Source organism: Arthrobacter sp. 135MFCol5.1 (assembly GCF_000374865.1).
Classification (GTDB): Bacteria; Actinomycetota; Actinomycetes; order Actinomycetales; family Micrococcaceae; genus Arthrobacter.
The window spans coordinates 1-115,343 of record NZ_KB895461.1 but is presented as its reverse complement, the minus strand read 5'-3'; the positions used below and the strand labels follow the sequence as shown (position 1 = coordinate 115,343).

Sequence of the window (115,343 nt, the reverse complement as noted above, 5' to 3'; positions counted from 1 at the left end):
CCCGCGTCCGTAGAGGTCGATGATGGCCTCATAAATGGTCTCGTGGGCCGGGCGGTAGAAATCCTGGCCCCGGAGGATCTCCACGACATCAGCAATGGCGTCCTTGGACAACATCATGCCGCCCAGGACCGACTGTTCCGCGGGGATGTCCTGGGGAGGTTTCCGGCTCGCGTCCGATCCGCGGGTCGCTTCCACCGGGTCCAGATGCGCGATTGTCAAAGCTGCCGTCCTCCATTTGTGCCGGGCCAGGCGCCCGGTGATCCATCCTGTTTGCGGATCCTAAACAGAACCGCCACGCGTCCAGTACTACCCGGAAGCTCTGACAATGAGGCACCCGCGGGCCGGATGCCGCCTCCGGCCGGAAGTTATCCCCACTATCCACAGCTTTTCCACAGAGCGCCCGGAAAGGGCCATGGGAGAGGCTCTGGATCGCGGCGTACAGGCCGTGGCCTGGCCGTGAAAAACAGGTACCCCGCTACGGTAGCCGCCCCCGGTCCAGCGGCAAAGCCAGTACGCCGGAACTGCTGTGGATAACCTGTGCACTACGGGGCATAGCTTGTGCACAGCCTGTGGGGAAGTCTGTGGATACAGAATTTTTTTACCTCCTAAAAGCCCTCTGACCTGCGGAAACATCTTCACCAGCATGTGGAGTAAATATTTCTTTCCAGGAATTTCATCCACAGGTTTGGCGCCCGCACCCGCAGGCCGGAACCGGCCTGGGGCCGGTCGCGGCATGCCGGCATCCGCCTGCGTGGCGCTGCTCATATTCCCTTGGCGGAGCTTGACCGGCAGGGGAACGCTGCAGTATGCAGCACGGTGAATATTGCTGTGGATAACCGGGTTCTGGATTAAGCTCTAGGTATGGCTTTGGCTGGACGGACAGCCGGCAACGCAACCGCCTTGGCGACCGCCAGGAAGTACACAGAACGGCTCGTAAAAAATGGAATCCCTAGTGGTCCCGGTCCTTATCCTGCTCGCCGTCATTGCGGGGGTCATCGTGGCCTACCGCGCAGTCCGCGGGCGCAGGGCGTCAGATGGAGGAGCCCCGTCCCGGCCGGCCGGCCCGGCACAGGACCAGGCGACGGAACTGGCCCGCGCCGCTGCCGGCAAGTTGTCAGAAAGCGAACACCGTCGCTTGTACGCCATGATCGCGCAGGGGCAGCCGTTGGCCGCCATCAGGCTGTACCGGGAGGTCACGGGCGAGGGACTCCGGGCCTCGCGCGACGCCGTCGGCGCCCTGGCGGCACGCCCCCAGCCCTACCGCCAGCAGGAGCCGGTAGAGGCTGTGCAGGAGGATGACGAGCCACAACGCTTCCCCTACCGCTACCGCGCCATCGCCAGCAAGGGCGACGTGACCCGTGAAGTGAGCAGCAATATGCTCAACGACGAAATCTACGGCCGGATCCGCTCCTTGGCCCGCAGCGGGGACACCGAGGCTGCCGTAACCGCCTTGACGCGCCACTCGGACATCTCCCCGGTCCAGGCCCGGGAATTCATCGCGCTGCTGGACGACTAGCGCGGTCCGGCGATTCCGGCCAGGAGTTGCTCGAAAGGCAGGGACTCCAGGGGTGCGGGCTTCCGGCCCGGCTGCGGACCCTCCAACAGCCGGGTAAATTCGGCGGCAGCGCGCTCAATGCGGTCGGCCAGCGACGAGCCACCCTCTTCCGCGGTTCCCCAATCCTGGGGCCCGGCAAAGACTCCCGTGGCGGCCGTGCGGGTGCGCAGGTAGCTGAACAACGGGCGCAAGGCGTAATCCAGCACCATCTGGTGCCGGTCGGTACCTCCGGTGGCGCCCAGCAGGACAGCCTTGCCGTCCAGGGACTTGGGGTCCAGGACGTCGAAAAACGATTTGAAGAGGCCGCTGTAGGAGGCGCTGAAGACCGGCGTCACGGCGACGATCCCATCCGACGCCTCCACCCCGGCGATGACTTCCGCCAAGCGCGGTGCGGCGTATCCCGTGACGAAGTTGTTGGCGATGTCCACGGCGAGGTCCCGGAGTTCGACGACGTCGACCAGCACCTCGTGGCCGCCGGCGGTGAGCCGCCGCTCGGCAGCGGCCGCCAGCTGGTCGGCCAGCAGCCGGCTGGACGACGGGACGCCAAGTCCGGCGGAGAGGACTGTGATACGGCGGGTTTCCATGGCATTCTCCTGGTGCTCGTTCATTCGATCATACATGCATTTGCATCTATATCCCTGAACCGCGGTACCTCCTCATGTATTCCCGTGACCCGCATCAAAGCAGGACGGTGCCCTGGATGCAGGTAGTGGACTCTCCGCCCACCCACACATCGTCGTCCTCGGCGGTGACATGTACACGCCCTGCCCGGCCCAGGACGGTACCCTGCGCGGCGACATAGCGCCGGGGTGCCCTGCCGCTACCAATAAGCCACTGGGCGGCCCCAGCGTTGAAGCTGCCCGTCACCGGATCCTCCACCATCGCATCACCCGGGATAAACGTCCGCACCTCAAAGTCGGCGTCCCCTCCGGACAGATGCGGCCCGATGACTCCGACCTTCAGGTTCCCCATGGCCACCGGATCCGGCACGAGCGCCATCACCTGGTCCGCAGACCCCAGCAGGACACCGATCCACTCCGGCCCATTCACCAGCCAGGATGCGTCCACGATGTCACCGGCCGGGATTCCCAGGGCGACAGCCAACTGGCGCCGAAGGGGCTCGTCCACGGCCTCAAAGCGGGTCAAGGGCGGTGCGGCGAAAGCCAATCGGCCGGCGTCGCGCTTGATCCTGACCAGACCGGCACCGCACTCCTGGACCACGAAGCCGCTGGACTTCGGAACTCCGCCGGCCTGCAGCCAGGTATGTGCGGATCCCAGCGTGGGGTGCCCCGCGAACGGGAACTCCTCGCTCCCGGTGAAGATCCGGACCTTGTAGTCGGCGCGGGGATCCTCCGCGGGCAAGAGGAAGGTGGTTTCGGAGAGGTTGGTCCAGTTCGCGAAGTGCTGCATTGTTGCCGCGTCAAGACCGTGGGCATCGAGGACGACGGCGAGCGGGTTGCCGCGGTAGGCGTTGCCGGCGAAAACATCCACCTGGTGGAAAGGACGGCTGCTGGGTGTCGGGTTCACCGGAGCAGGTTACCACCGGCCCGCCGGGCGGACTGCCGGTCCTAGGAAGGGAGCAGCGGCAGGGCCATGGCGGCCAACGGAATGGCGGTGAGCACAGCACAAAAGCCAAGGTTGATCCACCGGTAGGTTGCGAGGATGGCGACAAATTCCCGAAGGAACGCGCTGGGGATAAAGTAGCCCGCCGTCCTGGCCCCGGTGACGTGGGCGCGCAGGCCCGCACGCCGGGTGAACATGGCCGCGCGAAACACGTGGTAGCTGCTGGTGACCACCGTGACGGGCGCGTCCGGCCGCTCCATCAGCGCGCGCGAAAAGTGCAGGTTCTCCATGGTGGTTGCTGCCCGGTCCTCCACGATGATCCTGTTGGCAGGAACACCCTGCTCCTGCAGGTAGCGGGCCATCGCTGTCCCTTCGGCGAGGTGTTCATCGGCTCCCTGCCCGCCACTGGGAATCAGAGCCCTGATGGACCCGCCATGCTTGCCCCGGTACAGGCGCGCCGCCGCGTCAAGCCGGGCGGCCAGCAGGGGCGGAACCGAGCTGCCGGCCAGGCCGGAACCCAACACCACCACGTATTCGGGATGGCGGCGCGGCGGCAGGTGCGAGTAAATCAGCGAATAGACCAGATAGCTGACGAACACGAAGCCCACGTAGCCGGTCAGCAGGGCAGCCGCCGACGTGAGCGCCCTTAGCGCGGGTACGGCCGTCTGCAGGGCGGCCAGGACAAGGGGAACGGCCACCACGGCCAGCCCTGCCAGCAGGGACAGCAGGTTTGCCAGTCTGCGGCCTTCGCGGCGCAGCATGATGAGGCCATTGAGGACAAGGAACACGGCCAGGATGGGCACTGAGAGGATGAGCAGGAGGCCCAAGGCCACGGTAATGAGGACAGGGACCGAGTTGTTGGAGTTGTTGCCGGAGACCAGGAGGAGCCCAAGCCAGCCGATGACCGCCCCTGAGACGAGGAAGACTCCGTTCCGCAGGCGCCTCCGGTCGGTCGCAAAGCTGACGGCTGCGGCCAGCAGGAGGATGCAGCTGACGAAGAGGAACGGCAATGCTGGGTGACCTTCCGTGGAAACGGTGGAGTGGTGCAGGCCAGGAACAGCGGCCCGCACCCAAGCCTATGGCGCACGCGGCCGGCCGCTGGAAACCCCGGCAGTGACCTTGCACGCAAATGGCCCCCGCACCGGAATCCCGGGCGGGGGCCACTGAACTGCGGTGCGGAAACTACTTTCCGGCAACGACCTCAAGGTCGATGACAGCGGAAACATCCTCGTGCAGGCGGACGTTGGCCGTGTACGAACCGACAGACTTGATGTGGTTCGGCAGTTCAACGTTGCGCTTGTCGATGGCACCGAGGCCGGCGGCCTCGACTGCGGCAGCGACATCAGCAGGCTTGACGGTGCCGAAGAGACGACCGGACTCGCCGGCCTTCACCTCGAGCTTGACCTTCTTGGAGGACAGAGCCTGGGCCTGCGCCTGTGCAGCTTCAACAGAAGCGTGCGCACGGGCGGCGCGGGCAGCCTTGATGGACTCAACCTGCTTCTCGCCACCCTTGGTCCAGGTCAGGGCGAAGCCGCGGGGCAGCAGGAAGTTACGTGCGTAACCGTCCTTGACCTCGACAACATCGCCAGCAGCACCGAGACCGGTTACTTCGTGGGTCAGAATGAGCTTTGCCATGTTAGTTAATCCCTTCCTTAGCCGCGGCCAGCGCCGGAGTAAGGCAGCAGAGCAACTTCGCGGGCGTTCTTGATTGCCTGGGCGATCTTGCGCTGTTCCTGCACCGTGACGCCAGTGACGCGACGGGCGCGGATCTTTCCGCGGTCGGAGATGAACTTGCGCAGCAATGCTACGTCCTTGTAGTCGATGACAGTGATGTCAGCGGCCTTCAAGGGGTTGGACTTTGGTTTGGGCTTACGGAGTTCAGCCTTAGCCATCGTGGAGCTCCTATTCTAGGGAGCCCGTGGATATTGATCCACGGGATGGTGGTGGTCCGACGGCGGCAAAACCTTGGGTGCCTTGCGGCTCCCGGGCATTCCCGGCATCGGGCCGTTGTTTGGGTTTTAGAAGGGAGGTTCGGAATCGGGGCCGTTGCCCCAGCCGCCTGCATTGGACACGCCGGGCGTGGCCCAGGGATCGTCCTGTGCAGCCTGCTGGTTGCCGCCGCCCCAGCCTCCACCGGAGTTGCCGCCCTGGTTTCCACCAGGGTTGCCGCCTCCGAAGCCACCGCCGCCGTTGCCGCCGCCGAAGCCGCCCCCACCCTGTCCGCCGGAGCGCTGGGTGCGGTTGACCTTGGCGTTGGCGTAGCGCAGGCTGGGGCCGATTTCGTCGACCTCAAGCTCGATGACGGTGCGCTTTTCGCCTTCTTTTGTTTCGTAGGAACGGCTCTTCAAGCGGCCGGTGACGATCACGCGCATGCCCTTGGTCAGGGATTCGGCGACGTTCTCGGCAGCTTCACGCCAGACCGCCGCGCGGAGGAACAGGGTCTCCCCGTCCTTCCACTCGTTGGACTGGCGATCAAAGGTGCGGGGGGTGGAAGCGATGGTGAAGTTCGCTACTGCGGAACCGGACGGTGTGAACCGCAATTCCGGGTCATTGGTGAGGTTACCGATGACCGTAATGGTGGTCTCGCCTGCCATCTACTGCCTCCTTGTTCGATCCTGGGTGAAGAGTGCGTTCCTGCGGGGTAAAGAATGAATTTTGGTGCTGATTACTCAGCAACAACCTTCTGCTCTTCGGGGCGGGTGATCTTGGTGCGCATGATGGTCTCGTTAAGAGACAGCTGGCGGTCAAGTTCCTTGGCGGTTTCCGGCTTGGCGGTGAAATTCACCACGGCGTAGATACCTTCGGACTTCTTCTTGATCTCGTAAGCCAGACGGCGACGGCCCCAGATGTCAACCTTTTCGATGGTTCCACCATCGTTGGTGATGACGTTCAGGAACTTCTGAAGCGACGGCTCAACGGTACGCTCTTCGACCTCGGGGTCGATGATTACCATCAATTCGTAAGGACGCATATGTGAACCCACCTCCTTTGGGCTAAGCGGTTACGGCATTTCCGTAACAGGAGGTTCATTTGCGATTCCGCGCAGTGCCTTGCCACCAGTACGGAGGCAGGACGCAGCACAGACTTCAATATCCTAGTGCATCTGGACCTGATAGGCGATTCGCGCTTGACTCAAGGCTAGCCGCGTGATGTGGCAGGAGCAGCCTGACCGGACACGTATGTGGAAAACGCAGGAGCGTGCCGTTCGGCATTAGACGTCTATGCGGGTGCACCGCGGGACGCCACGCCCACCGCGCCGCTTCCGTTACCCAATTGTGATTCCGCAGGGATTTTCGTGTACGGTCTTCGGGTGGGCCGCCCCAGCCGGCCCCAATCCCGGAAGACGCCCAACTCTGCCGCTTCCGCGATCCCTCAGGTTCCAAGGCAGAGGCGGGGGACCCAAGTGTCACGGGCATGGCTCCCGCCTGCCCTCGGGGTGAAGCCGCGATCCGCGGCCGAATGGCAGCATTCGAACCCGACAGCTAACCCCGCCGGCGTTGAGAGGTAAATTCCCCATGCCCGCATCCCGCAAATTGAGCGCCAAACACGCCCGCCGTCATCAGAATGAGACCCCATCGGCCGGGCTCCGTCAGTTCTTGACATCCAGAGATTCCCGCCGCCTGCCCTTGGCCGCCGGCCTGGCAGCAGCCGTCCTCGGCGCAGCCTCCCTTGGCCTCGGCGTCGCCAACGGCAATGAAGCTGCCGACGTATCCCGGGTGGCCAGCGCCGCCGGGGCCGGCAGCGAGGTACAGGTCCAGCCCACCCCGTCGGCCGCAGTCCAGTCCGCTCCGGCGCCCGCCCCGGCACCGGCAGCCGCACCCGCGCCCGCACCAGAGCAGGCTCCGTCCCAGGCGCCGGCTCCCGCGGCACCCGCCCCGGCACCGGCCGTTGCGGCTCCTGCACCGCAGCCCCCCATCGCCGTGGCACCAGCCTCGGCACCGCTGGCAAACAGCGGGACGCCCATGCCCGCAGGGGTCCCCGGAAACTGGACCATGACCTTCGCTGACGATTTCAACGGTTCAGGCCTGGACAGCGGTAAATGGTCCAACTGCTGGTTCTCCCCCAACTGCGGAACCATGAACAAGGTGGCCACCAGCCCAGCCAACGTCTCCGTGGCCAACGGCAACCTGGCCCTCAGCCTTGCCTCCTCGTCTTCCGGGTCCTTGGTCTCCACGAACCCGAAGGGTGGAGCGGGCACCGGGTACCAGTTCACCACCGGGTATGTCGAGGCCCGCATCAAGTTCCCCGGCAACGCCAACGGTCTCTATAACTGGCCCGCGTTCTGGACCACCGGGCAGTCCTGGCCGGCCACCGGCGAGAACGACATCGCGGAGGTCCTCCAGGGCAAGATGACCGTGAATTACCACTCCGGCTCCGGGTCACACAACCAGGGTGGCGTCGGCGGCAACTGGGCCAACGAATACCACACCTTCGGCTTGCACCGGATGGCCAACTCGTCGGACGTCTACTTCGACGGCGTGAAGGTCAAGTCCTACCCCACGGACGACGGAAACGCCCCGCAGTACATCGTGCTGAACGTCGGCGCTTCATCGACGAACCCGGTGTACGGCCCGCAGTCCCAACTCCTGGTGGACTACGTCCGCGCCTGGCAGTAGCCGGCCACGCGCCCCCTTGGAAAGGGCGACGGCGGGACTTCCCGCCGTCGCCCTTTTTGGCTTCCTGCGGTTCCCCACAAAGTTGCCCAGAGCAACCCTGCCACCCGAGTGTGATCCAGTACACTCTTGCAATGAAGCTCCTGTACGTGACGGAAAGCGTGCCAAACCGGGACCCGCAACTCGGTGATGGAAGCTCCATGATCCCGTACGAAGTGATCCTTCACCTTCCCGCGGATGTTGCCGTCACGCTGCTGACGTTTTCCGGCCCTGTCCCGGTTCCGGCGGAGCTCCGGGCCCGCTGCGAAACCGTCCACGAACTAGCCCCGCGGGACGACCCCGCCGCATTTGTCCGCTCCTTCGGCGGCCTCGCCGGCCTGGGAAAGCACCGGCGATCCACCCCGTCAGCGCGGGCAGCGGCAGCCACCCTGTCCGGCAGCAGTGAGGCCACCCTCATCCATGGCCCGCACGCCCTCTTCCTTTCGCATCATGTGGCCGGTCCCGTGGTGCTGCAAACGGTGGACCCTTGGTCCATCCGGGCCGCCATGGACACGGATATTGCCCGCTCCCTCCGGCCGGCCTACCGGCTGCGCGAGCACCTCGCCGAACGGGCGGAACGGTCGCTGCCCGCCAGGGCGCGGCTGCTGACCGTCGGGGCACAGGACGCTGCAGCCTGGTCCGCGAAGCTCGGCCGGTCCGTGAAAAGCATCCCCAACGGAACCAGCGTGGCCGCGGGGCCGCGTCCGGACCGGAAGGCGCCGGTAGTCTGCTTCGCGGGCAGCCTCAACTACGCCCCCAACGTGGACAGCGCCACGGTCCTGGCCACCCGTATCGCTCCCCTCGTGTGGCGGGAGGTCCCGGAGGCACGGTTCGTCATCGCCGGGCGGCAACCCACAGCGGCAGTCCAGGCGCTGGCCGGTCCACACATCGAAATCCTGGCCAACGTGCCCTCACTCCCGGATGTCTTCAACGGGGCCGACGTCGCCGTCTTCCCCGACGAACACGGCGTAGGCATCCGAAACTCCGTGCTTGAGGCCCTTGCCGCCGGGCTGCCTGTAGTGGCCTCCCCGGTGGCGGCACGTGAACTTCCGCCGCACCCGCTGCTCACCGTCGAGGCCGGCCAGGACGCGATGGTCCGCAAGGTCGTAGAACATCTCAGGGCACCCCGGCCGCCGCACGTAACCCCCGGCGGCCTACTGGACCAGGCCGCCGGCGCCGTCCGGTCCTGGGACACGGTGGCCGCGGAGTACTTGGCCGAAGTGCGGGCGGCCGTGGCCGCGTCATCCCCTGCCGGGGACTTATCCGGCACGTCAAGGCAACTGTGACCTACGCGCCCGGCGAGCTGGAACGCAGGGGAGTCCGGGGAGCCTTGTGGCAGGGGCTGGCCTTTGCCTCCGGGCGGATCATTGTGCTGGTCACCACCGTGGTGCTGGCCCGGCTCCTCTCTCCTGAAGAGTATGGCCTCGTAGCCCTGGCGCTGGTCCTCATGGCATACGCCGAGACCATCGCCGATGCCGGGGTGGGCCAGGCACTGGTGTATCTGCCCAAAACGAAGGTGATTGCCCGTTCAGCGCTCCTGCTCTCGGTGGCGCTGGGAACCGTACTGGCCCTGGCCGCCGTGCTCGCGGCCGATGCTGTGGAAGACCTCATCGGGCTCGACGGCGTGGCTCCCCTGGTGCAGGTTCTCGGCGTCTCCGTCCTGGCCACGGCCTGCGGCGCCGTTCCGGAAGCGATCATGCGCCGGGACCTGAAGTTCCGGCAACTCACCGCCGCTCCGGTGCTGCGTGCCGCGACCATGGGGACGGTGACCCTGTACCTGGCCTTCACCGGCCACGGCGCGTGGTCGCTCGCCGTCGGAACGGCCGCAGGCTCGGTGGCCTACGCTGCCACCTGCTGGTTCCTGGTCCGCCACGAGGCGCCGTGGCAACTCTGGCGCGTCAGCAGGAGTGCCCTGGGCGAGAACATCCGCTTTGGTGCTCCTGTTGCTGGGAGCACGATGCTGGCCAGGGCGATCTTCGACGTCGACTACCTGGTGATCGGGATCGTCCTGGGGGCCCATGCGCTGGGCCTGTACACGCTCGCCTTCCGGCTCCCGGAGGCCCTGATCCTCAACGTGTTCTTCGTGCTGTCCACCGTCCTGTTTCCGCTGTATACGCAAGTCCGCGGTGACCGGCAGCGACTGCGTGACGGGTACCTGAAAAGCGTCACGGTGCAGGCCCTGTACGGCATCACGGCAGGGGTGGGACTTGCCGTGGTGGCTCCGGTCCTGGTGCCGGTCCTGTTCGGGCAGCAGTGGGAGGAATCAGTGACGCCGCTGGTGTTCCTTGCCCTGTACGCGGCGGCTCGATCGCTGGGCGCCGGAGCGAATGACGTCTATAAAGCCCTGGGCAGGCCGGGGCTTTCCATCTGGATCTCCGTGGTCCGCCTGGTGGTCCTGCTCCCTGCGCTGGTCTTCGCCACGCGCTGGGGCATCGTTGGTGTCGCGTGTGCCCAGATGGTGGTGGCGGTGGTCTTCGCTTTTGGTATGCAGGCCGTAGCCGCCAGGGTCATGGGGACAAGGATGCGCCGCATGCTCCGCGCCGCGGCACCCGGCCTGGCGTGCGGGGCGGCCGTGGCCCTGGTGGGCCTGTTCAACCTGTCACGGCATGCGCTGGGACCGGTGCTGACGCTCGCCGTCATGGTTGTTGCCGGCGTGGGCCTGGTCTACGCTGTCCTGCGGTTCGGCTACCGGGACCTGCACGACGAGATCCTGGGGCTCTTCAAGCGCCGCCACGAACCCTCAGGTCCGGCACGCGACCACGCGTCCTGAGCCCGGCGGTTTCCCAAGGGCCGCTGTCGTTTCCCGGGCGCCGCCGAAAGGCCGGCGTGTCCCGGGCGGCGCCGTTTCCTAGGCGGCTGTGACGGCGTGGCGCCACAGCCAGTAGTCCCGGTCCGCCTGGAGTGCGGCACGAACCTTGTCCCTGCCCTGCGACGGATCGGCTTCCGTTTCCTGTGCCAGGCGGTCGGCGAGCGTTGCCGTGGACCGCGCCCAGGTGGTGATCACCAGCAGCGGCAGCAGCGAGGCCTCCACTCCCCGCGTGCCAAGGTGGCGCGAAAGCGGGTCCAGCGCCCAACCCCCGGGGCCAAATGCCTTGTCGAAGGCTGCGACCTGGGCGTCCCGGGCGAACGCCTGCTCGCTGGACTCACTGAGGTACTGGAGGTAGAACACCAGGTCGTGGCCGGGGACGCCGTCGGTCAGGGAGCGTTCCCAGTCCATGACCTGCAGGCCACTGCCGGGCTTGACCAGCAGGTTGGGGTGGCTCAGGTCGCCGTGCTCAATGACGGCCGGGAGCCGGGCGGCACGCAGGGGTTCGAGGAGTTCGTGGGTACGCTCAACCAGCTGGCCGGTTTGGGCGTCCGGTCCGGCCAGCCGCTCCAGGGCCGCCAGCGGGGCGGTGACGGCGCGCTGGTACCAGTCAGGGTTGTCCGTTGCAGCATGGGTGCAGGGCAGGGACCCCACAAAGCCCGTCCCGGCCGCGACGGCAGCCGGGAGGTCCGCGGCCACCTTCCGCGGATCCAGGGGAATACCCGTCAATGCCGTCTCGACCAGGACCGTGTACGGTCCCTCGTCGCGGATTCCCACCAGGCGTGGAACACCCGGGCTGTCGACGGCGGCTGAGAGCTGGTCCAGCATGGCGGCCTCACGCCTGACTCCGCTGCTGTCTCCGGGCTGGCGCGGGATCTTCACCACCAGGGCGGGTTCGCTTCCACGGGCCGGAAAAACCAGGGCCACCACGTGCCGGGAGGTGGTGAAGCGCGGGGTCAGCAGCAGCGTTTCCCACCCGCTGCCAAGGCCGTAGCGGTCAAGGGCGAATTCCTCGAAGTGCTCCCGGAGGAACTGGTCGACGAAGCTCATGGCCGGCCTCCCCCTTCCGGACGCCTGCCCGTGACGGTGCCCTCCGGAACCATGAGGTCGAAGACGTGAAGTGCCAGGGCCAGGTGGGCCGCGGCAGCTTTGAGCGCTCCAAACCGCACATCCTTCCGCAGCGCCAAGGTGTCACGGATGGCCACGCCCGACCGGACCGGAACCAGCCTGGCGGTGCGGTCACGGTTGGGGGCATTCCAGTAGAGGGTGACGTCCTGGTATCCGCGGCGCTCCAGTGTCCGCTTCCATCCCCGGAGCGTCCGGGGGCCGGAGCGCTGGAGCAACGAACGGCTGGCTTCCACGCAAATCCATCCCCCGGGTTCCAGCGCCAGGCCGGCGGCTTCCACGTGTCCGCGGCCCGGAGATGCCAGCAGCACCACGTCGCATGACGCGCCGGCCGGGCCGGCCAGGCGGACGGCCTCCGGGTCCAAGAGCCGCAGCGCCGCCTCCGTTTCCTGGCTCACCTGTCCGGCGAAACCAAGGTTGCGGGGCTGCAGGACCGGAATCAGGAATCGCCAGTCCAGGAGGCGCCAGAGGTGCAGGGCCAGGGCCTCTGCCGCGCCGGCGCCAGGAGCCGCCGGGGCCACCGGGGCCACACTTTCCTGCGCAGCAGGACTCCTGCCGTTACCGGGATTGCGACGTCGGGTGGCCGGTCGGGTGCCGGCAGGGCGGGACAACGTCTCCCAGACAATGCCGGTGGCCACCCGCTGGACGGCCGCCGCCGGCTGCGCCGCATCGACCACCCGGCCGCCGGGGAGGCGCCCGGCCAGCTTCAGGTAGTCCTGCCGCCAGGATTCCAGCAGCTCCGGGCTGTGTTCGCCTTTTCGCTCAAACATCACGGGGCCGGGTACATCCAGCACGAGGAGGACGTCCGGGGCCGGGATTACCGCCAGCGCGAGTGCGTTGCTCATCCCGGCCAGGGGTCCGCCGCCGGAGCCGCCCAGCAGCGCGTCGTACGCTACGCGGTCCATCAGCACTACCTTGCCCATGCGGCGGTAGAACCTGGCCAGTACTCCGCCGCGCACCAGCCGGTAGATCTTCTTCCCGGTCCGTCCGCCGGGGATCCGGCCTAGGACCTTGTCCCAGGGGCCGGCTCCCCACAGGCCCATGTAAACGTACTTGGTAGGCAGCGGAACGTCGGCGTGCAGGCCGTTGAGCAACGTGGTCTTCCCGGCTCCGTCCGGTGCCATGACGCCCAGCAGCGGAGTGTGCCCGCGGACTTGGGCCCCGGCATGCCTCAGCACCCTGTTGGCTCCCGCAATCAGGCGCGGGCTCAAGCCGCCGCGCCAAGCGGCACGCATGCGGGCCGCCGTCCCGGGAACGTCGTCGAACCGTCCGTCCAGGACCGATTCCACCATCTCGGCCACCAGCCCGGCACCCACCCGGCGCCTGACCGACTCCGCGATGCGCCCGCCGTCGGCCGCTGTCCTTGCTGCGGCACGCGCCAACGGGTGCCGCTCCGGGGAAATGCTGCCCTTGTCCATGAACAGGTGGAGCAGGAGCAGCCATGCCTGGTCGGCAGGGTCCGGCATCCAGTGCGTTCCGCGGCGCACCCTTCGGCGCAGGCAGCGGGCCGCCCACGGGGTACGCCACTGCTGGTAGGGCCCGAAGGCGAGGTCGGAGACGACATCGAGCTTGATCCAGGCTCCGTCATCCACCGCATAGTGGAAGTAGAACCTGTGGCTGCCGTGGCCCGGCGCCCGGACCCGGCAGAACCCCGCGGCAGCCAGCACTCCATCCAGCACGGGCAGGACGCCTTTGTCCACAAGAATGTCCACGTCGCCGGCCGGCAGGGCGAGGTCATCCCCGCCGCGGAGCAGCAGCCACGGCCAGCTGCACGCATCGAGGGCATCGAAGACCGCGGCCAGCCGGGGATGGACACGCAGGATTTCCGTCGCGGCACCACCGGCCGGCAGGTTGTTCAGGACGTCCACGGCGCCACCCTCCAATCGGTTGCCGGAGCCAACTCCGGGGGTACGGGGCAAAGGTGTTCGGGGGGCCTAGGGTGTGTAGGCATACTGCACCACCCAATCGACCTGGAGGTGTCCGGCAGTGCCGGGGGCGGGGAAGGTACTGGAGGCGTCGTCGGCCGTTTCCACCTGGAGCGTCCAGCGCATGGGGGTGTCCGGCACCCCCGCCGGCTTGGTGGTCTGGTCCACGAGCTTCCCGTCAAGGAACCACTGGACCAGGCCGGGACGCCATTCGATGGTGGCAACGTGCCACTGCCCCGGCCGGGCCGCCGAATAGCGCCTGTCACCGGGGTCGAACTGCATGCCGGTCGGCGTCCGGGTTCCCTTGATCGCGGAGTTTCCGTAGAGGGACCCGTCCAGGGCGCCCTCCGGCCAGTCGATCTCTCCCTCGTTCCAGTCGTCGCTGGCCGGCCAGAGGAGGAATGCCACCTTGTAGCCCGGAATGGAGTCGTACCTGAACCGGACGGAATACCTTCCGTAAGTCTGGCCCGAGTACCCAAAGGGGATGACGCTGGCCACCCGCGGCCGGTTGTTCGAATAGTGGAGGTGGAAATCGAGGTAGCCGTCGTGGACCGACAAGACCTGGTCAGGGGTGTACGTTCCGAACCCTGAGGAATCGGACAGTCCGTCGTAGCCGCGCATGTCCTGGCCGTAGACGCCGCCCACGGCCCCTGGTGCCGCAGCGACGTTGAAGTCCTGGACCATGGTCTGGCGCCAGGAGGGCAGGTCCCCGCGGGGCGCCCCGTTGACCTGCGATGAATCGGCATGCAGGGCCAGCAGGGCCGCCCCCACCAGGGAAAGGGACGTCACCGTGACCAGCGACAGTTGGTACACCCGGCCGCTAGTTGCCCCAGTCAGCACGGGAAACCTCATAGATACGCACCGACTTGTTCTCAAAGACAACCTGTGCGGCCTTGGATACGTCCAGGTCGTGCTCCAACGGGACCATGGCATCCTTGGAGAACTGCCGCAGGACACCGGTCGAGGTCCGCTGCTGGAGGTCGGAGACCACAACGAACAGCCGGTCCGAGGCCCGCAGGTTCGCTCCGGCCCGGGTCTTGTCCACATAGGCCACCATGTCGTCCCCGGTGAAGGGCTGGGTGGAACTGTGGAGCTTGGAGGCAACCGAAACCAACTGGCCGGTGCGGAGGTAGAAGGAATAGTGCGGGCCAATCAGGAGCGGCAGGTGGTAGTTGGTTTCCACCACCGCATCGCCCTTCCGGACGTTCGAATCGAGCCAGCGGCTGGCCGAAACATCCGCCGCGGGCACCCGGACGTTGGCCTCGTTCTGGAAATACACCGCGGTGAACATGACCGCCAGGACCGTGACCGCCGACGCTGCCCCTACCACTGTCCTCCTGGTGGGCACCTTGCCGGCCCAGAGGAACCACGCCGCGCCGATGGCCAGCCACGGAAGGGCAAACATGAACACGCGGAGCCTGCCTTCGCCGCCATAGGAGGTGCCGAAAAGCCCAAGGATCGGCGTCGCAGCCAGCGTCCCCACGATCAGGGTGGTGCGGATGTTGCCCAGGCGGATGTTGCGGATGAATCCAAGACCGGCCAGCAGTGCGGTGAACAAGGACAGGGCGAGCGCCTCGCGGGCCAGCCACCGACCGGAGAGGAGGGATGGCCCGGGACTTCCGTTGGACGCCTTGTACCCGGCGTTGGCGAAGAAATCGAAACCGCTCAAAAGGCCGTACTTGCCGGCCACGAAATCGACGTTGGGCAGAAGGTAGAGCAAAGCCATCAGCAGAAGTGCCGGTGCAACCCAGGCGGGCTTGAAGTAGCGGGTCAGGAACAGGGGGAAGAGCCCCAGGATGGCCAGGTAGGGAGTCAGCTGGTGGCTCATCACGATCATTGCCTGCAGGACAAGGACCGCAACGATAGCCAGCGCCTGCTGCCGGCCGCTGTACGTTGGGGGTTCCTCCACCTTGGCCCCGGACTTGGAGAACCTGGCCGCCACCCGGCGCTCCAGCTTGAGTACCCAGCCGGCTGGTGTGCCGCGCAGGAACGTCAGGATCACCAGGCACATCGTCAGGTGCAGGGTGTAGGCAAAGGCCTGCGGAGAGTAGTAGTTCTGGTTCAGCCAGTTGGTGAGGGTGAACACCAGGGCGGCGGTCCAGTAGATCCGCGGGTTCCGGGTCAGGGCCCGCGCGATTGCGAGCACCAGCGCAACACTCATGAGCGCGAACACAGGTTCAGCCCAGCCTGCGTACGCCATGGGGTCCTGGTATCCGCTGGATTCGCCGAGGAAGGCGCTGAAGAGGAAAAACCCGGGCCAGCGGTTGTAGATATCGATGCTGGGATCGAAATGCCCGGTGGTCTGGATCAGGTCCGTGACGGCAATGTGTTTGTACGTCCACGGCAGCCGCGGGACGGCGGTCAGCAGCCCGGCAGAGGAGTACAACATCACCACCAGCCCGGTCAGGGAGGCTCCCGCGAGCCAGCCTGAATGCAGCCGCTGCCGCGAGATGCTCCAGATGCACAGGGCCACGACCAGCGCCAGCGCGGCGTACCAGGTCACCGGGAAGGCAGTCAGGAGCCCTAAGTCACCCAGGCGGGGGTTAGTCGCGGCAAGGGAGGCCACCCACATGCCCATGGCGGCCACCAGGACCAGCCAGGGCGCATAGGTGCCGGGTTGCGGGCGGGGCAGCGGGGAGGAGGCAGCCCGGATCCGTTCCGGGCCGGGAACCAGGAGGGCGACGGCGGCTGCCAGCATGATCCCGACGGCGGCGGGCCTGGGATTCCAGAGTTGCAGCCAACCCATGGCCGCGGCGGTCAGGGCGAAGGCCGTAGCGCCGGCAACGACCGTGAATACCAGGCGGGCTGCCGGGTCCACACTGGGGAGCCACCGCACCAGCGCCCAGCCGGGCAGGACCAGGCAAGCCAGGAGTTTGGCGCCGGCGAAGGTCTCACCCCCGATGTCGAACAGGATCAGGGCCGCCGTCACGGTGCTCAACAAGGCCAGGGCGTAATCGGCGTATCCGGGCCTGCGCCGGCGCGACGTGCGGGAGTTCATGGGACCGGAGACGTCACCCCTGATAAGAAGCGCCATACTGTTTCAACTCCTGGGTTGGCTTGCCACTGGCGGAGGGTTTCTACGCACCAGCACTGGGTGGACTGTGTTTGCTAACTGCCGGCTGTCCGGCGGGACTGCAGGTACTTGTAGGGGCCCACGGCCACGGCCAACATCTGCAGCCAGGCGAGCCTGGCCACCTGGGCTTCGAGGGAACCGTGGGCTGGTGGACCTTGGAGAGCCGGCCGGGCAGGGTGCTGGTGGGCCAGGTATTCCATCCCCACGCCCCAGCTCCTGGCCAGCGCCAGCCTGGCGGTGTGCGGGTCCATCATCACTTTCGTCATCCATGCGCCCAGCCCGGTGCCGTACCCGCGGGCCTGCACCCGGAGGTCTTCGAGTCCGTCCCGGTGGCGGTGCCACACGATCGCTGCCGGCTGGACCACCAGGGCATATCCGGCCAGGATGACCCGGGTGAACATGTCGATATCCTCGCCGCCGCCCGTGGGGGTGCCCACGCCCAAGGCCGGGTCGAATCCGCCGAGGGTGAGGGCGGCGTGGCGCTTCAGGGCGAAGTTCGCTCCGGTCCCGAAAGCCCCCGGGCTGAACGGGAACTTCGGCAGCCCCTCGGGCGGGTCTGCCAGGGAATAGACCCGCGGCACCAGGCTCCGCGACCAGCTCACCTTCGCATCGAAGTAGCCCTGGGTGGGGGTCCTGAGCTCCCCTGCCGGGACCAGGCCGGTGACGCAGGCCGCCTCGGGAGCGGCTTCGAACGCAGCGGCAATCTCCCACAACCAGGACCTGTCGACAACCACGTCGTCGTCCGTGAACGCCACCAGGCTTCCCCTGGCGTGTTCCAGGCCGGTGTTCCTGGCGTTGGACAGGCCGGGAGCGGGTTCGGTGACCAGGCGCACGCGCTTGTCCCTGAAGTCCCGGCGCACCAGTTCCTCCGTGTCGTGCGTCGCCGGTGCGTTGTCAACCACCACCACGTCGAAGCGGGGATAGTCGAGCGCAAGGATGGTCATCAGCGCCGCCCGCAGCTGCGGCGTGCGGTCCCTGGTGCACACCACTACTGTGATGTGCGGGGCCGTCACTGCCGGCGGGAATGAAGTGACACGTGGCAAGGCCGCCAAGGCGTCCTCGAATACAACCCGATCCACGATTCCCGACGGCGACGGCACGTCGACGAATCCCCGCACGACCCCCGACGCGCGCACCAACAGCCGTGCCCGTTCGTATCCGGCATGGTTCTCCAGTTCAAAGTGCGAGCAATCCGCAAGATCCTCCAGGTCCACTGACCCGATCCACCGGGCCCCCGGCCAGACCGGAGGCAACACGGACTCCATGGCGGGCACCAGGATCAGTGCTTCGCCCTGAAGCCCCTCAAGCACACGGCTGGCGCCCTCGCTCATTGCACTTCCCTCCACTGACCGCCGGCCGGAACCAGGGCGTCGTCCGCCTCATCGGGGCCCGTCCAGTGTTGGAGGCGGCGCCCTTGGAAGTACCCGGCCGCAGTGCAGGCAAGCACCGCAATCACGGCCCCCGCACGGCCCAGCCCGTCGGCGCTGCCGTCGCGGCCCCAGGAACGCAGCCCGGTGAACACCGCCCGCGGAAGGACGCTGCGCACGTACCGGCGCTCGGGCCCGAGGGCCCGTTTGTGGCCCACCAACTGGCTGACCTGGGCTTTGGAGAGCCCTTCGGACCAGGAGCGGGACATCATGTACCGCAACGTTCCGCGGGAGGCGGGGACGTGGTGGTGGACCAGCGCCGCCGGTTCGTACACGATGCGCGAGCCGGGCGACCCCATCTGGGAGCGGATGCAGATTTCGGTCTCCTCACAGCCCAGCGGCAAGGTGCCCTTGCGTCCCAGCGAGAGGTTGAATCCGCCTACTTGGCGCAGGACCTCGAGCCGGAAGGACATGTTGGCACCGATGACGTTGCGGACTTCGGAGGCCACCCGCGGCATGCCCCGGTGACTGCAGCCCACGATCCAATCAAGTTCCTCCGCGAAATAGCCCGGCCGGCCGGCCTCCCACAGCGGGACCACCTTGCCGCCCACGGCCAAAACGTCCGGATCGTCGTACAGCGCCACCAGGCGCTCGAGCCAGTCCGGCGCTGCCTCGGCATCGTCGTCAAGGAAGGCGACAATGTCCGACTCAGCGAGCCCGACGCCGGTATTGCGTGCCCCGGACAGACCGGCCTGCCCGGTGCTCTCCACCACGGTGACGTCGTCGACGATCTCGACCAGCCTCTCGTACAGGTCCTCGTTATGGTCAACCACCACCAGCACCTGGTCCGGGGCCAGGGTTTGCTGGCGCACCGACTCGATGACATCGAGCAACATCCCCCACCGCGCCGACGTGTACGCGCAGATCACCACCGTCACGGAAAGGGGTTTCATGCGATCAAGCATGGTGGCTCACCGCCGGAGTAAGGACGCTGTGCGGGTCCACGGGCAGGCGCGGGAAGCGGACGTTGGAGTAGGTGTACTTCACGCGGCGGAGGGCCTCGGGGCGTGCTCCGGCTGTGGGAGCCTCCCACACGGCGCATTCCCGGGCCAGGGTGTGCAGCACGCGCCACCCGTCGCGGAACGTCTGCAGGTTGGAGGCGCCGGAGATCCTGTCCAGCTCCAGGCTGGGGACCTCGGCGATCCGCAGTCCCGCCTTGGCGGCCCGGACGATGAGTTCGGTTTCGATTTCGAAACCGTCGGACTCAAGCTCCAGCACCTCCAGGCATTCGCGCCGGAAAGCGATGTAGCCGTAGCAGAGGTCCGAATAGTTGCTGTGCAGGACAGCGTTCGCAAGTCCCGTCAGTGCCCGGTTGCCGGCCTTCCGCAGCCGGGTCAGGTCTTCGGACCCGCCGCCGGTGACGTGCCGGGATCCCTTGACGAAATCGAAGTCGTGCTGGAGGGGCGCCACGAACCACCCGATCTCCTGCGGATCCATGCTGCCATCGGCATCCAGCATCACAATGATGTCCCCGCTGGCGGCCGCGAAGCCGGAACGAAGGGCCACGCCCTTTCCTTTCCGGGGTTCGTTGACCACCACGACGTCCGAGCGAAGCGCCTTGGCCACTTCGACGGTGTTGTCCTGCGAACGCCCGTCCACGATCACCACTTCATCGACGTAAGAGGGCATCCGGCGCAGAACCCAGGGAAGGTTCTTTTCCTCGTTCAACGTGGGAATAACAACGCTGATTGAAGCTTGTGGAAATAAGAGTCCCGGCTGGGAAAACAAAGCCGGCAGTTGGGGCGAAATCGACAATTGCCTCACCACTTCATGACAGTTCGGATTCTGGACAATGCCGCCGGCGGTTTCGCCGCGGCACATACGCTTGATCCGGTCATGGTCTGGTCGCTGATCCCCCAGCAACCCATCGCCAATCCTCTGGCCGTTCCCGGCAGACTACCCCCTACCTAATCCGGGTATCACGAGTAGTAGGTACTCACTTTTTACCCGGGGTTTACCCCCTGTTAGGCAAGTAGAGGGCTCGGTGTTTGCCGTTCCGATTAGGTATAGGGGATTACTGCGCGCCCGAAACCATTAGGTAGGGGGAGTGCAAAAACCCCCATTTAGGTAAGCCACCTACATTGCCCACGGCGGCGTTCAGGCTTACGCTTCTCGGTACTTGGGGGCTTGAGCTCTTTGTTTCTGGGCCAACGGGCATACGTCCCCTGAACTTTTCCTCATGCCCCAGGAGTTCCCTTATGAAGCTCAGACACTTCCCCCATCGGATGGGCCAGGCCCTCGTCGTCGCACTCGTTCTCGCAGCTTCCATCCTCGGCGTACCCGGTGCCGCTGTGGCCGACACCGTTTACGGCACCCAAGGCATGGCCTACTCCGGGGTGGCGAACCCGCCCACATCGGACAAACCACAGAGCAAGTTGTGGTGGAACGACGGATCCTGGTGGGCGGACATGTGGAAGACCGGCACCGGATGGAGTATCTACCGGCTGGACCGGACCTCCAACAGCTGGGTGGATTCCGGAGTCGTGAACGACACCCGGGGCAGCACCCTCGCGGATACGTTCTGGGACGGCACCCATCTGTTCATCGCCTCGCATGTGGTGACCGTCAGCACCGACGGCACTCCCAAGCCATCACTTTCCGGCCAGCCGGCAAAGCTTTACCGGTACAGCTATTCAGGCGGCAAGTACACGCTGGACAGCGGTTTTCCCACCACGATCACCAACAATTCAAGTGAATCCATGACGATCGATGCGGACTCCATCGGCGGAATCTGGGCGACGTGGACGCAGGTGGGCGGGAACTCGACGTCCGGCTTCACCAACACCGTCTACGTGAACTACTCCAGCAACAACGGCGCAACGTGGGGTACCCCGTTCGTCCTCCCGGTGGCCAGCCCCAACCCGGCGCCCGATGACATTTCGGCCGTGGTGGCATTCGGCGGCGGCCAGATCGGCGTCATGTGGAGCGACCAGCGGACCGACACGATGTGGTGGGCCACGCACGCCGACGGAAAGCCCGCCAACTCCAACTGGAAACTCCAGCCGGCAATCAGGGGCAACGGTCAGGCCGATGACCACCTGAACCTCAAGACCCTGCAGGCAGACACCTCGGGCCGGGTGTTCGCCGCAGTGAAGACGAGCCTCAATGACACGTCCTCCAACAAGACACTTCCGCAGCTGGTCCTGTTGGTCTTCAAGCCGGGCACCGGCGCCTTCACCCAGTCCACCATTGCCACCACCGGCGACTGCGTCTCCCGCCCACAGATCGTGCTGGACACCCAGAACAACCTGGTGCGGGCATTCCACACGGCACCGCCCACGTCGGTGTCCGGCTGCGCGTTCTCCGGCGTCGCCGGCAGCATCTACGAGAAGACCGCCTCCATGGACAATCCTGTCTTTGGATCGGGGCGCGGCACACCGATCATGCAGGCTGCGTCGTCGTCGAACATCAATGACGTCACCACCAGCAAGCAGAGCGTGAACAACACCACCGGGCTGGTGGTCATGGCCAGCGACAACGTGGCCAAGCGCTACTGGTTCTCCGACCGGCCCTTGGGCGGCACTCCGCCGCCGGCAGGGCAGGCGCCGGTGGCATCGTTCACCGCCAACCCCACCACGGGCACGGCGCCGCTGAACGTCACCTTCACGGACACGTCCACGAATACGCCCACGTCCTGGGCGTGGGACTTTGGCGACGGCGGCACGGCAACAATCCAGAATCCCGCCCATTCCTACGCGGCGGCCGGCACCTACACCGCCAAGCTCACGGCCACCAACAGCACGGGTTCGTCCTCCGCGACGGCCACTATCAGCGTCACCAGCACACCACCACCGCCGACATCCGGCGGGATCACGGTGGTGAACGCCAACACAGCGAACTCGGGCACCGCCGTGACCACGGCTTCGCTGGCAGTTCCCGCCGGTACTTCCGCCGGTGACGTCCTGGTTGCCGCCATCACCGTGGACCTCAATCCCGGCCTGACGGCGCCTGCCGGCTGGACCGCGATCGTCAACGGGCAGTCCATCAACAGTTCCTCCACCTCCGGAGCACGGGCTTACGCCTTCTACAAAGTGGTGGGCACCGCCGACCCGGCCACCTATAACTGGACCCTCAGTTCAGCGGCAAAATGGGGTGGCGGCATCACGGCATACCGTGGAGTCAACAACACCGCGCCGCTGGACAGCCCGGTGGTGACGGCGGCTGACACCAGCTACTCCGCCACCAGCATCACGGTGGGCAGCATCACCACGGCCACCAACGGCGCCATGCTGATCGGCGGAGTGGGTTGCGACTGCAGCGCTCCGGTGGTCACCGCGCCATCGGGCTGGACCGAACGCTGGGAGGCCGCGGCCGGCCAGGTTGCCGAGCAGGCGGACAAACCGCAGGCGACGGCGGGGGCCAGCGGAACAGCCACCTGGACGTTGAGTGCCGCCCGCGCGATCGTTGCCTGGCGAACGGCGCTTAAGCCGGCCGCCTAGGCATACCCGACGAGCGATAAGGGAAGCGGTTCCGGGGATCCATACAGGCCCCGGGGCCGCTCCTTGCCGTTTGGCGAAATACAAAAAATTGCGAAGTAAATTTCGCACCAAATACATACTGACGCATTCTTGAGTATTTTCCGTGCCAAATCTTGATGAAATCCAGCGGTAACGCTGTGGTGGAATAGTTCATTCCGGGGCTATATTCACTCATACCGGATGAACCCGCGCTGGGGCGCGTGAATCAACCTTAAATTGGCAGTGCAAGAATGCGGTCTCCTTCTTCGACGAATGGGGAACGCCATGCCGCTTGTGGGCCGGAACAAAGAACTGGACCGAATCCTGTCCGTCGTCCGCGGACCCAAGGAAGCTGCCTTGGCGATAGCCGGCAACAGGGGCACGGGAAAATCAGCCCTGCTTGCAGAAATTCCCACCTTGTCCGACTACCGGACCGTCTTCATGGCTGCCAGCGCCGCCGAATCGGACTGGCCGCTGTCCGGACTGACGGCGCTCCTGAACAATATGGACGATCCGGTCCTCAACCGGATCGCCGACGATCTTCTCCGCGACACCGCCGGAGACCTGAACGTTCCCGCCGTGTCCGGCATGCTCCTGAACGGCCTGCACCAGCGTTCGTCGTCCCGGACCGTAATCGTGATCGACAACGCCGACCAGCTGGACCACAGCAGCCAGGAAGTCCTCGGGTTCCTCGCCCGCCGCCTCGCCGGCACCGACGTCGTCCTGGTCTTCGGACTGCGGGCGGACCTGCCCGAAGGCCCTTTCAGCGGCCTGCCCGTGCTGCAGCTTGGCCCGCTCACGTACAGCGACACCGTGCGGGTGCTCGAAAGCATCCCCACGAAGCGGACCACGACGGCGGCCGCCCATGCGGTGGCCGCAGCCACCCGCGGCAACCCACTTGCCGCCGTCGAACTCTACAAGCAGCTCATGGACAGGCACGCTGAAGGAAAGTACGCCCTGCCCGTCCCGCTCGCATCGGTGGGAAGCTTTGACGCCGAGTACGCGTCAGCGGTGGGTGCGCTGACCCCCGGCGCCCGCGGCGTCCTGGACCTGCTGGCGCTGTCCTACCGCAGCGATATTTCCACGATCGAAAAGATCGACCACGACGTGTGGACCAGCGTGGACGAGCTCCTCAGCGCCGGCCTGGTCAAGCGCACCGGGCCGCACCTCGGGATTAGCGACCAATTGCTCAGGGGAGCCGTCTTCAACGCCATGACCCCTGCGGTGCGCACTGCCAACCACCGCGCCCTGGCGGAAGCAGCCAACAACACCGACCCCTACGCCCGCAGGTGGCACCTGAGTTTCACCGCACTGGAACGCAAAACCCCATTCCAGCTGCTCCGGCACGCCGTCGACCTGATCCGCGGCGGCGAGGTGGTTTTCGCAGTGGAGTACATCGAACGGGCACTGACCATCAATCCCTGGGAGGCCGAAACGGCGGCACGGCTCACCACGCTGGCGGAACTCCTGTTCAACCGGGGTGAATTTGTCTATGCCCGGCGCTACCTGGAATGGGCGCAGCGGGTGACCCGGAACCCGGCGCTGATCCTGCGGCTTACCGGCCTGTCCTTCGAGATCCAGTTCGCCCAGGGCGCCGCCGTGCGCTCCAGCATGGTGCTGCGCCTCGTGAAAGAGTTCGGCCAGCACGATCCCGCCTACGCGGCGAGCCTGCTGGCCATCGGAGCCCTCTACTACGCCGAGCGGTGGGAGTTGAAGGACGCGGCCGAACTCCTCCGGTGCGGCAGCGGCTTCAAAGGCTCCGCTTCCGCACAGTGCCTGGCTATTGCCGGCCGGGCCGCAACCCTCGTGGAATCCATCAGCGGCAATACCGCGAACCTTGCCTCCAAGTACGAGCAATCCGGCACCGCGCGGGTTGCCGGGCTCCTGGTCCAAGGCCGGGCACTGACCTACGCCGAGCACTATGAAAGCGCCCAGGAAGCTTTTGCCATGCTCCGGGGCTCGGCGGAACCCGGCCACGTCAACTGGCGCGAAACCGCAGCCCTGATGGCAGTCGACAACGAAATCAGGGCGGGGAACGTCCGCGCCGCAGTCACGCTGATCGACGACCTGGACCGCACCGAACCGGAGATCAAATACCACCGAGGGGTACGGCACTACTTCCGGGTCTGGCGCGCCTACGCCACGGGTGATGCCGCACGTGCCCAGGCGCACGCCGTCGAGGCCCACCGTTATGCGGGCACGGACAGCCACCCGGCCCTTACTGCCCAGCTCGCCGCATGCCAAGGGCATTTTGCCTTGCTGCGCGGTGACCTGGCGGAGTCCGTTGCCCAGTTGTCGCGGGCCGTCGAGATCGGCATGGGGTTCGGCAACCCCACCCTCCTGCGGTGCGAAGCCGATCTGGTGGAGGTGCTCATCCGCCTTGGCCGGCACCATGAGGCCACCCAGGCGCTAATGCGCCTCGAGGGCCGTTCCGCAGGGTTGCGTTCCCCCTGGCTGATGATGGTCGTAACCCGGAGCCGCGCCATGCTGGCCGACGGCGAACAATCGCTGCAGCTCTTCTCCCAGGCCCTCCAGGGCCGGAACGGGCACATGCTGGAGCACGCCAGGACACTGATGTGCTACGCGGAGCGGCTCCACGCCTTTGGCAAGCTGCGCGACGCACGGGACGCCCTGCTCCGGGCAAAGGTGATGTTCGACGAGGCAGGAGCGGACGCCTGGACCCAGCACGTGGATGCCCTGCTCCTGGACGAACGCGTGGAACCGGTCCGGCAGCAGGGCAACCCGGCCTTGCTGATGCTCGCAGACCATGAGCGCTCATTGGCCAAAATGGTGGCCCGCGGCATGCGGAACAAGGAAATTGCGGCCACGCTGTATGTCTCTGTGCGCACTGTGGAAGTGCGCCTGACTGCCATCTACCGAAAGCTTGGTGTCGAGTCCCGGGCCCAGCTCACCGCCCTCGCGGCGGACAAGGGACCGGCCGCCAGGGAACCCTACGTGTTGCCCGTTTTGTAGGCGAAATTTCTTCAGTTGCGGTACCCGCAGTTTCCACAGCCTTCCCTCGCAAGACCCACAAAGGCCGCGCCGGCCTCCTTCAAAGCCGACTTTCCGCGGCTAGTTTTGCTTCACAGCCAGGGGACAGGCGCTACGACCGAGAGGGTGATCATGGCAGAGATACCAGTTGTCAGGACCCGACGTTCAGCCTTCGACTGGCTTGTTCCGCCCGCTGCTGCACAGCGGGCGGCAACACAGCAGCCGGTGGCAGGGGAAGCCGCAGGAACCCGGTTCCCCCTGCCACCGGCAGCCCCCTTTCTTCCCGCGGCACACGCCCGGCCCCGCAAGGCAACGGCAGCCTGGATCAACCGGCACACCAACCTCCTCCGGTCCGCTGACGCGGTGGTGGTCATGCTCTCCGCCTATGCCGGATTCCTGCTTTCCGAAGCGGGCTTCTCACCCGAGGGCCCAAGGGACGGCGGCGCCGCTGCCGCGGCCGCCGCGCTGACGGCAACCTGGCTGGCGGCGCTGGAGCTCTACCACACCAGGGATCCGAGGGTGCTTGGAATCGGCGCTGACGAGTACAAGCGGGTGGCCGCTGCCACGCTCCGCATCTTTGGCCTCCTGGCCCTCGCTGCCGTGATCTTTTCCATCCATGGTGCCAGCGCGTTCGTGACCGTGTCCCTTCCGCTGGGCCTGGCGGCCCTGACGCTCAACCGGCGGGCATTCCGCCGCCGCCTGACCGCCGAAAAGGCCAAGGGGCGCCACCTCTCCCGCGCCGTGGTGGTAGGCGAGCCGGAGGACGTCCGGTACGTGGTCCAGCAGGTCCGCAAGTCCGGGGCTGTCTACGAGATTCTCGGCGCCTGCCTTCCGGGGGCACGCCGCGGCGCAGGACTGCGGGTGGACGGCTGCACGGTGCCGGTCCTGTCCTCCACGGACGACATCGCCCGAACAGTCCGCTTGGTGGACGCTGACTCCGTGATCATCGCCGGCCCCCTGCCGGGCGGCAACCGGTTCATCCGCGAGCTTGGCTGGAAACTCGAGGAGTCCTCCGCGGAGCTGATCCTCGCAGCGACGCTGACCAATGTTGCCGGTCCCCGCATCCACTGGCGGCCGGTGGACGGCCTGCCCCTCATGCACGTGGACATCCCGCAGTACGGCGGGGCCAAACACGCCATGAAGCGGATCATGGACGTGGCCGCGGCGCTGGCGGCCCTCCTGATGCTCTCACCGGTCCTCGCGGTGCTCGCGCTGATCGTGAAACGGGACAGTCCGGGGCCGGTCCTTTTCCGGCAGGCCCGGATAGGCAAGGACGGCCACGTCTTCGGGATGTACAAGTTCCGGTCCATGGTGGTCGACGCCGAGGCGCGGCTGGCGGGGTTGAACCAGCAAAACCAGGGTGCCGGGGTGCTCTTCAAGATGAAAGACGATCCCAGGGTGACCCGCTGCGGCCGCTGGATGCGCAAATACTCGCTCGACGAGCTCCCCCAGCTCTGGAACGTGGTGCTGGGCGACATGAGCATGGTGGGTCCCCGGCCGCCGCTGGACCGGGAGGTCAGCGGCTACGAGCGCCACACCCACCGCCGGCTGCTGATCAAGCCGGGTATCACCGGCCTCTGGCAGATCAACGGCCGCTCGGACCTTCCGTGGGAGGAAGCGGTCCGGCTGGACCTCTACTACGTCGAAAACTGGTCCCTTGCCGGTGACCTCCTGATTCTTTGGCGGACGTTCCGGGCTGTCGTCCGGCCGTCCGGCGCTTACTGACACACTCACAAATGGGAAGACAATGACATGAGAAAATTCGGCAGTCCCTTCCACTCCGCCAACCACCCGCAACCTGCACCGAAACTCCGCATCGCCGTCGTCGGAGCCGGCTACTGGGGTCCCAACCTGGCGCGCAACCTCCAGGCAAGCCCGGACTGGGACCTGGTGGCCATCTGCGACCTGGACATCGACCGGGCCCGCAAGCTGGCGGACACGCTGGGGCAGATACCCTGCGTCGAGTCCATGGACGAGCTCCTGGACAGCTTCGACGTCGATGCCGTGGCAATCGCGACGCCGGCGCGAACACACCATGGCGCGGTCATGACGGCGTTGCGCGCCGGAAAGCACGTCCTGGTGGAAAAGCCGTTGGCGGACAGCAGGGAACACGGGCTGGAGATGGTGGCCGAAGCGCGGGCGAACGGCCTGGTCCTGATGGCGGACCACACCTACTGCTACACCCCGGCGGTGCTGAAGATGCAGGAGCTGGTGCAGTCCGGATCCCTGGGCGAGATCCTGTTCGTGGACTCGACCCGGATCAACCTGGGCCTGGTGCAGCCCGACGTCGACGTTTTCTGGGACCTCGCCCCGCACGACTTGTCCATCCTGGACTTCGTCCTCCCGGGCGGCCTCAACCCCGCCGAAGTCTCGGCGTTCGGGGCGGACCCGCTGGGGACCGGCCGCGACTGCGTGGGCCACCTGAACTTCCGGCTCCCCAACGATGCCACCGCTCACGTGCACGTGAACTGGCTCAGTCCCACCAAAATCCGCCAGATGGTGATCGGCGGATCCTTGCGGACGCTGGTGTGGGACGACCTGAACCCCCAGCAACGGCTCAGCGTCTACGACCGCGGGGTGAGTTTGGACCGGCAGCCGAGAACGGCCGGCGAGAAGGCGTCCACCGCCGTCTCCTACCGTTTGGGGGACACGTGGTCCCCGGCGCTGCCCGAACGTGAGGCCCTCGGCCAGGTGGTGCAGGAACTCGCCTCCTGCATCCGCACCGGACGGCAGGCACGGACAGGCGGCGCCTCCGGGCTCCGGGTGTTGTCCGTCCTCGAAGCGGTCACCCGCAGCCTGACCCTGGACGGCCGGTCCACCCCCGTGGCGGGTGCCGCGATGGCCGGCACCGGCGCGGAACTGGAGGGAGCCCGGTGAGCACCCTGGAGGGCGCCAACGTCCTGGTCACCGGCGGAGCCGGCACCATCGGCTCCACCCTGGTGGACGCCCTGCTGGCCGCGGGAGTGCGCCATATCGACGTCCTGGACAACCTGGTCCGCGGTAGGCTGGACAACCTCTCCGGCGCCCTGGCCACCGGGCAGGTCGGACTGGTGCGGGGCAGCATCCAGGACCGTGACCTGGTCCATGACCTCACCCGAGGCAAGGACCTGGTATTCCACCAGGCGGCCATCCGGATCACCCAATGCGCCGAGGAACCCCGGCTGGCTTTGGAAGTGCTGGTGGACGGCACTTTCAATGTCCTGGAGGCCGCCGCGGAACACAAGGTGGCCAAGCTCGTGGCCGCCTCCAGTGCGTCGGTCTACGGGATGGCCGAGGAGTTCCCGACCACGGAACGGCACCACCACGCCAACAACGACACGTTCTACGGCGCTGCCAAGTCCTTCAACGAAGGGATGGCCCGGAGCTTCCGTGCCATGACGGGCCTGGACTACGTGATGCTGCGCTATTTCAACGTCTACGGGCCGCGAATGGACGTCCACGGCCTGTACACCGAGGTCCTGGTGCGGTGGATGGAACGGATCATGGACGGGCAGCCGCCGCTGATCTTCGGCGACGGACTCCAGACCATGGACTTCATCCACACGGCGGACGTGGCCCGAGCCAACGTGCTGGCCGCGGGCAGCAGCATTGCCGAAGGCACCTACAACGTGGCCAGCGGGACGGAAACCAGCCTGCTGGACATGGCCCGCACCCTGCTGCGGGTCATGGGCTCGGACCTCAGCGTCGAGCACGGCCCCGCACGGCAGGTGAACAGCGTGGTGCGCCGGCTGGCCGACACGTCCGCGGCCGCCCGCGACCTTGGCTTCAAAGCGGAAGTGGAACTCGACGAAGGACTGCGCCAACTCGTCAGCTGGTGGATGCCGCTGCGCAACGAAATCGCCGCCACACGGAAAGTTGGTGCCTGATGACTGCCGAACCAGTCCTCGCCCGGATCAATGTCATGAAGCCTTGGCTCGGCGACGAGGAGGCACGGGCCCTGGCCGAGGTGGTGGCCTCCGGCTGGGTGGCGCAGGGGCCCAAGGTCAAGGAGTTCGAGTCCCGGTTCGCGGAGTACCAGGGTGTCCGCCATGCGGTGGCCACGTCCAGTTGCACCACCGCCCTGCACCTCGCCCTGGTGGTGGCCGGAATCGGACCCGGGGATGACGTTGTGGTGCCCTCCCTGTCCTTCATTGCCACGGCCAACGCGGTGACCTACGTCGGTGCCAGGCCGGTGTTCTGCGACGTGGATCCGGCCACCGGCAACGTGACGGCGGAAACCCTCCACGCGGCCCTCACCCTGGACACCAGGGCCGTGATTGTGGTGGACCAGGGCGGCGTGCCGCTGGACCTGGACCCCATCCGCGAACTCTGCGACCGGCACGAGATCATGGTGATCGAGGACGCCGCGTGCGCAGTGGGGTCGATGTATAAGGGCAGGCCGGTGGGTGCGGGCGCGGATGTGGCCGTGTGGTCCTTCCATCCGCGCAAGATCCTCACCACCGGTGAGGGCGGCATGCTCACCACCAACCGGGCAGATTGGGCGGCCAGGGCCAGGACCCTGCGGGAGCACTCGATGAGCGTGTCCGCCGCCGACCGGCACGGATCGCTCCTGGCCCCGCCGGAGGTGTACCTGGAAGTCGGGTTCAACTACCGGATGACGGACCTGCAGGCCGCCGTCGGAATCGTCCAGCTGGGCCGGCTGCCGGAGGTGCTGGAACGGCGGCGGAGCATCGCGGCGCGCTACGTGGCCGGCCTTTCCCGGGTGCCGGGCCTCCGGCTGGTATCGGACCCGCCCTACGGCACCACCAACTTCCAGTCGTTCTGGGTGGAGGTGCTGCCTAGCTTTGGGACCACGCGGGACGGGCTGATGGAACTGCTGGCGGACGCCGGGATCTCTGCACGGCGGGGCATCATGGCCGCGCACCGCCAGCCGGCCTACCGGTGGCGGAACGCGGGCGGCTCCCTGTTGCAACAAACCGAGCGGCTCAACGACAGGACCCTGATCCTTCCCGTCTACCACGAACTGGACGACGAAGGGCTGGACCGGATCATCGGCACCATCCGGGGCGCGGCTGCAGGATACGCGCGTGAGTGAGCTGATCCTGATAGCTGCCAGTGGCCTGGCCCGCGAAGTCCTGGCGATGGTGCGCAGCAGCGGCCAATATGACGTCGTCGGCCTGCTGGACGACGACAAAGAGATGGCGGGCGTCACCGTGGACGGGGCACCCGTCCTTGGGACCATCGATGACGCCGCGAAGTACACGCACGCGTTTGTCCTGGTGTGCATTGGATCCGGCAGGATCCGGGAATCCGTCGTGGAGCGGCTGACGGCCATGGGCCTCACGGAGGCACGCTACGCGACGGCGATCGACCCCTCGGTCCAGTACCCGGAAGGATGCCGGGTGGGCAGGGGAAGCATCCTGCTCCGCAACGTCACGCTCACCGCATCCGTCACCCTGGGAGCGCACGTGGTGGCCATGCCTTCGGTGACCTTCACGCACGACGACGACGTGGCCGACTTCGCCACGTTCGCCGCGGGTGTGTCACTGGGCGGCGGAGTCCGGATTGGCCGGGCAGCCTACCTGGGAATGAACGCCAGCGTGCGCGAACGCACTTCAGTGGGCGCCTACGCCACCGTGGGGATGGCAGCGGCGGTGCTGAGCAACGTGCCTGACGGACAGACGTGGGTTGGGGTGCCGGCCCACGAAATTGACGACGGAAGATTCAGTGTTGGGGGTATTTCATGAATTCCGACGTGGATGTGCAGGCAGTCCCGCTGGTGGACCTGGCAGCACAGCAGGCTGAGATCCATGACGAGGTGATGGCCGAACTGGACACAGTCATGAGTTCGGCGTCCTTCATTGGCGGCCCGGCCGTTGCGTCGTTCGAGGCGGCGTACGCCGCTTTCCTGGGCGCACGGCACTGCGCCGGCGTTGCCAACGGAACGGATGCGCTGGAACTTGCCCTGCGTGCCGGGGGCGTGCGGCCGGGCGGGGAAGTCATCCTGCCGGCCAATACCTTCATCGCCACGGCCGAGGCGGTCAGCCGGATCGGGGCAGTCCCGGTGCCTGTCGACGTCGACCCTTCCTTCCTCCTGATCGATCCCGACGCCGCCGCGGCCGCCGTAACCTCCCGCACGCAGGCGATCGTGCCGGTGCACCTGTTCGGGCAAACCGCCTTCGTGGAAAAACTGATCCCCGTTGCAGACTCCTGCGGCGCGGTGATCATCGAGGATGCCGCGCAGTCCCAGGGCGCAACACGGTTCGGCCGGCACGCTGGCACTTGGGGCCTTGCCGCCGGGACCAGCTTCTACCCCGGCAAGAACCTTGGCGCCGCCGGGGACGCGGGAGCCGTGCTGACATCCGACCCCGGCGTGGATGCCCAGGTCAGGTTGTTGGGGGCGCACGGGAGTTCGGTGAAGTACCGGCACGACGCCATCGGCTTCAACTCGCGCCTGGACACCGTCCAGGCGGTCGTCCTGAAAGCGAAGCTGGCGAGGTTGCAGGGCTGGAACCTGCGGCGCAGGGCTGCGGCGGAACGCTATGCGGCGTTGCTGGCGGATGTGCCGGGAGTCGAGCTGCCGCAGGAGGCACCGGGGAACGCGGATGTGTGGCACCTGTACGTGGTGCGTGTCCGGCACCGGGACGCTGTCCTTGAGTCGTTGCACGCGGCGGGGATCCAGGCGGGAATCCACTACCCGGTTCCGGTGCACCGCAGCGGGGCGTACGCGGGCCGGACATCCGGTTCATTCCCCGTGGCCGAGGATGCTGCCGGGCGCATCCTGTCCCTCCCGCTGTTCCCGCATATCACTGCCGAACAGCAGGAACGGGTTGCTGGGGCGTTGTCATGCGCAGTGACGAAGCAGTAGTCCGTTGAGGCCGTCCGTGCGGGGAAGGCGATGAAGCGCCCCGGCCTGGCATCCGTACAGGAGGCCGGGCACCAACCCACCGGCTCGCAGAATGCGTCCGGCGCCACCTCCGCACTGGGCTGGAGCCTGCTGAATACTGCGGTGGCCAGGTTCGGCACGCTGGGAATCGGAATCGTCCTCGCCCGCTTGCTGGGGCCCGACTCGTACGGCAGCTTCGCGGTGGCCATGGTGGCGCTGCTCGCGGTCCTGACCATCAACGAACTGGGGGTCAGCCTCGCGATCGTGAGGTGGCCGGAGGATCCCGCACGGATCGCACCCACCGTGACCACCATCTCGATCCTCTCCAGTGCGGTGCTTTGCGGGGCCGGCCTTGCCGCCGCCCCCTGGTTCGCGGGCCGCATGGGCGACCCCGGTGCCACCGACGTGGTCCGGGTCATGGTGTGCTGCGTCCTGGTCAGCGGGGTGGTCGCCACACCGGCAGCGCTGATGCAGCGGGCCTTTGACCAAAAGACGAAGATGCTGATCGACCAGGTGAATGTCTGGGTGGGTGCCATCGTTTCAATCTGCCTGGTGTTGGCCGGCATGGGCGCAATGAGCCTGGCGGTGGGCCGGCTTGCGGGGACGGTGGCCGGGGGCCTGCTCTTCGTCCTCAGGTCGCCGCTTCCCCTGCGGCTGGGCCTCGACCGCACCGTCCTGATGCCGTTGCTGCGGTTCGGGCTGCCCCTGGCAGGGACCAGCATCATCGTCTTCTGCGTCGGCTACCTGGACCAACTGGTGACGGGCAGTACGCTCGGTCCAGTCATGCTGGGGATGTACGTCCTGGCCTTTAACCTGGCGAGTTGGCCGGTGACCATGTTCTCCCAGCCGCTGCGAAGCGTGGCTCCGGTCGTGCTGGCCCGGCTGCAGCATGACCCCGAAAGGATGCGCTCCACAGTCACCGCCCTGATCGGGGTGATGTCCTGCGTTGTCTTCCCTGCTGTCACGTTCCTGGCGGCAGAGTCCGAAACCGTCGTCCGGATTGTGTACGGCGACGTCTGGGCGGGTGCAAGCGCCGCACTGTTTTGGCTTGCCATGGTGGCCGGGTTCCGGATCCTCTTCGAGTTGATCTACGACTACCTGGTGGTTGCGGGAATGACAGGGTCCATCATGTCCATCCAGGTGTGCTGGCTGGTGGCCCTGGTACCGGCCCTTTTCCTTGGCGCCGGCGCCGGCATCGCCGGGGTGGCCATGGCCCAATTCTTCGTCGTCGCCGCCCTGGTCCTGCCCTTGTATCTTTGGCGGTTGCGGGCAGTGGGTGTCCCGCCTCTCGGGGTGATCCGGCAACTGCTGCTGCCCTCGGCCGCTTCGGCAGCGTTGCTGGCCGCCTCTGCCCTCCTCGGCCGGATGGACTTCGGTGTCCCCTGGGCACTCCTGCTCTCCGGGGCAGCAGCCGGCTCCGTCACCGCTGGCCTGCTCTGGTTCAAGCGGGCCGACGTTGCCACGTTGAAGAAATTGGGAAGGAGCGGGGGCCTTGCAGGGCATCAGCGGTAACAGGGACACCTTTGAACGCCTGGTGGCGGTCGCCGGCCGCCTGGCAGCAGCCGGACGGTGGGAGCAGGCGGCGGTGCAGGCACAGCTTGCCGCCCGTTTCGCCTGGACCGACCACACCGGGTATTTCGGCCACCAGGGACTCGAAGAAGTCCTGGGGATGCTCCGGTCCTCCATCCCACAGCCTCCGCCCCCGGCGCCGGGAAAGCCGGCCGGGCGCCTTGTGGTCCACGTGGCCACCCAGCTGTACGGGACCGGCGGCCATACCCAGAGCATTGCGCACTGGATCCGCCAGGATCCTGGCTCGCGGCACCACGTTGTCCTCACCCGCCAAGGCAGCACCGAATGTCCAGCCAAGATTGCCGCGTGCCTGCCGGATCCCCGTGACCTGGTCCTCCTGGACCGCCGGCCCGGGGGGCTCATGAGAAGGGCGGGAGCATTGCGCCGGGTCATCGCTCCGGCCGACGTCGTCGTTGTGCATGCGCATCCACACGACGTCGTCCCCTCCCTTGCGTTGGGTGTCCCCGGAGCGCCTCCGGCTGTCTACGTCAACCACGCTGACCACGTCTTTTGGCAGGGGACCTCGGCGGCCGCCGTCGTCCTCTGCCTGCGGGCAAGCGGCCGGGAGCTGACCGTCCGCCGCCGCGGGGTTGATGCCGGCCGCTGTATGGTGGCCAACCGGCCCCTCGAACTTGCGCCTGCCGGGCCTGCGGAGGAATCGAATGAACTGGCCGCGCGGACTGGATGGGGCATCCCGGCGACGGATTTCGTCGTGGTGTCCGCCGCGGCAGGCAGCAAATACGATCCCGTTGGCCCGGACTCGCTGATAGGCCTCTTCCGGTCCTTCCTGCTCCGGCGCCCGGATGCACACTTCCTCGTGGCCGGCCCGTCCCCCACCGGAGCCTGGGCTGCCGCGGCGGCTGCCACCAATGGAAGGATCCGGGCCGTCGGGCGGCTTGCCAACATCTCGTCGCTTCTGTCCATCGCCGATGCCTACGTTGACTCGTTTCCCTTCGCTTCGTTGACCTCAATGTTGGAGGCCGGTGCCCACGGGCTGCCGCTGGTGACATACAGGGGCCATCCGGCCGAATGTGCGGTCCTTGGCTCGGATTCACCAGGCCTCGATGACCTCCTCCTCACGCCCTCGACTCCGGCGGGTTTCGTCTCAACCCTGGCGGACCTGGCAGATTCGGTGTCCACCAGGACGGCTCGGGGCTCGGCCACCCGCAGGGCAATCGTTGAAGGTCACAGCCCCTCAGCCTGGCGGGAGACAGCGGAGCGTGTCTATACCGAGGCCGCCCTGGCGCGAAGCGGACCGATCGCACCGGGACCCACTCCTTGGGCGGACGGACCCCTGGACCAGCTGGTGGGGCTGGTGCAGCATGAGACCGGCTTCGCCGGCCTGGATGCGGCCTGGGCTGACATACTGCCCTTCCTCGGAACGGCCCAGCGCATCAGGCAGTGGACGGCCTGGCGGAAGTCACCCCATGTGGGCCTGGCACAGTTGGTACCGGACCACAGCCGCGCGTGGGTTTCGGACTCACGCAGGCGCCTTAGCCAACCTTCATAGCGAGGGGCGTCGAGCGGGGGGTGCGGTAGTGTTCGCCGGCCGCATCAACCGCCGGGCCGGTGAGCAGCCATGGCCCTGTATTTTCGTGGAATCCCAGGATGACCTTCCGGCCCGACAGGGCGCCGACCACTTCGCCGGCAGTGTCAAAGCTGATGTTGGTCACGGCGACGGTGACGTCCGGACCTTGGGCGCGCACCAGGGCAGCGACGGCCCGCTCGTCCGCTGCAAGGAAACGGAACCGGACGCCTCGCCGCCCCAGCTCCAGGGGCTCGCCCAGTTCATGCCCTCCGGGTCCGCCGGGGAGCACATTGATCACGGTGGCAGCGCCTGCGCCCGCTGCGGCACAGATGTCGTCAATGTCGCGGCGCAGGTCACCCAGGACCGTGACGGGGCGCAGCGGGGCTTTATTCCGGAGCTTGTGCGCCGATACCGATTCCCGGAGCCACCGGTACCGCCACTTCTGCGAGTCCACCAGGCCGGAGAGGAGGGAGGGTACGTGGCGCCGTTGCTGCACTGTCCCGCACGTCGTCACGATCGGCAACTGGTTGGGATACGCCCCGGCGATCCACTGGTGCGCCTCGGCCAGCCGGTCAAGATTGATGGTGAGGCTGTTGTGGGTCAGGGGGATGTTGGCTACCGCCACGCGGTGGCCGGTAGACCGGAGCCGGGCTCCGTATTCCACGGCATAGGCGTGCCAGGACAGGTCCGGCTCCTCGCTGAGCGGCTGCCGGAGGATGTGGTCCCGCCGCACCATGAACAAGACTTCATCCAGGCTGTCCACGTCCGCCAGCCCGGATTCCTGATGGCCGGATAACACGATGCGGTCGCGGATCCGCCCCACGAGGCGGCCCTCCCCGGTCATCCCGGTTGCGCCCACCATTCCCAGGGAAAGATCTGCCATCAATGCGGCGGCGATCTTCTCCAAAGCCGGGATGGAGTGCAGGAAAACGTCCTGGTGGACAAAGACCACCACATCGTTCCGCGCCGAGGCAGCACCATGGTTCAATGCCGCTCCGGCGGAGGAAAATTGCCGTGCCGTATTGTCGATGGGCAGGTACTCGAGGTCCACGGCGCATGGGAGGCCGGCCTCGACGGAAGCCGTGAGGCACTCCTGGAGCACTGCCGGGTTGTTGAAGACGCAGACGACAGAGACCGGGACTCGCCCCTCCCGGTCAGCGTTTGACGGGGACATCAGAGCGTCGCTCCTCGAAGGAAAGGTCCTCCAGCCCAGGCTGTGGCAACAGGAGCGGCGGCTCATCAACCGCATACCTTGCGGGCTTCCGGTCCTTCACCGCCCGCGCCGCCACGACACTGCCGCCACCAGGTTCGCCGTCCTGTTGCTCGTTCGCAACTGCGGCCGGTTCGGCGTGGCGGTCGGCGGAGCGCCTGCGCCGGGACACAGGCTTGCCCCTGTCCGCGGCGTCCTTCCGGGCAGCCCGCGAATTCTCCAGCATCCTGGCGATCGAAACAGCGCCGAACAGGAGGATGACGCCGCCAATCAGCACCACGATCATCGACCGGAGCCGGCTGGAGAATTGCTCTGTCGCTTTGCTCGGGGGATCAATCTGGAGGGCCGTGAAGAGGTAGCGGTCATCGGCCCCGTTGACTTTCTGCGCATCCCGCAGTTTGGCGGTGAGATGCTGGCCCAAGGCTTCTGCCGTCGTGATGGCCAGCTGCGGGCTGGGGCCCGTGGCCTCCATCCTGATGAGCTGGCCCGCCCCCGTGGTGGCCGGCAGGGTCACCGTGTAGTCGGGTGACAAGCCGGCGGCCTTAAGCGAGTCAACGACGTCGGTTGAGCTCAACTTTGTCGCCATCACCTGGGTGATCAGGGAGCTGTCCGCCGAGCGCAGGTAGGGGTTGTCCGAGTTTGCGGCGGCGACGGCGGGATCGGTGCGCATTTCTTCCACGCTGGGCACGCGGGGCGTCACCAGGACGTACACCGTCGACGCCATGTAGCTCCGGGGCGCGAAGAAGAAGACGTAGGCTGCCGCAGCAAGGGTGAGCACCAGGACGGTAATCATCGAAACCTTGTGGCGCCACAGGATTTTAAGAACCGAGACGGGAGTCATGGGAGCCTTTCAGATTCTGCAAGGCTGGCGCCTTGTTCCTTGGTAGTTGGGCCAAGTGCCCGCCGTTCGCCGGCGACGAGCAACCAGACCGTCCCGGAGAGCCCGACGCATATCGGGTACACGAGTGCCAGGACGGGGAAGCCCAGCGAGTCAAAGGCGGCTGACGCCGGGGCGGCCACCAGGCAGGCGGCGGCGACTGCGGCCGCAAGTGTCTTCAAGCGTTCCTCTTTGGCGTTGAAGGCCGCCAGCCAGGCCGCTATCCCGGGTACCACCATGTACAGCAGGAGTGCAAGGAACCCCGGCACTCCCAGTTCGACGATGGTTTTCAGGTACTGGTTATCCAGGACCTCAATGGCGTTCCTTGTCAGGTACGCCCCGGGACCTATTCCAAGCCATGGCCGGGCCGAGACCATGGCTTCCACCCTGGGGTAGTCCTCAAGCCGTGCGGTGATGGAAGGATCGGCCGTCCCCGCGGTGACGGAACCAAACAGCGTTGCGACAAATCCGGGAACCGCCAGGAAGAGCACTGTGGCAGCGCCGGCGAACCCCAGGACCGTCCACTGCCTGGACCTGGAAGGAAGGAACGGAAGGAAGACCAGCGCCACGGTCAGGACACCCAGGACCGCCGAGCGGGAAATCGTGGCGGCGATCGCGAACACAATGAAGCCCGTCCCCGTCCAGTGCATCCAGGCGCGGCCCGACTTGTCGTACAGTGCGCGCCACAGCGAGAGCGGAAGGAGCATCGAGGCGATGACCCCCAGCTCGATGGGATGGAAGGTGCTGCCGGCCACCCGGAGGAAGCTTCCGCGTTCCTGGAACGGCTGGTTCCCGCCGTTGTCCTTGAACCCGGGCAAGACCCCTTGGAACCAGGCCATGGGGTCCACATGGGTGGTGAACTGGATTGCCGCCACCATGCTGCAGAACACGGCACCGCGCAGGAGCGCACGCACCAGCATCATCGCCGCGTCCACGGTCCGCGTTGTCTCAGTGGTTACGAGCACCAGGCCGGACGAGGCGACCATCAACAACATCCAGCGGTCAGCACTCGCGCGTGTCGCATCCGTCGTGCTCCCGCTGATACCCACGTACATCGCGGCGTAGGAGGCACACGACACCGCGAAAAGGGCTGCCAGCGCGAAGCGTCCGGGGTGCTCGCGGTCGATGGTCCTGTGCAGGCCGAGCATGACTGACGTCACCCACAGCGCGAAAACCAGCAACGCAAGAATGTGGGCCACATAGCCGGCGGCACCCAGCGGTTCCAGAACGAGGTTGGAGGGGAAAACGAAACAGGCTACCGCCGTCACCCGCAGGAGCAGCGGTGGCTTTTGCTCGTCGCCGTCAACGCGCAGGGGTGTGTCCAGTCGGACTTCCGGACCCAGCGCGGATGGAGCTGGCAGATGCTTTCCCACATCCCCCCAATCTTCCTGCCGGGGTTGAAATACCCTTATACACGCAATGTTCAGGGTGATAGCGTAGCTCCAAAATCATTGCTTGTCGCCGCTTATTTCCCTTTTATCCAGTATGACATTTGACCCATGATTTTACGACAGGAATTGGCATGAAAAACCTGTTCGAAGCACCTGGAAAAACCGCCCGGGACATGCGCAATTCCACAAAACTCATCAAGAAAACCGCAATTCTATTGACTTGCCTTTTAGGAACGTCATGCATGTCGTCAAGCGCCTTCTCCGCGTCCTCAGGATCGGCTCAAGATCCGCTTCCTGAAGGGGTCAGCGTCCAGGGGATTGACGGCGGCCCGGGCTTCTACGGGAAGTTCTCGCCGACCCTGCCGGCCGAGCCGAGCTTCTTTCCCCTGGGCGTGTGGTTTGAAAGCGTCCTGCAGGAAGCGGATATCGCCGCGGACCGCGGTGCCGGCCTGAACACCTACGTGCAGCTCACTGATGACTCGAATGTGGAGCTGGTGCGGGGCAGCGGCCTTCATGCGCTCCCCTCCACAGTGGTCCCCGGCGCTTCCGGGTTCGTCGTCTCCGATGAAGTGGACATGTGGGCGGGCGGGGGAAACTCCTCGTGGACCGGCAAGTCCCAAGGTGAAGGTGTGATCTGCGAGCCTGTGGCCTCCGAATGCGGTTTCACCGTCCAGGAAGCGCTGGTGAAACTCTTCCCGCCCCGGGCGTTGCTCTATTCCAATTACGGCAAGGGCGTAACGTTCCAACTCAAGAATCCGCAGGCCGCGCAATTCGTCAACAGCTACCAGGACGTCGTCTCCGCGGACAACTACTGGTTTACGGATCCCTATATCTGCAGCCATGTCGAAGGCGGGGCAGTTTTCGCGGATGGGCGGGATCTCACTGACGCGGAATGCCGCACCGGGGCCCACTACGGCTGGACGGTTGACCGGGTACGGTCCCTGGTCCAGCCCGCCGGCTCCAAACCGGTCTGGGCGTTTGTCGAGGTGGGCCACCCATTTTCCGAAAGTGATTCACTCACCATCAGTCCCGCCCAGCTTCGGTCCGCCGTATGGAGCAGCATCATCCACGGCGCCCGGGGAATCGTCTATTTCAACCACAATTTTGGCGGCCAGTGCCAGTCCCAGCATGTGCTCCGGGATGAATGCGGCACCGCGATCCGTCCAACGGTAGCCGCCGTGAACAAGCTCATCACCACCCTCGCTCCGGCGCTGAACACGGGTTCGGTAACGGGGCTCGTGACCGCAAACAGCAAGGACGTTGATTTCGCCGTGAAAGCCAATGCGGGCCACTTCTATGTTTTGGCGGCAGCCACGCGTCCCGGGCCCCAGTCGGTGACCTTCTCTGTTCGGTGCGGCGGCCCGGACCAGGCAGAAGTGCTGGATGAAAACCGTTCGGTGCCCGTGTCGAACCACGCCTTTACGGACTCCTTCAGCGACGCCAATGCGGTACACATCTACCGCCTCAACGGAGGCAACACCTGCGGCCTTGGCTGAGGCCCCCCCTTTCCCGGCCCTTGTGAAGGTCGACCTCGTGGAAGACGACTGCGCAGGCCAAGCATCATGTCCCGCCCATCCCGCCCCTGGCACGGGTGGGGCCCGCGACGCTGGATTGCGTCGCGGGCCCCTGCGGCTGCCCCGCCGGTTGTCCCCGGCTGCTAGGGGGTGGTGACTTCCACATCCACCCAGTAGTTGGTGGCGTTCCAGGTGTTGCTCGGGAACCCTCCGGCGCCGTAGGCATAGACGCCGTTGGGACCGCTGGTGCCGTCAGCCAAACCGTGGAGGATGCCGCTGTCCGCCGACTTGCCGGCAAAGAAGGCGCCGTCTGCCGAGTAATACCCATTGGGCGCCAGGTACGAGACCACGTAGACCGTGTTGGCGCTGATAGGAATCGGCGTCGCGAACGTTGCCCGCTGCCATCCGGACGCGCCCTCATTGGTGAACGTGACCGAGCCCAGCAGTTGGCCTCCTGAGGTCCAGAGCTTGCCAACGTGCGTACCCGTGTTCTGCGGTCCCTTATAGAAACGGACCGCCGTGACGGTGGCGTTGGTGTCCGAGGTGAACTTCATGCCCAGTTCCACCGATGAGTTGTCCTGGGCGGTGACCGTGGATGGAACCGCGGTGGGAGCGAAGACGCTGCACGGGCAGCCGGCCGTTGGCTGCGGAGCCGTGGTGAACGACCAGGTATAGGGGGCTGCCATGGCCTGTCCGTTGCTTCCCTTGGCACCCGAAACCGTGGCCGTGAAGGTTGTGCTGTAGGCCAGCGCAGTGGCGGGGGTGAACACCGAGGTGTTGGTCAGCGTGTCATAGCTGAGGGTCCCGGGTACGTTGGCGTTTGCAGCATCCTTGACGTTGAAGACCACGGTGCTGGGGTCAACGGCCCTGTCGTAGGTCGCCTTCACCGTGCTGGTGGTGGCCACGTTGGTGGCACCGGCAGCCGGTGAGGTGGATGACACCGTGGGCACGCTGACCGACGCCGACCCGTTCAGCACCACATCCACCCAGTAGTTGGCGTTGTTGTAGCTGCTGGAGGGGAACGCGGAGGTGCCGTAACGGTACACGCCGTTGAGTCCGTCCACCCCGCTGGCCAGGCCGTGAAGCGGATAGTTGTCCACGCCTTTGGTGAAGAAAGCTCCGTCCGCCGAATAGTGCCCGTTGGGTGCGTAGTACGAAACGATGTACGTCGTGTTCGCCTGGATGGCCACGGGTGTGGAGAAGTTTGCCTGCTGCCAACCGGACCCCGACTCTCCGGTAAAGGTCACGCTGGCCAGCAACTGCCCTCCGCTGGTCCAGAGCTTTCCGGTGTGCGTGCCGGTGTTTGCGGAACTCTTGTAGAAGCGGACGCCGGTGACGTTCCCGGCAATATCCGAACGGAATTTCATCCCAAGTTCCACCGACGATCCGTCCGGCTGGTCAATGGTCCCGGGCAGGGCGTTCGCGGCAAACACGCTGCAGGGGCAATTGGCCGTGGGTTGGGCCACCGTAGTGAAGGTCCAACTGTAGGGCGCGGTCATGACCTGTCCCGCCGCATTCGTCGCCCCGCTGACGGTCGCCGTGTAGGTGGTGTTGTAGGCCAGTGCTGAGCCCGGCGTGAACGTCACGGTGGTCCCCGAGTAGCTGCTGGTACCCGTCACGCTGGTGGTTCCGGCCTGGAGGGTGAAGGTAATGCTGTTGGCGGTAACCACCTGGTTGAACGTCGCGCTTGGTGCCGTATTGACGCCAATCGCCGTCGCCTTGTCTGCCGGCAGCGTTGACGTCACGGCGGGCGGGACAGGTGCTGTGGCGGTGGTAAAGGTCCACGAGTAAGGGCTTGCCATCGCTTGGCCGGAACTGTTCGTGGCACCACTGACCGTAGCCGTGTAGGTGGTGTTGTACGCGAGCGGGCTGCCGGGCGCAAAGGTGGAGGTGTTGGTCGCGGAGCTGTAGCTGGTTGTACCGGGCACTGAGTTCAGGGACGGATCCAGCACGCTGAAGACCACCGAGGTGGGCACCACTGCCTGGTTGAACGTCGCTGACGGGGTCACGGAGATGGGCACGCCCGTGGCCTGGTTTGCCGGCGATGTGCTGCTGACCGCCGGAGCGGGAGGTGGTGCCCCGGTTGTGAACGTCCAGGTGTAGGGGCTCGCCATTGCTTGGCCGGCCGCATTGGTGGCGCCGCTGACGGTCGCCGTGTACGTGGTGTTGTACGCCAGCGCGGCGGAAGGGGTGAAGGTGACTGTGCCCGAGCTGTAGGCGGCGTTGCCTGCCACTGCCGTGTTGTCAGGCTTCTTCAGCGTGAAGGTGATGCTGCCCGCTGTTACGGCCTGGTTGAAGGTAGCCGACGGCGCCTTGGTGATTGCGACGTTGGTGGCTGCATTGGCCGGGTCGGTCGAAGAGACTGCCGGCGGCACTGATGCCGACGGAACGAACTTGACGTCCACCCAATAGTTCTCGGCGTTGTAGGAGGACTGGGGAAAGACGCTGTTGGCCCCGTAGGTGTAGACGCCGTTGCCGGAGCTGGGGGTGTTCCTCAGGCCATGCAGCACGCCGCTGTCAAGGGACGAGTGTCCGGCCGGCATGGGCGACGGGTTGGGATACATGAAGCCTGCGGCCTGCGCATAGTGCCCTTGGGGGGCGAAGTAGGAGACCACATAGGTGGTGTTTGCGGTGATGGCCACTGGTGTGGCGAAGTTGACCGTTTGCCAGCCGGTTGCCGTCTCGTTGGTGAAGGTTGCCGTGGCCAGCCGGGCTCCGCCCGATGTCCACAAGCTGCCGACGTGCGTTCCCTTGTTCAGGCTTGACTTGTAGAAGGAGACGCCGGTGACGGTTCCTGCCGCCTGGGCGGTGAACTTCATCCCGACTTCCACGCTTCCGCCGTCGCCGGAATCGGGCGTGTCGGGGATCATGCTGGACCCGAAGATGGAACACGGGCAGGAAACGTTGACCGCAGCCCCGGATCCTGGCACCTCGGTGTTCCCCGAGTCGTCGGTGGCTCGGGTCTTCACGGTCACTGCCGGGCTGCCGTGCACTGTCCAGGTGTAGGACCAGCTGGTGGTCCCGGTGGCCGGGCGCCACGTGGTTCCACCGTCGGTGGATACTTCGACGCCGGCCACTACCCCGCCGGCGTCGGAGGCCGTTCCCGAGATGGTGACGCTGGAGCCGTCGGCAAGGGTCTGGCCGTTTAGCCCGGATGTGATGGTCGAAACAGGGGCGCTGGTGTCGGTGGACTTTGCCGCCGCTACCAGCCCCGTCATCAGGGTAACCGGCTGGACACCCATGTCGGCGAACAGGTTGACGGTGGCCTGCTGCATGTTTTTGTCGGGGGTACTCGTGGGGATGGTGAAGTTGTCCAGGCCGTAGGCCCATTGGACCGTGCCGGCACCGAAGACAAGTGCGCCGCTGGGGGCGCGGTACATGATCAGGTTGTGTGTTTGGCTGGAAGCAGCAGTGGTGCTGCCGTAGTCAGTGAATGCCTCAGGCACCGAAACAGTGGTTGAGGACAATTTGAATGCGCCGGCAGGACGGAATCCGTTGTCGGCGTCGATGTCCCACTCGTAACCGAGCGTGTCCAGGCCGCTTCCGAGCGTGAGTGATTGGGTTCCCGTCAGTTTGGCGGCCGCAGTGTTGCGCCACAGCCGCATGCCCGCGTATTGCGCGGGGACTTTGATGTCCGCGGAGCCGGAGTTGACCAGGAAGAACTGTCCGGTCAGCGAGTTCTCGGGGTTTCCGCCACCGGTGGACGTGCCGAAGCGCGGGTCGCGCCAGGTCCCGGTCCATTCCACCGGGTCTACGGGCGTGTTGTAGTGGGTGTCCTTGTATGAGACCAGTGTGCGCCCGGAGGTCTGGCTGCCATCGATCGAGGCCTCCCAGCGGGTGCGCCAGAATGCCTCGTTGCCGCTGAAGAAGGCCAGGTTGACGCCTGCGTTCCGGGCGGCTTCCACGTTGCTGCGCTGTGTTCCGCTCCAGTACTCATCGTGTCCGGAGGACATGAACATTTTGTGGTTGAGCAGCAGCGGGCCTCGCGTCGCCGTGTCCAGGCCGCTGATGTAGCTGACGTCGTAGCCGTTCGCCTCCAGGAAGCGGATCATCGGGTATTCGGTGTCCATGAGCCAGCTGTGGCCTTGGTCGCCCGTGGAAAGGAACGGCCTGTTGTAGGACACCTTGAATGCTGACTTGTAGGCCTGTGGATTGCCGGTGGGGCATGCCACCGTGCATTGGTAGAGGCTGTTGCCGCCGTAAGTGTTGTAGGCCTGCCACGTTGTGTCGGACGTCTGCACCACGATGCCGCTCTTTCCCGCATCGTTGCGGACTACGAACGGAATCATGCTGTCCCCGCCGGTATCGTTGCGGACCAGGTGGGCGAAGTACACGCCCGAGACTGCGGATGCCGGGACGGTCCACGACGCGGAAACCCCCCAGTTTCCGCAGTCGACGAGGCCCGTCCCGGACTGGGTCAGGCAGGCGGGCTGGGATTGCGGCAGTTTGGCCGTTAGTGGGATGCTGGCGGCGATCTTGCGGGCCCCGTTCCCCTGGTAGTAGCCGAACCGAAGAATGTCGATGTGGTAGGCGCTGGCGGTGGTCTTGATCTTGAAGCTGATGGATTCGCCCTGGTTGACGCTCATCGCCGTTCCGAAGCCCTGGATGGACGAGTCGCCGGATCCGGAAACCTCCCAGTCCGAGGACGGGGTGCCGGGCAGTGAGTTTTCACAGGCGACGGCGCTGGCAACGGGGGGCGTGCAGGCATCGGCGTGGGCCGCCGGAGCCTGGTAAAGAGTGGAACTGAAAGACAGCATCGCGGCGATAAGGAACAATACGGAAAAACTTGCTGCCGCACGCAGCCTGCTTTCGACGGGCTTTGATTTTGCAAACACTTTAACTCCATTTCGAGACGTGAATAGCGCCAGGTGCCTGCACTACCCGGATCAAGGAATAGGCGGCTGTTGAGGAATGCGGGGATTAAATTCGGTCCTTAATTCAGGGAATTTATCCCCAACCCACTCCCCAGGAATGCAATTCATAATTGCGGCTGCTGTCATCCCGCTCCCACGCGGTGTTTTTTCGGCGCCGGGCCGCACGGCCCGCAAGCGCGAAGGCGGCATAGACGGCGGCATCCACCGCGGAGCCGGGACCCTTGATTGAATGCGCCAGTTGCCTGGCCGTGCGTCCCGTCTGCGTGCCCGGAACATCGCGGAGTTCGTTGTTCCCGCGATATACGCGCCTCAGGGTGGCGAGCAGGGCCTTTCCGGTTCGTGGCGTGCGGACTGTCACCGGCGGGCAGGCGATGACTTCTTTTTCGGAGGCGTCGAACAATCGGTCGATGTAACAGTCGTCGGCCGTGACGGGCGGAAATTCACCAAACCGTTCATGCCCTTTGCGGCTCAGGCCGTAAACGCCGGCACCCCACATCGATGCCGATGCCTGGGGCAGCCGGTTGCGTGCCCGGTAGTAGGCGCGGACCGGCCAGGAGGCGCCCGCTGTGTCATAGGTGAAGGCGGGGCGGGCGCAAAGGGGCCCGCCGTCGTCGGACAATGCCTCCAAGGTGGCACGCAGGGCGGCCGGCGGCACCTCGATATCGGCGTCAACGTACAGCCGCGGCCACCCGCAGGCGGCTTGGTCGCCGGCGTTGAGGGCAGCGGTCTTGGACGCGGCCTCCACGGAGACAACCCGGACGCCCGGCACGGAACCGGCCACGGCTTCAGTTCCGTCGGTGCAACCGTTGCAGGCAACCACCACGTCCACCTTCCCGCTCGCGATGGGTGCGGTGAGTGCTGCCAGCGTCCGCCCGAGGACCGGGGCCTCGTTGTGTGCTGGAATGATGACCGTCCCGGAGGGGAAATCCCCTTCCTGGCCGGGGCCACCCGGGTAGGCGACGGCGTGCGGCAGGTCGGCCCATCGTGACTCCCTGGCGATCAGTCCCAGGATTCCCCGGTGGGCGGGCAGCGGTGCCCGCAGCAGGGCAGAAAGTACGACGGCGGCACGGAAGATTCGTGCGTAGCTTCCGTGATGGAATTTTCGGACATAGCGGATCCTGTTCGCCCCCATGAGGGCATCCAGGGACGGTGAGCTCCCGGACCCGCCGCGGGAATGGACCATGGCTGCAAGGGGCTCGAACCAGACGTCGGCCTTGAGCTCGCGGACACGGTGCAGGTAGTCCGTCTCCTCCGAGTACAGGAAGTAGGACTCGTCCCAGCCGCCGACCTGTTTCGCGATGTCGGAGCGGATCAGCAGCGCGGCGCCGGTGGCCCAATCCACCTTGTGCGGGTGGGCGTAGCTTTCGGCGTCGAAGTCCATTTCGGTCAGCCATCCGGGGCGTCCTTGGAACCTGCTTCCGAGGAGGGCGTCGCCCAGCGCGCGCGAGATGCTCGGTTCCCTGCGCAGCGAGGGGTAGACGCTTCCGTCGTCGTCTCGCAACAAGGGGACCACCACTCCCGCGCCGGTGCCCGCCATGGATTTCCGCAGGGCCATCACCGCGCCGGGGCAGAGTCTAAGGTCCGGGTTGAGGACCAGGTACGAATCCGCACTTCCCGCCTTCGCGCAGGCCGCATTGATGCCGCCCGCGTACCCGAGGTTCCCGCCGGTGGGGAAGGCGGCCACGCCTGGAAACTCCTGCAGGCAGGAAAGGGTCTCCGGGTTCGGCGAGTTGTCCGCAACCACTACCTTGATGGACTGTTCCCGGGTCTGCAGCCGGAGGCTCTCCAGCAGCCCGCAGACGTCCGCGCCGTTGTTGTAGGTCACCACCAGAGCGGCAACATCGGCGTGCTGGTCGGTCGGGGTGAAGTCCCCTGCCGTGGTGCCGGCCCGCCGGGTGGGACCGGAAGCGGGTCGAGGGGCGGGGCCTGTGCTTGGCCCGGGCGCGACGTTGGCACTGTGCCGGCGGAGCTTCAGGTAGGCTTCGGGCCCCTCCACGACGTACCGTTTGGCGAGCCGTCGTGGCTCCATGGCCAGCCGCCACGCCCATTCAAGGCCCATGGTGCTGACCTGCCGGGGCGCACGGCGTATGTGGCCGGCGAGGAAATCGATGACCGCCCCGAACGCCAGCAGGACCTTCGCCCCGGTCTGCGGCCCGTACTCCCCGATCCAGAGTTCCTGCCGTGGTTTGCCCAAACAGACCACCAGGATGTCCACTCCGGCGGCCCGGATGTCTGCACACAGTTCCGTGACGGCGGTGGCATCACCCAGCATTTGGCGGGACGGCGCCCACCAGCCGGCCACGCGCAGGGTGGGGCGCTCCGCTTCGATCCGCGTGGCAACCAATTCCTGGGCTTCCGGGCTCCCACCCAGGAAACCGACGGTCCGTCCTTGTGCAGCGGCGTCATCGAGGATGTGGCCGATCAGGTCACTTCCTGCGAGGCGGGGCCACCGTTGGCCGGTGAGTTCCGTCGCCTTGGCCACCAAGGGGGCGCCGTCCAGCAACGTCAGCCACTCCAACTGCGGGATCTCCAGCGTTCCTTCCCAGCGGCCGCCGGTCCCGAAGTGGTTGACGTGGTCCAGGTTCGCGGAGAGCACACCCAGGGGGGTCTCGGGGGCACCCGCGGCTCGTTCCATGATGGCTGCCAGGGCGTCCTCACGGCTCATCAGGTCGACCCTGACGCCACCCAGCGTGACAGCCCGCTGCAGCGGGCCCTCGAGGGCCGTTGTTCCCCGCGGTGTCACCAACCCGGCCATCCCCAGTTTGTGGATGCGGCGGGGCAGGCGCCCAAGTGCAGATGTCATTCCGGCTCCATGGTCACAGCGCAGGAGCACGTCGGCTGGAAAAGGGGTCTGCACTCCCCGTTTCAGCCTCGCGCCGGTCACCCGGCACGGCACCTGTCGCATCTGTCAGTGGTCGACGGATGCCATCGTTGGCAGGACTGCGAGGACCTGGTGTCCGGCCCGGAACCGTGGGCCGGACACCCAACGGCATCCGTGTGTCCCCACCGTAGGCCGGGGAAACCCCCTAGCCGGAGTCCGGCAGGCTACCTATGTGGGTACCCGCACGAACCTTTGTGGTGCCACAAATTGCCTGGCTAGGCCGGGGTGCGGAAGAACAGCTCCGAGACGGCGGCGAGGCGGAGGGGATCCTCCACTCCGCACAGCTCCCGTGCGGAATGCATGGACAGCAACGGCACGCCCACGTCCACGGTCCGGATGCCCAGCCTTGTGGCGGTGAGGGGTCCGATGGTGGAACCGCAGGGCACCACGTTGTTGGAGACGAATTCCTGGTACGGCACGCCCGCTTCGCCGCAAAGCCTGGCCCAGAAGGCCGCGCCAAACGCATCCGTGGCGTAGCGCTGGTTGGCGTTGATCTTCAGGAGCGGTCCCCCGTTGAGCACGGGGTGGTTGGCGGGGTCGTGCCGCTCGGCGTAGTTGGGGTGGACCGCGTGCCCGGCGTCGGCTGACAGGCAGAACGACGCCGCGAGGGCCTGCCGCCGTTGGCTCACCGTCGCACCCAGGCCGTCGGAGATGCGCACCAGCACGTCTTCAAGGATGGGTCCGCAGGCACCGGAGCGGGAGTTGGAGCCGATTTCCTCGTGGTCGAACGCTGCGAGCACGGCAATGGGTCCCCCGGCCGTGCCGGACGCAGCATGCGCGGCCAGGGCCGCAAGCCCGGCGTGCGTGGCCGACAGGTTGTCCAGCCGCCCGGATGCGAAGAACTCCCCCTTGCCCCCAAAAACCGCAGGCGCCTGCGTGTCCGCAATGACGACGTCGTACCCGCCAATGCCGGCAGGATCAACGGAGGCGCCGTCAACGGACGCGGCCAGGACGCTCAACAGGTCCGCATCGGTGGGGTTTCCCAGCCCCCACACCGGGTTCATATGGCGCTGCTTGTCCAGGGCAAGCCCGTCATTCACTGCCCGGTCCAGGTGGATAGCCAGCTGCGGGAAGCGGAGCAGCGGCCCGGTGGCGGCCAGGTGTTGCGTGCCATCGAGCATCACCAGCCGGCCGGCGAGCCGGAGCTCCCGGTCCAGCCAGGAGTTGAGCAGGGGCCCGCCGTAGATTTCCACCCCGGCCTGGAGCCAGCCGTGGGCGCCGGTGGTGGGCTTCGGCTTGAGCTTGAAGGACGGCGAGTCGGTGTGGGCGCCAAGGATATTGAAGCCGGTGGCGGGTCCGGCTCCTTCGGGAACCACCCAGGCGATCAGGGCGCCGTCGCGGATCATGAAGAAGGAGCCGGGCCCGCCCTCCCACGGCTGCAGCTCGTCCAGGCGGAGGAAGCCGGCTTCCTCCAGCCTCCGGCCGCCCTCGTGGGCAGCATGGAAGCTCGACGGCGATGCGCTGACAAAGGCGCCAAGGTCCTGGATGTGGTCTGCGGCAGAGGAAGTCAAAGGCATGGTCCCGAGTCTAATGCGGCCTACTCCACCGGCGCTGCGGCCTCGGATGCCCTTGCCGGTTCCGCTGCCATGGCCGCGTCCTTGCGCCGGTAGCGCAGCACGCCCACAGCAACCACCACCACCGCCAACGCGATGGAGAGCAACAGTGATTCGCGGGTCGATTCCACGATCACCATGCCGATAAGCAGGGCCACGATGCTGATGATTGCTGCCCAGGTGAGGTAGGGGAACAGCCACATCTTCAGCTGGAGGTCCTGTGCGGCGGCACCCATCCGGCGGCGGAGGATCAGCTGCGACACGGAGATGACCAGCCAGACGAAGAGGGCGATGGCACCGGAAGTGTTGACCAGGAACAGGAACACCGTGTCCGGTGCGATGTAGTTCAGGCCCACCGTGATGAAGCCGACCACCGTGGAAGCGAGCACGGCGGCGGCGGGAACTCCGCGCCGGGAGATCCTCGTCCAGGAGCGCGGGGCGTCACCGCGGGTGGAGAGCGAGAACAGCATGCGGCTTGCGGTGTACAGCCCGGAGTTGAGGCAGGACAGGACGGAGGTCAGGACCACGACGTCCATGATGGTGCCGGCACCGGGGATGCCGAACAGTTCGATGACCGCAACGTACGGGCTCTTGGCGACGGACGCAGAGTTCCAGGGGAGCAGGGTGACCACCACGGCGATGGAACCGATGTAGAACACCAGGATGCGCCAGACGGTTGACTTCACGGCCTTCTTGACGGCGTCCACGGGGTTTTCGGATTCGCCGGCGGCGATCGTGGCGATCTCGGCGCCGAAGAAGGAGAAGACGACCACCAGGATGCCGGCCAGGACGGCGCCCGGACCGTTGGGCATGAATCCGCCGTTGTTGAGCAGGTTGCTCAGGCCGGGGGCCGGGACGCCGGGGACCAGGCCCAGGATGGCGGCGGCGCCGAAGACCAGGAAGAGGACGATCGCGGCCACCTTGATGGAGGCGAACCAGAATTCGAACTCGCCGTAGGACTTCACCGAGCCGAGGTTGGTCAAGGTCAGCAGCACCATGAGGACCAGGGCCCAGACCCACTGGTCGATGCCCGGCACCCACCGGTGCATGATGGCCGCACCGGCGGTGGCCTCGATGCCCAGGACGATAATCCAGAACCAGGCATAGAGCCAGCCGATGCTGAACCCTGCCCAGCGGCCCAGGGCCTTGTCCGCATAGGTCGAGAAAGAGCCCGTTTCCGGGTTGGCTGCGGCCATTTCACCCAGCATGCGCATCACCAGGATGACCACGAGGCCGGCGGCTGCGTACGCGACAAGGATGCCCGGGCCGGCCTGCTGGATCGCGGCCCCCGAGCCGACGAAGAGCCCTGCACCGATCACGCCGGCTATGGCGATCATGGACAGGTGCCTGGGTTTCAGGGACTTTGAGAGTTGCTGGTCAGCATGCATGGAAGTGCCGTCCTGTTGGGAAATTGCAGAGGTTGTGCGACGTTCATTGGTGCACCGCGGCGGACCGTGTGGTGCACCACATCGTCGTTTCACCCTAGGTCCGCCATTATGCGCCTTGCTTTGTGCACTCCAACAGATCTGGTTGCGCCTAACAGGACGGCACTCCAAGCAGGAACCATGATGGGCAAATAATGTTTCCCACCAGGCACTTTTGTAATGTGCCGGAAACCACGCGCCGGCCACCGGCGCAGGATATCCCTCCTACACGTCCCGGCGCTTCAGCAGGACGGCGGCGATCAGCACGGGGATCACCACCCAGGCGCCCAGGACCAAGGCCGCCTGCCACGTTTCGAGGGTGTCCGGCACGTGCTGGGCGGCGGTCAGCGGCTCAACCGTGTTGCCGGGCAGGTATTTCCGGGCCTCCTTGAAGAAGTCGCCGGGAATGAGCTGGAAAGCGATGGGTGCCACGAAGAAGATGCCCACCAGGCTCATGATGCCGCCGGCCGAGTTCCGAAGCAGCGTGCCCAGGGCCATGCCGATCGCGGCCACGGCTGCAACGTAGATGCTGTTGACCAGGAGCAGTTTCACGGATTCGGAACTTGCCAGGTCCAGCTTCAGTCCGTAGTTGTCCAGGATGGGAACCGCCACCAGTCCGGCCACCCAGGTGGAGAGGGCCGTGACCGCGAAGGAGACCACCATGACCACCACCAGTTTGGCAGTGAACGCAGGCAGCCTCTTGGGCACTGCCGCGAACGTGGACCGCGCCATGCCGGTGGTGAATTCCGAGCTCATCAAGAGCACGCCCAGGGACCCAAGGATCAGCTGGGCGAAGGCGATCCCCGAGGTGGGCACGCTGATCGCGAGGTCCCCGCCTTGGGAGGCCGCCCGCACGGCCGCCTGCGGATCCCGCGATGCCGCGTTGGCGAACTGGCCGGTGCCCCATGCGGACAGCGCACCAAAGCCCACCATCACAACCGCCGTGGCGGCGAGCAGGATCAGCGTTGAGAGCAGGCTCCGGAACTTGATGAGTTCCGAGTTGAGCACCCGAAAGAACGTGGGGCCCGGCAGGGACCCTCCGTGGCCGTGGCTGTGGCCTGCGGACGATGATGCCGGTTCGGGCGAAGCCGTGGATTCTGTGGTCATGGCGCTCATTATTTGCTTACCTCCGCGGCGGGCAGGGAGTGGTATTCGACGTCGTCTTTGGTCAGTTCCATGTACGCTTCCTCGAGGCTGGCCGTCAGGGGGGTGAGTTCATAGACCATGACCTGGTTTTCCAGGGCTGCCGCGGCGATTGCCTTCGGTTCGAGGCCGGTCACTTCCAGCATTTCCCGTTCCGGGACCTCGATCGAGGCGCCGCGGCCGGCCAGCAGCTGCCGCAGCCGGTCCGGCTGGTCCGTGCGGACGCGGACGCGGGCCTGGCCCTTGCCGGTAATGATGTCGCGGATGGGCGCATCGGCGATCACCCGGCCGCGGCCGATGACGATGAGGTGGTCGGCGGTCTGGGCCATCTCGCTCATGAGGTGGCTGGAGAGGAACACGGTGCGTCCCTGCCCGGCGAGGTAACGGACCAGGTTCCGCACCCAGACCACGCCTTCCGGGTCCAGCCCGTTGACGGGTTCGTCCAGGATCAAGGTCTGCGGGTCGCCGAGCAACGCCGCAGCGATGCCCAGCCGCTGGCCCATGCCCAGTGAGAAGCCGCCGGCTTTCTTTCGCGCCACCGCGTCGAGGCCGGTCATCTCGATCACTTCGTGCACCCGGCATTTGGGAATACCGTGTGTGGCGGCCATGGCCAGCAGGTGGTTGTACGCGCTGCGGCTGGTATGGACCGCTTTCGCATCCAGCAGGGCGCCCACCTGCCGCAGCGGAGCCGTGTGCTTGACGTAGGGGAGGCCGTTCACTGTGACCGATCCCGATGTCGGCCGGTCCAGTCCCATGATCATGCGCATCGTGGTGGACTTTCCTGCCCCGTTCGGGCCCAGGAATCCTGTGACTTGCCCTGCCCTGACGGTGAAGCTGACACCGGCCACGGCGGTCTTCGCCCCGTACACCTTTGTCAGCCCGTTTGCCTCGATCATGAATTTTCCTTTTGACGGCAGCGCGTGGCTGCAGATGGCGTTCTGTGGGAGTTCACTCCCTACGCTAACGGGGCCACCGCCGCATTTCGCCCTGCTCAGGGATGATTCAGGGGAGAATCAGGGTTGCTCCGGACCAAAGCCTTCCCTGTTCAGGGGCGTGGGGAGTAGTACGTCAGCGCGTTGCGCCGCACTGAATAAGCGACCCGGCGCACTCCGGCCAGTGCCTCACCGTCCACGGCAAGGGCCATGGGTGCGCCGTCGGCATCAATGGTGACCGTGGAGGCCTCGCGCAGGTGCGTGATCCTGGAACTTGCCACCGTTCCGGTCAGGACGGCCCAGAGCAGCCGCACGCGGGCGAACGACTCGTCGGCGGTGATCAGCCTGACGTCCAGTACGCCGTCGTCCATGACGGGCCGGATGAGCGGCGCGTGGTCCCGGGGGTAGTAGCGGCCCCGTCCAAGGTAGGCGATCCACACCTTGTGCCGGACACCGTCGACGGAAAGAGTGATGGGGGTTCCCGCGGCGAACGTGCGGAACATGGCCACGACGCCGGCCAGCGGCTTTCCAAGCGCGGGTTGCAGGTGCTCCCGGCGACGTACGAGATTGGGATAGAGGCCCACACTGGACGTGTTGAGCATGACCAGCTCGGACACTTCGGGATGGCCCGCGAGGCCACGCTCCGCGGTCACCAGGCCGATGTCCGCCAGTGCGGCCTCACCCTTGGTCGCCGCTTTCACGGCGTCCTTGAGGTTTCCGATCCCCGCGTCCCGCGCAAAGTGGTTGAGGGTTCCCCCGGGCAGAACCAGCAGGGGCAGGGAGCGGTCGACGGCGGCAGCAGCCGCGGCGCCGACGGTTCCGTCGCCGCCCCACACACCCAGGGCAAGGGTCCCGGGGACGTCCGCGGTCGCGTTGATCTGCTGCACGAGGTCATCGTCCGGCTGCACGACGTTTATATGTGCCTTAGGGAATACATCTTTGAGGGCGGCGGCCGTTTCCACCTTGAAGGATCCACCCAGGGTGTTGACCACGATGCTGAGGCCTTCCCCACCGGGCAGCCCAGGAGCCTCGGTCCACGTCCGGGCCGTCTGCGGAATGGGCGGCCGGACCGGCCACCAGTGCCGGGTCACCAGGGCGGCGCCCGCACCGAGGGCCGAACCGAAGATGACGTCCGAAGGCCAGTGCGCACCGGTGTGGACCCTCGAGTAGGCCACACCAAGGGCCGCGGGCGCCAAGGCAGCGCCAAGGGCGGGCTGGACCAGGCCGGCGCCCACCGCGAAGGCGACGGCGGACGCTGAATGCCCCGAAGGCATGGAGGAACTCTGGGGCTGGGGGTGGACGAAGCGGAACACCGGGAGATTTTCCGGCTTCGGCCGGGTCCGGGGGAGCAGGGTCTTGAACACCATGTTCGTAACGGCCGAGGCGACGCCCTGGGCGATCAGCCCGTGGACGGCAGCGCGCCGGGATTTGCCGGGGAACAGCGCAAGGACGGCTGCGATACCGATCCAGAGCTTTCCCTGGTTCGCTGAGGCCGAGAGCCGTCGGAAGAACACGTCGTGGCTGCCGCCGGGAAGGTTAGAAACATGCTGGAGAAGGAATCTGTCGATGCGGCTGGGCCAACTCCGCCGGCGGTGCCTGGTGCTTTGCATGTGATCACCCTAAACCCCTGCCGCTTTAGCATTCGGTTCCACGCCCTTGCCTGCGCGGCGGCCCCGGATCCTGTCAGGGCTCCTTGGTGTCCTCCAGCCGCAGGGGCCTGGCGGCACCGGCCAGCAGCAGTGCCACGAGGATCGGTGCCATGATCGCCAGCAGCGCGGTGTGGATGCCGGTGAGGTCGCCGAGGTACCCGAGCAGCGGCGGGCCGGCCAGGAACGATATATAACCCAAAGTGGATACAACGGATACGCGTGCTGCCGAATGCCTGGGGTCGTCGGAGGCTGCTGACATCCCCATCGGGAAAGCCAGCGCTGCGCCGACGCCCCACAGTGCCGCACCGATACCGGCCAGCCAGATGTTCGGCGCCAGGACGAAAAGGCCCAGCCCGGCGGCTGCGGCCGCCATGCTGGCCCGCAGCACGGCCACCCGGCCGTACTTGTCGATCACCCGGCCGCCGAGGAAGCGCATTGCTGTCATGGCAAGGACAAAGAGGGCAAACATGAGTGCGCCCGTGGACTCCGAGGTGGCCAGGCCGTCCACGGAGGCTTTGGCGATCCAATCGTTGCCGGCCCCCTCGGTGAGGGTGGCTCCCAGGACCACGACGCCGATCAGCAACGTCCTGCTGTCCCGCCATGCCGAGGGGCCCTTGGCAGGTTCGGGTTCCCCGGGCGTGGCTGCCGTGGAAATGTGGGGGAGGAAGAAGCGCGGCGCGGTCAGGGCCACCAGCACCACCACACCGGCAATGACCATCAGGTGCAGGGGAAGGTCCACGCCCAGGCTGGACAGGCCGGCGCCAACCAGTGCGCCTACGAACGCACCACCGCTGAAGGCAGCGTGGAATTGCGGCATGACAGTCCGGCGGAGTTTGTGTTCTACGTCCGCGCCTTCGATGTTTTGCGCAACATCCCACAGGCCGATACCGATTCCGAAGAAGAACAGCGAGACCGCGGTTCCGGGTATGGAGGTGGCCGAGAGCGCCAGGGCGATGCCGATGCCCGCGGCGGCCGCCAGCAGGCCGGCGAAGCGGACCGTGTTCGCCGTTCCGATCCGGCCTACCACCATGCCCGCTGTGGGGAGCGCCAAAAGCGACCCGACGGCCGTGCAGAGCAGCAGCGTGCCCATCTGGCCGGAGGTGATGTGCAGCGTCTGCGTGACGGCCGGGATCCGTGCAGCCCAGCTGGCGAACACCAGTCCATTAATGCCAAAGACCACGAACGTGGCCGCGGCCGCCGCTTTCAGTCCAACGTGCTGTTCGGTGCCGGCGTTGGTGCTCATACGTTCACTACTTCCACAGAGTATTGGTCGAGTTGGGCTTGTTCCTGGCCACTGAATTTCCGGTCGGTGACAATCACGTCAACCCGGTCCAGGCCGCCGATAAGGACCCTCGCGTGCGCCTGCCATTTAGCCGCCGATGCGGCAACCACCACCCGCGCCGACGCGTCCAGGCCGGCCCTCTTGACCGCGGCATCGTCCAGGTCGTGGGCCAGGAGGCCGTCAGTAAAGTCAACGGCACAGGGGGTGAGCACGGCGGTATCAAAACGCAACGACCTGATGTTGGACTCCGCCAGGGGTCCGCGGAAACAGAGCTCACCGGGCACCAGGCTCCCTCCTGGCAGCAACAGTGCAGGCCGGGAGCCTGCGGCAGTGTCCCCGCCGGCGGCCGCATTGAGTCCGGGCAGGGACATCGGCATCAAGGTCAGTTCCCGGCCGGTCACGGCACGGGCCACCTCGGTTGCCGTGCTCCCGCTGTCCAGCCACACATGTTCGCGTTCCAGCAGCAGCCCGGCGACGGCGGCGGCGATGCGCCTCTTGGCGTCCCGGTCCTCCAGCTCCCGGAGCCCGTACCCTGGGTGCTGCCCTTGCCCGATCAGGCTCCTGGCTCCGCCGTGGATCCGACGGAGGACGCCGTTGCCTGCCAGCGCTTCAAGGTCGCGACGGATCGTGGCCCCGGAAGCATCGCAGGCCAGCATCAGTTCTTCGACGCTCACCTCGGCCTGCCGCCGGAGGATTTCGGCAATAGTCCTGTGCCGCTCATCCGTCTTCATGATCAAATGCTATCAATTGATGATCATTTGCTCATTAGACTGCTCACCGACTTCTCAGCGTGCGCGTTCCACCCGCTGTTCGTCCCAGACCGGTTCCGCTGATTCGTACACCTTCCCGTCCGATCCGAACACCAGGAACCGGTCGAACGTCCGAGCGAACCAGCGGTCATGGGTGACGGCAAGGACCGTGCCCTCAAAGTGGTCAATGGCGCGCTCCAGCGCCTCGGCGGAGTGCAGGTCCAGGTTGTCCGTTGGCTCGTCCAACAGCAGCAGGGTGGCTCCGCTGAGCTGCAGGAGCAGGATCTGGAAACGCGCCTGCTGGCCGCCGGACAGCGACTCGTACTTTTGCTCGGACTGTCCCGCCAGGCCATAGCCGTCCAGGGCGCCGGCGGCCGCCTCCCGCCCCAGCCCCGAACGGTGTTCGTCACCGCGGTGCAGGATTTCCAGGAGCGTCTTGCCCAGGAGATCCGGCCGGACATGGGTTTGGGCAAAGAACCCGGGCCGGATCCGCGCACCGAGCTTGACGGTCCCTTCGTGCGGGACCTCGGCGATTTCCACATCGGAGACCGGCAGGTGTTCCCGCTCGGGATCGGTGCCGCCGGTGGCGAGCAGCCGCAGGAAGTGGCTCTTGCCGGAGCCGTTGGAGCCGAGCACGCCGACCCGGTCGCCGAACCAGACCTCGGTGGAGAAGGGCTTCATCAGGCCGGTCAGTTCCAGCCGTTCGGCAACGATGGCGCGCTTGGCGGTTCGTCCGCCTTTGAGCCGCATCTGGACGTTCTGTTCGATCGGCAGTGCCTCCGGCGGACCCACTTCGAGGAACTTTGCCAGCCGGGTCTGGGCGGCGTGGTAGCGGTTGGCCATGTCAGAGCGGAACGCGGCCTTGTTCTTGTACATGTTGACGAGTTCCTTGAGCTTGATGTGCTCCTCGTCCCAGCGCTTCCGCAATTCCTCGAACCGGGCGTTCCGGTCCGCGCGGGCCTCCACGTACGATTCGAATCCACCGCCGTGGATCCATGCTGCGGCTCCGTTGATCCCCGGCTCCAGGGTGACAATGCGCCCGGCGGCGTTGTTCAGCAGCTCGCGGTCGTGGCTGATGAAGAAGACGGTCTTCCTTGACTCGTTCAGCTTCTCCTCGAGCCAGCGTTTGCCCGGCACGTCAAGGTAGTTGTCCGGCTCGTCCAGGAGGAGGAGCTCGTCCGGGCCTGCGAACAGTGCTTCCAGCACCAGGCGTTTCTGCTCGCCGCCGGAAAGGGTCGACGCCGGGCGGTGCTGTGCGCGGTCAAACGGCAGTCCCAGCGCGGCCATGCAGACCTCGTCCCAGACGGTCTCGACGTCGTAGCCTCCGGCGTCCCCCCAGTCCACGATGGCCTGGGCGTACCGTATCTGGGTGGGCTCGTCGTCGTGCTCCATCATGGCCAGCTCGGCATCATCCACCTCGCGCGCAGCGGCCGCCAAAGCCGGGGGAGCAGCGGACACCAGGAGGTCCCGGACTGTTGAACCGTCACGGACCTGCCCCACGAACTGGCGCATGATGCCCATGTTCCCGGACCGCCCGATGACGCCCTCATCCGGGACCAGGTCTCCGGCGATGATCCGGAAAAGCGTGGTCTTTCCTGTGCCGTTGGGCCCGATCAAGGCGGTCTTGGTACCGTCCGGGACCTTGAAGGTGACTCCGTTCAGGAGCTGGGTGCCGTCGGAGAGGAAGTAGTCGATGCCGGAAACGTCAATATGGGCCACGCCGTCAATCCTCCCACGGCGGAGCCTAGCCGGCGGCGGTGAGGAACTGCTTCAGCAGCGGACCCGAGGTGGTGGCGCCCAGGCCGCCGTCTTCCACGAAGACGGCCACCGCCAGGTCCCCGTGGACGGCCACGATCCACGCGTGCGTCTTGGGCGGGTTCTCGGTGCCGAATTCGGCGGTTCCGGTCTTCGCCCCTACCGGTGCCCCGGGGACGCTGGACAGGAAGCCTGCATGCCCGGAAGTAACCACGGCGCGCATCATGTCAGCCAGCGATGCCGCCTCCGCTGCCGTGATCGGTTTGTCCGATGCCGTGGACGGCGCCTCGGCCGTCGCCGTGGCAGTCGGTGCGGCGGCCGGGGCAGTGGACCCGGCGGTGGTTCCCGCAGCGGGGGCAGCGGCATCGGGGTTGAGGACCAGCTGCGCCGAAACGGGGGCGCCCTTGGCAACAGAGCCGGCCATGATCGCAGCAGCCAGGGGGGAGAGCAAAACCTTGCCCTGGCCAATCATGGAGGCCGCGTGTTCGGTGCCCTGGGCCTGCCCCGGCACGGAACCCAAGAACGCTTCCGCCCCGAGTTTCGGCGCTTCCACCGCGACGCCCATGGAGGTGGCCGCGGCTTCGAGCTGACTCTGCGATACCGAGTCGCGCTGGGAAATGAAGGCGGTATTGCAGGAGTGCGCAAAGGCGTCCCGGAGGGTCACCGCGCCAAGGGAGGTCGCGGGGTAGCCCTCGGAGTTCTTGAAGGTGCGCCCGTCTACTGTGAGGGTGGGGGTGCACTGGACGGTGGAATCGGGATTCATGCCGTTGCGGAACATGGCCAGGGAATCCACCATCTTGAAGATCGAGCCCGGGGCGTACTGGCCCAGCATGGCCGTGTTGTAGCCGTTGCTGCCCGGGCCGGAGGCGGCGGCGAGTACGGCGCCGGTGGAGGGCCGGAGCGCCACGATGGCCGACGCCGGGCCCACACCCTCCAGGGTGGACTCAGCCAGGGTCTGGAGGCGCGGATCGAGGGTGGTCTTCAACGGCGTACCGGGCTTGGGTGCCACCTCGAAAAGGACGCGCCTGGGGTCGGTGCCGGCGGACTGGATCTGTTCGCGCGTCAGGTCGGCCCGCTGCGCCCGGATGACCACGGCATCTGATCCTCGGAGCTGTGCGTCGTACTGCTGCTGGAGCCCGCCGATGCCCGTGACATCCCCTGCGTCCAGGGCGCCTTCGGATGCATCGATCTGTTCCGCGGTGGCTTCGCCGACCGAACCGAGCACGGCGCGGGCAAACGTCCTGCTGGGAGCCAGCGGCATGGACGCGGGGATGCCGCGCGCTCCGGGGATCGCCTGGATCTGTTGATCCGAGATGGTCCTGCCTTCTTCACGCAGCGTGATAGCAGGGACAAAAGCCTGTGCACCGGCAGCCTTGACCTGTTGCGCATACGCCGCCGGGTCCACTCCCACCAGCGCGGCCAGCTTGCCGGCCGAATCGGAGGGGTCTGCGGCGCCCAGTTGCGGCTTGTCGATACCGACATTCACCACGGGACGGTAGGTGACCAAGGGTACGTCGCCGGCACCAAGGATGTCGGCACGCTGGGGGGACTGGGAGCCCTTGGTGACAATTTCACTGTCCGTCAGGCCGGGTGCCAGGAGGGCCGGGTCCCACACCGTCAGCCACTTGTCCCCTGACTTCTTGAAGTTCGCCGAGCTGGTGTACTTCCATTCGGCGTCGCCGAACTTCCAGGTATAGCTCAGCGGCGCGGACGCTTTATCGCCGTCGAGGGTGAGTCCGCCTGCCTGGACCTCGGGCTTCTGCGGATCCAGGGCAGCGAAGACCTGGTGCAGCTGGTCGTTGGCCGCGGCGGCGTCCTTGCCGTCAAAGGCCACCGAGCCAACGTCAAGCGATGAGACCGCGCCGGCCAACTGCTGGGCCGCGGCTTCGGCCCCGCTCTTACCGTCGTCGCAGGCCACCAGGGAGGTACCCAGGACGAGCGCAGCTACGGCAAGCGAAAGTTTTGTTGATTTCCCCATGCGGCCATTATCCCCCGCCCCGGCACCGTGCTGTGCCGTGCCGTCGCGGGCCAGGAGGTTGTGGCGGGTCCTGCCGGCCGGCAGAACCTAGCCGAGGGAAAGGTCCGGAACCGGCAGCCGGAAAATGTCCTTCAGGGCGTACGTAGCCGCGTGCATCCCGGGCATTCCCGTGACACCCGGGCCCGGTGGCGTTGAGGATGAGCAGAGGTAGACGCCCAGCAGAGGTGTCCGCCACGGGACGGGGGACGCCACGGGCCTTTGGACCAGGCCGCGCACGTCCATGACTCCGGCGCTGAAGTCGCCGCCAACGTAGTTGCGGTTGTACTGCGCCAGCTGCGCCGCCGTAATGGCGTGCGATTCCACCACGAGGTCCCGGAATCCCGGGGCAAACCGTTCCAGCTGCGCCATCACCTCGCCGGTCATGTCCCGCGTGGAGCCTGCGGGGACGTGGCAATACGTCCACAGTGTGTGCCGCCCGTCCGGGGCCCGTCCCGGGTCAAACCGGGAGGGCTGGGCCACCAGGACATACGGCCGCTCGGGATGCCGGCCGGCGCTGACCTGGTTCTCCGAAGCCGCCAGTTCGGTCCGGGTCCCGCCCACGTGGACCGTGCCGGCGTCGGCAAGCCCGCTGGCTTGCCACGGCACCGGACCGGACAGGATGAAGTCCACCTTGCAGGAGCCGTTTCCGTACCGGAACGCCTCGAGGGCTCTTCGATAGCGGCCAGGCAGCGCATCGCCTGCCATGTCCAGCAGGCCGCGGGGCGCCACATCCAGCAGGGTGGCCCGGGTGGCCGGCAGTTGTTCCAGCCGGTCGATGGGGGTGCCGGTGTGGATGACGCCGCCGTGGGCGCGGATATCGTCAGCGAGGGCTGCCGCGATGGAGGCGGAACCGCCGCGGGGGATGGGCCATCCGTCCGCATGTCCCAGGGCACCGAGCATGAGGCCGGCCCCGGACGCCGCCAGGGACGGTAAATGCGAGATGGCGTGGGCGGCAACCCCGCTCAGGAGGGCGGGTGCAAGATCCTCCCGGAACCGTGCGTTCCATAATCCGGTTCCCTGCTCCAGCGTCCGCAATCCGTAAACGCCCGCCATCACCGGGTTGCGGGGGATCCGCAGCAGCTGGTTTTGGGTGAAATCCATGACGTCGCCAATATGCCGGACCAGCGGTTCCATGAGCCTGCGGTAGGCAGCGCCGTCCCGGCCCAGTTCCGTCGCAGTCCGCTCCAGCGAGGTATACGCCAAAGCCGCCCGGCCGCCATCCAGCGGGGACCCGAATGAAACTTCAGGGGTGATCAGGTCCACCCTCCGGGGCAGTTCGAAGGCACGGAAGAACGGGGATGCCAGCGCCATGGGATGCACCGCGGAGCAGACGTCGTGGAAGTGTCCGGGCTGCATGAGTTCGGTGGTGCGCGTGCCACCGCCGATGGTCTGGGCTGCCTCGAAGACTTCCACCGACAGCCCTGCCCTTGCCATGACGGCCGCTGCAGAGAGTCCGTTGGGGCCGGTGCCTACTACCGCGACATCAGGCACGGAACCCTGCTTTCCAGGGGGTAACCGATTCCGAGGGCCGGGCGGGATCCAGCCGGAACCAGTCGGGCGCGTTCGCGAACGGCCCGCCGTGCGGATCATCAACATGGTGGCGGCGGATGGGGTCAAAGGCGGGGTCGTAGATGTCCCACACGATGCGCGCCATGAGGTACGCCACGGCGGCCATGTGAGCGGCGACGGCGAGGACGTAGTAAGGCATGTCCAGGTTGTGTTGGGACGAACCGGCGCTGGTCACCTGTCCAAGGTACATCCAGATTGCGGCCCAGTGCAGGGCTTCGATCCCCTGCCAGACCAGGAAGTCGCGCCACCGTGGCCTGGCGAGGGCTAGCAGCGGGATCAGCCACACGACGTACTGGGGCGAGTAGACCTTGCTGGTGAGAATGAAGGCCGCGACGATAAGGAAAGCAAGCTGCGCCAGGCGGGGGCGGCGGGGAGCGGTCAGTGCAACGGCTGCTATGGCGGCGCACAACAGGACGAACAGTACGGCTGACAGTGCGCTGACTCCGTCCGGTGCCAGCCCGGACCAGCCCAGCCTGCCGGCCACCAGGTTGTAGGCGAACCACGGGGAACTGTACCCGGCGCCCCGCTCCGCGCTGTACTGGAAAAAATAGGCCCAGCCGGACGGGTTGGCCGCCGCGAACGGCAGGTTGACCACCAGCCAGGTGGCGGCGGCGCTGCCGGCGGTCACCAGCAGCGGCCGCCACCGGCCGGTCCGCGCGGCAAGCAGCAGGATGGCCCCGAGGACCAGCAGCGGGTAGAGCTTGGTTGCCGTGGCCAGCCCGATCAGGATGCCGGCCGGCACCGGGCGGTTCTTGGCGAAAAAGTACATGCCCACAGCCAGCAGGCAGGCTGCCCAGAGATCCCAGTTGATGGTTCCGGCGAGGATAATCCCCGGGGCGACCGCCACCATGGCGGCATCCCAGGGACGGCGGCCGGGCATGCGGGCAACTGCCAGGACAGTGACCATGGCCACGGCCGCCAGCAGCACGGCATTGATATCGAAGTAGGCCACAGCCCTGGCGTTGGCGTCTCCTCCGGGAACCAGCCATGCCGTCAGCCCCGCAATCAACCCGATGAGCACCGGGTATTCAAACTGGCTGCCGCTGCCGAGGATGGGGAAGACCCCTTGTGCCAGGCCGCGGTTCCGGAACAGCTCCGGGAAGTCCGAGTAGCACGTGGCGTAGAACTGGGTTGGGGTCTCCCAGCCGTTGACCCGGCAGTAGCCCTTAAGCAGGATGCCCACCAAGGCGGCCAGTGCTGCCAGGACCACCAGCACACGTTCCACGGTGAAGATCCCGGGGGAGGCAACACCGGGATCCGCCTTGGCCCCGAGTGGCCCGCCGATCACCTCCGTGAAATTACGGAGCAGCGCATCGCTGCGGCTCGGCACCACGATACGGGGCCGTCGTCCACCCTCCGGCGGCTGGGTCTCGTGCATGGAGTCGAGCTTACAGCCGGCCCCTGCGCAAAGCGCGGGGGCCGGCAGTCAGCGCAAGCCGCCGAGCTGCTGGTGCATGAGCACGAAGACTTCGTTTCGATGCTGCTCCAACAGGTCACTGTTGAACGAACTGCGTCGCTGCAGGGGGCGGGACAGGAATCCCAGGATCTTTCGCATCAAGGAAGGCACCTCCTTTCGTTTTAATGGGGCACAAAAGTGCACGACGAATTAGCGCATCTTTTCGGCGCGAAAAAGCCCGGAAAGAAGGCGCGTGAATTCCATGGCGGGAATAGGCGGAAATTGCAGGAAAGAACACAAATTCCGGGGGACGCCGACAAAGCCGGAAAGCAAGCACCTGGCGCAGAGCAGGAACGCTCAAGTGCGCGGACGCGGTTTCAGGCGTCAGCGAAGCGTGGGCTCGGGCAGGTGCTGTTCCGGGGAATCAGCGCAGGAGGTGCGGCGGCGTACCGGCCGTTATCCCGGGGACTGGCCCAGGCAGGGCGAAGTCCCGGGGAACGTGGTTCCGGTTAGCGGCGCCGTGGAGAACCGGGGAAGGCGGCGGACCGCCACCCGGTGCCGACCAGAGCAACGCGCGCAGCACCAGCAAAGGCCGGGAATGCATTGATGGGGGTGTTCCATTCGCCAGTCAAAGTCATCATTTTCCCAACCTCCTTTTCTGCTGTCCGCTGCGTGGTGTGCAATGCGGTCTTGGACCCGGGCAGATTGCCGCGGGGTCAGGAATAAAGGTACCCCAGGAATCCGCGAAAGGCCAGCAATTCCCGGGAAATGCAGAAAAGTTTTTTACTAAAGGCGATTCAGAGACCCCAGCGCACAATAGCGGGCGTCTTCTTATCCCAGCCCAGGGTGCATACTTTGGCGGTACCGAGGACAAAGTGGCGGCCTTCCGTGGGCGGCAATTCCAGCCAGCGCGCGGTAAGGATCCGGGAGAAATGACCGTGCGCGACGATCAGCACATTGTCCATCCCGGATTCCAGGATCCGGCCGATGATCTTGTCCGCCCTCGCGGCCACCTCATCAAGGCTTTCACCGTTGGGAACGCCGTGGGTCCAGATCAGGTAGTCGGGATTGTCCTTGCGGATCAGGTCCGAGCTGATGCCTTCGTAGTCCCCGTAGTTCCACTCCACCGCGAGCGGTTCGTGCCGGGCATCCGGGAAACCGGCGAGCTCGGCAGTGCGCCGTGCACGCCGCAGCGGCGAGGTGAGCACCAGGTCGAAGTCGACGCCGTCCAGGACCTTGCGTGCCTCCACGGACTGCTGTTCGCCTTCCACTGTCAGGGGGAGGTCTGTGAGGCCCGTGTACTGCCCGCTCTTGGACCATTCGGTTTCACCATGGCGGAGGATCCACAGCTGGGGGCGCGGAGCGAAGGCGGGATTGGTCATTTGGACTCCTCAGCGGGTGAAGGTTCGACGTCGGCGGGAGGGGTTCCGGGCTCGGTCCCGGCAGGTGCTGATTCAGGCTGTTCGGCCCACCAGCGGAGCAGGCGCGCCTCGGCCTCGTCCGCGGGCAACGGTCCGTGTTCCATCCGCTCATTAAGGAGGAACTTGTAGGCGCGGCCCACCACGGGGCCCGGTTTGAGGCCCAGCAGCTCCATGATCCGGGCTCCGTCCAGGTCCGGGCGTACTGCGTCCAGGGATTCCTGTTCCCGGAGCGCCGCAATGCGGGACTCAAGGTCGTCGTAAGCGAAGGACAGCCGGTCGGCCTTGCGCTGGTTTCTGGTGGTGACGTCGGACCGGGTAAGCCGGTGCAGCCGTTCCAGCAGCGGGCCTGCGTCGGTGACGTACCGCCGGACAGCCGAGTCGCTCCAGCCGGCATCGCCGTAGCCATAGAAGCGCATGTGGAGTTCCACCAGCCGTGCAACGGCCTTGGTGGTGTCATTGTCGAAGCGCAGCGCCTTCATCCGTTTGGAGGTGAGCTTGGCACCCACCATGTCGTGGTGGCGGAAGCTCACCGCCCCGCCCGGTTCGAACCGGCGCGTCGCCGGCTTGCCGACGTCGTGCATCAACGCCGCGAAGCGCAGCACGAAGTCCGGGCCCGGCACAGGGCCTTCGGCGTCCGTTTCAAGCTCCGCTGCCTGCTCCAACACCTGGAGGGAGTGCTGGTAGACATCCTTGTGCCGGTGGTGCTCATCGGCTTCGAGCCGGAGGGCGGAGACCTCGGGCAGCACATACTCGGCCAGCCCCGTGTCCACCAGGAGGTCCACGCCCACGCGAGGCCGGGCACCGCAGATCAGTTTGACCAGTTCATCCCGCACCCGCTCCGCGGAAATGATCTTGATCCGGTCAGCCATGTGGGTCATGGCTTCGCGGACGTCGTCGCGGACCGAGACGCCCAGTTGCGCGGCGAAGCGCGCCGCCCGCATCATCCGCAAGGGGTCATCTGAGAAGGAGGCCTCCGGCGCCCCGGGCGTCGCCAGCAAGGAGGCATGCAGGTCCCGCACCCCGCCGAACGGATCCACCAGTTCAAGGGAAGGCAGTTTCAGTGCCATGGCGTTGATCGTGAAGTCGCGCCGCAGCAGATCGTCGGTGAGGGAGGTACCGAACGCCACCACGGGCTTGCGGGAGTCGGGATCGTAGGCCTCCGCCCGGTAGGTGGTGATCTCGATCTGGAAGCCGCCCTTGCGCATGCCGATCGTGCCAAACGCGCGCCCGATCTCCCAGAAGTTGTCCGCCCACTTCTTGATCAGTGCCACCGTCTGGTCCGGCGTGGCATCCGTGGTGAAGTCGAGGTCGGGGGAAACCCGGCCAAGGAAAAGGTCGCGCACCGGCCCGCCCACGAGGGACAGCTCGTGGCCGGCATCCACGAACCGCTGACCGAGCTCCAGGACCACCGGGTCCACCTTGAAGTCAACGGTGTGGGAATCAATCTTGTGATGTGCGTGCGACATAGTTCCTTAAGCTTGGCAGAAACCAGCGGCGCGGCAGTCCAAAAAAGCGTCAAGATCAGCGCTGATTGACGTTCCCGGCCCCAAAATGCGTCACATCCCGTCCATGTTGGTGTCATGTTCCGGTCATCACGAACGGGCAACAGTCGTTAGAGTGGACTCCATGGCCCATCCAGTACCGAGCGCTCCCGGCAGGAGGACGAACGCACCATTGCCATCGGCAATCGGGGCGCACGTTGCCCCTGCCCAGCAATCGGCACCGGCCTCGCTGCCAACGGTTGAGGAAGTCTCGGCCGGCGGCGTTGTGGTGGACACGTCCGACGCCGAATTGAGGGTTGCGATCATCGCCCGCCTTAATCGCGGCGGACGGTTGGAATGGTGCCTCCCCAAGGGGCATCCGGAGGGCAAGGAAAACAACGAGCAGGCTGCCGTCCGCGAAATTGCCGAAGAAACCGGCATCGAGGGAGACATCCTGGCGCCCTTGGGCAGCATCGACTACTGGTTCACGGTCAGCGGCCACCGGGTCCACAAGACCGTGCACCACTACCTCCTGCGCGCCACGGGAGGCGAGCTCACCATCGAGAACGATCCCGACCAGGAAGCCGTGGATGTGGCCTGGGTGCCCATCCAGGAACTGGCCCGGAAGCTGTCCTTCCCCAACGAACGCCGCATCGCGGACCTTGCCCGCGAGGTCCTGCCCGGACACCTCTAAGCCCGGACGCCGCCGTCGTCATTGCGGTGTTACGGGCCGGTGGGTGAGACGATGAACTCGATGTCAGCTACCAACTTTCCTTCCGACCGGTCCGGCCGGCCCGATGATGCCGCACCCGGCGACGCCACCGCCGGGGCGGCCGCACCGGAGACCGCGCAGCCCGCGGCCGCGGGTCCCAGCGAGTCCCGTTCCAGCGCCATCATGGCCGCAGGGACGCTCGTTTCGCGTTTCCTGGGCTTCGGTAAGACCTGGATGCTGGGCACCGCGCTGGGCCTGGGCTCGACGGTCAACGACACGTTCATCAACGCCAACAACCTGCCCAACCTGATCTTCCTTTTGGTTGCCGGCGGTGTCTTCAATGCCGTGCTGGTCCCGCAGATCATCAAGGCAAGCAAGGCCCCGGACAGGGGAGCGGACTACATCAGCCGGCTGCTGACGCTCGCTGTCCTGCTCCTGTTCGGACTGACGGCGCTGGTGACGCTGGCCGCGCCGGGGGTCATCGAGCTGACCACCCAGGGATATTCGCCGCAGCAGAAGGCCCTCGCGGTAACGTTCGCGTTCTGGTGCCTGCCGCAGATCTTCTTCTACGGCCTTTACGCCCTGCTTACCCAGGTCCTGAACGCCAACGGCGCGTTTGGTCCGGCTATGTGGGCACCCATCCTGAACAACCTGGTGGCCATCGCCGGCCTGGGCATGTTCATCTGGATCTTCGGGACCAACGAGTTCAGCGCCCACACCATCGATAACTGGGGCTCTGCGCAGACTCTCCTGGTGGCCGGGTTCTCCACCATCGGCGTACTGTCCCAAACCGCCATCCTGCTGGTGCCGGTCTTCCGTCTGAAGCTCGGGCTCCGGCCCCGGTTCGGCTGGCGGGGCGTGGGGCTGGGGCACGCTGCGCGGCTGAGCGTATGGACCCTCCTGACGGCCGCCGTCGGGCAGCTGGCCTTCCTTTATGTCATGCGCATCGCCACCATTCCCGGCGCTGAACGCATCCGCTTGCAGGAGGCGGGGGACCCGTCCGCCTCCACCCTCCCCGGCAACGCGGTCCTGGAGGTGGCCAGCCAGCTGTACCTGCTGCCGCACTCGATTATTGCCCTGTCCCTGGCCACCGTCCTGTTCAACCGGATGACCCGGGCTTCGCAGGACGGCAACCGGGCGGAGCTTCGTGACGCACTCTCGCACGGGCTGCGCACCATGGCCGTCGCCACGGTGTTCGGCGCCTTGGCGCTGTTTGCCCTGGCGGGTCCACTGGGCATGTTCTTCTCCGGCGGCTCGCGCCAGGACGGCGTCATGCTGGCCCAGACGCTCACCATCCTTGCCCTCAGCACCCCCTTCATGAGTGCCAACTTCATGATGTCCCGGGTGTTCTATGCCAACGAGGACGCCCGCACGCCGTTCTACGTGCAGCTGCTGCTGGCTGTGGTCTATGTAGCCGGTGCGTTCGCCATCCAATTCCTGCCGGTGGGCCAGATCATCTACGCCATCGCCGTTTTGTATATGGCGGGCAACATCCTCTCGGTGGTCATCAGCGCGGTCTTCCTGCGGCGCATGCTGGGCAGCCTGGACGGTCCGCGGATCGCCAATTCGTACATCCGCATGGGCTATGCGGCCCTTGGCTCCGCCGTCGCCGGTTCGGCCGCCCTCTGGCTGCTGGGCAGCTACAACCCTGATGGTTTCGCTTGGAGCGGCCGCCTCCAGGCCCTGCTTACGGTCGCGGTGGCAGGGCCTGTCATGCTCGGCGTCTACTTCGTGCTCCTTCGGCTGTTCCGGGTCACCGAACTGGGCGACATGCTCCGGCCGCTGCTGGGCCGGCTGGGCCGCGGGGGCCAAGCCCCCGCTGCTGAAGCCGGGGACGCGCCGTCGTCCGCTCCTGCCCCAGGTTCCTCCGGGCACCGTCCTGAACGGGCCACCACCTCCGTGGACACCGGCCTCATTCCACGGATTTCCGGCGAGTTCGATGCCGTCTCGTTCCGTGCGGGCCCGGATCCGGAGCGCGGCGTGCGCCGCCAGGACCTGCACGACGACGGCCGCCAGCAGGTGCCGGTGGCCGAGTACCTGCCTGGTGAGGAGCAGCCCGCCACGGCGCGTGGGGGCCTGCTCAGCGAACAGATTCCCCTTCCGGGCCGCCGGACGTACCAGGGCAAGGCCGGCGAGAACCCGTACTTCAAGAAACGCCGCCCACGGAAAAAGTGATGCCGTTGCGGTCTGGCGCCGGTCTTCTCCACGGCCGTCCGGGGCTGATCGGCTAGGATCGAACAGGTACAGGGGTAGTTGCAGTCAGGGTTCGGCCGTGCGCGGCGCCTGATCGGCGGTTGCGTCATTGAGGCCGGCAATCCCGGACAGTCTAGGAGGAACACGTGTCCAACCCGATCGATGTCGGATCAGTACTGGGTGGCCGTTACAAGGTCACAGCCACGGTATTGGCCTCCCACGACCACGATCTGGTGCTGGACGGCGTGGACCAGGTCCTTAACCGGCCGGTCAGCATCCTGGTGGCGGGCCCGGAAAACACCGAGCAGGTTGCCCAGAGCGCCCGCGAAGTGGCCACCGGCGAACGCCCCGGCACGGTACAGGTATTGGACCTCGGCGTCACCGAAGACACCACTTACCTCATCACCAACCACACCTCCGCCGCAGACCTCCTGGATCTTGTGGTGGCATCCAACCCGCCCTACGTCGAACCGTTCTTCACGGACACGCTGGGCAGTGAGATCTTCGGCCAGGCCCGTTCCCACGAACCCGAGCCCTACGACGAGGAAGACAACGTCGACGCCGGGTACATCAACTACGCCGACTCGCACCCGAGCCAGGTTGATCCTTATCCTTCCGCGCCGGCCGCGCCGCCAAGGCCCACGGTCCGGCCCGCAAGCCAGGCTCCCGCTGTACCCCCGGGTTCAGGCCGCACCGGTGCCGCTGGCGCCGCAGCTGCAGGTGCAGCAGCAGCCTCGGCAGCCTCGGCGGGACGACGACCGGCCGACGTGGATCCCGATGCCACTGCCGCCCAGCCCGTACAGCCTGCAGCCGAGCACGCCGGCTTCGAGCCGGCAAACACTGCGGATACGGACACCGGTCCAAACGACACCACGCAGGCACATCCACAGCAGTCCGTTTCGGACGGCAAGCCGAAGGTTTCCTTGTGGTCTGACGACGACTACGCCCAATCGGGCGACGACGACGATCACCAGGACGGCGACGCCCCGCAAGAGCCCCGCAGCGGCAACGGCAGGTCCGCCCTGTTTGCCCGTGCGGCGGCCCCGGCCGCTGCCGGCACCGCATTTGCCGATCGAGACGACGACAACGACCATGATGAGTCCGACGACCAGCCCCGTTCCATGCGCTGGCTGGTTGGCGGCCTCCTTGCCGTTGTGCTGATTGCAGGCCTGATCTTCGCCGTCACCAACCTTGGCAGCCTCTTCACCCCAGGGCAGCCCCAGGCCAAGTCCACTCCGCCCGCCAGCACCAGCGCACCGCAGGCGTCTGCATCGGCCACCCAGGCGGCCCCGTCAGCTCCGCCCGCGGTACCGCCCGCTATTGAAAGTGTGACCCGGCAGGGGAACTTCGACTTTGCTGCCACATTCGATGGCGACCTGGTCAAGGCTTACGACGGCAACAACGCCAGCTACTGGTCCGACATGGAGTTCGCCACGGAGAACTGGGGTGGCCTGGCCCCGCAGGGAGTTCCGCTGGTGGTGAAGCTGAAGAGCAAGGCCACGGTTTCTTCCATTACGCTCTCCCAGCTCGGGGGATCCGGCGGCAACATCACCGTGTACACCAACGACCAGCCATCCCTGGATGGAGCCAAGTCCATTGGCACCAGCAGTTTCACCTCCACGGACCTGAACATGCCCCTTCCCGAGCCGGTCCAGGCGCAATACGTGATTGTTTCCATCAATTCGCTTCCCAAGCTGGCGGCTCCAAAGACCCGTTACGGTTACGGTCTCCGCCTGGCAGAAATCAAGGTCCAGTAAGCCTCGACGCCGCGGTTGTTACAGCCGCGACAGGCGCCGCGCGCGGGGAATGTAATCTGGAAAGAGCGCCCTGCGAAGGATAGTCCTGTACCTTTTGCGGTGGTTCACCTTGTCCGGGCGCTGGAATATTCAGCACGCGGGCACGGTTGTGCCATGTGGCCGGCCTCCAAAGGGAGGCGAGTCGAACAAGGAAGAGGTTCACGTTCCAGTGACCATCGCAGAAAACACGGCGTCCGACGTACGTGATGTCATCATCGTAGGCTCGGGACCGGCAGGGTACACGGCGGCCGTGTACACCGCACGGGCAAACCTCAAGCCTCTGTTGCTCGCAGGTTCAGTGACTGCAGGCGGCGAGCTGATGAACACCACGGACGTGGAAAACTACCCCGGTTTCCCTGAAGGAATCATGGGGCCGGACCTGATGGAGAACTTTGAGAAGCAGGCCGCCAGGTTTGGAACTGAAATCCAGTTTGAGGATGTCACCGGGCTCGACCTCCAAGGACCGGTGAAGAAAGTCACCATCGGCACGGGGGAGACCTTCAGCGCAAAGGCCGTCATCCTTTCCACCGGGTCGGCCTACAGGGAACTGGGGCTTCCCAACGAAAAGCGCCTGTCCGGACATGGTGTCAGCTGGTGCGCAACCTGCGATGGTTTCTTTTTCAAGGACCAGGACATTGCCGTCATTGGCGGCGGCGACTCAGCAATGGAGGAGGCCCTCTTCCTCACAAAGTTTGCGAAATCCGTAACGGTTGTACACCGCCGTGATTCGCTCAAGGCTTCCAAAATCATGGCGGACCGTGCACTCGCACACGAGAAGATCACTTTTGCGTGGAACAGCACGGTAGAGGACGTTCTCGGCGAGGACAAAGTCACCGGACTGCGGTTGAATAACCTGGTGGACGGGTCAGTGTCTGAGCTTGCCGTTACGGGTGTCTTTGTCGCCATCGGCAACGATCCCCGGACCGATTTGGTCAAGGACGTCCTGGAATTGACACCCGAGGGCACCATCGCCGTGGAGGGCCGGAGTTCCCGGACAAGCCTCCCGGGTGTGTTCGCTGCCGGCGACGTTGTTGACCCGACGTACCGCCAGGCAATCACCGCTTCCGGTTCAGGATGTGTTGCGGCTATTGACGTCGAACACTACCTGGCCGATCTGCCCGCATAATCCGCGACACTGTTATCCGAAGAGAAAGACAAGGTTATGAGCAACGCAAAAGATGTAACTGACGCAAGTTTCGGCACTGACGTCCTGTCCTCCGAAAAGCCTGTCATCGTCGACTTCTGGGCTGAATGGTGCGGCCCCTGCCGTAAGCTTGGCCCGATCCTTGACGAGATCTCGGTCGAGTACAGCGAGAAAGTCGACGTCGTCAAAGTCAACGTGGATGACAACCCGGCAATCGCTGCCGAATACGGCATCACCTCGATCCCGGCCGTCTACCTGTTCCAGGGCGGCGAAGTGAAGAGCACTGTTATCGGCGCAAAGCCGAAGCAGTTCTTTGAGAAGGAATTCTCTGACGTCCTCTCCTGAACTGCAGCCTATTTGGCTTCACCTGAAGTAGGTCAAAGAGTGGCTCCCGTCGCCTGGCGGGGGCCATTTTTTTGTCCAGTGCCTGCCGTGCTTGAGCGCCTACTTCTATCCAACCCTGAACAATTCGGCACTGCGTGGGTAACCGTAGATCGTTGTTGACAGGTACGTTTCACGTGAAACGCCTTCGCGCACGGTCCCGTCTCCCTGACCCGATTGCACGTGGTCCCTTGTCGATGGTTCCGACCTGTAGGACGTGGGGCATAGATGCGGGGGGAACTCTAACTCCCATGGGCGTCTATGGCCACCAGCTACGCCACGCCGGTGCTGTGCCGAATAGACATAGCGTCTCACCTCAAGCTGTCCAAGGCCGCCATCTCTACATCGCGGGACACTGGCACGGTAGCGTACGAGGGTGCGCCAGATGTGAGCCGGATGTGTGTGAGGTTCCAGGGTTTCACGTGAAACATCGTAGACGCTGTCACCCAAATGGCAAGCGTCGATGGGGTCAAGCGATCGCGTGCCGTCTACGGGACACAGCGGAGGGGAGTCTCGGCTTGGATAGTGCGAGGCGAGTCATTTGGCATATATTTCTGCGCAAAACTGGTGATTGCTCGTGCTTCCTGTGAGAAGCAAAATCATCAACTGCACACATCGAGAACGGACGATTGATACTTCTGGTCTCATTCCCATCGCTCCTACGAAGTCCAAGATCAAGCTGAAATCGGAACTGGCATCAGCGACCGCGCGAACCGGTGAGCTGAAAATTGCTTAGGCCCAGACGAAAAACACAAATGTACGGCGCGTCCATCCATGGCCGGGGGAGAGTGCTGTCCTGCCTAGCTCCTTCACAACTTGACGCTCCGAATCCTGCTCCGGACCCGGGCATACACGCTTCAGCCGGCAAGAATGCGGTCCATGCGGGGACGGGGTTCTCAGACAGACCGCCCTCGGACCTTCAAGGTCGCTTGCCTAGCGCTTGGGGGAGACCAGGCGGAGCCGCGCCCCCTCTTTACGCTTTCCTGACCCGGACCAGCGGGCCCCACCCGGTGACACGGACGCATGAGCCAGATCCTCGTCGGGTCGTGAGCTCGCCCAGGGGGCGTGCAGCGCTGTCACCGGTACACCGCGTCAATGATCGAACGGCCCTCCAACGCATCGGATCGACGCCGAGCCTGAGAGCTCTTTGGTTCGTCGTCGTTGGCTCGCAGTTCAGCGCACACGCCCTTACACGGCAGTCATCCCGACGCGGCTATTCATTGATGACTTCACATTGCTCGCGTACGGCCGCTGAGGTCGACTTGGTCTGGGAGAGGGTCGATGTTTCACGTGAAACGAAGGCGCGCTCCGATATCCCTCTTGATCTTATGGGTGGGGTGGGGGCATGCCGCTGCCTGCATCCGACTGGTATTGGGAGTTGGCACGTCCAAGATCTACCTGCGGGGCACCGCTGGATTGGCCGTGAGCGGTGCGACATGAAGACTCCGCCTCTTACACGGGCGGCATTCCTGAGGCTCCTCACGCGGAACAGTGTTCGCCCCCATGGGCTCCGGCTGGGGCAGTTCAACTTCGAAGATACCTTGGATCTCGTATCCACCCCGGATCCAAGTTCCCCTCTTGGTCAATTTGCAGCGACATCACCGAGGGCCTTGAGCTGGCAACCGATCCGCTCTTTGGCAATCCCGCCTTGAGTTATGCACGCGTTATCCACAGGACCTCTGTCGAGTTATTCACAGCGATATCCACAGGCGGCCTGATCATCGATTCCAGGGATTCTCAGATCCTCAACGGCCTATTCGAATCCCAAGGTGTTCGTGTAGACACCATGTCCGCCTATTCCCGGGAACGAACGCGAAAAGGTACTAGCTGATCTAGCTCATACACGCCGGAAATGTTGTCATTTTCCACTTAAAATGTGCGCTTATCGCTGCCCTGCAATGCAACACGATGTTTCACGTGAAACGCCAGGGTTGCGGTCACGCCTAGGGGTTACGTTGCCGCAACGTTTGTAGCCTTCCCCCAGCCAGTCGCGGAGCACAAGATGCTGCGAAGCTTTGGATCAGGGACAGAACTTATTCACAAAGTTATCCACAGGAATATCCACCTATGATCTGCCGCCGAGCGAAGCAGATGAAACGCTCCGGGGGATCGCCCGTTGCGCTCCGGGTACTTCGAGGGTTCCCCGGTGCCGATACATTCGCGCCGAGCTAGGCCGCCTTCCCGGTGCAACGCGACTGCTCCAAACAACGCTGCCTAACGTCGACGCACGGCGTCCAGGCGGTTGTTGAGATTCTTAAGGACAGCAGCCTCCCGCGGCGCCAACCCGACGTGGAAGAGCTCCGCCCGGCAAAGTGTCGGTTGGGCGCCGAAACGAAGCAACTACACCTCCGTGAACCCTCCAACCCCCATCCCGGAGCGCAATCCCAACACCGCCGAACAATAGCCATCGGCAGCTCTGTATTCTGCAGCGCCGCTAGGAGGTAGTGCGGTGCCACACCCCTTGCCTCTGTGCCAAACCCAGAATGGTTATCCAGGACGACGCCGAAGGCCGGGGGACAGGGTCACCGCGGAGCAGGTATCGAAGGTTGGGGACTCACGGTGCCCATGCTCATCGCAAGGACTCCGTGCAAGTGACCGTGCAAACCCGTTCCAGGGTGGCACACGCCCCAGGGCAGCGTCGAGGCGACATTGATCCGCCTTCCACGAGACTCTTCCACGACCTAAGTAAACACCGTATGTCTGTTCCGATACTGCGTATTGGGCGCACTCAGCAACAGCAAGACCGCTTAGGTCATACTCCTGATCAGTGCGGGGCCCAACGCGCCCTCGCAGTTCTGCTTCTGCACTCCAACTTACTGAGCGAGTACCCAATGGAGGACAGCTCAGGAACTACCGGTCCCCAACGAAGACCGTGGAACCCAGGGTCGAACCTGCACTCGGTGCACTTCCCATCTACGCCGCGGAGAAGCACGGGACGCTGCGGGACATCCACGCCGCATAGTGATTTCAGAGGTGGTGGATTGGAAACATCCGTCCTTGCCGGCCACGAGGTCCGCCCCGCTCTCGGGTCCATCCGCAGTGCAGCGCGTGAAGCTGGATGCGCGTGCTCCGCCGGCTCTTTCAGAGTTCCGATTCCCCATGCGAAAGACAGTATCGACTAGGTGTGTTTCACGTGAAACACATATCTAGATTGCGGCGGCCACCGCCCGTAGCTGCGCCGTTTCACGTGAAACATTCACGGCCAATGCAGGCGCCCACGCCACGGTCTCCGCACACACGGAACCACACGGATGGCTACTTTCGACAAAGTACATCCCAATAATCCATCGCCAAATAGAGAAACTCAGGAAAAGCAGTAGTAGTGCATACATCAGCCGAACTCTCCCGTATCGGGGCACTCGACCAAATCGCACAGCCTGATTTTGATAGTGCACCACCTGACCTGGCTAGATCCGACACCTGTGTCACGAGATGATCGAAGACACCAGCCTGGTGATTTCTGTTCAGGTGAGTTCTTGGCTTCGTGGCACAAGGACCCGCGAATGATCAGTGTTAGTGATGCCCGGTTCACAGCAGTCCGTTAGCAGCACGGTGCGGCTTCGGCGAAGTCGGTGGCCCTACAACGCGCGCAAGAACCGCAGACGTGGCATATCACCAACCTAAGGACACAACTGTCTTTGAAGACACAACCGTCTTTGAGGACAGAACCGTCTTTCGATATTGACGGGAATCCATCACCAGGTAGCCCAATCGAATAGTCTCCGTAAAACATGATGACTTTCTGCGGCAGGACCATGGCATTTAGGCCTGCCGATGACAGAAGCACATTCGCCCGCGAACTATGGCACTCAGGCCCATTCCGCACACCCTTGAGAAGAGTGAACCGGCCGCGGATATAACCACAAGGTAGATGCAATTGGCCGGCACATCAAGGAGCGCAGCACATTGCTCGCGTTTCACGTGAAACAACGGACGGAAGTGCACTGCTAGTGCGGCTCCGACACCTCTAAAAATCGTCTTCCATCCACACATCTCTGTGCGCCGACGTCAGAAGGGTCTCGACCGAACATCCGGAAGCAGCGGTTCAGCTGCACCAGGAGAGCCGCTGAAGAGCCGGGTGCCTTCCAATAGCCCTGATCCTGGGCCTGGTATTCGCCCTATGGGCCCTCACGGGCACCGCAAAGCCCCGATCCGACGGTTTGCCACAAACTACCCGCACCACCCCCGACCAGCCCAGAGAACGCCGGCTGTACGTCCTACGCCCAGCGGAACGTGGGCAAACCCAGACTAATATGCCGGCGAAGCAGGCAAAGTACATCCTTGCCGCCACATCCGACGGTCGGATGCGGCAATGCTCCATAGCGGGGACCCAGTAAGCAGGCAGACGAATTCGGGCCATGACGGGTCCTAAACCGAGTCAGTTCTCGCCAGCCCCGGCGACCTCGCATCCGGGGGCCGTCTTGCCGACCGTCCCAGGAACGCAAACAGGCCCGATTCGCAGTGAATCGGGCCTCCCTAGGCTCCAGTAACGGTGAGCGCTAGTTGGTCGCTCCCGGCGCCAGCACATCCATGATTCGGTTGAGGTCCTCTACGCTGGCGAACTCGATGCTGACTTTACCTTTTCGGACGCCAAGGGAAATCTTCACGTTGGTGTCCAGCCGGTCCGAAAGCGATGACGCCAAGTAGTCGAGCCGTTCATGCCGCGCCCCGGGGCGGGGAATGTTGTTTTTGGCCGGTTTAGCCGGGTCCTGGTAGAGCGTGACTGCTTCTTCAGTGGCGCGCACGGACATGCCCTCGGCCACGATCTTCTGGGCGAGCCGTTCCATGGCCGCTGCATCCGGCAGCGAGAGAAGAGCACGGGCGTGGCCGGCCGACAGGACGCCCGCGGCTACGCGGCGCTGCACGAGCGGCGGCAACTTCAGCAGGCGAAGCGTGTTCGACACCTGGGGACGCGAGCGGCCGATCCGGTCAGCGAGCTGCTCGTGGGTGGTACCGAAGTCCTCGAGAAGCTGCTGGTACGCCGCCGCCTCTTCCAGGGGATTCAGCTGGCTGCGGTGCAGGTTCTCCAAGAGGGCATCGCGCAGCAGGTCGTCATCGGTGGTGTCACGGATGATGGCAGGAATGGTCTCCAGCCCTGCCGCCTGGACCGCCCGCCAACGGCGCTCACCCATGACCAGTTCATAGGGTTCACTACCAGATTCAGTTGATGTACGAACGACAATTGGCTGCAGGACTCCGATTTCACGAACGGAGTGCACCAGCTCGGCCATGTCGTCTTCATCAAAGACATTTCGGGGCTGCTTACGGTTGGGGTGGATGTCGCCTACCGGCAATTCCGCGAACCGTGCCCCTGGTACCTCAACCAACTCAACGCCGGATTCCGGGGCCGCTGATGCTTCCACCTTGTCCGCTGCGCCGGCTTCAGCCGGTTGGGGTGCCTTCGCCGGTGGCGTTGAGGGGGCGGGCCCATCCGCAGCCTTGGAGCGCAGGCCCGGCGCCTTCTTGGCAGGGGCCTTCGTGTCGGCTGCCCCGTTGGCGGCCGCGGCCGTTTTGGAGGGCTTGTCGGTGGCCGTCGATTTTGCGGGGGTAGTCTTCGCTGCAGAAATCCGGGCCGCGGGAGCTTGGCCTTCTTTTTCCTGTGCCTTGGCTGCAGCCGGCGGTGCAGGCTGCTCTACGGGTTCGGTCTTCTTCCGGCCTTCCGGAAAGAACAAGTCCACTGGCCGCGATTGCGCTGCACCGTTGGCAGAACCATTGGCTGCGGCGGAACTTGGAATCAGCGCGCCAAGACCGCGGCCTAAGCCCCGTCGCTTCTCGCTCATGGGTAAATCCCTCCAGTGGTGAAGCCAGGATGACCCGGGCCTCCATGCGTTGCGGTATTGAAGATTCTAGCGTTCCGCTATTTCAGCGGCGGCTTCCAGATAGGACAGGGCACCACTCGAGGACGGGTCGTAGGTCATGACCGTCTGCTGGTAGCTGGGCGCTTCAGAGATCCGCACCGAGCGGGGAACGACGGCGGAAAGCACCTGTTCAGGGAAGTGCTGGCGCACTTCAGCAGCAACCTGGGCAGCGAGGTTGGTCCGGCCGTCGTACATGGTGAGCAGGATCGTTGAAACAACGAGGTCCGCGTTGAGATGCTTCTGGATCATCTCGATGTTCTTGAGGAGCTGGCTGAGGCCTTCCAGGGCGTAGTACTCGCATTGGATAGGAATCAGCACTTCACTGGCGGCGCAGAAGGCGTTGACTGTCAGGAGGCCGAGGCTGGGCGGGCAATCGATAAAGACGTAGTCGAGGCGCTCTTCGCCGTTCTTTTCGCGGGTTTTGGCGTACACGTCGATAGCGCGCCGCAGCCGTTGTTCCCGGGCGACCAGGGAGACGAGCTCGATCTCGGCACCGGCCAGATGGATGGTGGCCGGGGCGCAGATCAGCTTCCCGATGTCCGGGCACGGAGCCACAACATCCGCCAGCGGGATGTCGTTGATCAGGACGTCGTAGATGCTGTCCACATCGGCGTGGTGTTCAATGCCGAGGGCGGTGGAGGCGTTTCCCTGGGGGTCGATATCGATGACCAGGACGTTGAGTCCGGCGGCCGCAAGGGCTGCGGCAATGTTTACGGTCGTCGTGGTCTTGCCCACGCCGCCCTTCTGGTTGGAGACGGTGAAGATCCGGGTCTGCTCCGGACGCGGGAGCTGGCGACCCATCAGGCGTTCCCGGCGTTTGGTCTCGTGTGCGAGCTCACGGGCGATAGGACTCGAATCGTCAATGGCATCGATGACGTTCGACCTACCGGAAGAGGTTGTTTCACGTGAAACTCCACTTCCAACGGCACCGGTGGCCGGCCGTGGATGGTTTCCGCCCCGGGCCGGGGCCATTCCCAAACCGGCCAACCCGGACCCAGCGACGGAACGTGCCGACCCCAGAGACACAAACGGCGGGATCCGTTGTGCGGAGGCTTCACTACTCGTCACTGGGGCACACTCACTCTCGTTCAGCCAATTTTGCTGCCGTTGTCTAGCCTAACTGCTCCACCCGTCTGACCACCGTCAGTGGGCCCACTTTAGGACTTCTTTTGGGACTTGTTCACTACGATGCGCACCACGGTGGTGGGCTCTTCAAGGATGTTGTCACCGACGGTGACCACCGATGTCTGCACACCGCCAAGCTTGCGGATGACCTTCGCGGCCTTTTCGATCTCTTCCCCGGCACTGCGGCCTTTGATGGCCACCACCTCACCGTGTCCGGCGAGGAGCGGGATGGTCAGGCCTGCGAGGTTCGTCAGGGCTGACACGGCACGGGCCGTGACCACGTCGGCGTCCACCTGCCCCACGGCCAGTTCGGCCCTGGTACGCATGACGGTGACGTTGTCCAGGCCGAGGTCGTCCACCACTTCCTGGAGCCAAATAACCCTTCGTTCGAGGGGTTCGATGAGCGTCAATTCGAGGTCTGGGCGGGCAATGGCGAGGCAAAGGCCAGGCAGGCCTGCGCCGCTTCCGACGTCGGCAACGTGGCTTCCCTGGGGGATCTCACTTTCGATGACCGCGCAATTGAGCACGTGGCGGCTCCACAACCGGGGAACCTCGCGGGGCCCAATCAGCCCGCGTTCGGTCCCGGAGGTGGCCAGGTGCTCAACATAGCGTTTGGCCAGGTCCAGGCGGTCGCCGAAAATCTTCTCAGCAGCCCTAAGCTCTGCTGCCGTGATATCAACCATGGTTATCGTGCTGGCACTCTCTAGTCTGCGGAAACCACAATGTGGCGTCCGGAGCCTTCACCCTCGGACTCACTGACCAATCCGAGGTCAGCCACGGCGTCGTGCACGATCTTGCGCTCGTAGGCACTCATCGGCTCAAGGGCAACCGGCTTACCGGTCTCCTTGACGGATGCTGCAGCATCTTCGGCGATCTTCTGCAGGTGGCCGGTACGTTCCTGGCGGTAGCCATTGATGTCCAGCACAAGCCGTGAACGGTTCTCCGTAGCGGAGAGTACGGCCAGCCGGGTGAGCTCCTGGAGAGCCTCAAGCACCTCGCCGTCTTCCCCTACCAGGCCTTCGAGGCCCTCGGTTTCTTCCTCCGCGACGATGGAGATGTAGGTGCGGCCGTTGCGGACCTCGATGTCGATGTCGCCGTCGATGTCGGCGATGTCCAGCAGTTCCTCCAGGTAGTCTGCGGCGACGTCGCCCTCTTCCTCGAGGCGGCTGGCCGCAGAGGCCTTAGTGGGGGACTCGTCCTGGTCTGCAATCTCTTCGGAAAGGACGTGCTCGGTGCTCTCGGCTGACATTACTTCTTCTTCCTGTTCTTACGCTGGGGCTGGACGCGCTGTCCCTTGGCTTCCACGGCGGCAGCCGCGGCGGCGTCGGCTGCTTCATCCCGCTTGCCGGTGAGGACGGAAAGGGCCGGCAGGCCCTTGGCTGCGCGGCGTTCGGCGAGGGCCTTGGCAGCGGGGGATCCCGGCGTCGGCATGCGGCGGATCACGAAGAACTGCTGTCCCATGGTCCAGAGGTTGGTGGTGGTCCAGTAGATCAGAACGCCGATGGGGAAGTTGATGCCACCCACGCCGAAGACTACCGGCAGGATGTAAAGCATCATTTTCTGCTGCCGCATGAATGGGCTGGCCATGGCTTCTTCAGACATGTTCTTGGCCATAATCTGCTTCTGGGTGATGAACTGGGACGCCGTCATGGCCAGGATCATCACGATCGAGAGCACCACCACGGCTGTGTTCCCGGCACCACCGTGCAGCAGGGCGGCGGACAGCGGCGCACCGAAGATGCTGGAGGCATCGAACTCCACTACCTGTTCGTGGCTCATCGCACCAATGCCGGCTCCCTGGTCTTTCGCCTGGGAAATGCCCGAAAGCACCTGGAACAGTGCGAAGAAGAAGGGCATCTGGATCAGCATGGGAAGGCAGGCGGAGAACGGGTTGGTGCCGTGCTTCTTGTACATGGCCATCTGTTCCTGGGCCATGGCCTGGCGGGACAGCTGGTCCGTCTTGCCCTTGTACTTGTCTTGCAGCTTCTTCAGGTCGGGCTGCAGCAGCTGCATGCCGCGCTGCGCCTTGATCTGCTTGACGAATACGGGGATCAGGGCGGCACGGATCACCAGCACCAGTCCGATGATGGACAGAGTCCAGGTCCAGCCGTTTGCGGCGGGCATGCCAATGGCGCTCAAGCCATCGTGGAATCCAATCATGATGATGGAAACCAGCCACTTGAACGGGGCCATGATTGTTCCAAAGAAGTCCATACTTATCCCTATTCGTCAGGCCGCACTGCGGCCTTCTTCATCAGTCCGAGCAACCAGGTACCGGTCCGGATTGTTCAGCACAACAATTGTGGGGGTTCGGCCCGCAGGCCATTCCCGGCCGCCGGCGGGGACGTGGTCCACTCCGCCGGCATTCCATGGGTGGCAGTGGCCAAGGCGCCTGACTGCGAGCCAGCTTCCCTTCACAGCGCCGTGTACGGTGACCGCTTCAAGGGCATAGGCCGAGCATGAAGGGAAGAATCGGCAGACGGGGCCGTACAAGGGAGAAACCACCTTGCGGTAGGCCATCAGCAAGAGAATGAGGATGTTCCGGGGCAGGTTCCAGAGGAACTTTGCGACGGCGGCGGTCACGTTCCGGATGCGGGCGACGGCGGCAGTGGTGCTAGGCACGCGTTGTCCCCTCCCGTGTTGTACCGGCCGAACCTTTGGCGGCAGGCCGTGGTGGCCGTCCGGCCAGCCGGTTCTGCGTTGTTTCCAGTGCTGCGTTGTAATCCGCCAGCAGTTGATCCCAACTGGCAGACGCGGAGGCGGGCAGTGCCCGCACCACGATGGCGAGTCCAGTTGCGTGTTCACTCAGTGAGGCGGCAGCCGCTTCCCTCAGTCTCCTCTTAACGAGGTTCCTGACCACGGCGTTCCCTACACTCTTGGAAACAATGAACCCGATCCGGCTGGGTTCGTCGGCAGCGATGGCTGCCGCATATAACACTACGTTCCGGCGTCCATTGCGGACACCGGAACGTACGGTTATTGAAAAATCGGTTGCAGTCCTCAGGCGGTTGCGGGCGGCCAGCACCTTAAACTCGCAAAGGGATGTCTACCGACAAGTCAGTTATTTAGGCCGAAAGCTCGGTGCGGCCCTTGCCACGACGGGCTGCCAGGATGGCGCGGCCGGCACGGGTACGCATACGAAGGCGGAAGCCGTGCTTCTTGGCTCGACGGCGGTTATTCGGCTGAAAAGTCCGCTTGCTCACGTTAGTTACTCCAGTGGATCAAAGGTGCGCCCACCCGATCAATATGGGGAAGAACTGGCCGACGCTAAGTTTTGTATATGCACGCTTCCCCCGGCTGTCCAAGCGCACTGCGCCTGGAAGTTCAGATGGGGCCAAAAAGCGGACACAAAGGACTTCACAACGTTAGGGCAATTCGAGGCCCCGAGTCAAACCGCGAGGGCCCTGCGGTGCTATCCCCAGCTGTGCCTAAGTATCCCAACAGGCTGTGGATGAAGTGGCTCACAGGGGCCTCCAAGGAACCACAACCGTGTAATTATCCACAGCCGGATAGCCAGCTATCTTCTAGGCTTTTGATCCCCTAGAGTGTCCCAGTAGCCGATTATCCACGGACTGTGCATAACCCTGTGGATTAAGTTGGGCCAGCAGCCTGGTTCCGGACTTGGGCTGCAGGCAATGCAGGCATAGCAAGTTTTGAGGGAACCGATTGATGACAGTAGACGAAGCCAACCACGCCAATACTGTCGGAAGTTCCTGGCGCCGGGTTGTCAGCCTGCTGGAACAGGACCACCGTGTTTCACCGCGCCAGCGGGGTTTCGTCATCCTCGCCCAGGCCCAAGGCCTGATCGGCTCCACCCTCCTGGTGGCCGTCCCCAACGAGCTCACCCGCGAAGTGCTCCAGACCCAGGTCAAGGACGCCCTGGACGATGCTCTGCACAATGTCTTCTCCGAGGACATTCGCTGCGCCATCGACGTCGACACCGATCTGGTGCCCATCCACGAAGAGCCCGAACCCGTCGTCGAGCCTGCGTTCGCACCGGACCAGCTGATCGAACAAAAGCCGCAGCCCATGCTGCCCAGCACGTCGCATGAATTCGGCCGGCTGAACCCCAAGTACGTCTTCGACACGTTCGTCATTGGTTCCTCCAACCGATTTGCCCACGCAGCCGCCGTCGCCGTTGCCGAGGCACCCGCCAAGGCCTACAACCCGCTGTTCATCTACGGCGACTCCGGCCTCGGCAAAACGCACCTCCTGCACGCCATCGGGCACTACGCCCGCCGGCTCTACAGCGGGATCCGGGTCCGGTACGTCAACTCCGAAGAATTCACCAACGACTTCATCAACTCCATCCGGGACGACGAAGGCGCCAGCTTCAAAACCACGTACCGCAACGTGGACGTCCTGCTGATCGATGACATCCAGTTCCTGGCCGGCAAGGACCGCACGCTGGAGGAGTTCTTCCACACGTTCAATTCGCTGCACAACAACAACAAACAGGTGGTCATCACCTCGGACCAGCCGCCCAAGCTGCTCGCCGGGTTCGAAGACCGGATGAAGTCGCGGTTCGAATGGGGACTGCTGACAGACATCCAGCCGCCGGAACTCGAAACGCGCATCGCAATTTTGCGGAAAAAGGCGCTCAGCGAGGGACTGTCGGCACCTGATGACGCCCTGGAGTACATCGCGTCGAAGATTTCCAGCAACATCCGCGAGCTTGAGGGCGCCCTGATCCGCGTCACCGCCTTCGCCAGCCTCAACCGGCAGCCGGTGGATGTTGCGCTTGCGGAAATGGTCCTCAAGGACCTGATCACTGACGACGGTGCGCAGGAAATCACGTCAGCGCAGATCCTCCAGCAGACCGCTGACTACTTCAAGCTCAGCATGGAAGAGCTCTGCAGCAAGTCCCGCACCCGGACCCTTGTCACCGCCCGCCAGATCGCCATGTACCTCTGCCGGGAACTGACGGACATGTCGCTCCCCAAGATCGGCCAGGAACTCGGCGGCCGCGACCACACCACAGTGATCCATGCCGACCGCAAGATCCGTGAGCTGATGGCCGAACGCCGTGTGATTTACAACCAGGTGACGGAACTGACCAACCGGATCAAGCAGCAGCAGCGCGACTCCTGAATCCACACCGGGCCACGCACTCTATACCTTATTAACAGGGGCATGTGGATAAGCCTGTGGATACTTAAGGGGACAAGCGCGCTTAATGGGCTTAAAACCCTTAAGCCGTCTGTGGATCATCAAAAATGGCTCTTTGGGTTGTCCCCATCCACACCCTGTTTAAAACCCAGGTAACGCACAGTCCGTGAACAGGGCTTAACCCCGGAAACGTGGGCCAGGATCGGGTTATCCACAGTTTCCACAGCAGTTATTAACACTACGAATCCCAAAAAATTGAATTCCCTCAAACAACAAGATCCATCGGCACCTCCACCGGGCGGGCCCTCCGGCCCCTGGAAGGGCCGGGCCGGGTGCTTGGGGATGGGTTAATCGCGGTTCTTCCGGCTAAGCTGTCAGCAGCGCTCCCATCCCTGGGTTTTGTGTGGTTTCCGTCTGCACGGACCATGCACCGGCCGCGGCGCGCACAACATCTTCCGGAGTTTCACTGCGAAGTTCCCGGGTTACATGGCAGCAGCAATGAAAGGCGGCACCCTTCCGTGAAGTTCAGAGTCGATCGGGACGTCCTGGCCGAAGCCGTCACCTGGACAGCCCGCTCGTTGTCTCCGCGGCCGCCGGTCCCCGTCCTTTCCGGCCTGCTCCTGAAGGCCGAAGCGGGAACAGTCAGCCTCTCGAGCTTTGACTACGAAACATCCGCACGGCTGGAAATCGCCGCCGATATCAGGGACGAAGGAACCATCCTGGTTTCCGGCCGGCTGCTTGCGGACATCTGCCGCAGCCTCCCTTCGGCCCCGGTGGACGTTGAAACCGACGGCAACAAGGTCACACTCACCTGCCGTCGAAGCAGCTTCCACCTGGCCACCATGCCGGAAGCCGAGTACCCGCCGCTGCCTGCCCTTCCTGCCATCAGCGGCACCGTTCCCGGCGACGCTTTCGCGCAAGCTGTTTCCCAGGTGATCATCGCAGCCAGCAAGGACGACACCTTGCCCATCCTCACGGGCGTGCGGATGGAAATCGAGGATGACCTGATCACCCTCCTTGCCACCGACCGGTACAGGCTGGCCATGCGCGAAGTGCCGTGGAAGCCTGTGACTCCGGGAATCTCCACGAGCGCGCTGGTGAAGGCCAAAACCCTCAACGAAGTGGCCAAAACCCTCGGCAACAGCGGCGACATCAACCTTGCCCTCTCCGACGATGACAGCCGGCTGATCGGATTCGAAAGCGGCGGCCGCACCACTACGTCCCTGCTGGTGGATGGCGATTACCCGAAGATCCGGTCCCTGTTCCCGGAATCCACACCGATCCATGCCACGGTGCAAACCCAAGAGCTGGTGGAAGCCGTCCGCCGCGTCTCACTTGTCGCCGAACGCAACACTCCGGTCCGCCTGGCATTCAGCAGCGGACTGCTCAACCTTGATGCCGGGACCGGCGAGGACGCCCAGGCGTCGGAGGAGCTTGAAGCGCAGCTGTCCGGCGAGGACATCACGGTGGCCTTCAACCCGCACTACCTGATTGAGGGCCTCAGTGTCATCGAGACGAAATTCGTCCGGTTCTCGTTCACCACAGCACCCAAGCCCGCCATGATCACGGCGCAGGCAGATGCCGACGGCGAAGACCAGGATGATTACCGCTACCTGGTGATGCCTGTCCGCCTGCCCAACTAGTCCCCACCGCCGCCTTGCCTCGCAAGCTCGGCCAGGGAACCCGGGCGGCGTGGGTCCACCCATCGGCTCCCAGCCTTCACACACCAGCGCAGAAAAGAGTCTCACCGTGCACATTGGACTGATTGGCCTCGGCAAAATGGGTTTCAACATGCGTGAACGCCTGCGCAAGGGCGGCGTGGAGGTCACCGGCTACGACCGGAATCCCGATGTCACGGATGCCGCAAGCGTCGAAGACCTGATCGCCGCCGTCCCGGCGCCGAGGGTCATCTGGGTCATGGTCCCGGCCGGCCCCGTGACAGACGCCGTCATCACCGAATTGGCCGGCAAACTCGAGCCCGGCGACCTTGTGATCGACGGTGGAAACTCGCGGTTCACTGAAGACCAGAAACATGGTGAGGTGCTTGCCGCCAAGGGCATCCGGTTCGCCGACTGCGGGGTGTCCGGCGGGGTTTGGGGCCTGCAGAACGGCTACGGCCTGATGGCAGGCGGTGACGCCGGCGACATTGAACGCGCCATGCCGGTTTTTGATGCCCTGCGGCCTGAGGGCGACAGGGCTGACAGCTTTGTCCACGTTGGCGGAATCGGCGCCGGCCACTACGCCAAGATGGTCCACAACGGGATCGAATACGGCCTGATGCAGGCGTACGCCGAAGGGTACGAACTGCTTGCCGCGAAGGACATCGTCACGGACCTGCCGGGCACGTTCCGCGCCTGGCAAAAGGGAACCGTGGTCCGTTCCTGGCTGCTGGACCTCATGGTCAAAGCCTTGGATGAAGATCCAGGCCTGGAGTCCATCGACGACTACGTGGAGGATTCGGGTGAGGGCCGCTGGACAGTTGAAGAGGCCATCGCCAATGCGGTTCCGGCCCCGGCCATCACGGCCGCCCTGTTTGCCCGTTTTGCTTCCCGGGAGGACACGTCCCCCGCGATGAAGATGGTTTCTGCGCTGCGCCACCAGTTCGGTGGCCATGCAACCCGTCCCGCCAAGTAGCATCCACCAGGAGCCGCCACCGGTTCCAGAATTGCCGACCACCGCGTGTATCTTGAACATCTTTCCCTGACGGACTTCCGCAGCTACGCCCAGGTTGACCTCAGCCTCGGCCCGGGCGTTACCGTCCTGGTGGGGTACAACGGCATCGGCAAAACCAATCTGATGGAGGCCATCGGCTACCTGGCCACGCTCAGCTCCCACCGGGTCAGTTCCGATGGCCCCTTGCTCCGGTTCGGCACGGAGCGCGCCTTGGTCCGGGCCCGTTTGGTCCGCGGAGAGCAGACCACGGTGCTGGAGCTGGAAATCAATGCCGGCCGGGCCAACCGCGGCCGGATCAATCGCAGCAACCCGGTCCGTGCCCGCGACCTGCTGGGCATCTGCCAGACCGTCCTGTTCGCTCCCGAGGACCTGGCATTGGTCAAGGGGGATCCCGCCAACCGCCGGCGCTTCCTGGACGAACTGCTCGCCAGCCTCATTCCGCATCATGCAGCCACCCGCAGCGATTACGACCGCGTCCTGAAGCAACGCAACGCCCTGCTGAAATCAGCGCGGGCCGGACGGTTCACGACTGCCCATGAAGCCACCCTGGATGTTTGGGACCAGCACATGGCCCGTGCCGGAGCACAGCTGCTGCACGCACGGCTGGAACTGGTGGAACGGCTCCGCCCGCACCTCGCCCGCGCCTACGCCGAGCTGACGGATGCTTCCAAGCCCGCCGATGCCCTGTACCGTTCGACCCTCCAGAACCAGATGGACGACGACGGCGTCCCGGCCGCACATGCCCAGCGCACCACGGCCGGGGCTTCGTCCGCCGCGCAGGAGGACCTGCGCTTGCTCAGTGTCGAACAGCTGACGGAGCGCTACATCCAGGCTTTCGCGGAATCACGGAAGAAAGAACTGGAACGTGGCATCTCGCTCGTCGGCCCGCACCGCGACGAGCTGGAGCTCATCCTCGGACAGGCACCCGCGAAGGGATATGCCTCGCACGGGGAGACCTGGTCCATGTGCCTCTCCCTGCGGTTGGCGTCGTACTACGTCATGCTCGATGACGCCCGCACCGGCGGGTCCGCCCCCATCCTCATCCTGGACGACGTCTTTGCCGAACTCGATGTCCAGCGGCGGCGTAAACTGGCGGCTATAGTCTCCGGCGCGGAACAGGTCCTGGTGACCGCCGCCGTCGACGCCGATATTCCGGAAGAGCTGTCCGGACGGCGGGTGAAGGTCATCCCGGGAGGAATCGATGAGCAGTGACGAGGATGCCGGGCTGCAGCCCGGCCGCGAACCTGACCACATCGATGCCCCGCAAGCAGCACTGAACAGGATGCGGGAGGCGGCTGCCGCCCGCGGCGAAGTCCGCAGGAAGGCGCCCCGGCCCGGTTCGCAAAAAGCCAAGGGCAGTATCCGTGACACCCGGGGCTTCAGCCAGTTTCATGCCACCGGCCGGGACCCGCTCGGCCTGGGCAAAGTGGTTGGGCGGCTGGTTGCAGAACGCGGCTGGACCTCCCCGGTAGCGGTGGGTTCCGTCATGGCGGAGTGGGCCACCTTGGTGGGCCCGGAGATTTCAGCCCACTGCACACCCGAAAGCTTCACCGACACCACCCTGCACGTTCGGTGTGACTCCACGGCCTGGGCCACCCAGCTCAGGCTGCTGAGCACCAGCTTGCTGGAGAAATTCCGCCGGGAACTGGGCGACGGCGTGGTCACCAGGATCCAGGTCCTCGGCCCCACAGCGCCCAGCTGGCGCAAGGGTGGACGCAGTGTCAACGGGCGTGGTCCGCGGGACACCTACGGATAGCCGGGCCGCAGCTCTTGAAACTTCGCCCAAAGGCGTATAGAGGCCAGGAAGGGCCGCGGCGTGTATGGGCACCCGGAGGGCGTACCACCGGGCCGTCCTAGGCGGGGCCAAGAGCCTCGCACAGGCACATTCACCGTCCGCCCACGGCCTTGGAATGCGAGGATCTGGGCGTGTTCGCGGTAGAATTGACCGAGATAACTGGGCGCGGATGAAACGTTGACTTCAGTCCGTTCTCCGCGCGCGTCCCGCACGCAGAGCGCGGATCACCGACCGTCATCGAGTCACCGGCGCCATAAGTTTGTGCCTGTTGGCGGGTCACTTTTCCCTGCGAAAAGAAATCAGCCGGCCATCATCGAGAACAGAGGAGTCGCAGCGCCTGTGGCTAACGACAATACAGATATTCTGGCAGCAGATACAGCGGTCGAGGATGGCCGTACCCCTGACACCCCGGCTGCGTCTACCAGCCCAAGGGAGTACGGTGCCAGCGACATCACTGTCCTTGAAGGCCTCGAAGCTGTCCGCAAGCGCCCGGGCATGTATATCGGTTCCACGGGTCCCCGAGGACTCCACCACCTGGTCTATGAGGTGGTGGACAACTCCGTGGATGAGGCACTCGCCGGTTACTGCAGCCATATCGAAGTGGTCCTGCAGGCCGACGGCGGCGTCAAAGTTGTCGACGACGGCCGCGGAATCCCGGTGGACATGCACCCCACCGAGCACAAGCCCACCGTCGAGGTGGTAATGACCATCCTGCACGCCGGCGGCAAGTTCGGTGGCGGCGGCTACGCGGTCTCCGGCGGCCTGCACGGTGTGGGCATTTCCGTGGTCAACGCCCTCTCCAGCAGGGTGGACACCGAGGTACGGCGCCAGGGCCACGTCTGGCGGATGTCCTTCGCCGACGGAGGCAAGCCGCAAGGCAGCCTGGTCCAAGGTGAAGAGACCGATGCCACCGGCACCACCCAGACCTTCTATCCGGACCCGGCGATCTTTGAAACCACCGAGTTCGACTTCGAGACCCTCCGCGCCCGTTTCCAGCAGATGGCCTTCCTCAACAAGGGCCTGCGCATAACGTTGACGGATGAGCGTGCCGCCGAAGGTGATGAAGCCGACGGCGACCTCGACCTTGACGACCTCAGCACCGACGGCGAGATCAGCGCCGAACACCGCACCGTGGTGTACCAGTACGACGAAGGCCTGCTGGATTACGTCAAGCACCTGAACTCGGGCAAGAAGGTGGAGGTGGTCCACGAGGACGTCATCGCCTTCGAAACCGAGGACACCGAACGCCGGATTGCCCTGGAAATGGCGATGCAGTGGACCAGTGCCTACTCCGAGAGCGTGCACACCTACGCCAACACCATCAACACCCACGAGGGCGGCACCCACGAAGAAGGCTTCCGTGCCGCACTGACGTCCCTGATAAACCGGTACGCCCGGGAAAAGGGCATCATCAAGGAAAAGGACGACAACCTCACGGGCGACGACATCCGCGAGGGCCTCACCGCCGTCATTTCCGTCAAGCTGGCGGAGCCCCAGTTCGAAGGCCAGACCAAGACGAAGCTGGGCAACTCCGAGGTCAAGGGATTCGTCCAGCGCGTGGTCACCGACGGCCTGGGTGACTGGCTGGAGCGCAACCCTGGCCCCGCCCGTGACGTCATCCGCAAGGCCATTTCGGCGGCCCAGGCACGCATGGCCGCGCGGAAGGCCCGCGACAACGCCCGGCGCAAGAGCCCGCTGGAATCGTTCGGCATGCCGGGCAAGCTTTCCGACTGCTCCTCCAAAGACCCGGAAAAGTGCGAGGTCTACATCGTGGAGGGCGACTCCGCCGGCGGTTCCGCCAAGCGCGGCCGCAACCCCGAAACACAGGCCATCCTGCCCCTGCGCGGCAAGATCCTGAACGTGGAACGTGCCCGCCTGGACAAGGCCCTGGGCAACGCGGAGGTCCAGTCCATGATCACCGCGTTCGGCACCGGGATTGGCGAGGACTTCGACCTCGCCAAACTTCGGTACCACAAAATCGTCCTCATGGCCGATGCTGACGTCGACGGCCAGCACATCACCACCTTGCTGATGACCTTGCTGTTCCGCTACATGCGTCCCCTGATCGAGAACGGCTACGTCTACCTGGCACAACCGCCGCTGTACCGGATCAAATGGTCCAACGCGCCGCACGACTACGTGTACAGCGACCGCGAACGCGACGCCAAACTGGTAGCTGGCCAAGCGGCTGGACGCCGCATCCCGAAGGACAACGGCATCCAGCGCTACAAGGGCCTGGGCGAGATGGACTACACCGAACTCTGGGATACCACCATGGACCCTGACCACCGCACCCTGCTGCAGGTGACCATGGATGACGCCCTCGCCGCCGACCAGATCTTCTCCGTCCTTATGGGCGAAGACGTGGAGTCACGGCGCAACTTCATTCAGCAGAACGCCAAGGACGTCAGGTTCCTGGACATCTAAGGACCCGCTCCAAAGTATTCGGAACCAGACATATACCTGAAACGGAAAATAAAGAATGAGCGACGAAACCCCCGAGATTCCCGCCTCCGAGGCCGGAGAACCGGACACCGTTCTTGAAGGCGACGTGCTGATCGACCGCGTTGAACAGGTGGACCTGCAGACGGAAATGCAGCGTTCCTACCTGGACTACGCCATGGCCGTCATCGTAGGGCGCGCCCTCCCGGACGTCCGCGACGGCCTCAAGCCCGTCCACCGCCGCGTGCTCTACGCGATGTTCGACGGCGGATACCGCCCCGACCGTTCCTTCAACAAGTGCGCCCGCGTGGTGGGCGAAGTCATGGGCCAGTACCACCCGCATGGCGACACTGCCATCTACGATGCCCTGGTCCGGTTGATCCAGGACTGGACCATGCGCTATCCGCTGGCGCTCGGGCAGGGGAACTTCGGTTCACCAGGCAACGACGGTGCCGCCGCACCCCGGTACACCGAGACCAAAATGGCGCCCCTGGCCATGGAAATGGTCCGCGACATCGACGAGGAAACCGTCGATTTCCAGGACAACTACGACGGCAAGAACCAGGAACCCACCATCCTGCCCGCCAGGTTCCCCAACCTGCTGGTGAACGGATCCTCCGGCATTGCGGTCGGCATGGCCACCAACATCCCGCCGCACAACCTGCGGGAAGTGGCGGATGGGGTCCAGTGGTACCTGGCCAACCCCGGCGCCACCCGCGAGGAACTCCTCGAAGAACTGCTGCTGCGGGTCAAGGGCCCGGATTTCCCCACGGGTGCCACCATCCTGGGACACAAGGGCATCGAAGACGCCTACCGGACCGGCCGCGGTTCCGTCACCATGCGTGCAGTGGTCGCGGTGGAGGAACTCCAGGGACGCACCTGCCTCGTGGTCACGGAACTGCCGTACCAGGCCAACCCTGACAACCTGGCCATCAAGATCGCCGAATTGGTCAAGGACGGCAAGATCTCCGGCATCGCGGACCTCCGCGATGAAACCTCCGGCCGCACCGGCCAGCGCCTGGTGATCGTGTTGAAGCGCGACGCCGTTCCCAAGGTGGTGCTGAACAACCTCTACAAGCACACCGAGCTGCAGAGCAACTTCTCCGCCAACATGCTGGCCATCGTTGACGGCGTGCCCCGGACACTCAGCCTGGATGCCTTCATCCGGCACTGGGTGACGCACCAAATGGACGTCATTGCACGCCGAACCCGGTACCGCCTGCGCAAGGCCGAGGAGGAAGCCCATATCCTCCGTGCCCTGCTGAAGGCACTGGATATGCTCGACGAAGTCATCGCCCTGATTCGCGCCTCGAACACCACCGAAGCCGCACGCGACGGGTTGATGGAACTGCTTGATATCGACGAGCTGCAGGCCCGCGCCATCCTGGACATGCAGCTGCGCCGCCTCGCCGCCCTGGAACGCCAGAAGATCCAGGACCGGCACACCGAGCTCGAGGCCCTGATCGCCGAATACAACGCGATCCTGGCCTCCGAACAGCGCCAGCGCGAGATCATCAGCGTCGAGCTGGCCGAAATCGTGGACAAGCACGGCGACGACCGCCGCACCAAGATCCTCATGGGCTTCGATGGCGATATGTCCATGGAAGACCTGATCCCCGAAGAGGAAATGGTGGTCACCATCACCCGCGGCGGCTACGTCAAGCGCACGCGCAGTGACAACTACCGCTCACAACAGCGCGGCGGCAAAGGCATCAAGGGTGCCCAGCTTCGCGGCGACGACGTCGTGGAACACTTCTTCGTCACCACAACGCACCACTGGCTGCTCTTCTTCACCAACCTCGGCCGTGTATACCGTGCCAAGGCGTACGAGCTCATGGAAGCGGGCCGGGACGCCAAGGGCCAGCACGTTGCCAACCTGCTCGCATTCCAGCCTGACGAACACATTGCCCAGGTGCTGGACCTGAAGGACTACCAGCAGGCGCCGTACCTGGTGCTCGCCACCAAGCGGGGCCTGGTGAAGAAGACCAGGCTCGAGGACTACGACACCAACCGTTCCGCCGGCGTCATTGCGATCAACCTGCGCGACGGCGACGAACTGGTGTCGGCGCAGCTCGTCTCGGAAACAGACGACCTCTTCCTGGTCTCCCGCATGGGCCAGTCCATCCGCTTCACCGCTACGGACGACGCCCTGCGACCCATGGGCCGGGCAACCTCCGGCGTTACCGGGATGAAGTTCCGCGAGGACGACGAACTGCTGGCCGCCGACGTGGTGACTGACGGCTCGTTCGTCTTCATCGTGACGGAAGGCGGGTACGCCAAGCGCACGGCGGTGGAGGAATACCGCCTCCAGGGCCGTGGCGGTCTCGGCATCAAGGTAGGCAAATACCAGGAAGAACGCGGCCACCTCGTGGGAGCCCTCATCGTCCAGGAAGAGGATGAAGTCCTGGTGGTCATGGAGGGCGGCAAGGTGGTCCGGTCCTCCGTGGCCGGTGTTCCGGCCAAGGGTCGTGACACGATGGGCGTCATCTTCGCCAAGCCGGACAAGAATGACCGGATTATCGAGGTGGCGCGTAACAGCGAACGGGGCCTCGAGGACGATGAATCCGCTGAGGATGACGTAACGTTGGCTGAAGATGGCGGTCCCGCTGGGGATTCCGCCGAGCCAGCAATGGCAGAAGAATCACCGGCCGTTGAGTCAGAGGACGCCTCGGGCGACGCTGAGCCGAACGAAGACAACACGGAGGTAACGAGTGAGTAATTCCGACTCATTTCCCAAGCCGAACAGCACTGTTCCTGACGGGAACCGGCCTTCAGCGGCGCCCCGCGTGAACGCCCCCGTCCGTCCGCAGCAGCGACCGGCAGCGGCCGCAGGTGCCCCGGGCCAGCGTCCCGCGGTTCCGGGCCAGCGCCCGCAGCAGGGCGACCGCCCCGCGCAGCCCGGCCAGCGGCCCTTCCAGGGTCAGCCGGGCCAGCGCCCTGCAGCCTCCGGCCAGCGGCCGGCCCAGGGACAGGGTAATCCCGGCCTGGTGAAGCCCGCGCCGAAGGCAAAGGTACGGCGGGCCCGGCTGCTGATCAGCAAGGTGGACCCCTGGTCCGTACTGAAGATGGCATTCCTGCTCTCGGTGGCACTTGGCATCGTCACCGTGGTGGCAGCAATCGTCTTGTGGACGGTGCTGGACCTGACCGGAATCTTCGACCAGGTGGACAGCCTGCTGGGAACGCTCGCCGGCTCCGAAAGCGGCGGCTTCGAACTGAAGAAGGTGGCATCGCTGGGGCAGGTGGCCTCATTCGCCACCATCATCGCTGTGGTCAACGTTGTCCTGCTGACGGCGCTGTCCATGCTCTCCGCCGTCCTCTACAACATTTCCGCCACGCTGGTGGGTGGAATCGGCGTCACCTTGACGGACGATTAAGAACCCGGTTTCACCGGGGGTAATCCGGTGGAAATGCCCGATTTGAGATCGGGCCGGGATGTGCTGTAAAGTCATATCTCGGCCCGATGAGGCATCGGGGCGTATAGCTCAGGCGGTTAGAGCGCTTCGCTGATAACGAAGAGGTCCCAGGTTCAAGTCCTGGTACGCCCACGGAACCTGTGCAGGTTTCAAACGGAGGTTTGGTCCGGATACATCCGGTACCCGGCCGGAACGGGGAGCACGTGAAGAAGTTGCTGGTACTCGCAGCGGCAATCGCAGGCTTGCTGGTCTTCCGTAAAGCACAGGAATCCGAAGCCCGGAAAACAGTCTGGAGCAAGTCAACCGATACGGTTGACTAGCTTGGGCGCCAGGTACGGAAGCCGTCAAGGCCTCGCGGTTCCTGGGGTATGATGGACGGGTTGCTTCTTATGGGGGCATGGCGCAATTGGTAGCGCACCTGCTTTGCAAGCAGGGGGTTCGGGGTTCGAGTCCCCGTGCCTCCACCATAGGAAAGTCCCGGTCAGCGGAAACGCCGGCCGGGACTTTTTGTTCTCCTTTCCCTCCGGGGACGGCTCCAGGGGGTATCCATTGAACTTCTTCTTCGCGGCCCTGGGTGTCCTCGGCGTCGCCTCGTCAGGCCCCTTGATCGCCGCAACCCTGGGCGCCACGAGCGTCAGCGCCCTCGCCATTGCCTTTTGGCGCAACGCCATCGGTTCCGTGGTCATGGCTGCCCCCACGCTCATCCTGGAGCCCCGCAAGTTCGGCAGCATCACGGCCCGCGAGTTCCGCTGGTCCCTGCTGGCCGCCGTCGCCCTCGCCCTGCACTTCGCCTGCTTCATCACTTCGCTGCAACTGACCTCCGTCGCGGCCGCCACAGCCCTGGTGTGCCTGCAGTCCGGCTGGATTGCCGTCTTCCAGCTCGTCCGCGGAACCCGACACCGCTGGCAGGTCCTCGCTGGACTGGGGATTGCCTTCGGCGGTGTTGTCGCCATTACCGGCTTCGACCTGGGAACCTCTTCGCAGGCACTGACCGGAGACCTGCTGGCGATGGCCGGCGGCGCGCTGGCGGGGCTCTACACGCTGGCAGGCGGCAAGGCCCGGCAGAGCATGACCACGGGGACGTACACCACACTCTGCTACGGGATGTGCGCGGTACTCGTGGCGGTGCTGGCCCTGGCGGCCGGCCAGCCCCTGGCAGGGTTCGAGCCGGCAGGGTGGCTGGGTATCGCGGCCATCACCGTCTGCGCGCAGTTGGTGGGCCATACGGCGTTCAACCACCTGCTGGCCACCATGAGTCCCCTCATCGTCTCCATGATCATCCTGCTGGAAATTCCCGGGGCCGCACTTCTGGCCGCCGTCTTCCTGCACGAGACCCTTCCGGCTGGCACGTACGCCGGGCTGGGCCTCATCCTGGCGGGACTCGCCGTCGTTGTCCTGGGGCAACGGTCCGGAAGGGCAGGGAAGCGGCCACTGCCGCCCGGGGAGGAACCGCCGTCGGGCCGTCCGTTGGCGGAACTGGGAACGGACTGACAGGAAGCCTGCCGCCGCCGGGCCTTACTGTCCGCCGCGGCGGACGGGTTGGGCGGTGTTGACGGTGTGGATGGCCCGCAGGAGCTTTGCCGGGAAATACACCGAAAAGAAGACCACCATGGGGGCCTTCAATGCCATTTTGCGCACGTTGTGGGCTTTGTAGGTCCGATCGAAGCGGGTGACGTAGTAGCGGTAGTCCCGCGGAGAGTCCTCAAGCCGGCGCGCGGACATGCCGGACACCATCTGCGGCCAGTAGCGGACCGGCAGTTCATGGTCGGCAAGGTGCAGGGACAAATCGATGTCCTCGTGCATCTCGTCTTTCTCGTCCCGGCAGGTCTCGGCCCGAATGGTTTCCCAGGCACTGGCACGCAGGGCCATGTTGGAGCCGAACAGGAAGTGGTACTGGTGCTTGGCCAGCTTCAGCATGAGCTGGCGCATTTTGTCGTCCGCTTTGAGCCCAAAACGGCGCATGGGCATGTCGTAATACACCACCGGCCCCGTTGCGGCCTGGACGACGGGATCTGCAAAGGCCTTCTGGACCTGCTCCACCCAGTCGGGTTCGACGATGGAATCCGCGTCGATCCGCCCGAGGACATCCCCCGTGGCGTGGTCGAGCCCGAAGTTCCTGGTGGGGATCAGGCCCTGCTCCAGGTCCTGGCTGAGCAGGATAATGGGGCTTTCCGGGTATTCGAGCTGCATCTGGCTGACGATCGCGGCAGTGCGGTCGCTCGAGAGGTTGTCCACCACGATGATTTCGTGGGCGGGAACCGACTGGTAGATGGCAGCGATGAGGCACTGCCTGATAACGCTTTCCTCGTTGTACGCCGGGATAACGATGGACACGCGGAGCTGTTCGGCTGCGTCGTTCAAGGCATCCCCAGAGGATCGATCGGCTGACATCAGATCAAATCTAGCATCCGGGCCGTGTCCTGCCGCGGCGTGGCCCATGAGCTTCCGCGGGCACACAAGAGGGGCCCCGTTCAAAACGGAGCCCCTTGTGCGCGGCGAAGGACTAGGCCTCGGTGGTGCCCTTGACGTCGTTGCCGATGTTCGACGCGATGTTCTTGGTAGCCGTCTTGGCGTCAGTTGCGGCGGTGGGTGCTTCGTCGGCCGCGTCGTCGGCCACGTGCTTGGCCTTGTCAGCGGCGTCTGCAGCCTTGTCCTTGACCGCTTCGGCGGCGTCCGCTGCCTTGTCCGCGACGGCGGAGGCTGCCGAACCTGCGGCGTCTGCAGCCTTACCTGCGGCGTCAGCCACGTGTTCCTTGACCTCGCTGACGGTGGTGGCCGGCACCGGGGCAGGCGTGGGGGTAACCGGCGACGGAGTCTTCCAGGGGTCCTCCACGGGCTTGGAAGCCTTCCACGCAGCAACGCCCGCGGCCACTGCGGCGGCAATCACGCCAAAGACCAGCCAGCCGCGCTTCTTCTTGGGCTCGGGCTGGGACAGCTGGATACCGACGGTGCGGCCAGCCTCGGTTGCGGCGGCCTTGAGCTGCGTACCGGTGGCCTGTGCCTGTTCCTGGATGGCGTGCACAATTCCCGCGTCGCCAAGCTTCTGGGCGACGGCGTCGACGCGGGCAGGTGCGCCTTCAAGGGTGCGGTGAACGGCCTCCGAGGCCACGCCGATCTGGTCCGAGAGCTTGGGCAGGTAGTCCACCACCACGCGGTCCCGGGCGTTCAGGACCACCGGCGTTGCCTTGTCCAGGGCGTCGTGAAGCTTGGGTGATGCGTTTTCCACGACGTCGTTGATCTTCGGCGCCAACTGGGCCAGTCCGTCCTGGATCCTGGGAGTCACGGTGGCAACACCGTCAGCCAGGTTGTGAGCTGCGGTCTTCAGGCCTTCCTGGATTTTGGGAGATGCGGTATCCAGGCTGTGCTGGAGCCGTGGGACAGCCCAATCCACCGCTGCTTCCACCCGGGGGGCCGCCCAGTCCTTGGCATTTTCCACCGCACTGGTGACCGACTGCTCAAGGTCACGGGCAATACGATCCGATTTCTTCACAACTACCTCCCGATTAATGTGACGGTTCTGTCGCTAGCCTACGTGCCCGGACCACCCCGGGCTATTCACTCTGCGGATTTTAGGCCGATTTCACCCAGCGCGGAACTGCTGCCGCAGCCGTTGCCGCCCATAGGGGACATGGAAGAATGAGGCTTATGACTGCCATCGCAACTGCAAAAGCAACCATCCACACCAGCCTCGGCGACATCGTGGTTAACCTCTTCGGGAACCACGCGCCCAAGACGGTCAAGAACTTCGTTGGCCTTGCCACCGGCGAGCAGGCCTGGACCCACCCGGAAACCGGTGAGGACAAGACCGGCACTCCGCTGTACAACGGAACCATCTTCCACCGCATCATCAAGGACTTCATGGTTCAGGCCGGCGATCCCCTGGGCCGCGGAACCGGTGGCCCCGGCTACCGCTTCGATGACGAAATCCACCCGGAACTGAGCTTCAACCAGCCCTACAAGCTCGCCATGGCCAACGCCGGCATCCAGATGGGCAAAGGCACCAACGGTTCACAGTTCTTCATCACCACCATTCCCACGGACTGGCTGCAGGGCAAGCACACCATCTTCGGTGAGGTGGCGGACGAGGAGTCCAAGAAGGTCGTCGACGCTATAGAGGGTGTCCGCACCGGCATGGGTGACCGCCCCGTGGAGGATGTCACCATCAACAGCATCGACATCGAACAGCTTTAACACCACAGCATGAGTTACGGAATTCCGTCGGCTGAGCCGTCCGCGCAGGTTCCGGTGTGCCCCCGGCATCCGGACCGGCCCTCCTATGTGCGCTGCCAGCGTTGCGGACGCCCGGCGTGCCCGGACTGCCAGCGGGCGGCCGCCGTCGGATTCCAGTGCGTTGACTGCGTCAACGAAACCCGGCGGACGACGCCCGAAGTCCGGACGGTCTACGGCGGGGCCGTGGCCACCGGCAGGCCGATGGTGACGTTTGCCATCATTGCGGTCTGCGCGCTTCTCCAGGTCCTGCAGTTCGTCATTTCCAATGAAGGCGTCTACCGGGCCTTGGCCTTTGCCAACATCTACGCAGAACCGAAGTACAACGAGTTCGAACCATGGCGGATGCTCACTTCGGCATTCCTGCACTCGCCGGACAACCTCCTCCACATTCTGCTTAACATGTACACGCTGTGGATCTTCGGCCAGGCCCTGGAACCAATCCTGGGCCGCCTGCGGTTCCTTGCGCTGTTCGTTATTTCGGCCTTGGGCGGTTCCGTGGGGTACCTGCTGCTGACACCGCTTTATGTTCCCGGCCAGCAACTCTTCGGGGTGGTTGGGGCGTCCGGAGCGATCTTCGGCCTCTTCGGCGCCATGCTGCTGGTCCAGCGCCAGCGCGGAGGCGATACCCGCCAGCTGTGGGTCTTGATTGCCATCAACGGTGTCATCGGCTTCCTGGTCCCCCAAATCGCCTGGCAGGCCCACTTGGGCGGACTGGTCACCGGCGGGCTTTGTGCAGCCGTCCTCGCCTATACCCCGCGGGGACGCCGGCAGGGCCTCATCCAGGCCGCAGGGCTCGCCGCGGTGGTGGCCCTGCTTGTTGCCCTGACATGGTTGCGGGTCTCCCTGTAACTCCCCGCGGTCCAGAAGCACCCCTGAATGCCCGGCACCACAGGTGCCGGGCATTCGTCTTTTCCACAGGCCTTATCCACAGTGTTGGTAACTTACAGGGGTGTAGTTCAGGCGCCGTTTCCCGGACAGTGGCTAGCGATTTACTTCTCGGCCCCGGATATCCTCGATTTCTCCACACCTGTGGATAACCTGTGGGGACAGGGGTGTGCGTAAGTGGATAAGCGGACGATCCAGGACCAACATGTGGACAACTGCCCGCAAAGCACCCCCTGAGCGCGCCAATAGAAGGCAATACCCGGATTTATCGACAGCGTTATGCACACTGTTAATAAGTAACAACCCTGTAGTTTCCCGCGCTGGATCCGTGGTGCGAGTAGGCCAGACCGCCCAACCGCCTGTGATTTCCACGGGGTTACCCACAGTTGTGGATAACTTGTGGGTATCGGGATGTTGTTAAGTGCATAACCGCGTCGTCGGCCCCTCGGGCGCCTCTGCCTATGATGGTGCCTTGCCCAGCCGTACTACCTTGAAGGACTCCCGTGAGCGCCACCGAGCACCTGTACCTCGACAAGCAGCACCCGGCTCTGTGGAGGGCGATCAGCGGCCTCGGACTGAAGGTGCAGGAAGCAGCGGAAGCCGCCGGCTTGGGCGCTGGCCTGCTGGAGCTCCTCAATGTACGGATCTCGCAGATCAACGGCTGCGCCTACTGCCTGGACCTGCACGTGCGGAAGGCCGCTGAGGCAGGTGAAAGTCCACAGCGGCTCGCGGTGCTGCCGGCATGGCGGGAAACGGCCCTGTTCACGGACAAGGAAAGGGCTGCGCTGGCGTTGGTGGAAAGCATTACGGAACTCCCCGACCAGGAATCGCGCGAGAGTGAAGAAGCCTATGCAAGGCAGTGCCTCACGGCGGAGGAATTCTCCGCGGTGAGCTGGGTGGCTGTCACCATGAATGCCTTCAATCGGGTTTCCATCACCAGCCACCACCCCGTCAGGCGCAGCCGTCCGTAATGACGGGTCCGGCCGCAACGCTGGTTATCCACAGGTATTCCACACTGTTAATAACCACATCTTGCGGGCAAATTTCGGCCGGTCGGGCAGCAACGCGCCACAGGAGACCTCGGAGGCACGATGCCACAAAGGTTATCCACACTGTGGATAACCTTGCCAACAGCTGCGGACAGCCGACGCGGCGCGGCGCTACTCGGCCCAGATCCCGGAGGAACCGCGACGGTGGCTCGCCAGGAGGTGCGTGTCCACTATTCCCACGGCTTCCATCAGGGCGAACATGGTGGTGGGGCCAACGAACGAGAAGCCCCGTTTCCGTAACGCCTTGGACAATGCGATCGACTCCGCCGATTGGGTGGGAATGTCCGACGCTACTCGGGGACGCGGGGTGCTCGCCGGGCGGAAACTCCAGACAAAGTCCACCAGCCCGCCGTCGTTTCGAAGCTCCACGGTGGCCCGGGCGTTCTTGACCGCGGCGTGGATCTTCAGGCGGTTCCTGACGATGCCCGGGTCCCGCATCAGCCGTTCCACGTCCGCATCGCCGAACAAGGCCACGGCGTCGGGATCGAAACCGGCAAAGGCGGCACGGAAGCCGGGACGCTTGCGCAGGATGGTGGCCCACGAGAGCCCGGCCTGGAATCCCTCCAGGCAAATACGTTCGTAGAGGCCCTGCTCGTCAGTGACGGGCAGCCCCCACTCCTGGTCGTAGTACGCGCGCATCAACGGATCCGTGGATGCCCACGCGGGCCGGGCCAGGCCGTCGTCGCCAATGATCACGCCGGCGGAATCCGGAGACAGGGGGATCCTCCTCGAAAGTAGCGTTGCGAACGCGTCAGGAACGCCAGCGGGTGGTCATCAGGAACCCCACGATGGCAATGCCGAAGCCTGCCACGATGTTCCACGACTGCCACGCCTGGACCGGAAAACGTCCCTCACTGATGTAGAACGTGATGATCCAGAAGAGTCCGATGATCATCAGGCCGAACATCACCGGCTTGAACCAGACGGGGTTGGGCTTGTATGAATCGGTGGAAGCCGGCTGGGCGGTGCTGGCAGTCTTCTTGCGAGGTTTCGACTCGGGCACTGGCTCTCCTTGGCAGGCTGGGCAAGCTCGGCGGCCCGGGCTTGATATCCTGCAAGAAGGAAATTGCCAGCGGTCTGCGCGATCTTGGTCAAATCTGGATTCTTACTAGCAGCCAATTCTAGCCGCAGTTGATGGGCACCCGGTGCCCTGGGTGGACGCCCGGAGGAGAACGCGTGGTATTGCAGGAGAAGGCCGGGCCCGTGGCCCCGCCCGCCCGCCGTGGCTCCCTGCTACGTGGAACCATCCAGGTCATCGGGGAACTGTTGATCACCGCCGGCATCATCCTCCTGCTCTTCGTGGCGTGGCAGCTGTGGTGGACCAACGTTGAATCAGACGCCAAGCAAAGCCAGGTCATCAAGGAATTTGCCCAGGACCTCAGCACCGCTGCGCCGTCCCCGGCAGCAACGGCACCCGCCGCGCCACCGGCAGGCGGGCAGGATTTCGGCACGCCAGTGGTGGGTACCGCCCCGGGCCACGCCGGCACGATCGGCATCATGTACATCCCCCGGTTCGGAGCCACCTACACCCGTCCGATTGTCCAGGGGACCAGCCAGGATGTGCTGGACACCTTGGGGCTGGGACACTACAGCAACACGGCCATGCCCGGTGCGGTGGGCAACTTCGCGGTGGCCGGCCACCGCCAGACGCACGGCGCGGTGCTGGACAACATCCATACCCTGGTGCCGGGGGACAAGATCTACGTCCAGACCAGGGACGGCTTCTATGTCTACGTTTTTCGCAACAACCAGATCGTGCTGCCGTCGCGCACTGACGTCCTGGAACCGGTACCCACCCAACCCGGTGTGGCACCCACGGAAAGTTACCTCACCATGACCAGCTGCAACCCCCGCTTCGGCGCCGAAGAACGCATCATTGCCTATGCCCTGCTGGACAGCTGGCGTCCGGCGTCCGCCGGCCCGCCGGCCGAGATCGCGGCACAGGTTGCAGCCGCCACAGGGAAAGGCTGAGCATGTACGCCTGGATATTCCGCCACCTCCCTGGTCCGCTCTGGCTGAGGATTGTCTTCTCATTGGTACTGGTCGCCCTTGCCCTGGTATTGATGGTCCAGTTCCTGTTCCCCTGGATGTCCCACTTCACCCAATTCACCGACTCGACGATTGGTTCAGCAGACCAGCCATGACCACAACCAAGATCCTCGTAGTGGATAACTACGACAGCTTTGTCTACACCCTGGTGGGTTACCTCCAGGAGCTCGGCGCCGAAACCACGGTGGTCCGCAACGACGACGTCACCCTGGCCGAGGCGATCGAACTCGCCGGCGCCCGGGACGGCGTTTTGATTTCACCCGGCCCCGGCAACCCCGCCGAGGCAGGCGTCTGCATCGAGCTGATCAAGTGGTGCGGCGAACACGGCGTGCCGATGTTCGGTGTGTGCCTGGGCCACCAGGCACTGGCGGAGGCGTTCGGCGGCACGGTCACCCATGCCCCGGAGTTGATGCATGGCAAGACCTCGCAGGTGGAGCACAGCGGCACCAGCGTGTTCGCCGGCCTCCCCTCCCCCATCACGGCCACCCGCTATCACTCGCTGGCGGCGGTCCGGGAATCCATTCCCGACGTCCTGGAGGTCACGGCACAAACCGCGTCCGGGGTGGTGATGGGACTGCAGCACAAGACCGCACCGCTTTGCGGCGTCCAGTTCCATCCGGAATCGGTCCTCACCGAGGGCGGATACCAGATGCTTGGCAACTGGCTTGAGTCCCTGGGCATGAAGGGCGCCGCCGCGCGTGCGGCCAAGCTAAGCCCACTTATCCAGCACTAACCGGACCGCCGGGCGGCGCTTCAGCCCTTCTTGGTGGGCTTCGGCGTGGGCGTGGGCGTGTCGGTGGGGGTCGGCGTCGGGGACGGCGCCGGGGCGGGGGCCTTGGCAACCACCACCGTGATGGTCTTTCCTTGTTCGACGGCGGCGTTGACGGGGTCGCTTTGATCCGTCACCTTGCCCGGTTCCACCTGGGAGTTTTCCACCTCCACCACCAGGGGGACCAAACCGATCCCCTTCAGCGCGGCCTCGGCTTCCTCGCGTGAGAGGCCCCGCAGTTCTGGAACCACCACCTTGCCCGTGGACACCACCAGCTCGACGCTGGTGCCCACGCCGACGCTCTGCCCGGGAGCCGGGTTCGACGTAATGACGATTCCCGCCGGCACCGTGGCGCTGTTGGCCGTGGTGGTCGATGGAGCGCCCACCAGGCCCACCTGGCGAAGGATGTCCCGTGCGGCAGCCTCGGTCTTGCCCGGAAGGCTGTCAGGAATCTTCACCGCACTGGGCCCATCCGAGACGTTCAGGACCACCTCGGCACCTGGATCCATCGACGCCCCGGCCGAAGGGTCGGTGCCGATGGCCGTTCCCTTGGCAACGGTATCGTTCTGAAGCCTGGTGATCTTGGGACGCAGGTTCGCGTTGTAAAGCGTCTGCAGCGCGGCGCTCTCCGTCATGGCCGCCACCGAAGGTATCTGAACCTTGGCCACGGGCGCCGGCCGGTTGACTGTTTCGTATAGCCAGAGGCCGGCCCCTGCCAGGACCAGCAGGGTGAAGATCACCAGGGTGGCAATCCACGCACGACGACGGGACTTCTGCGGCCTGCTGGGCTCGCGTTCCGGAGGGAGGCCGAGCGGGAGCGGCTCAGCCGTTGTGTGCGCGTCCGCCACTTCCAGCGGACCGGCCGGGTCGTCGTCGTGGTACAGGCCGGCGGCAGCCAGCCGCCCGGTGGGAGCATCATCAAGGAAGCTTGCGCCCGTTGCCGCGAAAGCCTCAGTGCGCGGCTGGGCATCCGGTACATGGTCGTTGGGATCCGTGGGCGCCTCCGACGCCGCCACGGCCGGAACGGCCACGCCGGCCTTCGCAGCCCGCAGGGCACGCCGGAAAGCTGCGGCATCCTGGAACCTGTCGTCGCGGTTCTTCTGCAGGGCCTTGGCGATGACCGTATCCAAGGCGGGAGAAACGTCGGGGTTCAGGCTGCTGGGTGGATCGGCGATTTCCCGAACGTGCTGGTACGCCACGGATACCGGACTGTCCCCAACGAACGGCGGCCGGGAGGTCAGCATTTCGTAGAGCAGGCACGCTGCGGAGTAGAGGTCGCTGCGGGCGTCGACAGTTTCGCCCCTGGCCTGCTCCGGAGACAGGTACTGCGCCGTGCCCACCACCGCCTGGGTCTGGGTCATGGTGGCGGAGGAATCAGCGATGGCCCGTGCGATGCCGAAGTCCATCACTTTCACCGAATTGGTTCCGGGGCAGTACATCACGTTGGCCGGTTTGATGTCCCGGTGAACGATCCCGGCCTTGTGGCTGTATTCCAGGGCCGCCAGCACCCCAAGGCAGTAATCGATGGCGTGATCTATGGTCACTTCCTTGGCGCGGATCATGTCGCGCAGCGTCTTGCCCTCAACGAATTCCATCACGATGTAGGGCACCCGCACATCCTCGGCGGAGCCATCGTGGACCAGGTGCTCGCCGGTATCGAAGATGGCCACGATGGAGGGATGGTTCAAGGCAGCCACCGCCTGGGCCTCGCGCTTGAACCGTGCCTGGAACTGGGGGTCCCTGGCCATGTCCGGGCGCAGCAGTTTAATGGCCACGGTCCTGCCGAGGCGGGTATCGGTTCCCCGGTAGACATCAGCCATGCCACCGCGGCCAATGAGGCTGCCGAGCTCGTACCGGCCGCTCAGGACACGCCGGTTATCCACTGGGACGTTGTCCTCCCGGTGCAGCGGTGTGCGTGATGACTCATTCACTGGTGGTCCCGGCGGTCAGGGAGTGCAGGTCGGGGGCGTTCCGGGCGTTTGGCCGGCCGCACAGGTTGGCAGCGGTGAGATGGGCGTCGGCCCCGCCACGGGTGAGGTGGTGGGCGCCGGCGTCGGAGCCGCCGTGGTGGGGGCGGGTTTCGGAGCCGTCGCGTAGATGACCGTAATCAGCGAACCCTTGGGCACTGTTCCGGTGGGGTTCAGCTCCAGGACAGTTCCCGGGGTCGCGGTGCTCTCCTGCGGCAGGACCGTCACCTGGAGCCCCAGACCGGCCAGCGAAGCCTGGACCTGCCGGTAATCCTTGCCCAGGTAGGCCGCCGGAATCACGTTGACCGTGTCCTGGGTGGGCGTGGGCGTGGGCGTGGGTGTGCTGCGGGTCTGCGTGGGCGTGGCCGACGGGGTGGTGCGGGTTGGGGTGGCCGACGGGGAAGGGGTGCTGCTGGTGCTGGTGCTGGTGCCGGACGTCGGGTTGCCGGCCGGCGAGAAGAGGCCCACCTGGTTCAACAGGAAACCCACCAGGGCAAACAGGAGCAGCAGGATTAAGGCGACCAAAGGCCAAGTCCAGGGACTGCGGCCCTTGCGCCGCGGCTCGTCGGCGGGGCCGTCGTCGTACCTCTCCTCCTCCTGGTCCCAGTTCCGTTCCGCCGCCAGGGCGTTGGCGCGCGCGAGATGCCCCTGCGGGCCGTCCGCGCCGGCGGCCGCTGCGCCTGCAGCAACCCCGGCCGCGGCACCGGCGGCACCGGCGCCCAGGACCGGCAATGCCGACGTTGCGGTGGGAGCGGAATCACGCTGCGCGCCGATGACGCCGGTGGGAGCAGTGGCTGTGTCCACCGGGGCGGTGATGGGTCCGGTCTCGGCATCGAACAGCAGCATGCCCGGCACGGCGGCGCGAGCTGCGTTGATGTCGCCGTTCCGGATGGCCTCCGCGGCCTCGGCCAGTTTGATGGCGTTGGCCGGGCGGTTCTTCGGATCCTTGGCCAGCATGGACATCAGGAGCGCACGGACCGGGGTGGGGAGAGACTCCGGGAGCGGTGGCGGTGCATCGTTCACCTGGGCCAAGGCAATGGCGATCTGCGATTCACCGGAGAAAGGCCGGTGGCCGGTGAGGCACTCGTAGCCGATGACGCCCAAGGAATAGATGTCCGATGAACCGGTGGCGGTCTGCCCGGTGGCCTGTTCCGGCGCCAGGTACTGCGCTGTTCCCATGACCTGGCCCGTCTGGGTCAGGGGGACCTGGTCGGCGAGGCGGGCGATGCCGAAATCGGTCACCTTGACCCGGCCGTCGGGGGTGATCAGCAGGTTTCCCGGCTTGACGTCGCGGTGGACCAGGCCCTGCGCGTGCGCGACGGCCAAGGCCCGGGCAGTCTGGGCGATCATCGAGAGCGTACGGTCCGGCGAAAGCACCTGCTCGTGCTCGATGATGCTGCTCAGCGGCTGCCCCGGAACCAGTTCCATGACCAGGTAGGCGGAGCCCTCCTCTTCGCCGTAGTCGAAGACGTTGGCGATGCCCACGTGGTTCAGCAGGGCCGTGTGGCGGGCCTCGGCGCGGAAACGCTGCAGGAAGCCGGGGTCGCCGGTGTACTCCTCCTTCAGCACCTTGATCGCTACGATGCGGCCCAGGACGAGGTCTTTGGCTTTCCAGACTTCGCCCATACCGCCGATCGCGATCCGCGTGGTCAGCTGGAATCTGCCGCCGAGGGTGATTCCGGTTGTAGGCCTCACTTATTCAACACCGCCTCAAAAATCTTCTTCGCGTTGGGACTGGTCAGCTTTGCTCCCGCGTAGATGTCTACGCCTTCCATGACAATCGTGACGCTGACCTTCGGGTTATCAGCGGGGGCGAACCCGGTGAACCACGAGTTGTTGGTTCCGTTTCCGAGTTCAGCGGTGCCGGTCTTGCCAGCGACCTGTACCCCGGGGACGGCCGCGCCCTTGGCGATGCCGTCGGTCACCACGCTGGTCATCCAGTCGGTGATTTGCTTGGCGATTTCCGGGGTGGTGGACGTCCTGAGCTGTGCCGGCTGGGGCTCGTCAATGACGCGCAGATCCGGGGACCGCAGGGTCTTGACCAGGCTTGGCGCCATCTGGACGCCGCCGTTAGCGATGGCGTTCGTCATCATGTTGACCTGCAGCGGCGTGACCCGGACGTCCTTCTGGCCGATGGCGGACTGGGCCAGTCCGGGCTTGTCCAGGTTGTCGGGGAACACGTTGCCTTGGGCATGGCCGAGCTTGAGCTGGTCCCCGACATCCTCGCCAATCCCAAACTTCTTAGCCTGGTCGGCGATGGCGTTGCGGCCAAGGTCCAATGCGATGCTCGCGAACGGTGTGTTGCAGGACTGCTGGAGTGCGAACGCGAACGTGGCGGTGTCCCTGGTGTAGCAGTTGCCGCCGGCGTAGTTGGGCAGCTTGTACTGGATGCCGTCAAATGGCATCTCAGCGGGATTGGGCAGCACGCTGTCCTTGTTGTATTTCCCCGAGGCAAGCGCGGCCGCCGTGTCCACGAGCTTGAAAACGGATCCCGGGGCGAGCAGCGCGCCGGTGGGGCCGCTGACGTTCTGGTTCAGGTTAATGCCGGGCACCTTGACCAGTTCGTTGATGTTGGTGCTCTCCGCAGTGGGATCCTGCGTGGCCACCAGGTTCGGGTTGTAGGACGGCTTGGACACCATCGCAAGGATGGCGCCCGTCTTGGGATTGGTGACGACGATCGAGCCGCGCTGGCCATCCGGGATGAGGCTGTAGGCCAACTGCTGGATCTGTGGATCGATGGTCAGTTCCACCGACGCGCCCTTGGGCTGGTTGCCCAGGAAGAGCTGGCCTACGCGGTCCAGGAAGAGCTGGTCCGAGTTGCCTGCCAGTTCGGCCCCCATGGACTGCTCCAGCCCGGTGGCGCCGTAGTTCTGGGAGAAATACCCGGTCAGTCCCGCATACAGCTCGGGCTGGGTGTACGTGCGCTGGAATTTGCAGGTTTCCGAGTTGCTCTCCACCGACTCCGCCACCGGAGTTCCGCCCACAATGATCGAACCCCGGTCATTGCAGTAGGTCTGGAGGATGGCGCGCTTGTTCCACGGGTTGTCCTTGAGCTCATCGGCGCCCACCACCTGCACGTAGCTGATGGCCCCGAAGATCAGGGCGAACATTGCGATGGCCGCGACCCATGAGTGCCGTATTGCCTGGTTCATGCGTGCTTCACCGCCTCGGTTGGAGTATCAATACCTGTTGATTCGGACCCGGCCGACGGCGGCAGCGGAGTGGTGTCAACCGGCCCACGGGCCGTGTGCGAGATCATCAGCAGCAGCCCCACGATGATCCAGTTGGCCAGCAGGGACGAGCCTCCCGCAGCCAGGAAGGGCGTGGTGAGGCCGGTCAGCGGAATCAGCCGCGTGACGCCGCCGATCACCACAAAGCACTGAAGCGCCACCGCGAAGGACAGTCCGCAGGCCAGCAACTTTCCAAAGGCGTCCCGGGTACCCAGGGCGGCCCGGAACCCGCGGGTGAACAGCAGCAGGTACATCAGGACCACCGCGAAAAGTCCGATCAGGCCCAGCTCCTCGCCCAGGGAGGCAATGATCATGTCGCTGTTGGCGAACGGAACCAGGTCGGGGCGCCCCTGCCCCAGGCCGGTACCCACCAGGCCGCCGTTGGCCATGCCGAAGAGGCCCTCGACGATCTGGAAGCTGCCGCCGTATTGCCGCCCGTAGACCTCATCGGTGAAGGCGTTCAGCCAGCCGTCGATCCGCAGGCCCACATGGGAGAAAACCTGCGAGGCGATGAGGCCGCCACCCAGGAACAGCGCCATGCCAATGACGACCCAGCTGATGCGGCTGGTGGCCACATAGATCATGACGATGAACAGGCCGAAGAACAGGACGGAGGAGCCAAGGTCGCTCTGGAAGACCAGGACGCCAATGCTCACCAGCCAGGCGGCGATCATGGGGCCGAGGTCCTTGAAACGCGGGAACTGCAGCGGCCCCACCTTGCGGCCTGCGAGCAGGATGAGGTCCCGGTTGGAGGAGAGATAGCCGGCAAAGAAGATCGCCAGGGTGATCTTTGCGATTTCACCGGGCTGGAAGGTCATGGGACCTATCCGGATCCACACGCGGGCACCGAGGATTTCACCGGCGCTGATGCCTGGAATCAGGGGGAGCACCAGCAGGACTGCACTGGCCGCCAGTGAAATAAACGTGAACCGGCGCAGCACCCTGTGGTCTTTGAGGAACCAGATGACTGCAATGGCCACGGCCATGGCGATCAGGGTCCAGCGGAGCTGGTTGTTCCCGGTATCACCGCCGGGAGGGTCCAGCCGGTGGATCATCGCCAGGCCCAGGCCGTTCAGGGCAACTACCAGTGGAAGTATTACCGGATCAGCATATTTCGCGCGGAAGCGCAGGACGCCGTGGAACGCCAGGGATGCTGCGGCCAACAGGCTTGACTGGAACCAGAAATCGGAGTCAAAGGCCTTCTGCTGGTCCACACCCACCAGCATGTTCGCGCCGATGCCCACCGTCAGGGCAAGCAGCAGCAGGAGGAGCTCAACGTTGCGGCGGGGCTTGGGGGCGGTGTTGACCTGGCTCATTTGGCCCCCTGGCAGGTGATGGTGGGTGTGGGAGATGGTGACGGTGCCGTCGGGGTGGGCGCCGGTACGGGGGCGCCTGATGCCGGCGGAGGAGCCGCACTGTCGGTTGGTGCGGGTGGCGACGCGGACGCGGACGGCTTGGGGCATTCCTCTTCCGGTGACGTGCTGCCCGTCAGCTCGAGGTTCTTGACGATCCGCTGGGCGTCGTAGAGGTCGTTCGCCGGCACGGTTTGGCGGACGCGCTGCTGCGAGAAGGGCGGCAGGGAATCCATCCGGATATCAGTCACGGCTTCGAGGGATGAGAGCTGGATGGGGCCAAGCCGCTGGGAAACCCCGTTGTAGATGGCCACCCGGGAATCAAACTCGCCCACGTAATAGCGGGTTTGAGTCCAGGCATAGCCCAGCCAGAGGCCAATGGCCACCACGACCACCACGGCGGCTGCAACGGACCACGCGATCCAGCGGCGGGGACGAAGCGGAACAAGGGTGTCCGCGGTGTCGCCGGCCGGTTCCGCTTTGTGGGTGAGCAATGTTGCTGCGCGCCTGGCCACGGTGCGCCCGGCAACCGTGGGGATGGACCCGGATTCCGCGGCGGAAGCAGCCGCACCCACCAGTTCATGCGGGCGGGAGGCAAGCTCCTCGCGGAGGACCTCGGCGGACAGGTGTTCGCCCAAGTGCGGGTCCGTGCTGCCGGGCTCGGCGGAACGTGAGTCCGGGTCAGTGGCGTCGCCGTCGCCGGCTGCGGTGGATGTAGGTTCCTTTGCATCGTCGCCGGTGCCGGTGTCCGGCGGCGCGGGAGCCTGCCTGGCTTGATCCGAAGCGGGGGCTGCAGGCTTGGCGGCCCCTCCGGCAGCTGCCGCGGCAGCGGGCATGCTGCCAGACGGCGGCATGATGATCTCGACGGCGGCCGTGCTGACGTCGTCGGCCGTTTCCGGGACGATGTCCAGCACCACCACGGTGACGTTGTCCGGGGATCCGGCCTCAAGGGTCAGGTCAACCAGGGTTTCCGCGCACTCGCGCAGGTCCTTGGTTTCCCGGATTGTCCGTTCCACGGCATGCCCTGCAACGTAGTTCAGTCCGTCCGAGCAGAGCAGCCAGCGGTCGCCCTGCCGCGCTTCCAGTGTGTCCAGGTCCAGCTCGGGGCTGGCGTCGACATCACCCAGGACGCGCATCAGGACGTTCTTGTGCGGGTGCGTTTCGGCTTCCTCGGGCCGGAGGCGGCCCTCATCGATCAGCCGCTGGACAAAGGTGTGGTCTACGCTGACTTGCTTGAATTCTCCGTCGCGGAGCCGGTAGGCGCGGGAATCGCCGATGTGGGCGAAGTGCAGCTTCCCCCCGGCCAGCAGCAGGGCGGTCACGGTGGTGCCCATCCCCGCGAGCTTGGGGTTGATGTGCACCAGTTCGGAGAGCAGGGAGTTGGCGGTCTGTATTTCGTCGGCCAGGATGGTGCCGGCATCGTCGCCGTAGTCGGGCCGGTCCAGGTGGATCATGTCCAGGACGGTGGCGGCGGAAGCGACGTCACCACCTGCGTGCCCGCCCATGCCATCGGCCACCACCGCGAGGTGCCGGCCCACGTAGGCGGAGTCGTCATTCTTGGAGCGGATACGGCCCACGTCCGAACGCGCTGCGTAACGCATGATGAGGGGCCGCTCCGCCGGATCGGGTCCGGGTGCGGTTTTTTCAGTGACGGCCACGGCTACGGCCTCAATTCGATGACCGTCTTGCCGATTCTCACGGGTACCCCTGGCTCAACCGGCAAGGCGCGGGTCAGTTGCTGGTCTCCCAGGTATGTTCCATTGGTGGAGCCGAGATCTTCGATGAACCACCGGCTTCCCTGCGGGAACAGCCTGGCGTGGCGGCCGGAGGCGTAATCGTCCTCCAGGACCAGGGTGGCTTCCTGGGCGCGTCCCAGGAGGATGGGGCTGGCGGCCAGGGGAAGGGTTTTGCCCTTGAGTGGGCCTTCCACCACGACCAGCTGCCGGGCCTGCTGCTTCACAGGCTGTTGCAGCGGTTCGGCCAGTTCCGGGTTACGGCGGACCTGGCGTGCCGTGGGTGCGCCGGCAGCTGCCTTGCGGCCCACCATGAGGTCGCGGCGCATGGCCGAGACGATGCTGAAGATGAGCACCCAGAGGAGCAGCAGGAAGCCGAACCGCAGCGCGGTGATGGTGAGGTCGCTCATGCGCGGCCACCCGGGCTGGCAGGAAGCAGGCGGAAGATAATCTTTGTCCGTCCCATCGTGATGGTGGAGCCGTCCGTGAGTTCGGTGCTTCCGGAGACCCTCTGCCCGTTGACGTAGCTGCCGTTGGTGGAACCAAGGTCCACCGCATTCGTTACGCCGTCGGCCGTGCGGATTTCGAGGTGGCGGCGCGAGACACCGGTGTCCTCGATGTGGATGTCTGCCTCGGAGGACCGGCCCAGGATGATGGACTGGGCGTTCAGCGAATAACGCTGGCCGTCAATATCGAGCACAGGCTGGAGCCTCGCCGGCTGCCGGCTCGGTGCCGCGGGAACATTGGGCCGCGCCTGGGCGGGTGCAGGAGCCGGGGCACCTTGGGATTTCTCGGTCGAGGAAGCGATCTCGAAGTCACCGGCCCGAAGCCCGGACTCCCGGCGAAAGGATATCCTGACCGGCCCCTGGAGGATGTAGCCCTGGCCGCGGACATGGTTGATGACGACGTCGCAGAGTTCTTCGGCGAGGGGAGTGCCCCACTCCTGTGCCCGCCGGAAGTCCTCATCGCTGAGCTGGACATCGAAAACGTTGGGCACCAATGTGCGGCCTGCGGCCACGGTAAGGGCCTTGTGGTCCACTTCGCGGCGGAGCCTGCTGGCAATCTCCACGGGCTCGACCTGGGCCTTGGAACCGGTGGAGAAGACACCGCGGACGGCCTTTTCAATGCCGCGTTCGACCCTGTCCAGCAGACCCATGGTTCTTCTCCTTTCCCCCCGGTTCCAGGGAAGCCGTTGTTCCTGACCAGCACCTGCAGTGCAGTGCGCCGCATTGTGGGGTGGCTGCCGACGGCAGCCGCTCCTGTATCCGATACTACTGGCCAGCCCCGTGAATGACCTTAATCCACAACGGCCGGGCGGCGGCAAAAGTTCGTCTTCACATCCGGGCGTCCCTCGCGCCGGCCCGGCGTTCGGCAGCGTCGAAGGCCCGTTCCGGTGCAGTTTTTGCGCTGCCGACAGCCGGGTCCGGGGGTGCCGAAGGCGGCGGCCTGGCGGCCAATTGGTAATTTGCCGCATGTGTCCGTTATGCTTGATCTCGCTGCTTTTACGAGGTGCAGGTACGGAAATCCGCGCCGGCTGAGTGGAAGAAGTTGCGCGCGAGTGGCGGAACGGCAGACGCGCTGGCTTCAGGTGCCAGTGTCCGAAAGGGCGTGGGGGTTCAAATCCCCCCTCGCGCACGCATATGGAAAAGTCCCGGTCTTGGACCGGGGCTTTTTTGCGTTGCTGGCCGCTCATGGGCTGGTTCGCGGATCCGTCCCTATTAAGAGCGGGTGTGCGAACACGCTTAGGAATGCGGCGGCGAAGCGTCCTGCTGCGCGGCCGGGCGCGCGGACGCCTTGAACCGGCGTCGTGAATTGGCCAGGTGGCTCCGCATGGCAGCTGCCGCGGCCGCCTCGTCACCATCGGCGATGGCCTCCAGGATGGAGCGGTGCTCCAGCACCACCTGGTCGAAATGGTCCCGGGCATAATGCTCGACGCCGGTCATCAGGCGGGTGCGCGGCATCGCGATCATGGTCTGCCCCAGGGCTGCCAGGCAGTCGGAGTAATAGGGGTTGCCGGAGGCCGCAGCCACGGCCCGGTGGAATTCGAAGTCCGACTTCATGGCGTGGGCGGGGTGGCCCGAGCTTTCGGTAAAGGCTTCCAGTGCGGTGCCGACGGTCCGCAACTGCCTGTCCGTGCGGTTGCGGGCCGCCAGTGCCGCGGCCTCCGTCTCCACGCCCATGCGGAATTCCAGCAGGTGGAGCCTGTCCTCTGTGCTGGTCACTGGACGTCCACCCGGCATGGCCGGCGGTGCGTCCGAGGGTGGCGTGAGGGCGAAGCTGCCGCGTCCGCGTTCGGTTTCAACGAGTCCCTCGGCCTGCAGCCTTGTCAGGGCTGCGCGCACCACGGTGCGGCTGACGCCGAAATCATTGATGAGCGTGTTTTCGCTGGGCAGCTTCTCGCCTGGCTGGATGACACCGTCGACGATGCGGTTGCGAAGGTCAGCGGCGAGATCCGCGGTGAGGTTCCGGCTCATGGGTCAAGGTTACGCGCCGAAGGCCACGCTTTCGGTTGTCCAGGCGCGGGCTTGGTCGCTGAGGGTGATGCCGAGGCCGGGGCGGTCCGGGACGATCATCCGGCCGTCTTTGGTTTCGAGGCGTTCGTTGAACAGCGGGTCGAGCCAGTCGAAGTGTTCTACCCAGGGTTCGCGGGGGTAGGTGGCGGCGAGGTGGAGGTGGATTTCCATGGCGAAGTGCGGGGCTAGGCCCAGGCCGCGTTCGTCGGCGAGGGCGGCGAGTCGGAGGAATTGGGTGATGCCGCCGACGCGTGGGGCATCGGGTTGGATGATGTCGCAGCCGTTGGCGTTGATCAGGGCTTTGTGTTCG

Annotated in this window: 92 protein-coding genes, 3 tRNA genes and 1 riboswitch (1 of these 96 running past the window's edge); of the genes, 40 read left to right on the top strand and 55 right to left on the bottom strand. The window is 65.2% G+C overall.

The genetic code is table 11. The annotated features are described in order from the left end of the window. A protein-coding gene (gene dnaB / locus C563_RS0114925) for a replicative DNA helicase (RefSeq protein ID WP_018762872.1) crosses the window boundary here: on the bottom strand, positions 1–219 show its 5' portion. 1,164 nt of this gene lie to the left of the window's left edge; only the first 219 of its 1,383 coding nucleotides appear in the window; its start codon is at positions 217–219; the stop codon falls past the left edge of the window. A 721-nt stretch (positions 220–940) separates the two neighbouring features. Between dnaB and C563_RS0114920 the strand changes: the two genes are divergently transcribed. After that, positions 941–1,516 carry a hypothetical protein gene (locus C563_RS0114920; RefSeq protein WP_026264903.1) on the top strand — a complete coding sequence of 192 codons (576 nt, stop codon included), beginning with the start codon at positions 941–943 and terminating at the stop codon, positions 1,514–1,516. Here C563_RS0114920 and C563_RS0114915 read toward each other — a convergent pair. The 7 genes from C563_RS0114915 to rpsF form a co-directional block, all read right to left on the bottom strand. Then, a complete protein-coding gene (locus C563_RS0114915; RefSeq protein ID WP_026264902.1) occupies positions 1,513–2,139 on the bottom strand; it encodes an FMN reductase in 627 nt (208 codons plus the stop codon). The two genes, C563_RS0114920 and C563_RS0114915, sit on opposite strands and share 4 nt — an antisense overlap. 94 nt (positions 2,140–2,233) lie before the next feature. Further along, positions 2,234–3,082, bottom strand: a complete 849-nt coding sequence (locus C563_RS0114910) for a PhzF family phenazine biosynthesis protein (protein WP_018762869.1) — start codon at positions 3,080–3,082, stop codon at positions 2,234–2,236. A 41-nt stretch (positions 3,083–3,123) separates the two neighbouring features. Beyond that, positions 3,124–4,128: a YdcF family protein gene (locus tag C563_RS0114905; protein ID WP_018762868.1), complete on the bottom strand. Its 1,005-nt coding sequence runs from the start codon at positions 4,126–4,128 to the stop codon at positions 3,124–3,126. A 172-nt stretch (positions 4,129–4,300) separates the two neighbouring features. Further along, positions 4,301–4,753: a 50S ribosomal protein L9 gene (gene rplI / locus C563_RS0114900; RefSeq protein WP_018762867.1), complete on the bottom strand. Its 453-nt coding sequence runs from the start codon at positions 4,751–4,753 to the stop codon at positions 4,301–4,303. A 17-nt stretch (positions 4,754–4,770) separates the two neighbouring features. Continuing rightward, positions 4,771–5,010 carry a 30S ribosomal protein S18 gene (gene rpsR / locus C563_RS0114895; RefSeq protein ID WP_003800144.1) on the bottom strand — a complete coding sequence of 80 codons (240 nt, stop codon included), beginning with the start codon at positions 5,008–5,010 and terminating at the stop codon, positions 4,771–4,773. Positions 5,011–5,136: 126 nt separating this feature from the next. Continuing rightward, the gene (locus C563_RS0114890; RefSeq protein ID WP_018762866.1) at positions 5,137–5,712 is read right to left on the bottom strand and encodes a single-stranded DNA-binding protein; all 576 of its coding nucleotides are present in this window, start codon (positions 5,710–5,712) and stop codon (positions 5,137–5,139) included. 71 nt (positions 5,713–5,783) lie between these two features. After that, positions 5,784–6,089 (bottom strand): 30S ribosomal protein S6, encoded by a 306-nt coding sequence (gene rpsF, locus C563_RS0114885; RefSeq protein WP_013602900.1) that lies wholly within the window; start codon positions 6,087–6,089, stop codon positions 5,784–5,786. Positions 6,090–6,459: 370 nt separating this feature from the next. After that, a riboswitch (cyclic di-AMP (ydaO/yuaA leader) is annotated at positions 6,460–6,629 on the top strand. An 85-nt stretch (positions 6,630–6,714) separates the two neighbouring features. On the opposite strand from rpsF, the gene C563_RS21935 reads away from it, so the two are divergent. The 3 genes from C563_RS21935 to C563_RS0114870 all read left to right on the top strand — a co-directional run bounded on the left by C563_RS21935 (position 6,715) and on the right by C563_RS0114870 (position 10,540). After that, positions 6,715–7,734: a glycoside hydrolase family 16 protein gene (locus C563_RS21935; RefSeq protein WP_133247074.1), complete on the top strand. Its 1,020-nt coding sequence runs from the start codon at positions 6,715–6,717 to the stop codon at positions 7,732–7,734. A gap of 131 nt (positions 7,735–7,865) precedes the next feature. Next, positions 7,866–9,056 (top strand): glycosyltransferase, encoded by a 1,191-nt coding sequence (locus tag C563_RS0114875; protein WP_155845194.1) that lies wholly within the window; start codon positions 7,866–7,868, stop codon positions 9,054–9,056. Then, positions 9,053–10,540, top strand: coding sequence for a lipopolysaccharide biosynthesis protein (locus C563_RS0114870; protein WP_018762863.1), 1,488 nt, complete (start codon positions 9,053–9,055; stop codon positions 10,538–10,540). Before C563_RS0114875 ends, C563_RS0114870 begins: the two co-directional genes overlap by 4 nt. A gap of 78 nt (positions 10,541–10,618) precedes the next feature. Here the strand turns inward: C563_RS0114870 and C563_RS0114865 are convergent, their stop codons facing one another. From C563_RS0114865 to C563_RS0114835, 7 genes are all read right to left on the bottom strand, one after another. Continuing rightward, entirely contained in the window at positions 10,619–11,626 is a 1,008-nt protein-coding gene (locus C563_RS0114865; protein WP_018762862.1) for an aminoglycoside phosphotransferase family protein, read from the bottom strand. Continuing rightward, on the bottom strand, positions 11,623–13,569 hold the full coding sequence (locus C563_RS0114860; protein ID WP_018762861.1) for a hypothetical protein: 1,947 nt from the start codon (positions 13,567–13,569) through the stop codon (positions 11,623–11,625). Before C563_RS0114860 ends, C563_RS0114865 begins: the two co-directional genes overlap by 4 nt. Positions 13,570–13,635: 66 nt before the next feature. Next, positions 13,636–14,466, bottom strand: coding sequence for a glycoside hydrolase family 16 protein (locus C563_RS21430; RefSeq protein WP_165837987.1), 831 nt, complete (start codon positions 14,464–14,466; stop codon positions 13,636–13,638). Further along, a complete protein-coding gene (locus C563_RS22630) occupies positions 14,447–16,660 on the bottom strand; it encodes a hypothetical protein (protein ID WP_026264895.1) in 2,214 nt (737 codons plus the stop codon). Before C563_RS22630 ends, C563_RS21430 begins: the two co-directional genes overlap by 20 nt. Before the next feature lie 74 nt (positions 16,661–16,734). Further along, complete coding sequence (locus tag C563_RS0114845) at positions 16,735–18,030, bottom strand: glycosyltransferase family 2 protein (RefSeq protein ID WP_018762859.1); 1,296 nt, start codon at positions 18,028–18,030, stop codon at positions 16,735–16,737. After that, entirely contained in the window at positions 18,027–19,019 is a 993-nt protein-coding gene (locus C563_RS21425; protein ID WP_018762858.1) for a glycosyltransferase, read from the bottom strand. Before C563_RS21425 ends, C563_RS0114845 begins: the two co-directional genes overlap by 4 nt. Positions 19,020–19,023: 4 nt before the next feature. Further along, positions 19,024–19,890 carry a glycosyltransferase family 2 protein gene (locus tag C563_RS0114835; protein ID WP_231369907.1) on the bottom strand — a complete coding sequence of 289 codons (867 nt, stop codon included), beginning with the start codon at positions 19,888–19,890 and terminating at the stop codon, positions 19,024–19,026. Positions 19,891–19,896: 6 nt separating this feature from the next. Between C563_RS0114835 and C563_RS22625 the strand changes: the two genes are divergently transcribed. The 11 genes from C563_RS22625 (at position 19,897) to C563_RS0114785 (ending at position 35,479) form a co-directional block, all read left to right on the top strand. Next, complete coding sequence (locus C563_RS22625) at positions 19,897–20,037, top strand: hypothetical protein (protein ID WP_196803359.1); 141 nt, start codon at positions 19,897–19,899, stop codon at positions 20,035–20,037. 287 nt (positions 20,038–20,324) lie between these two features. Further along, a complete protein-coding gene (locus tag C563_RS0114830) occupies positions 20,325–22,565 on the top strand; it encodes a PKD domain-containing protein (protein ID WP_155845193.1) in 2,241 nt (746 codons plus the stop codon). A gap of 303 nt (positions 22,566–22,868) precedes the next feature. Further along, positions 22,869–25,556, top strand: coding sequence for a helix-turn-helix transcriptional regulator (locus tag C563_RS0114825; RefSeq protein WP_026264892.1), 2,688 nt, complete (start codon positions 22,869–22,871; stop codon positions 25,554–25,556). Positions 25,557–25,706: 150 nt separating this feature from the next. Continuing rightward, complete coding sequence (locus tag C563_RS0114820; RefSeq protein WP_081624189.1) at positions 25,707–27,299, top strand: sugar transferase; 1,593 nt, start codon at positions 25,707–25,709, stop codon at positions 27,297–27,299. Positions 27,300–27,326: 27 nt separating this feature from the next. Continuing rightward, entirely contained in the window at positions 27,327–28,451 is a 1,125-nt protein-coding gene (locus tag C563_RS0114815) for a Gfo/Idh/MocA family protein (RefSeq protein WP_018762853.1), read from the top strand. After that, complete coding sequence (locus C563_RS0114810; protein WP_018762852.1) at positions 28,448–29,440, top strand: NAD-dependent epimerase/dehydratase family protein; 993 nt, start codon at positions 28,448–28,450, stop codon at positions 29,438–29,440. Before C563_RS0114815 ends, C563_RS0114810 begins: the two co-directional genes overlap by 4 nt. Further along, positions 29,440–30,609 carry a DegT/DnrJ/EryC1/StrS family aminotransferase gene (locus tag C563_RS0114805; protein ID WP_018762851.1) on the top strand — a complete coding sequence of 390 codons (1,170 nt, stop codon included), beginning with the start codon at positions 29,440–29,442 and terminating at the stop codon, positions 30,607–30,609. The genes C563_RS0114810 and C563_RS0114805 overlap by 1 nt, the downstream gene beginning before the upstream one ends. Beyond that, positions 30,602–31,261, top strand: a complete 660-nt coding sequence (locus C563_RS0114800) for an acetyltransferase (RefSeq protein WP_018762850.1) — start codon at positions 30,602–30,604, stop codon at positions 31,259–31,261. Before C563_RS0114805 ends, C563_RS0114800 begins: the two co-directional genes overlap by 8 nt. Next, positions 31,258–32,382 (top strand): DegT/DnrJ/EryC1/StrS family aminotransferase, encoded by a 1,125-nt coding sequence (locus tag C563_RS0114795; protein WP_018762849.1) that lies wholly within the window; start codon positions 31,258–31,260, stop codon positions 32,380–32,382. Before C563_RS0114800 ends, C563_RS0114795 begins: the two co-directional genes overlap by 4 nt. A 30-nt stretch (positions 32,383–32,412) precedes the next feature. After that, a complete protein-coding gene (locus C563_RS0114790) occupies positions 32,413–33,912 on the top strand; it encodes an oligosaccharide flippase family protein (RefSeq protein ID WP_018762848.1) in 1,500 nt (499 codons plus the stop codon). After that, a complete protein-coding gene (locus C563_RS0114785) occupies positions 33,893–35,479 on the top strand; it encodes a glycosyltransferase (RefSeq protein ID WP_018762847.1) in 1,587 nt (528 codons plus the stop codon). Before C563_RS0114790 ends, C563_RS0114785 begins: the two co-directional genes overlap by 20 nt. Here C563_RS0114785 and C563_RS0114780 read toward each other — a convergent pair. The 3 genes from C563_RS0114780 to C563_RS0114770 are packed head-to-tail and all read right to left on the bottom strand — an operon-like array spanning position 35,463 to position 38,957. Beyond that, positions 35,463–36,671: a glycosyltransferase gene (locus C563_RS0114780; protein WP_018762846.1), complete on the bottom strand. Its 1,209-nt coding sequence runs from the start codon at positions 36,669–36,671 to the stop codon at positions 35,463–35,465. The genes C563_RS0114785 and C563_RS0114780 overlap by 17 nt on opposite strands. Continuing rightward, a complete protein-coding gene (locus C563_RS21420) occupies positions 36,652–37,548 on the bottom strand; it encodes a hypothetical protein (protein WP_018762845.1) in 897 nt (298 codons plus the stop codon). Before C563_RS21420 ends, C563_RS0114780 begins: the two co-directional genes overlap by 20 nt. Then, complete coding sequence (locus C563_RS0114770; protein WP_018762844.1) at positions 37,545–38,957, bottom strand: O-antigen ligase family protein; 1,413 nt, start codon at positions 38,955–38,957, stop codon at positions 37,545–37,547. Before C563_RS0114770 ends, C563_RS21420 begins: the two co-directional genes overlap by 4 nt. A gap of 260 nt (positions 38,958–39,217) precedes the next feature. Here C563_RS0114770 and C563_RS0114765 point away from each other — a divergent pair, with 260 nt between their 5' ends. Further along, positions 39,218–40,471: a hypothetical protein gene (locus C563_RS0114765; protein ID WP_018762843.1), complete on the top strand. Its 1,254-nt coding sequence runs from the start codon at positions 39,218–39,220 to the stop codon at positions 40,469–40,471. A 161-nt stretch (positions 40,472–40,632) separates the two neighbouring features. Here the strand turns inward: C563_RS0114765 and C563_RS0114760 are convergent, their stop codons facing one another. The 16 genes from C563_RS0114760 to C563_RS0114680 all read right to left on the bottom strand — a co-directional run bounded on the left by C563_RS0114760 (position 40,633) and on the right by C563_RS0114680 (position 66,600). Next, positions 40,633–45,324 carry a DUF4082 domain-containing protein gene (locus C563_RS0114760; protein ID WP_018762842.1) on the bottom strand — a complete coding sequence of 1,564 codons (4,692 nt, stop codon included), beginning with the start codon at positions 45,322–45,324 and terminating at the stop codon, positions 40,633–40,635. 112 nt (positions 45,325–45,436) lie between these two features. Then, a complete protein-coding gene (locus tag C563_RS21930; protein ID WP_018762841.1) occupies positions 45,437–48,166 on the bottom strand; it encodes a WecB/TagA/CpsF family glycosyltransferase in 2,730 nt (909 codons plus the stop codon). A gap of 293 nt (positions 48,167–48,459) precedes the next feature. Continuing rightward, positions 48,460–49,761: a M18 family aminopeptidase gene (locus C563_RS0114745; RefSeq protein ID WP_026264888.1), complete on the bottom strand. Its 1,302-nt coding sequence runs from the start codon at positions 49,759–49,761 to the stop codon at positions 48,460–48,462. A gap of 20 nt (positions 49,762–49,781) precedes the next feature. Next, a complete protein-coding gene (locus C563_RS0114740) occupies positions 49,782–51,185 on the bottom strand; it encodes an amino acid permease (RefSeq protein ID WP_018762839.1) in 1,404 nt (467 codons plus the stop codon). Positions 51,186–51,446: 261 nt separating this feature from the next. Continuing rightward, positions 51,447–52,337 carry an ABC transporter permease gene (locus C563_RS0114735; RefSeq protein WP_231369906.1) on the bottom strand — a complete coding sequence of 297 codons (891 nt, stop codon included), beginning with the start codon at positions 52,335–52,337 and terminating at the stop codon, positions 51,447–51,449. Continuing rightward, positions 52,337–53,260: an ABC transporter ATP-binding protein gene (locus tag C563_RS0114730; protein WP_018762837.1), complete on the bottom strand. Its 924-nt coding sequence runs from the start codon at positions 53,258–53,260 to the stop codon at positions 52,337–52,339. The genes C563_RS0114735 and C563_RS0114730 overlap by 1 nt, the downstream gene beginning before the upstream one ends. 149 nt (positions 53,261–53,409) lie before the next feature. Then, entirely contained in the window at positions 53,410–54,906 is a 1,497-nt protein-coding gene (locus C563_RS0114725) for a bifunctional phosphatase PAP2/diacylglycerol kinase family protein (protein WP_026264886.1), read from the bottom strand. Between the two features lie 73 nt (positions 54,907–54,979). Next, positions 54,980–56,188, bottom strand: a complete 1,209-nt coding sequence (locus C563_RS0114720; RefSeq protein WP_018762835.1) for an MFS transporter — start codon at positions 56,186–56,188, stop codon at positions 54,980–54,982. Next, on the bottom strand, positions 56,185–56,958 hold the full coding sequence (locus C563_RS0114715; protein ID WP_026264885.1) for a DeoR/GlpR family DNA-binding transcription regulator: 774 nt from the start codon (positions 56,956–56,958) through the stop codon (positions 56,185–56,187). The genes C563_RS0114720 and C563_RS0114715 overlap by 4 nt, the downstream gene beginning before the upstream one ends. A 54-nt stretch (positions 56,959–57,012) precedes the next feature. Then, positions 57,013–58,695, bottom strand: a complete 1,683-nt coding sequence (locus C563_RS0114710; protein ID WP_018762833.1) for an ABC-F family ATP-binding cassette domain-containing protein — start codon at positions 58,693–58,695, stop codon at positions 57,013–57,015. Positions 58,696–58,720: 25 nt separating this feature from the next. Further along, positions 58,721–60,709: a penicillin-binding transpeptidase domain-containing protein gene (locus C563_RS0114705; protein WP_018762832.1), complete on the bottom strand. Its 1,989-nt coding sequence runs from the start codon at positions 60,707–60,709 to the stop codon at positions 58,721–58,723. 87 nt (positions 60,710–60,796) lie between these two features. Next, complete coding sequence (locus C563_RS0114700) at positions 60,797–62,239, bottom strand: phytoene desaturase family protein (protein WP_018762831.1); 1,443 nt, start codon at positions 62,237–62,239, stop codon at positions 60,797–60,799. Beyond that, positions 62,232–63,695 carry a glycosyltransferase family 87 protein gene (locus C563_RS0114695; protein WP_026264884.1) on the bottom strand — a complete coding sequence of 488 codons (1,464 nt, stop codon included), beginning with the start codon at positions 63,693–63,695 and terminating at the stop codon, positions 62,232–62,234. The genes C563_RS0114700 and C563_RS0114695 overlap by 8 nt, the downstream gene beginning before the upstream one ends. Positions 63,696–63,743: 48 nt before the next feature. Beyond that, positions 63,744–63,875, bottom strand: coding sequence for a hypothetical protein (locus C563_RS22935; RefSeq protein ID WP_255414772.1), 132 nt, complete (start codon positions 63,873–63,875; stop codon positions 63,744–63,746). Positions 63,876–64,510: 635 nt separating this feature from the next. Beyond that, a complete protein-coding gene (locus C563_RS0114685) occupies positions 64,511–65,095 on the bottom strand; it encodes a histidine phosphatase family protein (RefSeq protein ID WP_018762828.1) in 585 nt (194 codons plus the stop codon). Next, on the bottom strand, positions 65,092–66,600 hold the full coding sequence (locus C563_RS0114680) for a CCA tRNA nucleotidyltransferase (RefSeq protein ID WP_018762827.1): 1,509 nt from the start codon (positions 66,598–66,600) through the stop codon (positions 65,092–65,094). Before C563_RS0114680 ends, C563_RS0114685 begins: the two co-directional genes overlap by 4 nt. A 208-nt stretch (positions 66,601–66,808) precedes the next feature. Between C563_RS0114680 and C563_RS0114675 the strand changes: the two genes are divergently transcribed. The 5 genes from C563_RS0114675 to trxA all read left to right on the top strand — a co-directional run bounded on the left by C563_RS0114675 (position 66,809) and on the right by trxA (position 72,805). Beyond that, positions 66,809–67,309, top strand: coding sequence for an NUDIX hydrolase (locus tag C563_RS0114675; RefSeq protein WP_018762826.1), 501 nt, complete (start codon positions 66,809–66,811; stop codon positions 67,307–67,309). Between the two features lie 60 nt (positions 67,310–67,369). Then, positions 67,370–69,502: a murein biosynthesis integral membrane protein MurJ gene (gene murJ, locus C563_RS0114670; protein ID WP_018762825.1), complete on the top strand. Its 2,133-nt coding sequence runs from the start codon at positions 67,370–67,372 to the stop codon at positions 69,500–69,502. 164 nt (positions 69,503–69,666) lie between these two features. Next, positions 69,667–71,277 (top strand): ABC transporter substrate-binding protein, encoded by a 1,611-nt coding sequence (locus C563_RS0114665; RefSeq protein WP_018762824.1) that lies wholly within the window; start codon positions 69,667–69,669, stop codon positions 71,275–71,277. A gap of 208 nt (positions 71,278–71,485) precedes the next feature. Further along, the gene (gene trxB / locus C563_RS0114660; protein WP_018762823.1) at positions 71,486–72,442 is read left to right on the top strand and encodes a thioredoxin-disulfide reductase; all 957 of its coding nucleotides are present in this window, start codon (positions 71,486–71,488) and stop codon (positions 72,440–72,442) included. A gap of 36 nt (positions 72,443–72,478) precedes the next feature. Next, entirely contained in the window at positions 72,479–72,805 is a 327-nt protein-coding gene (gene trxA / locus C563_RS0114655; RefSeq protein ID WP_018762822.1) for a thioredoxin, read from the top strand. A 4,535-nt stretch (positions 72,806–77,340) separates the two neighbouring features. On the opposite strand, the gene C563_RS0114645 is transcribed toward trxA, so the two are convergent. The 8 genes from C563_RS0114645 to rpmH form a co-directional block, all read right to left on the bottom strand. Next, positions 77,341–78,621 carry a ParB/RepB/Spo0J family partition protein gene (locus C563_RS0114645; protein ID WP_026264882.1) on the bottom strand — a complete coding sequence of 427 codons (1,281 nt, stop codon included), beginning with the start codon at positions 78,619–78,621 and terminating at the stop codon, positions 77,341–77,343. Positions 78,622–78,687: 66 nt separating this feature from the next. After that, on the bottom strand, positions 78,688–79,767 hold the full coding sequence (locus tag C563_RS0114640) for a ParA family protein (RefSeq protein ID WP_269208836.1): 1,080 nt from the start codon (positions 79,765–79,767) through the stop codon (positions 78,688–78,690). 89 nt (positions 79,768–79,856) lie between these two features. Then, complete coding sequence (gene rsmG / locus C563_RS0114635) at positions 79,857–80,507, bottom strand: 16S rRNA (guanine(527)-N(7))-methyltransferase RsmG (protein WP_018762818.1); 651 nt, start codon at positions 80,505–80,507, stop codon at positions 79,857–79,859. A gap of 20 nt (positions 80,508–80,527) precedes the next feature. Continuing rightward, the gene (locus C563_RS0114630; protein ID WP_018762817.1) at positions 80,528–81,073 is read right to left on the bottom strand and encodes a Jag family protein; all 546 of its coding nucleotides are present in this window, start codon (positions 81,071–81,073) and stop codon (positions 80,528–80,530) included. Then, complete coding sequence (yidC, locus tag C563_RS0114625; protein WP_018762816.1) at positions 81,073–82,038, bottom strand: membrane protein insertase YidC; 966 nt, start codon at positions 82,036–82,038, stop codon at positions 81,073–81,075. Before yidC ends, C563_RS0114630 begins: the two co-directional genes overlap by 1 nt. 15 nt (positions 82,039–82,053) lie before the next feature. Continuing rightward, complete coding sequence (gene yidD / locus C563_RS0114620) at positions 82,054–82,446, bottom strand: membrane protein insertion efficiency factor YidD (RefSeq protein WP_018762815.1); 393 nt, start codon at positions 82,444–82,446, stop codon at positions 82,054–82,056. Continuing rightward, positions 82,439–82,849 (bottom strand): ribonuclease P protein component, encoded by a 411-nt coding sequence (gene rnpA, locus C563_RS22250; protein WP_081624186.1) that lies wholly within the window; start codon positions 82,847–82,849, stop codon positions 82,439–82,441. Before rnpA ends, yidD begins: the two co-directional genes overlap by 8 nt. A gap of 40 nt (positions 82,850–82,889) precedes the next feature. Next, positions 82,890–83,027: a 50S ribosomal protein L34 gene (gene rpmH / locus C563_RS22245; protein ID WP_003800212.1), complete on the bottom strand. Its 138-nt coding sequence runs from the start codon at positions 83,025–83,027 to the stop codon at positions 82,890–82,892. Positions 83,028–83,493: 466 nt separating this feature from the next. Here rpmH and dnaA point away from each other — a divergent pair, with 466 nt between their 5' ends. The 12 genes from dnaA to C563_RS0114560 all read left to right on the top strand — a co-directional run bounded on the left by dnaA (position 83,494) and on the right by C563_RS0114560 (position 96,747). Continuing rightward, a complete protein-coding gene (gene dnaA / locus C563_RS0114615; RefSeq protein WP_018762814.1) occupies positions 83,494–84,915 on the top strand; it encodes a chromosomal replication initiator protein DnaA in 1,422 nt (473 codons plus the stop codon). Positions 84,916–85,451: 536 nt separating this feature from the next. Next, on the top strand, positions 85,452–86,576 hold the full coding sequence (gene dnaN / locus C563_RS0114610; RefSeq protein ID WP_018762813.1) for a DNA polymerase III subunit beta: 1,125 nt from the start codon (positions 85,452–85,454) through the stop codon (positions 86,574–86,576). Positions 86,577–86,682: 106 nt separating this feature from the next. Beyond that, complete coding sequence (gene gnd, locus C563_RS0114605; RefSeq protein ID WP_018762812.1) at positions 86,683–87,567, top strand: phosphogluconate dehydrogenase (NAD(+)-dependent, decarboxylating); 885 nt, start codon at positions 86,683–86,685, stop codon at positions 87,565–87,567. Between the two features lie 45 nt (positions 87,568–87,612). After that, positions 87,613–88,818 (top strand): DNA replication/repair protein RecF, encoded by a 1,206-nt coding sequence (gene recF, locus C563_RS0114600; RefSeq protein WP_018762811.1) that lies wholly within the window; start codon positions 87,613–87,615, stop codon positions 88,816–88,818. Further along, positions 88,808–89,362: a DUF721 domain-containing protein gene (locus tag C563_RS0114595; RefSeq protein WP_018762810.1), complete on the top strand. Its 555-nt coding sequence runs from the start codon at positions 88,808–88,810 to the stop codon at positions 89,360–89,362. The genes recF and C563_RS0114595 overlap by 11 nt, the downstream gene beginning before the upstream one ends. Positions 89,363–89,740: 378 nt before the next feature. Next, positions 89,741–91,828 (top strand): DNA topoisomerase (ATP-hydrolyzing) subunit B, encoded by a 2,088-nt coding sequence (gene gyrB, locus C563_RS0114590; RefSeq protein WP_026264879.1) that lies wholly within the window; start codon positions 89,741–89,743, stop codon positions 91,826–91,828. A gap of 55 nt (positions 91,829–91,883) precedes the next feature. Then, positions 91,884–94,562 carry a DNA gyrase subunit A gene (gyrA, locus tag C563_RS0114585; RefSeq protein ID WP_018762808.1) on the top strand — a complete coding sequence of 893 codons (2,679 nt, stop codon included), beginning with the start codon at positions 91,884–91,886 and terminating at the stop codon, positions 94,560–94,562. Then, the gene (locus C563_RS0114580; RefSeq protein ID WP_026264877.1) at positions 94,555–95,217 is read left to right on the top strand and encodes a DUF3566 domain-containing protein; all 663 of its coding nucleotides are present in this window, start codon (positions 94,555–94,557) and stop codon (positions 95,215–95,217) included. The genes gyrA and C563_RS0114580 overlap by 8 nt, the downstream gene beginning before the upstream one ends. 97 nt (positions 95,218–95,314) lie before the next feature. Next, positions 95,315–95,388, top strand: a tRNA-Ile gene (locus tag C563_RS0114575). A gap of 8 nt (positions 95,389–95,396) precedes the next feature. Next, entirely contained in the window at positions 95,397–95,576 is a 180-nt protein-coding gene (locus C563_RS22820; protein WP_018762806.1) for a DLW-39 family protein, read from the top strand. Between the two features lie 71 nt (positions 95,577–95,647). Beyond that, positions 95,648–95,723: transfer RNA gene (locus tag C563_RS0114565), tRNA-Ala, on the top strand. Between the two features lie 82 nt (positions 95,724–95,805). Then, positions 95,806–96,747, top strand: coding sequence for a DMT family transporter (locus C563_RS0114560; protein ID WP_026264875.1), 942 nt, complete (start codon positions 95,806–95,808; stop codon positions 96,745–96,747). A 24-nt stretch (positions 96,748–96,771) separates the two neighbouring features. On the opposite strand, the gene C563_RS0114555 is transcribed toward C563_RS0114560, so the two are convergent. Together C563_RS0114555 and C563_RS0114550 are read right to left on the bottom strand one after the other, a co-directional pair. Next, positions 96,772–97,647: a glycosyltransferase gene (locus C563_RS0114555; RefSeq protein ID WP_026264874.1), complete on the bottom strand. Its 876-nt coding sequence runs from the start codon at positions 97,645–97,647 to the stop codon at positions 96,772–96,774. A 112-nt stretch (positions 97,648–97,759) separates the two neighbouring features. Continuing rightward, on the bottom strand, positions 97,760–98,746 hold the full coding sequence (locus tag C563_RS0114550; RefSeq protein WP_018762803.1) for a hypothetical protein: 987 nt from the start codon (positions 98,744–98,746) through the stop codon (positions 97,760–97,762). A gap of 155 nt (positions 98,747–98,901) precedes the next feature. On the opposite strand from C563_RS0114550, the gene C563_RS0114545 reads away from it, so the two are divergent. The 3 genes from C563_RS0114545 (at position 98,902) to C563_RS0114535 (ending at position 101,342) form a co-directional block, all read left to right on the top strand. After that, a complete protein-coding gene (locus C563_RS0114545; RefSeq protein ID WP_018762802.1) occupies positions 98,902–99,447 on the top strand; it encodes a peptidylprolyl isomerase in 546 nt (181 codons plus the stop codon). 9 nt (positions 99,448–99,456) lie between these two features. Continuing rightward, positions 99,457–100,335 (top strand): rhomboid family intramembrane serine protease, encoded by an 879-nt coding sequence (locus C563_RS0114540; protein WP_026264872.1) that lies wholly within the window; start codon positions 99,457–99,459, stop codon positions 100,333–100,335. A 539-nt stretch (positions 100,336–100,874) separates the two neighbouring features. Further along, positions 100,875–101,342, top strand: coding sequence for a carboxymuconolactone decarboxylase family protein (locus C563_RS0114535; RefSeq protein ID WP_018762800.1), 468 nt, complete (start codon positions 100,875–100,877; stop codon positions 101,340–101,342). Between the two features lie 189 nt (positions 101,343–101,531). Here C563_RS0114535 and C563_RS0114530 read toward each other — a convergent pair whose 3' ends face one another. Together C563_RS0114530 and C563_RS0114525 are read right to left on the bottom strand one after the other, a co-directional pair. Continuing rightward, positions 101,532–102,137 (bottom strand): DNA-3-methyladenine glycosylase I, encoded by a 606-nt coding sequence (locus tag C563_RS0114530; RefSeq protein ID WP_026264870.1) that lies wholly within the window; start codon positions 102,135–102,137, stop codon positions 101,532–101,534. A gap of 34 nt (positions 102,138–102,171) precedes the next feature. Next, entirely contained in the window at positions 102,172–102,423 is a 252-nt protein-coding gene (locus tag C563_RS0114525) for a cell division protein CrgA (RefSeq protein ID WP_018762798.1), read from the bottom strand. A gap of 173 nt (positions 102,424–102,596) precedes the next feature. Between C563_RS0114525 and C563_RS0114520 the strand changes: the two genes are divergently transcribed. Genes C563_RS0114520 through C563_RS0114510 form a run of 3 tightly spaced genes read left to right on the top strand, consistent with a single transcriptional unit; the run spans position 102,597 to position 104,202 of the window. After that, complete coding sequence (locus C563_RS0114520; RefSeq protein WP_018762797.1) at positions 102,597–103,391, top strand: class E sortase; 795 nt, start codon at positions 102,597–102,599, stop codon at positions 103,389–103,391. Between the two features lie 2 nt (positions 103,392–103,393). After that, positions 103,394–103,564, top strand: coding sequence for a hypothetical protein (locus tag C563_RS22620; protein ID WP_018762796.1), 171 nt, complete (start codon positions 103,394–103,396; stop codon positions 103,562–103,564). Continuing rightward, the gene (locus C563_RS0114510) at positions 103,561–104,202 is read left to right on the top strand and encodes an aminodeoxychorismate/anthranilate synthase component II (protein ID WP_018762795.1); all 642 of its coding nucleotides are present in this window, start codon (positions 103,561–103,563) and stop codon (positions 104,200–104,202) included. The genes C563_RS22620 and C563_RS0114510 overlap by 4 nt, the downstream gene beginning before the upstream one ends. A gap of 20 nt (positions 104,203–104,222) precedes the next feature. On the opposite strand, the gene pknB is transcribed toward C563_RS0114510, so the two are convergent. The 7 genes from pknB to C563_RS0114475 are packed head-to-tail and all read right to left on the bottom strand — an operon-like array spanning position 104,223 to position 113,676. Next, positions 104,223–106,169 (bottom strand): Stk1 family PASTA domain-containing Ser/Thr kinase, encoded by a 1,947-nt coding sequence (pknB, locus tag C563_RS0114505; protein WP_026264869.1) that lies wholly within the window; start codon positions 106,167–106,169, stop codon positions 104,223–104,225. Between the two features lie 15 nt (positions 106,170–106,184). Then, positions 106,185–107,900, bottom strand: coding sequence for a serine/threonine-protein kinase (locus C563_RS0114500; protein WP_018762793.1), 1,716 nt, complete (start codon positions 107,898–107,900; stop codon positions 106,185–106,187). Next, on the bottom strand, positions 107,897–109,357 hold the full coding sequence (locus tag C563_RS0114495; protein ID WP_026264867.1) for a peptidoglycan D,D-transpeptidase FtsI family protein: 1,461 nt from the start codon (positions 109,355–109,357) through the stop codon (positions 107,897–107,899). The genes C563_RS0114500 and C563_RS0114495 overlap by 4 nt, the downstream gene beginning before the upstream one ends. After that, positions 109,354–110,751: an FtsW/RodA/SpoVE family cell cycle protein gene (locus tag C563_RS0114490; protein WP_018762791.1), complete on the bottom strand. Its 1,398-nt coding sequence runs from the start codon at positions 110,749–110,751 to the stop codon at positions 109,354–109,356. The genes C563_RS0114495 and C563_RS0114490 overlap by 4 nt, the downstream gene beginning before the upstream one ends. After that, positions 110,748–112,445 carry a PP2C family protein-serine/threonine phosphatase gene (locus tag C563_RS0114485; protein WP_018762790.1) on the bottom strand — a complete coding sequence of 566 codons (1,698 nt, stop codon included), beginning with the start codon at positions 112,443–112,445 and terminating at the stop codon, positions 110,748–110,750. Before C563_RS0114485 ends, C563_RS0114490 begins: the two co-directional genes overlap by 4 nt. Before the next feature lie 2 nt (positions 112,446–112,447). Then, the gene (locus C563_RS0114480) at positions 112,448–112,930 is read right to left on the bottom strand and encodes an FHA domain-containing protein FhaB/FipA (RefSeq protein WP_018762789.1); all 483 of its coding nucleotides are present in this window, start codon (positions 112,928–112,930) and stop codon (positions 112,448–112,450) included. Next, on the bottom strand, positions 112,927–113,676 hold the full coding sequence (locus C563_RS0114475) for an FhaA domain-containing protein (RefSeq protein WP_018762788.1): 750 nt from the start codon (positions 113,674–113,676) through the stop codon (positions 112,927–112,929). The genes C563_RS0114480 and C563_RS0114475 overlap by 4 nt, the downstream gene beginning before the upstream one ends. 396 nt (positions 113,677–114,072) lie before the next feature. On the opposite strand from C563_RS0114475, the gene C563_RS0114470 reads away from it, so the two are divergent. Continuing rightward, positions 114,073–114,155, top strand: a tRNA-Leu gene (locus tag C563_RS0114470). Between the two features lie 107 nt (positions 114,156–114,262). Here C563_RS0114470 and C563_RS0114465 read toward each other — a convergent pair. Together C563_RS0114465 and C563_RS21400 are read right to left on the bottom strand one after the other, a co-directional pair. Then, the gene (locus C563_RS0114465; RefSeq protein ID WP_018762787.1) at positions 114,263–114,994 is read right to left on the bottom strand and encodes a FadR/GntR family transcriptional regulator; all 732 of its coding nucleotides are present in this window, start codon (positions 114,992–114,994) and stop codon (positions 114,263–114,265) included. Positions 114,995–115,003: 9 nt separating this feature from the next. Continuing rightward, a partial coding sequence (locus C563_RS21400; RefSeq protein WP_018762786.1) for an enolase C-terminal domain-like protein occupies positions 115,004–115,343 on the bottom strand: 340 nt, incomplete at its 5' end.

What these genes read in the sequence shown, in the direction of transcription:
- C563_RS0114920 (WP_026264903.1), top strand. Translation starts at nt 941, where the DNA reads ATGGAATCCCTAGTGGTCCCGGTCCTTATCCTGCTCGCCGTCATTGCG.
- C563_RS0114915 (WP_026264902.1), bottom strand. Translation starts at nt 2,139, where the DNA reads ATGGAAACCCGCCGTATCACAGTCCTCTCCGCCGGACTTGGCGTCCCG.
- rplI (WP_018762867.1), bottom strand. Translation starts at nt 4,753, where the DNA reads ATGGCAAAGCTCATTCTGACCCACGAAGTAACCGGTCTCGGTGCTGCT.
- rpsR (WP_003800144.1), bottom strand. Translation starts at nt 5,010, where the DNA reads ATGGCTAAGGCTGAACTCCGTAAGCCCAAACCAAAGTCCAACCCCTTG.
- C563_RS0114890 (WP_018762866.1), bottom strand. Translation starts at nt 5,712, where the DNA reads ATGGCAGGCGAGACCACCATTACGGTCATCGGTAACCTCACCAATGAC.
- rpsF (WP_013602900.1), bottom strand. Translation starts at nt 6,089, where the DNA reads ATGCGTCCTTACGAATTGATGGTAATCATCGACCCCGAGGTCGAAGAG.
- C563_RS0114875 (WP_155845194.1), top strand. Translation starts at nt 7,866, where the DNA reads ATGAAGCTCCTGTACGTGACGGAAAGCGTGCCAAACCGGGACCCGCAA.
- C563_RS0114865 (WP_018762862.1), bottom strand. Translation starts at nt 11,626, where the DNA reads ATGAGCTTCGTCGACCAGTTCCTCCGGGAGCACTTCGAGGAATTCGCC.
- C563_RS22630 (WP_026264895.1), bottom strand. Translation starts at nt 16,660, where the DNA reads ATGGCGCTTCTTATCAGGGGTGACGTCTCCGGTCCCATGAACTCCCGC.
- C563_RS0114845 (WP_018762859.1), bottom strand. Translation starts at nt 18,030, where the DNA reads ATGAGCGAGGGCGCCAGCCGTGTGCTTGAGGGGCTTCAGGGCGAAGCA.
- C563_RS21425 (WP_018762858.1), bottom strand. Translation starts at nt 19,019, where the DNA reads ATGAAACCCCTTTCCGTGACGGTGGTGATCTGCGCGTACACGTCGGCG.
- C563_RS22625 (WP_196803359.1), top strand. Translation starts at nt 19,897, where the DNA reads ATGACAGTTCGGATTCTGGACAATGCCGCCGGCGGTTTCGCCGCGGCA.
- C563_RS0114830 (WP_155845193.1), top strand. Translation starts at nt 20,325, where the DNA reads ATGAAGCTCAGACACTTCCCCCATCGGATGGGCCAGGCCCTCGTCGTC.
- C563_RS0114825 (WP_026264892.1), top strand. Translation starts at nt 22,869, where the DNA reads ATGCCGCTTGTGGGCCGGAACAAAGAACTGGACCGAATCCTGTCCGTC.
- C563_RS0114820 (WP_081624189.1), top strand. Translation starts at nt 25,707, where the DNA reads ATGGCAGAGATACCAGTTGTCAGGACCCGACGTTCAGCCTTCGACTGG.
- C563_RS0114815 (WP_018762853.1), top strand. Translation starts at nt 27,327, where the DNA reads ATGAGAAAATTCGGCAGTCCCTTCCACTCCGCCAACCACCCGCAACCT.
- C563_RS0114805 (WP_018762851.1), top strand. Translation starts at nt 29,440, where the DNA reads ATGACTGCCGAACCAGTCCTCGCCCGGATCAATGTCATGAAGCCTTGG.
- C563_RS0114795 (WP_018762849.1), top strand. Translation starts at nt 31,258, where the DNA reads ATGAATTCCGACGTGGATGTGCAGGCAGTCCCGCTGGTGGACCTGGCA.
- C563_RS0114790 (WP_018762848.1), top strand. Translation starts at nt 32,413, where the DNA reads ATGAAGCGCCCCGGCCTGGCATCCGTACAGGAGGCCGGGCACCAACCC.
- C563_RS0114780 (WP_018762846.1), bottom strand. Translation starts at nt 36,671, where the DNA reads ATGTCCCCGTCAAACGCTGACCGGGAGGGGCGAGTCCCGGTCTCTGTC.
- C563_RS21420 (WP_018762845.1), bottom strand. Translation starts at nt 37,548, where the DNA reads ATGACTCCCGTCTCGGTTCTTAAAATCCTGTGGCGCCACAAGGTTTCG.
- C563_RS0114765 (WP_018762843.1), top strand. Translation starts at nt 39,218, where the DNA reads ATGTCGTCAAGCGCCTTCTCCGCGTCCTCAGGATCGGCTCAAGATCCG.
- C563_RS21930 (WP_018762841.1), bottom strand. Translation starts at nt 48,166, where the DNA reads ATGACATCTGCACTTGGGCGCCTGCCCCGCCGCATCCACAAACTGGGG.
- C563_RS0114745 (WP_026264888.1), bottom strand. Translation starts at nt 49,761, where the DNA reads ATGCCTTTGACTTCCTCTGCCGCAGACCACATCCAGGACCTTGGCGCC.
- C563_RS0114740 (WP_018762839.1), bottom strand. Translation starts at nt 51,185, where the DNA reads ATGCATGCTGACCAGCAACTCTCAAAGTCCCTGAAACCCAGGCACCTG.
- C563_RS0114735 (WP_231369906.1), bottom strand. Translation starts at nt 52,337, where the DNA reads ATGAGCGCCATGACCACAGAATCCACGGCTTCGCCCGAACCGGCATCA.
- C563_RS0114730 (WP_018762837.1), bottom strand. Translation starts at nt 53,260, where the DNA reads ATGATCGAGGCAAACGGGCTGACAAAGGTGTACGGGGCGAAGACCGCC.
- C563_RS0114725 (WP_026264886.1), bottom strand. Translation starts at nt 54,906, where the DNA reads ATGCAAAGCACCAGGCACCGCCGGCGGAGTTGGCCCAGCCGCATCGAC.
- C563_RS0114720 (WP_018762835.1), bottom strand. Translation starts at nt 56,188, where the DNA reads ATGAGCACCAACGCCGGCACCGAACAGCACGTTGGACTGAAAGCGGCG.
- C563_RS0114715 (WP_026264885.1), bottom strand. Translation starts at nt 56,958, where the DNA reads ATGAAGACGGATGAGCGGCACAGGACTATTGCCGAAATCCTCCGGCGG.
- C563_RS0114705 (WP_018762832.1), bottom strand. Translation starts at nt 60,709, where the DNA reads ATGGGGAAATCAACAAAACTTTCGCTTGCCGTAGCTGCGCTCGTCCTG.
- C563_RS0114695 (WP_026264884.1), bottom strand. Translation starts at nt 63,695, where the DNA reads ATGCACGAGACCCAGCCGCCGGAGGGTGGACGACGGCCCCGTATCGTG.
- C563_RS0114685 (WP_018762828.1), bottom strand. Translation starts at nt 65,095, where the DNA reads ATGACCAATCCCGCCTTCGCTCCGCGCCCCCAGCTGTGGATCCTCCGC.
- C563_RS0114680 (WP_018762827.1), bottom strand. Translation starts at nt 66,600, where the DNA reads ATGTCGCACGCACATCACAAGATTGATTCCCACACCGTTGACTTCAAG.
- murJ (WP_018762825.1), top strand. Translation starts at nt 67,370, where the DNA reads ATGTCAGCTACCAACTTTCCTTCCGACCGGTCCGGCCGGCCCGATGAT.
- trxA (WP_018762822.1), top strand. Translation starts at nt 72,479, where the DNA reads ATGAGCAACGCAAAAGATGTAACTGACGCAAGTTTCGGCACTGACGTC.
- C563_RS0114645 (WP_026264882.1), bottom strand. Translation starts at nt 78,621, where the DNA reads ATGAGCGAGAAGCGACGGGGCTTAGGCCGCGGTCTTGGCGCGCTGATT.
- rsmG (WP_018762818.1), bottom strand. Translation starts at nt 80,507, where the DNA reads ATGGTTGATATCACGGCAGCAGAGCTTAGGGCTGCTGAGAAGATTTTC.
- C563_RS0114630 (WP_018762817.1), bottom strand. Translation starts at nt 81,073, where the DNA reads ATGTCAGCCGAGAGCACCGAGCACGTCCTTTCCGAAGAGATTGCAGAC.
- yidC (WP_018762816.1), bottom strand. Translation starts at nt 82,038, where the DNA reads ATGGACTTCTTTGGAACAATCATGGCCCCGTTCAAGTGGCTGGTTTCC.
- dnaA (WP_018762814.1), top strand. Translation starts at nt 83,494, where the DNA reads ATGACAGTAGACGAAGCCAACCACGCCAATACTGTCGGAAGTTCCTGG.
- C563_RS0114595 (WP_018762810.1), top strand. Translation starts at nt 88,808, where the DNA reads ATGAGCAGTGACGAGGATGCCGGGCTGCAGCCCGGCCGCGAACCTGAC.
- gyrA (WP_018762808.1), top strand. Translation starts at nt 91,884, where the DNA reads ATGAGCGACGAAACCCCCGAGATTCCCGCCTCCGAGGCCGGAGAACCG.
- C563_RS0114555 (WP_026264874.1), bottom strand. Translation starts at nt 97,647, where the DNA reads ATGTCAGCCGATCGATCCTCTGGGGATGCCTTGAACGACGCAGCCGAA.
- C563_RS0114545 (WP_018762802.1), top strand. Translation starts at nt 98,902, where the DNA reads ATGACTGCCATCGCAACTGCAAAAGCAACCATCCACACCAGCCTCGGC.
- C563_RS0114540 (WP_026264872.1), top strand. Translation starts at nt 99,457, where the DNA reads ATGAGTTACGGAATTCCGTCGGCTGAGCCGTCCGCGCAGGTTCCGGTG.
- C563_RS22620 (WP_018762796.1), top strand. Translation starts at nt 103,394, where the DNA reads ATGTACGCCTGGATATTCCGCCACCTCCCTGGTCCGCTCTGGCTGAGG.
- C563_RS0114510 (WP_018762795.1), top strand. Translation starts at nt 103,561, where the DNA reads ATGACCACAACCAAGATCCTCGTAGTGGATAACTACGACAGCTTTGTC.
- C563_RS0114495 (WP_026264867.1), bottom strand. Translation starts at nt 109,357, where the DNA reads ATGAACCAGGCAATACGGCACTCATGGGTCGCGGCCATCGCAATGTTC.
- C563_RS0114490 (WP_018762791.1), bottom strand. Translation starts at nt 110,751, where the DNA reads ATGAGCCAGGTCAACACCGCCCCCAAGCCCCGCCGCAACGTTGAGCTC.
- C563_RS0114480 (WP_018762789.1), bottom strand. Translation starts at nt 112,930, where the DNA reads ATGAGCGACCTCACCATCACCGCGCTGCGGTTCGGCTTCCTGCTGCTC.
- C563_RS0114475 (WP_018762788.1), bottom strand. Translation starts at nt 113,676, where the DNA reads ATGGGTCTGCTGGACAGGGTCGAACGCGGCATTGAAAAGGCCGTCCGC.
- C563_RS0114465 (WP_018762787.1), bottom strand. Translation starts at nt 114,994, where the DNA reads ATGAGCCGGAACCTCACCGCGGATCTCGCCGCTGACCTTCGCAACCGC.